Below are 115343 nucleotides of genomic sequence, written 5' to 3' on the forward strand. Positions count from 1 at the left end.
TATCTGAACGTTTGCAGCACCAGCATTTTGCCCTGGCCCAGATCATCGCTCCCCTGGCTGAAGAACAGCTGATGGGCGAACTGGAGCCGGGGAAATGGTCTGTGCATGAGAATATGGCTCACCTGGTAAGCTACCAGCCCCAGTTCCTGAGCCGCCTGCACCGCATACTGGACAGCCAGGATCCTTTTTTTGACCGCTATATAGGGGATGATGATCCAACTTTCCTCTACTGGCGCAGGCAATCTTCAGGAACCCTCTTAAAGGAGCTGGAAGCAGATCGCCAGCAGATCATTCAACTGCTGGAAAGCCTCAGCAATGAACAGTTGCTGCGCACGGGCACTCACGCCAGCTATGGCAAACTGAATATTACAGAATGGACGGAATTCTTCCTGCTGCATGAAGCGCACCACCTGCTTACTATTTTTAAGCTGGTGCATAAAGCCAGGCAGTCCATGGTCCATGGTCGATAGTCCATAGCATGGAACGCAACACCGGTGGAGCTGCTCATGCTCATTGTTACCATCAAGGGATGGAACCGCATGGTAGTGTCTACCCGTAAACTGCCTGCAGTGCGTAACTACTAACTTATCTACTCCTGGATTTATTTTGCGCAACAGAAAAGTTGCACTAATTTGAGCAACTTATTAGTTGCGCAAATGGATGAACTCTTTAAAGGTCTTGCTGATCCGGTACGCAGGCAGATACTGGAGCTGTTGCTGCAACAGCCGCTGAATGTGAACCAGATCAATGAGCATTTCGGGGATATTACCCGCCAGGCAGTGTCCAAACATATTAACATGCTGGAAGACTGCGGCTGGATACGGATCTACCAGGCCGGGCGTGAACGCTACGGCTACCTCAACAAAACCGCCTTTTATCAGCTCAGAGACTGGCTGCAGCCTTACATGGCAGGCAACCGCCGCTCGCTCAATAACGATCACGGCGTATTCCTCGAGCGTACCGGCTATAAAAAAGGCACGCCGCTGACATACCCCGTGATGCTGCAGGCCATGCTGAGCAAAGACAAAGATTTTGACGGCCTCTTCTTCAACGCGGTAAAGACCACCGGTATCTTTTGCAAGCCATCTTGTTCCGCGAACCCCCGTCCCGACAACGTTATTTTTTATGCCACCCGCGATGAGGCCCTGAAGAACGGGTTCAGGGCCTGTAAACGATGTAAACCATGATCACCGTACCAGTTAAATATCCTGACCAGTTCTCCTTTGCAGAATGCCTGGTGTTCCTGAGCCGTTCAGACCGCGAATGTTTGCACTTTGTAAAGGATGGCTGCCTGCAGCGCATGATCATTCAAGACGGCGCGCCGTTGCTGCTGAAAGTACGTGAAGCCGCCAGTAAGAAAGCACTCGAAGTAACGGTCACCAATACCTGGGGCATTACTGTTAATGAAGAGGCCATCCGCAACTTCCTTACTCACTGGCTGCACCTGGATGCGGACCTGCAGCCGTTCTACCAATTTGCTGCACAGGACGAAATACTGGCGCCGCTGGTACAACGTTACAAGGGCCTGCGCCTCATCGGCATCCCTGATCTGTTCGAATCCATTACCTGGACCATCACCGGGCAGCAGATCAGTTTGCCTTTTGCTTATACCCTTCGCCGCCGTTTGGTTGAACGTTTTGGCTATCACGAAGTGATCAACGGAGAAGATCATTATTTATACCCACATCCCGCCGTTATTGCAGGCCTGCAGCCGGAAGATCTTACCAGCATGCAGTTCTCACGCAGCAAGGCGCAGTATATCATCGGGATTGCAGCCGCTATGGCCGATGGCCGCTTAAGCAACGCACAGCTGCAGCAGATGGAATATGAAGCCGCCAGGCAATACCTGCTGCAGTGGAAAGGGGTCGGTAACTGGTCTGCCAATTACGTGCTCATGAAATACTGCCGCTTCCCCGAGGCCCTGCCACTGGAAGATGCAGGTCTGCACAACGCTTTGCGCAGGCAGTTGCAGCTAACGGCCAAACCTGTACTGGCAGCAGTAAAAGCCTATACAGAACATTGGAAACACCACGCGGCATATGCCACGTTCTATTTATGGAGAAGCTTAAGTTAATTACCATGGATACTTGTCATCACATCTTCCAGTCGCCCATCGGGCCTTTGGGCATTGCAGGCAATGATCAGTATATCAGTCATATCCTGTTCGAACCGCCTGTGATAGAAAATACAGATCAGTTGCCGGATGTTTTCCGGCGTTGCCTGGAAGAACTGGAAGCCTATTTTGCAGGCAGCCGCCAGGGCTTTGGTTTTCCCATGCAGCAAAGCGGCACCGATTTTCAGCAATCTGTGTGGCAACAATTGTTGACCATTCCCTATGGTACCACCATTTCCTATATGCAGCTGGCCAGGCAGATCAATAACCCTAAAAGTATTCGCGCAGTAGGCAGCGCCAATGGCAGCAATCATTTGCCGATTGTGGTACCCTGCCACCGCGTTATTGGCAGTAATGGCGCGCTCACCGGCTTTGGTGGCGGCATCTGGCGTAAGAAGTGGTTGCTGGAACATGAGTGGAAACATAAATACGGTACCCAGCAACTATTCTAGGAAACAATTTGTCTGTATTACTCCATCCACTAAAACCAAACTTTTCCAGTTAACAGCCGGCAGCTGTTCGCCAATCTGATCTGGTCAATTTTTATAAAACTGCATCTGTTTTAGATTGTTTTTTTGTGTGAATTTTGCTCTCTCTACCGATATGATCTAAACGTTAGAAAAATGAATGCCCGCCTGGAACAAGACCTTACACAGCTCAACGATCTGCTGGCAGCAGCGCAGCAATTCAGTGCCGACCTGCTGTCCCGTGTGGATGAACTGCCCGCCAGCATAGCCATGCCCGAACAGGCGGAAGCGTTGCTGCCACAGGATGGCGCCGGCGCCATCGCTACCCTGAACAGGTTCAGGGAGCAGTACGGCCCTTACCTGGCAGCAGGCGCGGGTCCCCGCTACTGGGGCTTTGTTACCGGCGGTGTTACACCGGCGGCCCTGGCAGGCGACTGGCTCGCTTCGGCAATAGATATGAATGCGGCTGATAAAGGCGGTGCGGCTTTTAATATTGAAATAGAAGCGCTGCAACTGGCACGCCAGTTGTTTGGTTTACCCGATACTTTTGCCGGCAGCTTTGTAAGTGGCGCTACCATGTCAAACTTTACAGGCCTTGCAGTAGCCCGCCAGTGGCTGGGACGGCAGCAGGGCAAAGATATTGGTCAGCAAGGGCTGGGCGTCTTGCATGATGTACGCGTGCTTTCCTGCGTACCTCATTCAAGTGTGCCTAAATGCCTCTCTATGCTGGGTATCGGCAGGGATGCACTGGTGAAGATACCAGCGCTGCCCCTGCGCGAATCAGTGAACATTGCCGCGCTGGAGTCCTGGCTCGAAACACATAAAGATCAGCCGGTCATTTATGTAGCCAGCGCGGGAACTGTCAACACCACTGACTTTGACGATATCGCCGCCCTGGCCGCCTTAAAAGAACGCTATAATTTCTGGCTGCATATAGATGCTGCCTTCGGCGGATTTGCCGCCTGCAGCCCTAAATATGCACATCTGCTGAAAGGATGGGAGGCGGCAGACAGCATCACCATCGATGCACATAAATGGATGAACGTGCCTTACGATGCAGCGATGATCTTTTGCAGGTATCCTGATCTGCAGGCAGAAACTTTCAAGAATGTTGGCGCCGCTTACCTGGGCGATCCCGCAAAAGATTTCAACTTCATCCATCATGTTCCGGAGAATTCGCGCCGCCTGCGCGCCCTACCGGCCTGGTATTCGCTGCTGGCATATGGCAGGCAGGGGTATAAGGAGATGGTGGAAGATAATATACGGCAGGCAAAACTGCTGGGATCATTGATCGATGATAGTCCGCATTTCATGCTCCTGTCGCCGGTAAACCTTTGCGTGGCCTGCTTTACGCTCAACCTTCAGCAGGAAGAGCTGGCCGCCGCCACCGCCCGTTTCCTGGAGGTGATGGCAACACGTGGCATCGCCTTTATGACGCCGACCGTTTACAAGGATATGCCCGCCATCCGCGCCGCCATAGTGAACTGGCGCACTACAGAAGACGATGTCAGGAAAACCTGGCAGGAAATGGAAGATGTTGTTATCAGTAACCGGTTTTTAGTCGCTGACAGCTAAAAGCTAAAAGCTCTGACTATGTTGCAATCCACTCATACAACAAAGGCTTATATCGCTTTAGGCATTGTAAGTATTTTCTGGGGTACCACTTACCTGGCCGCCCGTATAGGCGTACAGCATATGCATGGCCTGATGCTCTCCGGGGTTAGACAGGCAGTAGCCGGTGTGCTGCTAGTAGGCTTCTTTTTACTCAAAGGTTATAAGCTGCCCGGTAAGGAGATCCTGTCACGCCTCTTTATTATCGGTACCATGATGCTGGTAGGCGCTAATGGTATGCTTACCTGGGCGCTTAAATATATCCCCTCCGGACTGGGGGCCATTATTGCCGCCACGGTGCCTATCTGGATGACGATCTTCGGCTTCTTCCTGGTACAACAGAAGAACCGCATATCTCCCTTGCTTATAGCGGGGATGGTGATCGGTTTCATCGGGGTGATAGGTATCTTTTCAGACTACCTGGGAGATCTTACCAATCCTGATTTCCGCTTCGGTATCATGCTGGTGCTGATCAGTTGTTTGTCCTGGTCTATGGGCTCTGTGCTCACCGCCAAATGGGCGCTGGAAGTGAACTATCTCTATGGCGCAGGTTTCGAAATGCTGTTCAGTGGTATTGTGATGCTGGGCATCACCCTGATCACGGGCGATTTCTTCCAGGCACAGTTCACGGCCGAAGCCTGGGGCAGCCTGCTCTACCTGATCTTCTTCGGCTCCATATTAGGGTATTCCGCCTATGTCTATACGTTGAACAACCTGCCGCCTTCGCTGGCTTCCGTATACGCATATATCAATCCCATTGTAGCGGTGCTGCTGGGTTGGCTGGTACTGGACGAACAACTGAACTGGACCACGGCCATGTCCTGCCTGGTTACGCTTACCGGTGTATACATGGTCAATACCGCTGTAAATAAAAACAAAGAAACGTATGAGCTTAGCTGAGTATACCGCCGCACAGGAAACTGCAAAAGGCCTGGAACAGGTGATCGCGGTAGTGATACCGCAATTGCAGCAGTTCACCCAGGCAGAAGCGGCGGCCAGGCCTGCCCCCGGTAAATGGAGTAAAAAGGAGATCATCGGTCATTTGATAGATTCTGCTCTGAATAATCATCAGCGCTTTGTACGCGCACAGCAGGGGCCCATTGAAATGCCCGGCTATGATCAGAACTTCTGGGTGGAAGCCCAGGGTTACCAGGATGCCGACTGGGAAACGCTGGTCCTGGTATGGGCCACTATCAATGGCAACCTGGCGCGTGTAATGCAGCTCATCCCGGCTGAAGCTTTACAACAAACCTGCAGAATAGGGAACCATGAGCCGGTAACATTGGAGTTCCTGGTAACAGACTACCTGGATCACTTCAAACATCACCTGCGTCAGCTGCAGGTGAGCTTTTAAACTGAACGATTTAGATAGAAGTATAGAACAGATGCCCACCGGTTTTTACCGGATAGGGCATCTTTATTTTTACACAACATTAAAGAGATACCCTAAATTTATACCATGACTGTAAAAGAAGCTACCCTTGCTGATGCCGCCGCCGTAGCGGGGCTCTTTGATGCCTACCGCATCTACTATGAACAATCCTCCGATCCGGCCGGCGCCGAAGCATTCATTGCCGACCGCCTGCGCAACCGCGAAAGTGTGATCTACCTGGCGCAGGACCAGGGCCGTCCCATCGGCTTCACACAACTCTATCCCTTCTTTACCTCCGTAGGCATGAAAAGGGCCTGGGTACTGAATGATCTGTATGTAAGCGAGGAGTATCGCAACCGCGGTGTTGGCAGGGCTTTAATTGCCGCTGCACAGGATTTCGCCAGGTCTACTTCCGCTAAATGGATCATGCTGCAGACCTATACCAGCAACGTGAACGCTCAGGCGCTGTACGAAAAGCTGGGCTTTGAAAAGGACACAGGTTCCTATTACTATTATCTCAGCCTTTGATATCTTTAGCGCATGGAAACGATGCACAACAACCCATGGAAAATACTTTCCAGCCAGGTACAGTACGACAATAACTGGATCCGCCTCACAGAACACCAGGTATTGAACCCCGCCGGAGGCCCCGGCATTTACGGTGTAGTACATTTCAAGAACCTGGCTATCGGCGTAGTGGCCCTTGATGAGGAACAGCATATTTACCTGGTGGGGCAGTACCGTTTCCCCCTGGAACAGTTCTCCTGGGAGATCCCCGAAGGCGGCGGCCCCCTGGCAGAAGACCCGCTCCTTTCCGCCAAACGCGAATTGCTGGAAGAAACCGGGCTCGTAGCCAGCCAGTGGGAGCTGATCGTTCACATGCATCTCTCCAATTCCGTGTCTGATGAAAAAGGTATCGTCTACCTGGCGCGTGGCCTGGAACAGCGCAGCGCCCAGCCCGAAGAAACAGAAGAGCTGACCACCCAACGCATCCCCTTTGAACAGGCCTACCAGATGGTAAAAACTCACCAGATCACCGATTCGCTATCCATCGCCGCCATCCAGAAGATCAAACTCATGATGCTGGAAGGAGCGTTGTAGCGGGGAGTCCATAACCGATAGTCCATAGTGCATAGCACCTCCTGTCAGGCAGGCAGCTGCCTCCCTGTAACCTGCCATGGACTATGGACTATCGGCCATGGACTAATTTTTCCTAACTTGCACCCAATGGATCAACGCAAAAACACTTCATACCGTGGGGGCGCGCCCCGCAGACAAGGTGCGCCCAGGCCCAAAGCTTCTTCCATGGTAATAGGACGGCAGCCGGTGGTGGAGGCGATACAGGCAGGCAAAACTATTGAACGCATCTTTATGCTGCGTAATGCCACCGGCGACATCATCCCGCAGATCAGGCAACTGGCTGCAGAGTATAACATTCCCATCAACCTGGTGCCGGTAGAAAAGCTGAACAGTCTTACCCAGGCCAATCACCAGGGATGTATAGCGATAACAGGACAGGTTACCTACCTCGACCTGCAGGATGTCATCTCTCACACAACAGACCAGGGCCTTACGCCCCTGTTCCTGATACTGGACGGTATTACAGATGTACGTAACATAGGCGCCATTGCCCGCAGCGCGGTATGCTGTGGTGCGCAGGCCATCATTATTCCGGACAAAGGCATCGCCTCCCTCAACGAGGAAGCCATTAAATCTTCTGCCGGCGCATTGGAAAAGATATCCGTCTGCAGGGTAAACAGCCTCCTCAAAGCCATTGATACCTTGCACCTCAACGGTATCAAGGTAATGGCCAGTGAAATGGAGGCAACGGAGAAACTCTACGACTGTGATCTGAAAGAGCCGGTAGCGGTGATCATGGGCTCGGAAGACAAAGGCGTGTATCCTGCCCTGTTAAAGGCAGCGGATACCCTTTTCCGTATTCCCATGAGCAACAACTTCGAATCTTTCAACGTTTCTGTTGCCGCCGGCATCATCCTGTATGAAGCAATGAAACAAAGGGAGATAGGTTAGCCGATGGCCGATGGTCCATAGTCCATAGCACGTTCCGCCAGGAGTGCGTCTATGCTTTGTGGCCTGCCATGGACTATGGACCATCGACCATGGACTCAAATTACAACAACCATGAAACTGATCGAATGTCCGCGCGATGCCATGCAGGGGTGGACACACCCCATTGCTACGGCCGATAAGGTAAATTATCTGAACGCCTTGTTGCAGGTAGGTTTTGATACGATCGACTTCGGAAGCTTTGTATCACCCAAAGCCATTCCGCAGATGGCAGATACTGCGGAAGTGTTGTCTAAGCTGCAGCTCTCCGCCAATGGCAGCCGCCTGCTGGCCATCGTGGCCAACCAGCGCGGAGCGGAAGAAGCAGTGATGTTCGATGAGATCACCTACCTGGGATATCCTTTCTCTATTTCAGAAACCTTCCAGCTGAGGAATACCAATAAGACCATCGCCGAATCGCTGGAGCTGGTGCAAACCCTGCAGGAGCTCTGCATCAAGAACAGCAAACAACTGGTGGTATACATCTCCATGGGCTTCGGCAATCCCTACGGCGATCCATATGATGCAGGCATCGCCGCACAATGGGTCAGCGAACTGGCAGGGATGGACATCTCCATCATCTCCCTGGCAGATACCGTTGGCGTGGCAGATCCTGCCATCATCATCCGGCTGTTTAAAGCATTAGTACCGGCCTATCCCGGGGTGGAATTCGGCGCGCATTTCCATTCTGCGCCGCACAACTGGGAAGAAAAAGTGCTGGCCGCCTACCAGCAGGGATGCCGCCGTTTCGACAGCACCATCAAAGGCATAGGAGGCTGCCCCATGGCTAAAGACGACCTGGTGGGCAACATCGCCACGGAAAACCTCTTATGGTTCTGCCGGCAGCATAATGAGCACATAAACCTCCATCCAGCTGCCTTACACGAAGCGCAACGTCTCGCCGACAAAATATTCATTTACTAACTGCTAACCGCCAACCGCTAAAAGCTTATCACCATGCACTTCCGTCTCACATTTCCCGTCGCACCGCTCGAACCTGCCGTTGAATACCAGGACCAGCTGCTCCTGGTGGGTTCCTGTTTTGCAGAGGAGATGGGCGCAAAGCTGCAGCAGCATTTATTCCCGGCCCTGGTCAACCCTCACGGCATTCTCTATAATCCGGTCAGCATCACCCAGGCGCTGCACAGCTACCTGGACCGTAAAAAGTATACGGAAGCAGATCTCTTCATGCACAATGATCTCTGGCACAGCTGGGACCATCACAGCCGTTTTTCCGCCCTTACGCCTGCCGGAGTGCTGGATAATATCAACACAGCGCAGGAACAGGCCGCCGCCTGTCTTGACAAAGCCCGCTGGCTGGTGATCACCCTGGGCGCTGCCCATGCTTATGTGTTAAAGGAGAACGGCCGGCTGGTAGCCAATTGCCATAAAGTGCCCATGTCTGCTTTCTATAAAAAACTGCTCACGGCAGACGAGATCATCACCGCATTGGATAATATGATGCACCGGCTCTTTTTCCATAACCGGGATATCAATATACTCTTCACCGTTAGTCCCGTACGCTACGCCCGCGACGGGGTAGTAGAGAATAACCTCAGCAAGGCCATTCTCTTACAGGTAGTACATCAGCTGGTGAACAAGTTTGACCGCCTTTTCTATTTTCCCGCCTACGAGCTGGTAATAGACGATCTGCGGGATTATCGTTTTTATAAAGACGATCTCGTTCACCCCAACGAAGCAGCAGTAAATTATGTCTGGGAACATTTTGTAAACAGCTGCGTTCATCCCAACAGCCAGCAATTACTCAAAACCATCCAGGACCTGAACCGGGCGCGCCAACACAAACCTTTCAATCCCCAAAGCCCCCAACACCAGCAATTCCTTCACACCTATGCCCGTAAGGTAGCCGCCCTGCAACAGCAACATCCCTACCTCCCCCTCACCAGCCTCGCCCACTACTTCAACTCCAACCCCATACCCAACAGCTAATTGCTAGCTGCTGATTTCCCCCTCCGGGTCCTTCACAAACAAAACCCCCACAACCAAACACACCACCGAAATCCCTATCGGGTAGATCAGCCCTGCCAGGTGGTTATGCGTTTGTGTAACCAGCAGTGTTGAGATAGTAGGCAGCAGTCCGCCAAACACGCCGTTGCCCAGGTGATAGGGCAGCGACATGGAAGTATAACGTATCCTGGTGGGGAACAGCTCTACCAGGAAGGCGGCAATGGGCGCATATACCATTGTCACGAATATTACCTGTATAAATACCAGCAGCACCAGCCATCCAATGGTGGCCGTGCTCACTGTTACTTCCCGTTTGACTTCTGATTTGCCGGCGGTAGTGGCCGTGATTTCCTTTACCTGTGTGCCATCATCGTATACGCGTATGCGGGAGAGCCGCTCCGTGCTGGACCCATCCTCGTTAGGGGTGAATTTGGTCTCTATACGGTATTGGCCCGGCAGCTCCTGTTTGCGCTCCAGCTTCACGGTATTGTCCATCGCCATGTAAATAGGGTAGTAGGCCAGCGCTGCCAGCAGCAATCCGCTCATCATGATCTTCTTGCGGCCTATCTTGTCAGACAGTTTACCGAAGAAAATAAAGAAGGGCGTGCCCAGCACCAGCGCAATGGCGATCACGATATTGGATTGCACAAATTCCAGTTCCATGGTTTTCTGCAGGAAGGAGAGCGCGTAAAATTGCCCGGTATACCACACCACGCCTTGTCCCATGGTAGCGCCGAACAAAGCCAGCAGCACCAGCCGCAGGTTCTCTTTCCTGCCAAAGCTTTCCTTGATCGGGTTGCGGGAAGTTTTGCCTTCCGCTTTCAGCCGGGCAAACAGCGGCGATTCCTGCAGGCGTATCCTGATGTAGTAAGACATGATCACCAGGAAGATAGACAGCCAGAAGGGAATGCGCCATCCCCAGCTGTTAAAGTCTTCCGGCGCCATTACGTTGCGCGTAATGAGGATCACCGCCAGTGAAACAAATAATCCCAGTGTGGCAGTGGTTTGTATAAAACTGGTATAATAACCGCGTTGATTTGCCGGGGAGTGCTCTGCCACATAGGTGGCCGCGCCTCCGTATTCCCCGCCCAGGGCAAGGCCCTGTAATAAGCGCAACAGCAGTACAATGATAGGTGCAAGAATGCCTATACGTTCATAATCAGGTATCAGGCCAATAGCAAAGGTAGACCCGCCCATGATAAGCAGGGTGAGGAGAAAAGTGTATTTGCGCCCCGCAATATCTCCCAGCCGCCCGAATATGATGGCGCCGAAAGGACGCACCACAAAACCCACCGCAAAGGTGGCCAGTGTGGCAATGTACGCCAGGTCGGGATTGCTGGGTGGAAAGAAATTCTCGGAGATAATGGCAGACAGGCTTCCAAAAATGTAAAAGTCATACCACTCGATCAATGTACCGGCAGAAGACGCAAGGATCACCTGCCAGATATGCTGGTTTTTCGTGTTTTTCATCCGTAGCTTTTATAAAGATGGGGGAGAAGATAGAAAAAATATTATTATTTTTTTATCTTTTATAGGGGAAATGGGGCTGCCCCTCGTTTTACTGTCAGATGAATCCGTTAACTTTAGAGATATCACGTTGAGCCTGGAGGACAGTATCATTATGAGGTTTTATAGCATAATACTAGTAGCGTTATTGTTGGGGATTTGTATACGGCCGGCCGGTCTGCAGGCGCAGACAGGTAATGAAAGACCTAAAATAGGGTTAACGCTCAGCGGCGGCGGAGCTAAGGGACTGGCCCACATTGGTATACTGCAGGCACTGGATAGCGCAGGTTTAAAGGTAGACTACATTACAGGCACCAGTATGGGCAGTATTGTAGGCGCCCTTTATGCCATGGGCTATTCAGGTGATACGATTGAAACGCTGGCCCACCGGTTGAACTGGGACAATCTCTTTGCCAACCAGCCCGCCCTCACAGATATCTCCTACGAAGAAAAGGCCGAATACAACAGATACATTATCGAGATCCCGTTTGAATATGGCAAACCCAAGCTGGCATCCGGCGTAATTACCGGGGAGCAGCTATGGCTGGAACTGGCCCGGTTATGCTGGCCCGCCAAGGATGTAAGGGATTTTTCCAAACTGAACATCCCCTTTAAATGTATTGCCACCGATGTAGCTACCGGCGATATCGTCACCCTGGATACCGGTCATCTCGTGTCCAGTCTGAGGGCCAGTATGGCCATTCCTTCCATTTTCACGGCCGTTAAGATAGGCGACCGGAAACTGGTGGACGGCGGTGTGGTACGCAATTTCCCGGTGATCACCGCCAAGGAAATGGGCGCTGATATCGTGATCGGTTCCAATGTGGCAGGCGGCCTCCGTAAGGCAGATAAACTGAACACCGCTTTTGATATCCTCTACCAGCTGGGGTTTTATAAAGATGCCGTTGATTTCAGGGATGCGCGCAAACAATGTGATATCTATATTCATCATAACCTGGAAAACTATTCCGCCGCCAGCTTTGGCAGTGTAGATTCCATCATTGAGCTGGGCAAGATCAGGGGCCGGGAAATGTATCCTGTTTTCAAACACCTGGCAGATTCGCTGAATGCACTGTACCCCGGCACTCCCTTTGTGAAAAATCGCTTACCCTTTGTGCCCGATGTAGAGCTTACCGCGGTACGTGTAAATGGTTTGGTGCATTCTGATGAGAAATTTTTCCTCGGCAGACTGAACCTGAAAGCAGATGGCTGCTATAATCCTGATCAGTTAGGCGATGCGGTGCGCAATGTTTTCGGTACCCGCTTTTATAAAGAGATCACCTATGACCTGCTGCCCGAAGGACCTGCCAAAAGCCGTATGGACGTGAATGTGGAAGAGAACCCGCTCACTTATATCAAGGTGGCCCTGAACTACAACACCTACACCAATGCCAGCGCTATTGTAAATATTACCCAACGTAACTTTATTGTGCCCAACTCCCGCTCCTTTGTTACAGCCGGTATCAGCGAGAATCCCCGCCTGCGGGCAGAGTATTTTAAATACCTGGGACGCAAAAGGGATTTCGGTTTTGGAATGGGCGTATACTATGAGAATAATGGATTGAACCTCTATGAAAACTTCCGCCGCTCGCAGCAATACCGTACCAATTACGCCAATACGGAAATACATATGCAGTATGCCCTGAGCCGTATCATGAGTATAGCTCTAGGCACGCGCTGGGAGTATTTTAATTACAGGCCCACATTCGATTCTGAAGAGGAGATCAGGGGCAATATCAACCAGCTGAATTCTTTTCTGAACTTCGGGATCAACTCGCTGGATCGTAAGATCTATCCCCGCAGCGGTACAGACCTGCAGTTTGAAGCGGGGTATGTATACAACCAGAACCACGGTTTCCGCGCCTATAGCAACGGACGGGAGATACACCTGGACAGCCTGCAGCTGCGGTTTAATAATTACCAGCATGCCATGCTCCAGCTGAAATATTATTTCCCCCTGGGAGGAGAAGATGCGATACAGTTTGGCGCAGGGGGAGGAGTGAACTATGATTACAACCAGCCTATCGTAAACGGTTATTTGATGGGCGGCCTGAATAACGTAACGCATCACCAGCTCACCTTTCCCGGTATCTATGAGGGCGAGGTGATCACTTCCAGCGCGGCCACGTTACAACTGGCATACCAACGGGAAATTGCCCGTAATATTTTCCTGATCCCAAGAGCAGGCGTCGCTGTGTATGATGTCATCAACGATGTAAGCGCCAAATACAAATACCTGAGTGGTTACGCCGTTACGGCCGGTTACAGCTCCCGCCTCGGCCCCATCGAAGCCTCCCTGATGTACTGCGACCAGGACGGCCGCCTCCGCGGCTACGTAAATATTGGGTTTAATTTCTAGCTATTTGCAGCCGGCAGCCAAAAGCTAACAGCTCTCCCATCAATGCATCCTGTCCCCCCTCACTTCCATCGCTTTCAGAATAGCCGCTTCTGTTTTCAGCCAGTATTGCCAGCGTTGTGTTACTTTTTCTTCCTGCACATATTCCCGTGCCAGGTCAATGAACAGGCGGTAATGTCCCGCTTCTGATATCATGAATTTGCGGTAGAATTCCCGCAGGTAATCATCTTCCAGCCCTTCGCTTAACAGGCGGAAACGCTCGCAGCTGCGGGCTTCTATGAGTGCGCAGATCAGCAGCTTGTCCAGCAGCTGGTCTTCTGCAGTACCACCCTTTACCTGGTGCAGCATCAGTTCGTTCACATAAGCGTCTTTCCGTTGTTTGCCCAGGCTATAACCCCTTTTCTTCATCTCAGCCAGCACCTGTCTGAAATGTCCCCATTCTTCTGTAACAATAGGAGCGAGGTCCTGCACCAGGCGGTCTTTCTCCGGGTAGCGCTGAATTAATGAGATGCAGGCGGTGGCAGCTTTCTGTTCACAAAAAGCATGGTCGGTCAGTATCGCCTCCAGTGAAATGGAGGCCAGGTCCACCCAGCGGGGGTCCGTTGGCAGCTGAAGGCCAAGGATGGAAACTTTGGACATATTACTTGTAAAGGTATTTTAGCCTGCAAGTTACAAAACTCTCAACGGAGGAAAATCATAGCGGTACAGATGCGCCTATCTTACATTACATTCCTTAGCTTTGGCCAATGAACGATACCTTTCTGCAATCGCAACTGGAACAACGCAGCACGCAACATGCTTTAAGGGAGCTGAAACTGCCCGCGCCGCATATGGTGGACTTCTGCTCAAATGATTACCTCGGACTGGCACGCAGCGCGGCAATGCAGGAGGCCGTACATACCCTGCTGATGGAAAGGCCCTATATGCATGGCAGTACAGGTTCCCGCCTGCTGGCAGGCAATTACGCCTGGATAGAAGAAGCAGAAAGCAACCTGGCCGCCTTTCATGCAGCGCCCGCAGGTTTGATCTACAACTCCGGCTATGATGCCAATGTTGGATTGTTCTCCTGTGTACCACAGAAAGAAGATACCGTTATCTATGATCAGCTGATACATGCTTCCATCCGCGATGGCATCCGCCTGAGCCGCGCACAGTCTTTTTCCTTCTTTCATAATGATGTGGGCGACCTTGAAAAAAAACTGCGCCGCGCTACCGGTAATATATTCGTGGCAGTAGAATCTGTTTATTCCATGGATGGCGATATGGCCCCCCTGCAACTGATCGCAGCGGCCTGTGAAAAAGCCGGTGCCGCGCTGATCGTAGACGAAGCACATGCTACCGGCGTTATAGGTCAGCAGGGAGAAGGCCTGGTACAGGCCCTTGGTTTGGCAGACGCCTGCTTTGCCCGTGTGCACACCTTTGGTAAGGCCCTGGGGTGTCATGGCGCCATCGTACTCGGTTCTGAACTGCTGCGCGCTTATCTGGTCAATTTCTCCCGTTCCTTTATCTATACCACCGCCTTACCGCCCACCGCCATTGCAGCGGTAATGGCCAGCTATAACCTCTTCCCCTATATGAGAACGTCCCGCGAAAACCTGGCGGCGCTCATCGCCCGCTTTCGGCAAAGTACTGCCGGGTTGCAGGTATTGCCCAGTGAAACGCCTATACAGATTGTAATGACCCCCGGCAATGAATGTACCCGCCGCCAGGCCGCCATCTTACAGGAGGCAGGCCTGGATGTAAGGCCCATCCTGCATCCCACCGTACCCAAAGGGCAGGAGCGCCTGCGTATTGTGCTGCATAGTTTTAATACGCCGGAAGAAGTGGATCGGTGCACACAGCTGCTGACAGCTAACAGCTAGCAGCTGGCCGCTTTTTTTCATTTTTTTCCCCTAACTTCATTTGCACAAGCATCAGCATTATTCTTATGAGATTTATTCCCTTTCTTATCTCCGCAGCCATTACCCTCATCCTGATCAGCGTATTGAACAGCCAGTGGGGCGCTACCCCCCCGCTGGGCAAATTCCTGAGCCCCCAGGAAGGCTTCTGGCAGAACGCAGAACCTATTGGAAACGATTTTAATGACGAACTATCCTTACCCGGACTTAAAGGCAAAGTGGAAGTTTGGCTGGATGACCGCATGGTGCCCCACATCTTTGCTGCAAACGAAGCAGATGCCTTTTACGCAGAGGGATATTTTCATGCACGCGACCGCCTCTGGCAGATGGAGCTGCAAACGCTGGCCGCACAGGGCCGCCTCTCTGAAATATTGGGCCCAAAACTGCTGGAGTATGATCGCCGGCAACGCCGTATGGGCATGGGCTATGCCGCTGAAGTAGCAGCCGCCGAAATGTTACGTGACAGTACCACCCGGATAGCAATAGAAGCCTACTCTGCCGGCGTGAATGCCTATATCAACAGCCTGTCTTACAGCGAGCTGCCGATAGAATACAAACTGCTTGACTACCGCCCCGAACCCTGGACGGCCCTGAAAAGCGGCGCGCTGTTAAAATACATGTCTTACGATCTTACCGGCGGTGTTAACGACCTTGAGTATACGAATGCAAGGCACATCTTTACACAGTCTGACTTCGATAATATGTATCCCGACCGCAACGACAGTATTGACCCGGTGATCCCTAAAGGCACAGCCTTTGATAAACCGGTGAAGAATGCCATGCTGCCGGCTGATAGTTCGCTTAAAGAGATAGCCGCCCTGCTGAAATTCAGGGAAGATAAACCAGACCCTGATAATGGCAGTAATAACTGGGCCGTAGGCGCAGGCAAAACCCGCAGCGGGGCGCCCATCCTTTGTAACGATCCGCACCTGGGCCTCAGCCTGCCTTCCCTCTGGTATGAAGTGCAGTTGCACACACCCGGCATGAATGTCTATGGCGCCAGCCTGCCCGGCGCCCCCGGGGTGATCATCGGCTTTAACGATCATATTGCCTGGGGCGTAACCAACGGCTCTGAAGACGTGAAAGACTATTATACGGTCAAATTCCGCAACGGCCGCAGCCAGTACCTCTTCAACGGCGAATACCGGGAAGCCTCTCAACGGGTGGAAATCATTAAGATAAAAGGAGCGGAACCGTATTACGATACCGTGGCCTACACCATATGGGGCCCCGTTATGTTTGACAATACCTTCCACAACGATGTGCCGGGCCAGCCTTTCGTGGCCCTGCGCTGGAAAGCCCATGATCATTCCAACGAGATCCTTACCTTCCTGAAGCTGGATAAGGCCCGTAATTACGAAGAATACCTCGAAGCCCTGCAGCATTATACCTGCCCGGCGCAGAACTTTGTATTTGCTTCCAAAACCGGCGATATAGCCCTCTGGCATAACGGGCAGTTCCCCCTGCGCTGGAAAGACCAGGGCAAATTCATCCTGCCCGGTACCGATAGCACCTTTGCCTGGCAGGGGTACATTCCCCAGGCAGAGAACCCGCATATCAGGAACCCCGAAAGGGGCTTTGTGAGCTCTGCCAACCAGCAGCCTACAGACAGCAGCTACCCTTACTATTATTTTGGCACCTTTGACCTGTACAGGGGTAAACGTATCAACGAGCGCCTTTCTGCCATGAACCAGATCACCATCCAGGACATGATGCAGCTGCAGAACGATAATGCCAATCTCTTTGCCAGGGCTGCCAGGCCGCTGCTGAATGCACACCTGCCACAGCAATCGCTTACAGCCGCACAGCAGCCTTACTACCAGATCCTGCAGGAATGGAACCTGGAAAACGCCCCCAACAGCAAAGGCGCTACCATCTTCTACCTCCTGTGGGAAGAACTGAAAAAACGGATCTGGGACGATGAGCTGATGAACCGGGAAGATAGCCTGGTAATGGATTATCCCCAGGATAATGCCTCCCTGTTATGGCTGATCCGGGATTCGTCCATGCACTTTATAGACGATATCCATACGGCCAGGAAAGAAACCCTGACCGACCTGGTACGGGAGTCTTTCGCGGTAGTGGCCGAAAAAGCCCGGCAGCTGGATAACCAACAGCGGCTGGAATGGGGCCGTTACCGGGGTACGGATATACGCCACCTCACCAGGGCCCTGCCGTCTTTCAGCCAGATGCACCTGTACACGGGCGGCGGCACACACGTTGTGAACGCCACCAAGGCCACCCACGGCCCGTCCTGGCGCATGATCGTACAACTGGGCGCCACCACGGAGGCTTATGGCATCTACCCCGGCGGCCAGAGCGGTAACCCCGGCAGCCCCTATTATGACAACAGCGTACAGGACTGGGTGCATGGCAACTACTACCAGCTCCGCGTATTCGACACCCGGCATAAAGATGATCCGGCCGTGAAATTCAAGCTGTTACTGCAACCCGAAGAATAAGCATATCGCATAATGATAAGGCTAAAAGCCTGTCCGTCAGCCGGCGGACAGGCTTTTTCTTGTCCTGTACCGGTATAAAGCTACTGGTTGGCATAGGGTTGAAACAGGGAAACCCATACTGCCAGTAGCTTTCCGGGGGAAGACCGTTCGGGGTTGACACGGGTGGCATAAAAAAGGGCGTATCGTGCACCGATACGCCCTTTTCTATACAGGAAATGTGGTCTCAGCAGGGATCTGAGCATCCGCCGGGGCCCGTGCTGATGCAGGGGCAAACGGATATGGGCGTAGTATTGCCCTGGCACTGGGTGTCGATGGTGCGGATAAAACCGTCCTGCCGGGGTTTGGTTAAACTGGCAATCCTGATCTTGCCGAGGCTCAGTTTCTTTGCTGTTGCTTTTTTCATGTGAGCATTTTTTAGGTTAAATGTGGAATGGCTTACGGTTAAAAGTAAGCAGAAATAGAATCGGGGATACTACGTTAAAAAGGGATTTTTAGGCCGTTTAGCAACAATTGCGGTCCTGTTTTACATCATCCTGGAAGAAACCGGAAAACACCTGGCGGAATTGCTGCCAGGCCTCCGGGTTAATGCAGTAACAAACATTGGCGCCATCTATGGTGCCGGTGATCAACCCGGCTTTTTTCAGCTCTTTCAGGTGCTGAGAGGTAGTAGCCTGCGCCAGGCCCAGCTGGTCTACCACATCCCCGCATACACAGCTGTTCACTTTTACCAGGTATTGCAGGATGGCTATACGCGCCGGGTGGGCCAGCGCCTTTGCCATAAGGGCTATTTCGTTCTGTTGTTTTGTGAATAAGGCCGTTTTGGAAGCTCCCATTTTGAAGTATTTCTGATCTGAAAATTACGAAGAAGGGGCCATGATTACAATCAGCTCTTTTACTAACCGCGATCCTGTTTCAGCATATGGACTCGTGATACATTTGTTCTGCAGCATGGCCATAACTACCAAACAGTATGTTTGACAAGTGCCAGGATGAGGGGTAGTGGCCGATAGAACAGTGAATTTTTGACATGTTGACAACGGTCAGCGCACTGGCTGACCGTTGTCATTATTTAACGAACAGGGGAGGTATAATTTGGCAGTACAAATCATGAATATAGCAATGAACAACGGCGAAAAAGGTGAGCTGATACATGAAAATGAGGGCTGGAGAAAACAGTTGGCCCTCCTGGAAGATGAGAACATCCAATTCAAGACCCGGCTGGCAGATATTTTAAAAAGTGATTTTGTCAGGAGCAGGCTGGAAGAGCTGGAGTATTTCCAGAACCGCTTTCTTAAAATGGATGAGCAGCTTAGCCTGCTGAAGCATGAGGTAAGGGAACAGCTTTACCACCTGCAGCAGGACCGTTTTCACATTAACGGTGAATATAAAAGGATAATGGATGTTCAGCGCAAACTCGAAGTGAAGATCATCATCATAAAAGAGAATTTCGAGAAACTGAGCACGGAATTCAACGGGTACCTGATGGTTCATTTCGGGCAGCAGGGTTAGTACAGCATGCTGGATAATTTCTTTTCATTGAGGATGACAATGGTCCCTTCCTTGATGTCTATCAGTTTTTCTTCCCTGAAATCGCCCAGTGTGCGGATCAGCGATTCTGTGGCCGTTCCGGCGATGGTGGCCAGGTTATCGCGGCTGATGTCGATTGCGAACTGCGTTTCTTTGCGCTCATTATACTTGTTATAAAGGTTCACCAGCGCTTCGGCCACCTTTTTACGAAGGGAGTTGTAGGCCAGTCCCAATAACTGCTGCTCTTTTACCGTCACATTCCGGGCCAGCATGCGGATAAACTGCACGGCCACTTCCCGGTGGTTGTTCAGCAGCTCTTCAAAGTCTTCGCGGGGAATAACGGCAATCTCGCTTTCTTCCATCGCTTCTGCCGTTTCCCGGTAAGTGCCGCCTTCCAGCAGGGCTACATACCCGAGGAAATCGCCCGTGTTGTACAGGTCTACTACCAGCTCCTTACCATCGTCATTTTTCTTGAAGATCTTTACTTTGCCCTTCTGGATGTAGAACAGGCTGGTGGGATGGTTGCCTTCTACGTAGATGGCCTGTTTCTTTTTGTACCGGTCTATGTTCCGGCCTTCAGCAAGGGATTTAAGCGTGCCTTTTCCGCCGGCGGCTTCCATCAGCTTATTGAGGCCCTGCAGGTTAGCGGGGAAATCCTGTTTCCTGACGGAGGCCTTTTTAAGGCGGCTTTCAATGGCATGCAGCAGGTCGGTACCGCTGAAAGGTTTGGTAATATAGTCGTCAGCTCCCATTTCCATGCCTTTCCGGAAATCGCTTCGTTCGGTTTTGGCCGTCAGGAAAATAAAAGGGGTGTCTTTCATTTCATCGTTGCGCTGCAGCATATGCAGTACCCCGTAGCCATCCAGCACGGGCATCATAATGTCACAGATCACGAGGTCGGGTTTATGCTCCAGGGCCAGTTCTACCCCTATTTTGCCGTTTTCGGCGGTAAAAACCTTATACCCGGCCAGGTCCAGGATCTCTGCCGTATTCTCGCGGATATCTTCATTGTCTTCAATTAACAGGATAGTTTTCATGAGTTGGGAAGCGGTGTTTTGTTGTTTACAGGAAATGTTACGGTAAAAGTAGTGCCTTTACCCAGTTCACTCTCACAGCTGATACTGCCGTTCATCAGCTCACTATATTTATTGACGATATGGAGCCCTAGTCCGGTACCCTGGATGTTACTCGCATTGGCGCCCCGGTAAAAGCGCTCAAACAGGTGTTGCTGGTCTTCTGCCGACATACCAATACCCTTATCCGCCACCACCATTTTAAACTCGCCGCCGTGGTTGTAGCTGCGCAGCAGAATGGTGGCGTCTTTGCCGGAGAATTTGATGGCATTGCCCAAAAGGTTCATGACAACGTGTTTGAGCAGGGCAGGGTCCAGGCTCACTTCCGGCCCGCCGCTATGCAGGTAATCCACCTGCTGCCCCTCCCGGATAATGCCCTGCATTTCCTGTATCACCTCCTGGAACAGGTCGTTCACATCGAAGCTGACGCTGCGCACCTGGATCTTGCCTTCCTCTATCCGGCCCACGGAGAGAAAATCGTTCAGGATATCCGTCAGCAGGTTCACAGAGGAAACGATACGCTGGATATGTTTGTTCCGCTTGGCCTGGTCTTCTTCGCCTTCATATTGCCGGAGCAGGAAGGCGGAAGAGAGGATGGTGCTGAGCGGGGTGCGGAACTCGTGCGAGGCCAGGGAAACGAAACGGGATTTCAGTTCACCCAGCTCTTTTTCCTTGCCCAGTGCTGTGGTCAGCTCTGCAGTAGACACCTCCAGCAGTTCAAGGGCCTTACGGAGCTGCAGGGTACGCTCTTCCACCATTTTCTCCAGCTCATTGTTGAGCCGCTCATTGCTGGCTTCTGCCTGTTTCCTGGCGGTGATATTGTTGATATAGGCAATCACGAAAGTGCCTTCTTCATTCTGGTAGTGGCTGAGGCTGATCTCTACGGGAAATTCCCTGCCGTCTTTGCCAACCGCAAACAGGTCCAGGCCTATGCCCATCGGCCTGCTCTGGGGGTGTGCGCTGAATCGTTCGCGGTAACCAACGTGCTTGTCGCGCAGCTTTGCCGGTAGCAGCTGCTCCACAGGATGTCCCAGTAATTCTTCACGCTGGTAGCCAAACTGGTCCAGCGCAAAGTCATTCACCATGATGATCTCCCCGCGCTGGTTGGCCACCAGTATGCCGATATTGGCGTAATCAAAGAGGGCCCCGAAGCGCTGCAGCTCTTTTTCTATCTTTTGTTGAAAATAGCTGCCGGAGCTGAGGTCTTCCAGGCGGAATATGCAGTATTCCTTACCGGAATGCTTAAACAGGATCTTTTCATAAATGCCCCATTGGCGCCGCCCCTCGTTGTTCACCCATTCCCGTTCTTCCCGGCAGGGGCCGTTTTCAGGCAATTGGCCGCAATAACCTAGTTTATTCTTTTGCAGCAGCGCTTCCAGCACAGCGGGATCTGTACTGCCCAGCATTTTCATACCCGCTTCATTCATGAACAGCAATCTGCCGCTGTTACTTTCTCTCAGGCCCAGCAGGTTGCCATCCCTTTCCATAAGGACTGAAAATATGGATAACTGGAACTGATCGCTGAGCTCGTTGATGGAAGAATGCATTAAACAGTTATTTTGTATATCGGTTACAGGGGCCCCGGGAACTGAAAGTTAAGTATTTTATGCATTCGTATCAAAGCGGGTACCAAAAATCACACGATATGATGATTGTCATGTTAAGTACTGATCGCCCTCATTGCTGGCGCAACAGCGCTGGCGTTACTTTGCATTGTAACCATAACTCATTTTGAAATGCAGATCTATATCAGTGACAATGCAATTATCGCAAGTATACAACGTGCGTTCCAGGCGGTATATCCCTACCTGAAACTGGAGTTTTACAGCCATACAGGAGATGCCGGTGCTTTTGCAGCGACGGTGAAAAAGGTATCGCCCGATACCCCGGTGGATGACATCAGGGATACAGGCAGCTGCGGCTGGCTGGATATCAGCCAGAAACGGACCGCTGCAGCGCTGGAGGCTGATCTGAAAGAGATGATGGGCTTAACCGCCCAGGTAAAGCCCAGAAGGGGCGACCTGTGGCTGAAGACTGCCTGTACCATTAACTGGAGCCTGGCACAGCTGAATGCGGCCACGGTACGTGCAAACCACTACCTGTACTGATTAATTGCAGATCTGTCCTTCAATACTTAAACCACATTTGCTATGAGAGTACTTTTCTACAGTATGAAGGATTTTGAACGTCCTTACCTGGAAGATGCCAACATAAAGGAACATGACCTTATCATGATGAATGAGCCCCTGAACCTGGAAACAGCCACACTGGCCAAGGATTGTGATGCGGTGTGCATATTTACCGCTGACGATGCATCTGCGCCTGTACTGAGCATACTGGCGCAGCAGGGGGTAAAATACCTGGCCGTACGTGCGGCAGGATATGATAATGTAGACCTGCACGCTGCCGCACAGCTGAAGATTAAAGTGGCCAATGTACCTGCTTATTCACCTTATGCTATCGCAGAACATGCCATCAGCCTGATAATGGCGCTGAACCGTAAAACCGTGCAGGCCCATAAACAGGTGCAGCAGTATAATTTCAGCCTGCATCAGCTGGTGGGTTTTGATATGCACCGTAAAACAGCGGGCATTATAGGAACGGGCAGAACCGGTGCGGCGATTGCCGCTATCCTGCATGGATTTGGCTGCCGTATACTGGCGTATGATGTGAGAAGGAATAAAGACCTGGCCACTCGCTTTGGGGTACAGTATACTGATCTGGCCACACTTTGCCGTGAGTCTGATATCATCACCATACATACGGGCCTGAACGAGGAAAGCAGGCATATGATCAATAAGGATGTGATCAGCTGGATGAAACGGGGCGTTATGCTGATCAACGTGTCAAGAGGCGCCATCGTAAAAACGGCGGATGTGGCAGATGCCCTGGAGAGCGGCCATATCGGCTATTTCGGAATGGACGTATACGAACATGAGAAAGGCATTTTTTTTAATGACCTGCGTGGCCGCAAGATGGAGGATAAGCTCTTATCCCGCCTGCTGCGGATGCCCAATGTACTGGTTACCCCGCACCAGGCCTTTGCTACAAGGGAAGCGCTGCAGAATATTGCTGAAACAACTTTTTATAACCTGCACTGCTGGCAAAAGAAATTAGCCTGCAGGAATGAGCTGGTGGTGGAGGTGAACGGCCATAGCTATGCCATCACTGCGGGCTAGCCAATTTTACTCACCTGCATCTTCAATTTGTACACTGCTGACCGGCCGCTCGTTTCTTAAAAGTCTGAAACCGGCCGGTTATTCTTTTCTCCCCTTTTTCAATACGTACAAGATGCGAATGATATTTGTCATTTCCCCTGATGATAATTATCATCCGCCGCTTTGATAAATGTCATTCAGACCCGGCAGTGACCCCGCTACTTTTGCAGTAATATATAATAACCATGACAGCTGTAGTAACCGCCTGCTATCATTGTGGCGAAACATGTAGCAACACTGACATCACCATCAACGAAAAAACATTCTGCTGTGAAGGTTGTAAACTGGTTTATGAGCTGCTGAACGGGCATCAGCTGTGCGACTACTACCGGCTGAACGACAGGCCGGGCATTCCACAGCGGGTACCTGTTCGTAAAGATAAATTTGCATTCCTCGAAGAAGAGAAGATCATACAGCAGCTGATCCAGTTCCGCGATGAGACCCGGACGCATATCACCTTTTATATTCCCAACATACATTGCAGCTCCTGCCTCTGGCTGCTGGAAAACCTGCACCGCCTGCATGGCGGCGTACAGCGGGTGACCGTGAATTTTGCCCGTAAAGAAGCGCAGGTAGTGTTTTTGCATGAACAGCTGTCGCTTCGCGGGGTGGTGGAGCTGCTCACCACTATCGGTTATGAACCGTATATCAGCCTGCAGGATCTGCAGGGCAATAAAAAAAGCATCAGCCGCCAGCTGATCTACCAGCTGGGAGTGGCGGGTTTCTGTTTCGGCAATATCATGCTGCTGAGTTTCCCGGAATATTTCTCCGGCGATGGCGGTATGGATACCGGTCTTTTCCGCTGGCTGAACCTGGCCTTGTCACTGCCTGTATTCTTCTACAGTGCACAGGTGTTTTTCCGCTCCGGCTGGAGCGGCATCCGGCACGGTTTTCTGAATATAGACGTGCCCATTGCGCTGGCCATCCTGGTAACTTTTGTACGCAGTGTCAGCGATGTGCTGACGGACAGCGGCGCGGGGTATTTTGACTCCATGACGGGCATCGTATTCTTCATGCTGGCAGGCCGGGTGCTCCAGGAAAAAACTTACCAGGGCCTGTCATTTGACCGCGACTATACTGCCTACTTTCCTATAGCCGTTACGGTAGTCAGCGATGAGAAAGAAACACAGGTGGCATTACCGGAGATCAGATCCGGGCAAACCCTGCTGATACATCACCAGGAGCTGATACCGGCGGATGGTATCCTGCTGAAAGGAGAGGCCCTGATCGACTACAGCTTTGTAACAGGAGAGGCCACCCCGGTGCGCCGCACCGTTGGAGAGATTATTTATGCCGGGGGGTATCAGCTGTCCGGCAATATCACTTTGCTGACCATCAAGGAAGTAGCGCAAAGCTATCTCACCAGCCTGTGGAACCGCCGCGAGCTGAAGGAGGAGAAGGCCAAAGCGCCGTCTTTCATCCATCTGCTGGGGCGCTATTTTGCCTGGCTGGTGTTAAGTCTTGCAGCCATTACGGCGGCCTGGTGGGCAGTTCATGATCCATCGCGTATATGGCCCGCCGTTACGGCAATACTGATAGTGGCATGTCCCTGCGGACTGCTGCTGGCGGCTTCTTTTACCAATGGGTTTATACTGCGTATACTGAGCGGCCAACGTTTGTACCTCCGTAATGCGGCGGCGATAGAGCGCCTGGCAGATACGGATCATATTGTATTTGACAAAACAGGCACCCTTAGTTCACGCAACAGTGCCGAAGTATGTTTTTACGGCCAGCCGCTCAGCGCTGCCGAGCGCAGGGATATAGCTGCGCTGGCGGCGCAGTCTTCCCACCCGCTGAGTAAAATGGTGTATGCTTATTGCGGAACGGGCACATCGCCCGTACAGCACTTTGTGAGCCAGCCGGGCAAGGGCATCAGCGGACAGGTACACAACAACCTGATCCGCCTGGGCAATGCTGATTTTACTGGAGCCGGCAATGATGATTCGCCTGATGGCAGCGCCGTGTACCTGAATATGAATGGCCGGGTATATGGCCGTTTCAGTGTACGCAATGCTTACCGTAAAGGTATACAGGGATTGTTCCGCCGGCTCAGGGGCCGCTTTGCACTCAGCCTGCTGTCGGGAGATAATGACCGCGAAGCGGGCGCCTTCCGTGAACTGATGGGCCCCAGCGCTACCTTACGCTTTGAGCAGATGCCGCAGGATAAGCTGGACTACATCCTGCAGCTGCAACAGCAGGGGCAGCGGGTGCTGATGGTAGGAGACGGGCTGAATGATGCCGGTGCATTGCTGCAAAGTCATACAGGCATTTCCGTTACAGAGAACAGCAATAACTTCACGCCCGCCAGCGATGGTATCCTGGAAGCCGCACAATTACCCCTGCTGCCGGATCTTATACAAACCTGCCGCAACGGGAAGCACATCATCCTTACCAGCTTTATTATCTCCCTTATCTATAACATCACCGGTTTATTTTTTGCCGTGCAGGGAACATTATCACCACTGGTGGCCGCCATATTGATGCCCGCCAGTTCCATCAGCATCATACTGCTCACCTGGGGGATGAGTACAGCAGCGGGAAAGCGGTTGCAGCAAAAGGCATCGCAGACCGCGGATGACAAGGATCAGTTGCCCGGTTGAGTATGATCATGTTCAGCCTGTAGGGGGCGGGATACTTTTGTAAAGTAAAATTCAACACCATGAGCGTAATTATACTGTTGCTCGGCGCCAGTCTTACCGTAGGGCTTACCTTCCTGGCAGCCTTCATATGGTCAGTAAGAAGCGGGCAGTTCGAGGACGATTATTCACCTGCGCACCGCATCCTGTTTGATGATACCCCGAAGGATAATACTTATACCGACACCACACTTAAGCAATCATAATTTAGCACTATGTCTCTGGAAAAGTTCTCTTATGACAACCGCACTGTAAAATGGTTTGCCTACGCCGCCGTGTTCTGGGGCCTGATAGGCATGCTGGCGGGTCTATGGGCAGCGCTGTCGCTTGCCATTCCGCAATTGAACCTGGGTTATGCAGCCACTACCTTCGGGCGTTTAAGGCCTGTACATACCAATGCGGTGATCTTCGCATTTGTAGGGAATGGCATCTATATGGGCGTGTATTACTCCCTGCAACGTTTGTGCAAGGCGCGTATGTTCAGCGATGTGCTGAGCAAGCTGCACTTCTGGGGCTGGCAGGCTATTATTGCAGGCGGCGCCCTTACCTTGTTCCTGGGATATACCACCGGTAAAGAATACGCCGAGTTGGAATGGCCTTTTGATATAGCCATAACCGTGGTATGGGTAATATTCGGCGCCAATATGCTGGGTACCATCCTGCGCCGCCGTGAGGCGCACCTGTATGTGGCCATCTGGTTCTATATCGGCACCTGGGTAGCGGTAGCCATGCTGCATATTGTCAACTCATTTGAAATGCCGGTATCGCTGTTCAAAAGCTACAGCTGGTATGCCGGTGTGCAGGATGCGCTGGTGCAATGGTGGTATGGTCATAATGCCGTGGCATTTTTCCTGACCACGCCTTACCTGGGTCTGATGTACTATTTTGTTCCCAAGGCGGCCAATCGTCCTGTTTATTCCTATCGCTGGTCTATCATCCACTTCTGGGCCCTGATCTTCATTTATATATGGGCCGGACCCCATCACCTGCTCTATACCTCCCTGCCCGAGTGGGCGCAGTCATTAGGCACCGTGTTCTCTATCATGCTGATCGCTCCTTCCTGGGGCGGTATGCTCAACGGGCTCTTAACGTTGCGTGGCGCCTGGGATAAGGTAAGGGAAGACGCTATCCTTAAGTTCTTTGTAGTAGCGCTTACCTGTTATGGTATGGCTACGTTTGAAGGGCCCATGCTTTCCCTGAAGAATGTGAATGCGGTGAGCCACTTTACCGATTGGACCATTGCACACGTGCATGTTGGCGCGCTGGGATGGAATGGCTTCCTCACCTTCGGTATCCTGTACTGGATGATACCGCGGCTGTTTGCTACGCAGCTGTACTCCCGCAAATGGGCCAATACCCATTTCTGGCTGGGTACCCTGGGCATCGTGTTTTATGTAGTGCCTATGTACTGGGCGGCTTTCACGCAAAGCATGATGTGGAAGGAATTTACAGAAGAGGGTCAGCTGAAGTACCAGTTCCTTGAAACCGTTACTACCATCGTTCCCATGTACGCACTGCGCGGATTGGGCGGTGCCCTGTATGTTTCAGGCATGATACTGATGATCGTGAACCTGGTGAAAACAGTACGCAGCGGCAGCTTTGTAGCCGATGAACCGGCCGAAGCGGCGCCACTGCCCAAAGTGATACCCGTATCCGGCAAAGGGCACTGGCACAACTGGATTGAAAGAAGGCCTGTACAGATGGTGGTATTCAGCCTGATCGCAGTAGGGATTGGCGGTATCTTTGAAATGATCCCCACCTTCCTGGTGCGCAGCAATATCCCGACAATCAGCAGCGTAAAACCTTATACGCCGCTGGAACTGCACGGGCGCGATATCTATATACGCGAAGGCTGCTATACCTGTCATTCGCAGATGGTAAGGCCCTTCCGCGATGAGGTAGCCCGATACGGCGAGTATTCCAAAGCAGGAGAGTTTGTGTATGATCATCCCTTCCAGTGGGGGTCTAAACGTACCGGCCCCGATCTGGCCCGGATAGGTGGCAAATATCCCGACAGCTGGCACTATAATCACATGCTGGATCCTGCGTCTATGTCGCCCGGTTCTATTATGCCTTCCTATCCCTGGCTGCTGGAAGACCGTATTGATAAGGGGAAAACACCTGCCATGATCAGCGCTATGCGTAAGGTTGGGGTTCCCTATCCGCACAACTATGAGCTGCAGGCCAACAAAGATATGGAGCAGCAGGCAAAGGAAATTGCCGCTTCGCTGAAGCGCGACAAGCTGGAAACATTACCTGACCGTGAGATTGTGGCACTGATCGCCTACCTGCAAAGAATCGGGAAAGACATTAAGGCAGCGCCTGAAAAGCCATTGGCCGTTCAGGAAGGACAACAATAAAAAAACTAATGGTATGAAATTCATCAATTATCTGCAAAGTATAGATGGCGTAGCCATTTACCCGCTGGTACCGCTGGTATTGTTCACCGCATTTTTCGCAGGCGCGGCCTGGTTTGCATTGAGAGCGGAGAAAACATCTATGGTGTGCAAGAGCCGCATTCCCCTGGAAAGTAACGATCAGTACGAGCTATAAACTGTCCGGTATGAAACGAAAATCTATATCACTTCTCATGATCACGCTGTTGTGTTATGTGCTGCCCGCTTCAGCGCAAACACCTGTATCTGCACTTGACAATTCTTTAGCCCAGCTGCTGCTGGTGATCATCGTTGCCTTACTGATCGCGATCGCTGTACTGGGTAATGCAGTGATCGGCGCGATGGATATTTACCGTGACCGTATCAAAAAGAATGGTGGCGCTGATAAGGCGGCCCTGCTGCTGATAGGCGGACTGCCGGCGGTGTCTTATTACCTGCTGGTATCTGTTATCGCACTGGAACTGACGGTGATCTTTGCCCTCTTATGGATGCTGCGGCACCTGGTAGGCATACAACGCAGGCGTAAACCCAAACCAGTGCCTGTACCCGGACAGCCGGTAGTGAGCTGGTGGGAAAAACTGAACAGGACCCGCAGCATTGATGCGGCCTCTGAACAGGAACAGGACCTGGGTCATGATTTTGACGGCATCCGCGAACTGAATAATCCTACGCCTCCCTGGTGGCGCTACAGCTTCTATGCCAGCATCCTGTTCGGCGTGGTGTACGTGTGGGTGTACCATGTATCGCACAGCGCGCCTTTACAGCTGGAAGAGCTGGCCATTGCGGAAGCAAAGGCCGCAGAAGCACAGCAGGCCTACCTGGCCAATGCCGCCAACAATATTGACGAGAAGAATGTGCAACTGCTGACGGAAGCAGCGGATATTGCCAGCGGCCAGAAACTTTTCAGCACCAACTGTACCGCCTGTCATGGCGCAGCCGGACAGGGATCAGTTGGCCCTAATCTTACAGACGATTACTGGCTGCATGGCGGCCAGGTGAACCAGGTGTTCAGCACCATTAAATACGGAGTGCCTGAGAAGGGCATGAAATCGTGGAAAGACGATTTCTCGCCCAGACAGATCGCTCAACTGGCCAGCTACATTAAAACACTGCGTGGTACCAATCCTCCGGGAGCCAAGGAACCGCAGGGCGGGCTGGAAAAATAATCTTATCTGCAAATGGAAACTTTCAGGGACAGTTTAGCCACAGTTGACAAACAAGGGAAACGCCAATGGATCTACGCACAACAACCGAAAGGAAAATTGTACAGGTATCGGACTATTCTGAGCTATTTTTATTTCATGGTGTTTTTCAGCCTGCCGTTCATGCACGTGAATGGCAGGCCCTTGTTTATGCTGAATGTAGTGGAAGGGAAATTTATACTGTTTGGCGCTATTTTCTGGCCGCAGGATTTCTTTCTCTTCGGTCTCTGCATGCTGGCGTTCATTGTTTTTATAGCCCTTTTTACCATGGCTTTTGGCCGTCTTTTCTGCGGATGGGCATGCCCGCAAACCATTTTCATGGAAATGCTTTTCCGCCGTATCGAGTATTGGATAGAAGGAAGCGCCGCACAGCAGCGGCTGCTCAACAGCAGCCCCTGGACCACGGCAAAGATCTGGCGTAAAACGGTAAAGCATATACTTTTTTTCCTGCTTTCCTTCGTGATCGCCAATACCTTCCTGGCTTATATCATCGGTGTAAAAGAGCTGGGCCGTATTGTAAGCGAACCATTATCTGAACATGCGGGTGGCTTTACGGCCATACTGGTTTTTTCAGCGGTTTTCTACGGGGTGTTCGCTTTTTTCCGTGAACAGGTGTGCACGGTGGTGTGCCCCTATGGCCGCCTGCAGGGGGTACTGATGGACCGCAACTCTGTTATTGTGGCCTATGACTATAAACGCGGTGAGCCGCGCGGAAAATTCAGCAGGATGGAAACGGCAGACAAAGGCGATTGTATTGACTGCCTGCAGTGCGTGAAAGTATGCCCTACGGGTATAGACATCCGCAACGGCACACAGCTGGAATGCGTGAACTGTACGGCTTGTATAGACGCCTGCAATTTCATGATGCTTAAAACAGGCAAGCCGGAAGGGCTGATCCGCTATGCTTCTGAGAACGGTATTGCGGCAAAACAGCCGCTGCGTTTTACGCCCCGCCTGAAAGTCTATACCATGGCGCTGCTGTTGATACTGGGCGGCATTACTTTCCTGCTGGTTAGCCGTCACCCGGTAAGCGGCACCATTATCCGTACCGCCGGCATGCTGTACCAGGAAAGAGGTAAGGATAGTATCTCCAACCTGTACCGTATCAAGCTGGTAAATAAAACGGCGGAGGACCTGCCGGTAAAACTACTGCTGGAAGAAAGCGCCGGGCGGATACAGCTGATTGGCAAGAGCCCGATCCTGCTGAAAGCCGGCGAACAGGGCGAAGGCACCTTTTTTATAGTACTGCCGCGCAGCGCCATTGAAAAGCGCAAAAGCGCCGTACATGTTTCACTTTATAAGGGTACCGAACAGGTTGGGGCCTTAAAGACCACCTTCCTCGGACCGGTAAAATAGTTTGAACGTCTAAAAGCTTGTTATGAATTGGGGTTACCGTGTTATCATCATTTTTACGCTGTTTGCGGCCGGGATGCTGACGCTTGTCATTAAAAGCATGCGTACCCGGATAGATATGGTTACGCCGGATTATTACGGCGCGGAATTACAATACCAGGAGGTGATAGATGGGAGAGAGAACAGCGCCCGCTTATCAGCCCCTGTTACCGTAAAGCAGGCCGGCGCCCTGGTGGAGCTCAGTTTCCCGGAAGAACTGAAGGGACATTCCCTGGCAGGGAAAGCGCTCTTTTACCGCCCTGCAGACGCAGAAAAAGATATGAGTGTTCCGCTGCAGCTGAATGAAGAAGGCAAGCTGCTGGTAGACAGCCGCCGTTTTGCAGCAGGGCCTTACCAGGTAAAGATACAATGGGAAATGGACGGCAAGCCCTATTTCCACGAATCCTCCCTCTGGATCCGCAATTATTAATGCTTAATTGACCATGTGGCCTTTAATATTATCCGCCTTCTCTCTCGGATTCCTGGGTAGCTTTCACTGCATTGGCATGTGCGGACCCATTGCGCTGGCATTACCCGTACAACACCTGCAGGGTGTTCGCCGGCTGGGTGGCATACTGTTGTACAATGCAGGACGTATGACCACCTATGCTTTGCTGGGCCTTGTATTTGGCTGGCTGGGCCGCCAGTTTTACCTGGGGGGCCTGCAGCAATGGCTGTCTATCGTACTGGGGGCGCTGCTGCTGCTAATGGCCCTGCTGCGATACCTGCCGGGCAGGCGCCTGGGTATGGGCACTTACCTGGGGCAATTAACGGCCGGCACCAGGAGATGGCTGGGAGTATTATTGCAGCGGCAGGGTTTTACCACGTTGTATGCAATTGGTTTGCTGAATGGCTTACTGCCCTGCGGACTGGTATACCTGGGTATAGCAGGGGCGCTGGCTACGGTACACATTTACCAGGGAGGCTTGTTCATGGCGGTTTTCGGGGCGGGAACCATACCCGCCATGGCGGCGCTTAGCGCCAGCCGGCAGTTCATCGGCCTACAGGCCCGCAACCGCATTAAACAGCTGATACCGGTGGTGATAGCCCTGATGGGGGTGCTGCTGATCATCAGGGGTATGAACCTGGGCATTCCTTATGTCAGCCCTTCTATCAGTCCTTACAGTACCCGGGTTATGGAACGTTGTCATTTTTAAAATTATTTGCCATGGAATTGATCCGGAAATATAATGTGCCTGCACCTCGCTATACCAGTTATCCCACGGTGCCTTACTGGGATGAAAGCAGTTTTGACCGTCAGCGCTGGGAGGCCCTGTTGCCTGCCGCTTTCAGTATTGCCAATACACTTGACGGCATCAGCCTGTATATTCACCTGCCCTTCTGCGAAAGCCTTTGCACCTATTGCGGCTGTAACAAATACATTACGGTGAATCATGCCGTGGAGGAACCCTATATACAATCGCTGCTGAAGGAGTGGCGGCTGTACCTCGCGCTCTTCGGTGGGCGGCCCCGCATTCGCGAGATCCACCTGGGCGGCGGCACCCCGGCATTTTTCAGTCCGGGCAACCTGCACCAGCTGCTGGATGGCATTTACGAAAGTGCAGACCTGCTGCCGGGCGCCTCGCTCGGTTTTGAGGCGCATCCCAATAATACCACGGTCACCCACCTGGAAACCCTGTATAAAATGGGTTTCCGGCGTATCAGCCTGGGGGTGCAGGACCTGGACGAGCGGGTACAGCAGATCATCAACCGCGTACAACCCTACGAAAATGTGGCGGCAGTTGTGGAGGCTGCCCGCCGTACCGGATATACCTCCGTTAATTTTGACCTGATCTATGGCTTGCCCCTTCAAACGCCGGGAGGGGTGGAAAACACCATCCGGCAGGTAATGCAATTGCGACCCGATACCATTTCTTTTTACAGCTATGCACACGTGCCCTGGATCAAAGGGGTGGGGCAGCGGCGGTTCTCAGCAGCTGATCTTCCGAAGGATGAAGAAAAACGCGCTTTGTATGAGCTGGGCAAAACACTATTTATCGCCAGCGGTTATACGGAGATCGGTATGGACCATTTTGCACTGGATGGCTGCGACCTGCAGCGAGCCAGCCTGGAAGGAAAGCTGCACCGCAATTTCATGGGCTATACCGTGGCCCGTACTTCCCTGCTGATAGGGCTGGGAGCCAGCGCCATCAGCGACAGCTGGAATGCCTATGCACAGAATGAGAAGCATATTCCCAGTTGGCAGGAGTGCGTGAACAAAGGAATACTGCCGGTGGTGAAAGGACATATACTGACTGCAGAAGATATGCGTTTGCGCAACCATATACAGTCGCTCATGTGCCGCCTGGAGACTTCGCTGAACCGGGCAGATGCGCACTGCAGTGCCGTTATGGAGGGCATCAGCCGCCTGCGGGAACTGGAAAAGGATGGCCTGGTGGCCCTGCTCCCCGGGAAGATCCGCGTAACAGCTGAGGGCCGGCCCTTTATCCGGAATATCTGTATGGCCTTTGATGCCCGCCTGTGGCGGAAAACACCGGCATCCCGCTTGTTCAGCCAGGCCATTTAGGGAATATACTGATGAGGATCATGCACCTGTTTGAGCGGGGTCATTTGCCAGCAGCTCCGGGGCCTTTACTTTTGAGGTGTAAAATATATCTATGAAAGGCATGATCATCTACAAAGGTAAATATGGCGCTACCCGCCAATACGCCATCTGGCTGGGAACAGCCCTTGAGCTGCCCATTGCAGAAGCTGGGTGTGAAACCGTAGATCAGCTGGCTGATGCAGATTATGTGATCATGGGCTCCAGCGTGTATATGGGGAAGCTGCAGCTGAAACGCTGGATTAAAGAGAACCTCCTTTTTTTAGCCACCAAAAAATTATACCTGTTCGTAGTATCCGGCACACCGCTGGATGATGTGAACCGTTTAACCGAATATGTTAAGGATAACGTACCGGAAGAACTGAGGAGCAAAATTGAATGCTTCTTTTTTCCCGGTAAGCTGGAATTCAGTCAGCTTTCGTTTAAAGACAAAGTGCTGCTGAAAATGAGGGCCTGGTTGCACGGAAGCAGCCGGAGAAATAAAATGCAGCTGACAGACTACAACAAAGTAAACCGGCTGAACATTACCCAACTGGTGAACGCAGCGGCTTATCAGCAGGTAGCGTAGCCCCGGCCTGCTGACCTGTATCACCACATCCCTTGATCCGGATCATTGTTTCTCCTTCGCCTCCGGCTGATATTTGTATCACAAAACACGCACACTATGTACCCTTCCTTTTCTTATCCTGAATTACAAAAAAGATTTTGTGAAGGTTTTGATTTCTTCCCCTTCAGGTCGCTTGAACAACACGGCGGGTTTATCTATAAGTGTTATGTCAGTGACGATGATACCCGCGAACTGCTGGATCGTTACTCCTGCCAATATGATAACAGTGTGGTGCATGCGCGCGTGTTACTGGTGAAACTGCAGCAGAACGATATTCCTGTGGCGGGTGAACTGCTGTTCAAACTGCAGACTGCCGGCTATCGCTTTGAAGAACGTTTCCATTCCCTCAAAAGGAAGCCTGCTGTTTACAGACAGCTGCTGGAAACAATGGAAACCTATCACCGTATACTGGCGGTATACCAGCATGATGTGCAGCAGCATATTGCCGCGCAACTGGCCGCTGCACCGGAAACAGAACAGCCGTCTGCACCCGGGGCGATCAGTACGGATAATATCCAGCACCTTAAGCTGGTAGTGCAGGAGTTCCTGCGCAGCACCGATATCATTTATACTTTTCTTGAAGGTTGTGTACAACATCGGCCCGATTACCGGCAACTGGTGCTGACAAGGAAGGAGCAGATCTGCCTGCAGGACATCCTGCTTACGATCATCCAGCTGAGGAATCTTCAGAAAGATGTGATCGGTATCCTGAAACAATGGAAACAGGATGCTGCGCGGTTAAAGGACCAGCGCATCTGGAATTGATCTTTTGTTTTGCCTGCTATACACCTGCACATTTATCTTCACGTTAACCATGTATTATTATATGGCTGCCAATGCGTAATTTGCAGTATATGGCCATCATACTGTCAGCAGGCAATTACTTTGGGATAGAACGTAAACAAGACGAGCATGCGGGGTTCAAACTGAACATCACCCGCTATGATCCCTTTGCGGAAATCCGAGCGCACTATCATGAGAATGCTTATCTCAGCCTGCTGATCAACGGGCAGTACCGGGAAACGACCGGCCGCCGTGAACAGGATATGGCCCCCGGGGAAGTGATCTTCCGCCCCGCAGGTTATTGTCACGCCAATCATTTTACGGGCAACGGAGGCAGCTGCCTGAATATTGAGTTCAAGCCGGAAGCGCTGTATGAGCAGGCAGGCCGCATTACGATCCCCCCGGCCGCCAGTATCTATCCCGCCGGCGCTTTTGAATACCTCTACCGCCTGCTGTACTGCTTTGTAAACGACCTGGGTGCGGAATTATCAACAGAATATCTTTTCACCTGGCTGGGAGCGCAGTCAGCGCGGCAGTTGCCACAACGCCTGTTATGGCTTCACAAGGTAAAGGTCATCCTGGAAACCGAGCTGGAAATGCTTCATCCCATTGCGGAACTGGCGGCCAGGGTGCATGTGCACCCGGTGTACCTGGCCCGCGCCTTTAAGGAAAGGCTGGGGCTTACACCCGGGGAATACCACCTGAAGATGCGCCTGAAAAGAGCGCTGGAACTGTTGTTCCGCACGGACGAATCCATCTCTTCCATTGCCTATACCACCGGTTTTACAGATGCGGCTCACTTCATCAGGTGTTTCAGGGCCTGTTACCAGGCATCTCCGCACAAATTCAGGAGTTCCCTCAAAAGTTAATGACGTACAATTTTTATAACCGGCTGCACTGTTCCTTTGTATCAAAAAAGTATGAAGCCTGTCCGCCCGGCTGTTGCCATTATTCTTACCTTGTACATAATACTACTATGCCATGTGTGCCTGTGTGCACAGGACCAGCTGCATTATGAGCTGGAAGTAAATGCCCATCTTCCTGCCCGGCAGTTCAGGGTGCAGGGAACATTATCTTTTCTTGTAACGGCCGCTGTTGCAGATTCCCTGGTAGTGATGCTCAGTAAATGCGCCGCTCCGCCATCCCTCCGCGTACGTACGCCTGGAGTACAGGTGGCGCGTATAGACACCACTGTGAACAGCGGAGGCGATATTCTCTATCATATCCGGTTTGCAAAGACGGCGCGGCCTGGCAGCCGGCTGGAGCTGTCTTATGCCTATGAAAGAGGCGGCGCGCCTGCTTTCCAGTATTATATAGACAGCACTTTCTGTATGGCAGGCGGCTATGGCGCTGCGTGGTATCCGCAGGTGGTTTCCCTTGCGGACGATGGCACCCGTAGGTACACCCGGGCAACGGGCAACATCCATGTAAAGGTAGCCCCGCCCTATATGCCGGTAATGGCGGCCAGCAGGCTGAAAAAAGATGCTAACAGCCATACCTATACGTTCCGGTATGCGGTGCCGGATATCTTTTCGCTGTACATAGCTCCATACCGCCGCCAGGAGGTAAAGGGGCGCATCCCGTTTTACTGTTTTACGCTCAGCAGTGAAACAGACGGTGCGGCTGTGAGCGCCCGGGCATCGCAGGTGCTGGATCACCTGTTTACCTTATTTGGTCCGCTTGCCATTCCTGATTTTTCCATCATAGAATTCCCGGACGCTGTATCCGAAAAGACAGGTATTGGCGGCGCCAGCCTGATGGGAGGGATACTGATGCCCTCCAACGCGCTGAAGCGCTTTAATTACGCTTTATTTGGCCATGAGCTGTCGCACCAGTGGTGGGGCAACAAAGTGCTGAGCAGGGGCGATAATGGGGCGCAAATGCTCTCGGAAGGGCTGGCGCAGTATGGTTCGTTGCAGGTGGTGGAAGCTTTTGACAGCAGTCAGGCCATCCTCTACCGAAAAACCGGTTACCCGGGTTATATACCCGATCAATCCGGGTTTGGGTATCTCAAGAACGCCGCAGCGGGCATTGATGCTCCATTGCATGCGCTGACAGCCGAGAACGGGCATACCATTGCTGACAGTAAAGGGTTCCTGGTACTGGAGCTGCTTGCCAGCACCATCGGGAAAGATACTTTTCACAAAGCGCTGCAAACAATAGGAAATGAGTACAGCCACCGGGGCCTACGTTGGGATCAGTTCCTGCAGGCACTGGAAACCGCGCATGGCAGCAGCTTGCAGTGGTTCTATGAACAATGGTTCAACCGTACAGGCGCACCTGCCTGGGAAACCGCCTGGCAGCAGCAGGGCAGTGAGCTGCTGCTCACCATAACACAAACAGACAGCCTGTACCGATTGCCGCTGGAGGTAATGGTCACTTATGGCAATGGTGATCATTCCCTGCAACGCGTAGACATTACAGCGCGCAGGCAGGAGCTGAAACTGCCGGTGACCGCAAAGGTGACAGGTGTTAAAACGGATCCATACTTTAAAGTGATCCATTGGGATGAAGAACTGACGCCCAAAGCAAAAGCCATGAGCAAGCTGCAACGGGTACTGCAGCTGCGTATTGCGCAAAAGCCGGAGGAAGCAGAAAAGCTGGCGCTGTCTTACCTGGCAGCGGGTTTTCCCGAAGATCCGTATGGAGTGGAGTTTTCACTGTTGTATGCAGTAGCAAGGCTGAAGGCCGTGAAAGGAGAGGAGGATGCCGCACTGATGTATTTTCAGAAGGCGCTGCAATGCAGCAGCCGTTCCGGCGATCTGCTGGCTTATACGTACTATAGAATTGCGCAGATAGCGAAGCGTAAAAAAGATGATGACTTATTACAATGGGCCTGTTCACACGCCGTAAAAGCAGATGAACTGAACATGGGGAAAGATGGTATGAAGGAGTTGGTGAGCAGGTTGTTGTAGCCTGCCAGCACTATTGTGTATTAATGCTGTGTAACGGCATCAGCTGCCGCCCTGAGATCCCTGTGCCGCAGTCCCCATTTTTCCAGTTGCAGCCAAACGGGCACCAGCTCCCTGGCGCTTTCGGTGAGGCTGTATTCTACCCGGGGCGGCACTTCTGCAAATACTTCGCGGCGTATCATGCCATCCCTTTCCAGTTCACGGAGATGGAGGGTAAGCATACGGTCTGATATCTCCGGCAGCTTTTTCTTCAGCTCCAGGAAACGCATGGTCTTTTTCTCCAGCTTGTAAAGGATCATCAGTTTCCAGCGTCCTCCCAGTATGTCTATGGCATACATCACGCCGCAGAAATCATTGAGTGCTTTCCGGTTGTGCTGATTGGTGGAAGCAGCTTTTATCTTAGTCATTACTAACAGTTTTGTGAGTATCGTACAATGGGTTGTGCCCCGCAAAGTTAAGCATGCATGGATAATTTTGTGACGCTTAACTTAAAACATGGAGCTATGAATGTATTGATTGTATACGCACATCCGGAACCGCAGAGTATGAACGGCGCAATGTTCAGGGCAGCGGTAAACACGCTGGAGACAGCCGGGCATGCCGTACAGACCACAGACCTTTATGGTATGCAGTTTAACCCGGTATCTGACCGGTATAACTTTACCACAGTACACAACCGTGAATTCTTCAAACAACAGCTGGAAGAAATATATGCCACTGAGCACAGGGGCTTTGCGCCTCATATTGAAACAGAACTGCGGAAAGTGGAATGGTGTGACCTGATGATCTGGCAATTCCCGCTGTGGTGGTTTGGTATACCTGCTATCCTCAAGGGATGGGCAGATCGTGTTTTTGCCATGGGCCGTACCTATGGCAACGGGCATTTTTACGAGAACGGCGTGTTTAAGGGGAAAAAAGCGCTGTTGTCGCTCACCACGGGTGGTGAGCCGGAGGCTTATATCAAAGGCGGTTTTAACGGCGATCTGGCTGGTATGCTGCGGCCGGTGCACCGTGGTATATTGCAGTTTACCGGCTTTACGGTGCTGGCGCCGCAGGTGGTGTATGGCCCTGCGCGGATAGGGGAGGAACTGCGTAATCAGGCGCTGGCCCAATGGCAGTTACGGCTGAAGGATATCTTTAACGAACCCGCTTTTGCTGTAGGCGCTTATTAAAAGAAAATGGGGCTTAGTAGCCCCATTTTTTCATCATGTTAAAGTCTTCTTTTATAGCGTCCAGTGGCGTTTTATCCTGGTAGGATTCCTGTTCGATGATGAAGTGTGTGGTGCCGCCGGCTTTCTTACCCAGGTCTATCACTTCTTTTACGGGTATCACTCCTTTACCCAGCACGGTGCTTTCGTATTGGCCGCCCATCTCTCCTTTTTCAGATTTGATCTCGTCTTTTACGTGCATCAGCTCAAAACGTTTTGGATATTGTTTGATGATGTCAAGGGCAATACCGCCTGCGTGATACATATTGCCGATGTCCAGCTGCTGGGCCACCAGGGCGGGATCTGTGTTCTGCAGGATCAGGTCGAACAGTTTCTTGCCGTTCAGCTGAACGCTGAATTCAAAATCGTGGTTGTGATAACCGAACTTCATACCTGATTTTTTACACAGCTCCCCGCTTTTGTTGAACACGTCCATATAGGCAATGAAATCGTCGTAGGTTTTGCGCAGTTCTTCATCCAGCCAGGGACTGATCACATATTTTTGTCCGACAATGGCGGCATCTTCTACGGTATATTTCCATTCGTCAGTAAAGTCTTTCCTGGCTTTGTCCCAGTGTTGCTGGCGCATGACGGTATGGCCGCTGGGCATAAGCAGTCCCAGGTCGTCCAGCCTTTTCTTAAACTCCTGTGCTGTCCAGCCATAAAATTTACGGTTCACATAATTTGCGTGTTCTACGTACTTATAGCCCATGTTAGCTACCTGCTGAAGGGTGCCGGCGGGATCTTTTTTCATATCATCGCGCACAGAGTACAGTTGTACGCCCAGTATATCTTTGGCGCGGGCTGCGGCCAGTATGCTGCCACCGGGCAGCACGGCAGCACCTGCCAGTGCCAGGGCGCTGGTTTTGAGGAAACCTCTTCTTGACGTGTTCATATGTGGAAATTTAGTGCTGTGGTAAGTTAATAAAAAGTTACCAGTTTGTCAGAAAGCTTCGCCAAGGTCTATATAGAAGATGCGGTCGTGTTTACTCATGCCGAAATCCAGGGCGATATTGGTATTGGAGCGTTTGTTGAATTTAATGCGGATGCCTGCGCCTGCGGCGGGATGGAAATTGGTGAACCAGTATTTATCAGGTTGTGTAACGGTGTTCATGTTGGCGAATACTACAAATCCCAGCAGCCCGTTGGGCAGGATATCGCGCCGGTATTCAGCTTCCAGGTTGATGAGCGCTTTGCCCCGGTAGCGGTTCTGTTCTATTCCGCGGCCGCTTCTGTTCTTGGGGTCCCATCCAATGCTGGGCAGATCAAGATAGGGGGTTTTATTGCCCAGTACTGTCCAGTAATATCCCCAGAGGGCCAGTACGTTCTGGCTCCAGGATGGACCGTAATGAAAGTACTTGCGATAATCCAGGTAGAGCGAAGACCAGTTGTCGTTACTGCCCAGGAAAGTAGGATTGAGGCGTAACACGGCATTGGCGTAATGGCCTGCCTGGGGGTTGATGGAATTATTGCGGTTATCTTCCAGCAGGTTGAGCGAGATACCGGAAGAAACGGTATGCTGTCCCGGCGTAGTACCGTACTGGTATTTCACAAAGGTTGGCAGGTACACGGAATCATTGTTCTTGATGCGGATAGCTGTATGCCAGTCCAGGTGATAACCCAGACCCGCCAGCAGGGTGCGGTTTATTTTGCGCATGAAGGTCTGGTAGAAACGGAAATAGTTATTTCCCAGCAGCTGCTTTTCATCTTCAGATACGCCGTTGCCCAGTCCCCAGGTGTATTGCGGGTTCACAATAAAGCGCATATCCCCGGTGATATTACGGTAGTTGCCTTCCAGCCAGAGGTTGGAGCTGAAGGAAAAAGAGAAGCGCCCGCTGAACGAAAACGACGGTGAAAAACTTACGTTGGAAATATTGGTAGTGCTGCGGGGGCCCAGGTAAAAGGCCGCATTGGTGCTGGTGACCAGGGCGGTTCCGCCACCCGGCACATTGGAAGGGGCAGGTAACAGTGAATAATATACCCCTCCTCGGCCTTTTCTGGGGATATTTGAGGACTTTATGTGGAACGCGTCTTTCAACACCCGGATGATATCTGTCTTGGGCACGGAATCCTCTTCGGCTTCATAGTATCTTCTTCGCCCGGGGGCGGTAGTTGTATCCTGGGCTGCTGCCCAGTATGGGATGATCAGGAATGCTATCAGCAGGAGTTTTCTCATTCAGGTAAATAGCCGTTTTTGTGGTTATGATCCGCAGGAGTAAATAAAATATTGTGCCAGAAGCTGGCTGAACCTTAGGCGCTGCGGCGTATGTTTTCGTATCTTTGCGCCGCGTTAACAGTACTTACATCATGCCTATCCATATAAGACCAATTAGTTTGGAAGACAATGCACCTTTAGCAAAGATCATCAGGGATATATTTATTGAGTTTGATGCGCCGCTGGTTGGGACAGTGTACAGCGATGAGCAGACCGATCACCTGTATGAAGTATTTACCCGGGAGCACTGCGCCTATTTTGTAGCAGAAGAAGACGGCGTGGTACTGGGCGGTTGCGGCGTTTACCCTACGGAGGGGTTGCCGGAAGGATGTGCGGAACTGGTGAAGTTTTACCTGTCGCCCGCCGCCCGCGGCAAGGGCCTTGGACGCACCCTGATGGAGCGCAGCTTTGAAGCCGCCAAAGCATTAGGATACCGCCAGCTGTACCTGGAATCTTTTCCCCAGCTGGCGAAGGCAGTAGGTATGTATAAGAAAGCCGGCTTTTATGATATTCCCGAACAGCTGGGCAATACCGGGCATTTTGCCACTACGGTGTGGATGCTGAAAGACCTTGACTAAAGGCCGTATCCTGGTAAAGGTGGGTAAATCTTCCAACAACATTGTTTCCTATGTTACTCAGCAGTAGGCCCTGTTCTCCTGTATAGCATAATATGCACGTTTTTTGGGTGAGATGAATGGAATATCATTCATTACAGGAAAACCGTGTTATTATGGCTAAAGATGCTTTGAAGGCTGCCATGCCTGAATCATTCCCTCCCCAGCACCAGGAACATCAGCCTGGTAAAGAAACTGAAATGGAACCGCGCCCCATCTACGATGATGATGCGCCGGGTTGCGGCCGCCTGGCAAACAAGGTAGCTATTATCACGGGCGGCGACAGTGGTATCGGACGTGCGGTAGCTGTCAGCTTTGCGAAGGAAGGTGCCAGTGTTGCGATCGTTTACCTGGATCAGCAGGAAGATGCGGAAGAAACCGCTGCCACTATCAGCAAATACGGCGGCAAGTCTTTATTGATCAGGGCAGATGTGCGGCAGGAGGCTAATTGTGCGAATATTGCAGAAAGCACATTAAAAGAGTTCGGGCATATAGATATTCTGGTCAACAATGCGGCAGTACAATACCCGGTGGAAACAATAGAAGGCATTTCTGCAGAACAACTGGAGCAAACATTTACCACGAACATCTACGCTTACTTTTATCTTACCAAACACGTAGTGCCTCACCTGAAAGAAGGGGCCAGTATTATCAATACCACATCGATCACTGCCTTCCAGGGTAATGAGCTGCTGATAGATTACTCTTCTACCAAGGGTGCTATTGTGGCCTTTACCCGCAGCCTTTCACAATCGCTGATGAAGAAAGGCATCCGTGTGAACGGCGTAGCACCGGGTCCTGTATGGACGCCGCTGATCGTATCCTCCTTCAATGAGGAGCAGGTGGCGAAGTTTGGTAAGAATGTGCCCATGGGACGCGCTGCACAGCCCTTTGAAATTGCAGGCTGTTATGTGTTCCTGGCGTCAAAGGATGCTGCGTTTGTGACAGGCCAGATATTACATCCGAATGGTGGTGTGCCGGTATGATAATTTAATAAGACTAAAAACGAATGATCATGGATAAGAAAGATAAAAAACTGGAAGCGGACAGGGATAAGCATGTTAATTTCCCTTCATTAGAGAAAGACGGAGACAGTGGGCAGGAAGAACATCCGCCGCAGGATGAGGAAACAGCAGAACGCCAGGCAGCCTGGAAAAGAGCGCTGGACGAAGGTAAAAAACAACGGGACAGGCCTTAGCTGTTAGCCAGGGCTCTGTCCACCGTTCTTATTATTTTATTTTTTTCCTGGCGGGATCGCTTCGCTCACCTTGATGGACTGGTCCATGAAGTTCAGCTCATTGAGTTTTTTGATAGCGCGCCGTCCATCGCCATCGTCAGACATTTCAACAAATCCGAAGCCTTTTGACCGCCCGGTGTCCATATCTGTCAGGATGTTCACAGAATCGATCCGTCCAAATTCTTTAAAAAGGTTTCTTACATCAGTTTCTGTTGCTGTGGCTGGGAGATTTCCTACATAAATGTTCATGACTTGGATTTTACAGGTGATGAATATGGCAGCTGAAGCGCAAAGACTGAAAATGAAAGCGTAGTGTGCTCCGGGATCAGAAAAAGCAAAGGCAGGTAACCATGTGAATGTGTTGCGCTTAAAGGTAGCTTTTATATGTTTGAATGGCAAATGTTTTAATTAATTGCGCGATTGTGATTTATTTAACATTATTGTCAGTATCTTTAAACCGTAGTGGAAATACACTGAATTCTTTCCTAAAATACTGCGCTTACGCATTCCTCAACTTACATGCAGTTTTATTATTGAATTTCCTGCGTTTTTGAATCACACTACATATTATCACTGGTAAATTCAATAGTTGTTTATTATGATCATTTTAATTTTCTTCATACTACATTGGTATCTGGCCTTATTCTCGCAAACCTTTTTTCAGCACAGGTATGCGTCTCACAAGGCTTTTACAATGAGCCCCTTCTGGGAAAAAGTGTTTTACCTCTTCGCGTATATTACACAGGGTTCTTCTTATATGAGTCCTAAAGTATACGGTATTATGCATCGTATGCATCATGCCTATACAGATACGGAAAAAGACCCGCATTCACCCAGCTTTTCACCCAATGTATTTGCCATGATGTGGCGCACGCGTCGTATCTACCTGCAGATCGCAGATGGGAAGGCGGATGTGGAGCCGCGCTTTCTAAAAGGATTGCCGGACTGGAGTGCTTTTGACAAATGGGCAGGCTCCAGGTGGAGCCGTTTGCTGTGGGTAGGTATTTACACCGGCTTTTATATTGCTTTTGCTTCATCGCCCTGGCTGTTGCTGCTATTGCCGCTGACCATTACGATGGGCGCGGTACATGGCGCCATTATCAACTGGTTTGCGCATAAATACGGGTATATCAATTTTAAACTGAAGAATACCTCTGAGAACCTGATCTGTCCTGATGTACTGATGCTGGGCGAAGCCTATCATAACAATCATCACAAGCATCCGTCTTCCATCAATTTTGGTGTAAGATGGTTTGAGTTTGACCCGGTGTACCCGGCCATACTTTTACTGAAATGGCTGCGCATCATCAGGATACCGGCCCCTATGCATGTTTACAAAAAAGAGGTTTTATCCTAAAAACAATAATATATGAATTTGTATGTTTCCAACCTGATGTCACAGGTAACTGACGAAGATCTGAAGAAGTTATTTTCCACCTGTGGACAGGTAGCCTCTGTTAAAGTAATAACTGACCGTTACACCGGCGTTTCACGCGGTTTTGGATTTGTAGTAATGCCACTGCAGTCAGAGGCTGATAAAGCCATCAGGGAACTGGATGGCAGAAATGTAGAAGGCAGGAATATCTCTGTTGCAGAAGCCCGGCAACGTACGTACTAAAAAAACGACACCCCTCGCCGCGCTCATCAATAATACATTGCAATTCACTGGTATTACTGCTATATTGCAACGCTCTGACAGCAGGAACCCAACATCTTTGTATTATGAAGCGTTTATCTTTTTTACTGAGTGTGGCTTGTTTAATGCTAAACGCCGTTATGGCTGTAGCGCAGCAACAACTGCCGCGTATAGCCATCGCCGGTTTAGGCATAGAATCCAGCACATTTTCTCCCGCATTGACACAGGAAGAAGCTTTCCATGCAAAATATGGTGAGCAGGTATATACTTCCTATCCTTTTTTTGCTACAGACTCGCCGCTGCGCATGCAGGCGGTATGGGTACCTGCGCTGGTAGGCAAATCGCTGCCGGGTGGGGCTGTGACCCGCGAAGCGTATGAATCGCTGGTTGGAAAGATACTGGACTCCCTGAAGAAGAACGGCCCCTTTGACGGGCTTTTCTTTGATATCCACGGGGCGATGAGCGTGGTTGGACTGGAAGATCCGGAAGGAGACCTGATCACCAGGATCCGGCAGGTGATTGGCAATAAAACGCTGATCTCTACTTCTATGGATCTGCATGGCAATGTATCCTGGCGGCTGGCCCGGCACACAGACCTGATCACCTGCTACCGCATGGCGCCGCATGAAGATGCCATGGAAACCAAACGCCGTGCCGTACAAAACCTTGTAGACCGTATTAAAAGTGGTAAAGGCAAACCGGCTTACAAAGCCTGGATACCCATCCCCGTACTGTTGCCCGGTGAAAAGACCAGCACCCGCATAGAACCGGCCAAAACAGTCTATCAAGCAGTGGCCCCGGCCTCTCAGCAGCCAGGGGTGATAGACGCTGCCATCTGGGTGGGCTATGCCTGGGCAGATGAGCCGCGCAACCATGCCGTGGTAATGGTAACCGGAGACGATAAAGCGGTGGTAACCCGCACCGCGGAACAGCTGGCCCGCAGTTTCTGGGAGGCCAGGAAGGGCTATTCTTTTGTAGCGCCCACCGGCGACCTGAAAGAATGCCTGGACAAAGCGCTGGCCAGCACCAAGCACCCCTTTTTCATCAGCGATTCCGGCGACAATCCTACAGCCGGTGGTGCAGGAGACGTGACCTGGACCTTAACACAGATCCTGGCCCGTCCTGAATTCAGATCTGCCGATGGCCCATCGCTGATCTATGCATCCATACCAGGTCCTGATCTTGTTGAGAAAGCCATTGCCGCAGGCGTTGGCAAAGAGGTGGATGGCCTGGCGGGCGCAAAAGTGGACGCCCGGTATGCACCGCCGGTACGCCTGAAAGGCACCGTGGAAGCTATTGTGCATGGCGACCGTGATGCGGTGGTAGAAGTAGTGGTGCGCGTAGGCAGCGTGCACGTGATCGTTACGCAGAAACGCAAACCCTATCATAAAGAAGCTGATTTTACACGCCTGGGGCTGAACCCGCGCAAATCTGATATTGTGGTGGTGAAGATCGGCTACCTGGAACCGGAGCTGTACAACATGCGGGCAGACTGGCTGCTGGCGCTTACACCGGGCGGGGTAGACCAGAACCTGGAACGCCTGCCATATAAGCATATCCAACGACCCATGTTCCCCCTTGATAAAGACATGAAAGACCCGGATTTGTCGGCAAGGCTGGTGCCTGCGGCCGGCAAATAGTTTGAGGTTTGAAGTTCGTTCGACGTTGAAGGCTCAGGACAATGTGCCGGATTGGCATACAGTTCCTGAACCTTTAACATTTTAACAATCCTCAAACCTCAAACCTCAAACTTCAAACGAAATTATTATATTGTGTGAACGTTTGGAACCCGCCTCCAAATACCATGTCCTGAAATATCCTCCGTACCTGCACTGAATCCGTTGTATTCATCAAAAATGCCATGTATGCTGGTTAGTAACAAGCATTTTACCCCGGTAATCGGACTGGATATACATATTGTAATATTGTTAGGTTTTCCCATTCCGCTGCCTCACCCGTATATCGGGTTTGTACTTGACCCTATGGACTATATCCCTTTCATAGGCGCTACCACGAAAGTGAACCATGTACCCCGCGGCAAAAGCGATACATCGGGTATCTTCATCATCCTGTTCCATATACCCATGGGTGGCCCATTTCTGCTGGCGCCGATGATAGGGCACGACTCTGTGAACTTCTTTGGCAGTAAAACCGTGAAAGTGGAAGGCAACCTGATGAGCCCATCCGGTCATATGCTGATGACCTGCAATGATATCGGCATTCCCCTCTCTCTGCAGCCGGGCAGGAAATTCAAGCCTATTCCCAGCATGTACCTGCCCACTTCTTTTTCCATACCGCTGTCTTTTGGCAAACCGGTAAGTGTGGGTGGGCCCTATGTACCAGACTGGTCGGGCGCCCTGCTGAACCTGGTGATGTCTTTCGGTTTCGGGGCCATGATGAAAGGTTTAGGCAAGGCGGGCAGAAAAGGACTGACCAAATTCAATCACGCGCTGCAGGGAAAGGTTGGCAGTAACAAATTAAGCAAGTCGCTGTGTAAGAAAGGCTTTGAACCGGTAGACCTGGTACAGGGCATTGTGATCTATGATGGCGTTGACTTTGAACTGCCCGGACCCATCCTGCTGAAATGGCAACGCTCCTGGAACAGCGACAGCCCGCACCGTGGAGTACTGGGCCATGGCACCCACCTGGGCTACGACATGCGGGTAATGGAATTTGTGGAGGAAGATACCAGCGCCGTATTGCTCGGTGATGGACGCAGTGCCCTGTTTGAACATTTGCCCTATGTTGGCAACAGCGATTATAACCGGCATGAACACCTCACGCTTACCCGGACAGACCTGGATGAATACCAGCTGTTTGACCACCGGGAAAGGTTGTCTTATCATTTCCATAAACTACATCCAACAGACCAGGAATACCGCCTGTATGCCATCCGCAATGATGCCGGTTTCATGATCAGCTTTCACTATAATGGTAAAGGGCACCTGGTGCAGGTGATTGACAGTGCAGGAAGACACCTGCAGGTGGTGAATGATGCGCAGGGCCGTATTACCCGTGTAAGCGGGCGCCATCGCGGACAGGAGCAGCTGTTTGTTCAGTACACCTATAACGAAGCAGGGAATCTTTGCGGCATCACCGATGCCCTACAGCAAACTACGCACATCCGGTACCGCAATCACCTGATGGTGGAAAAGACAGACCGCAATGGCCAGACCTTTTACTGGGAGTATGATAAAAAGGGCCGCTGCGTTCATACCTGGGGCGACGGCGGAATACTGGAAGGATGGATAGACTACCACGAGAAAGAGGGCTACAACGAGGTCACTAACGCCCAGGGGCAAACGACCACTTTTTACTACACGCCTGATTTCCTGGTTACACAGATAAAGGACCCGCTTGGCAACTCCCGCTTCTATGAATATACGGAGCATTTTGAAGTATACCGGGAGGTGGACGAGAACGCCAATGCCAGCGGTTATGCCTATGACGAACGTGGCAACCGTACCCGTATTGAACAGGCAGACGGCAGTGTGTTTACATTCAGCTACGATGCGGAAGACCGGCTGGTACTGACCAGCGACGCCGAAGGCGGCAGCCGTACCTACATTTACTATAAAAAGGAGGAACATAAAGGTTTGCTGCATACTATTACTGCAGCCAACGGCCATGTTACCATCTTACGCTATAATGAGCACAACCTGCTTAGTAAGGTGGAAGATGAGCAGGAGCATGTTACCCTGTTGACATATGATGAGGATCACAACCTTTCCTCCCTTACACTGCCCGATGGCGGACGCGCCGGCTGGAAATATGACGCCTGGGGACGTTGCATCCGATCTGTGAACCCCCTGCAGCACGAACAGCATTTCCGCTACGATGCCCTGGGCCGTACCACGGAAGTGTTCCTGCCCAATGGCAATCATATCCGCCTGCAATACAACGCCTATGAGGATATCGTGGAGGTGAAGGACAAACATCACCAGGTACATTTTGACTATACGCCCCTGGGCAGCCTGAGAATGCGGGAAGAAAACGGTGCAAAAGTGCATTTCATCTACAACAAGGATGAACAGCTTACCGGGCTGGTGAACGAACAGGGAGACACTTACCGTTTTGCCCGTAACGACCGGGGCGACATTATCCGGGAAACCGGCTTTGACGGCCTTACCCGCCATTACCAGCGCGATGCCACCGGCAGGGTGATCCGCGTAGAGCGGCCCGGTAAACGCTGGACGGAATACGAATATGATTACAGTGGCCGCCTGACCCGCGCCGAACATGAGAACGGCAGCTGGGAAACTTACAGCTATAACCGCAACGGAGAACTGGTGGAGGCCAGCAATGAGCACAGTACCCTTAAACTGCAGCGCGATATCCTGGGCCGCGTGGTGGAAGAATGGCAGGACGGCTATACCGTTACCAGCCATTACGGGCCGGACGGACGGCGCAGTCACATTAAAAGTAGCCTGGGTGCGGCCATACAGCTACAACGGAATGCTGCAGGCGACGTGACGGGTATAAAAGCCATGGCGGAGGGAATGAACGATCCCTGGGTCACCCAAATCGAACGCAATTTACTGGGCCTTGAAATAGAACGCAGCCTGCCCGGTGGTGTTACCAGCCGCTGGACCTATGATAATGCAGACCAGCCCGAAAGCCATATCGTGAGCAGCGGCGAACGCACGCTGCGTCGCCGCCATTACCGGTGGGATGTGAACCAGCGGCTGAAACAGATCAGCGATGGCATAACCGGGGGTATGGTGAAGTTTGGCCATGATGATTTTGGTAACCTGGCCTGGGCGCAGTATGAAGACGGACAATACGATTACCGCCTGCCGGATAAAGCAGGCAACCTGCACAGAGCACAGGGAGCCAATGACCGTAAATATGCAGCCGGCGGCAAGCTGCTGGAAACACCGGACGCCCGTTTCGTCTATGATGAGGAAGGAGCGCTCATTAAGAAGGTTATAACGGCGGCTCCCACAGTTGGGACGGCCTGGGAGTATGAATGGTACGCTAATGGCCTGCTTAAAAGCGTGATCCGGCCAGACGGTAAAAAGGTGGAGTTCCGCTATGATCCGTTGGGCCGGCGTATAGAAAAGCAGTTTAACGGGCAGCTGACACGCTTTGTGTGGGATGGCAATGTGCTCCTGCACGAGTGGACCTACCCCGCAGCGGAACGGCCGCAGGTAACGATAGACGAGCTGGGCGACATACAGCAGGATCACCCCGAACCGGTGCCTGCTGAAACGCTGGTTACCTGGGTGTTTGAAGAGGGTACCGCAGCACCGGCCGCAAAGATCATCAATGGTAAACAGTACTCCATCATCACTGACCACCTTGGCACTCCCTGTGAAGCGTATAATGAAACAGGCGAAAAAGTATGGGCCTGTGAGTTGGATATTTATGGGAAGCTACGTAAGTTAGAGGGTGACAGGGACCTTGTGCCGTTCAGGTATCCGGGGCAGTATGAGGACGCCGAAACAGGATTATACTATAACCGTTTCCGTTATTACAGTCCTGACGAAGGTGTTTATATCAGCCAGGACCCGATAAAATATTTCGGAGGCCTGCGGGTGTACGGGTATGTGATCGACCCCAACTACCTGGTCGATATCTTCGGCCTGATAGCAGCGCCGGCCAGCCTGCCGTCAAAACCAGGGGTGTACATTATTACCAGCGATAACCTGAACCAGTCGTATGTGGGCAACAGTGTGAACATGAACGACAGGGTATCGCAATCCGGCCATACAAAGGCGCAAAGCCTGCTGGGCCAGTCTGATGTGCGGGTGGAATATGTGGAGGTTGACCTGGGTACCGCCTCCGACCTGAGAACACAGGATCATATACTTCGCCACTATGAGCAGATAGAGTATGAAACACAGATGAATGCGGGGTATACCATGCTGAATTCGCCCAAAGCGCCACCGGAAAGCCTGAAGAAAAAAGCAAGGAACCAGGGAGAGATAACGCAACATGGAGCCTCTGCAAGCGCCAGGGCAACATGTGCCTGATCCAAAATACGAAATATGATGATGAATTTTTTTGAACAACAAAGGGTGAGCTATATGCTGCCGGCAGGTGACAGGTTATTTTATGGTGATAAGAAACTGCACCGGCCGCAGCTGACTTACAGGGAATACAATGACTGGCCTGACAGTACAACGCTGAAGAATGTTTCTACCATATGGTTTGCACCAAACGTGGAACAGCTGCAGCAATACCCCGGGTTTCCTGCATTTGTAAAGTCTGCACCACAGCTGAAGGCGCTGAAGATACCACTGGACTTTCTGCCCCTGGCAGAAGACCAGGTGCCGGAATCAGTGATCAGTCTGAGCATCCTCTCATTTCAGAATAAGGCGAACCAGGAAGATTATGAAAAATTTTCCTGGAATGACAAACAGGTGCTTAACAACGTAGTGTACTTTTCCTTCTTTGATTTTGACGGTATCTATGAACTGGCCGGTTTCACCAGCAGGCAGCTGCCCAATCTCAGCTGGCTGGAATGCTTTATAGATGAAGAGGGAGAGACCATCGAAAGAATAAAAGCTTTCAGTAAACTGGAAACTTTATACGCACAACACCTCAGAACGCACGACATCTTTAAAGCACTGACGCAGCTGCCCCTGAGAATGATCAAACTGGAAGGTTTTGATAAAGGCTTTCCCCTGCAGCATATCACGCAACTGCCACAACTGGAGATCATCCATATCAACGGCTATGAGGAAGAGCTGGACTGTGCGCTCTTTACACAATTTCCAGGTCTTCGGGAGCTCATGTTCATGAATTGCAGAAAGCTGAAGAATGTAGAGCGCCTGCTGGAGATCAAAAGCCTTGAAAGCCTGCACAGCATCAGCTGTAATAAAGCATTTGGCGGCGCTGTGAAAACCCGCTTTGCCCAGGCAGGCCTGCAGCAGCTGAATGTTGATTTTTCCTGAGTACCAGTACTAGAAATACTTCTCTACCGTAATGCCGTAGTTGATCAGCAGGTTCTCCCTGTCTGTACGGTTCACCTTATTGTAGGTAAGCGCAGCTGTGAGCAGCAGCCAGGAACGTAATTTCAGCGAGAGACTGTTACTGCTTTTAAAAATGAAGTCACTGGCATGTGAAAGCGACTGCTGGTAATATTGCCCGCCTTCCAGTATGACAATATCTTTGATCACCCATTTATACAGCACGCGAAAGGAGTTACGGAAAGTATGATAAATGTCGGGTATCGTGTCTTTCAGGAACAGATCACTGTTCTCGAACAGTATCCCATTGCTCAGGTTAAGGGTGGCATTGGGTTTTTGTATAATGTCATATGCAGCGCCCAGGCCACTCTGGAAACGTTTGTTGATCTTCAGTGAAAAACTCTTATCGTAGCTGGACAATCCCCAGTAATAAAAGCGCCGGCTTTCCCGGTACCAGTTAAAATCAACTGCTGCAGACACATCGTCATTGGTCAGCTGCCTGTCCTGTTTGCCATACACATAACTGGCGGCGGCATTAAAGCTGATCTTTTTTTTGCTGATCTTAAAGCCGGCCATATTGTTCAGCAGCCATGACCTGCCATCATTGGTGCGGTTAATGGAACCTGTAGAAGCGTATTTTACGTAGTAGTGAGTAGAGTCGCTGAACTGGGCGAAGGTCACTCCGGGAAGGGCCAGCAGCAACAGTATAGCTAAATTTTTGATCATCAGCTTGCTGCCGCAAACAATGTGCCTGAACCGTTTAGATACGATAAATAGGGGATGGCGTATGCAAATTTTATCCTGTAGTTTTGCGTTATTAAAGTTCCCTATCATATGAAATCCTCTTTGCTGGCAGCAATGGTGCTGCTGTTGTCTGCCGTTGTATTCCGGCTTCCCATCAGGTTTGCTTTAACAGAGCGGCCCTCAAAAAAGAAATAATTACCTGGAGCCACCGGCAGCCATTTGCTGGTTAAGCACCGGGTTTAGCCTGCAGTATTTATTTGTTCCCTCAAAGCTCACTTCGTAATCAGATGGGAAGTGGGTGCTTTTCTTGTAGTAATCTGTCGTGATGATCTGCGCGCCTGAATTGCAGGCAGCAATAAAGCTGGAATGGTCATTTTCCCGGGCTTCCCTGGTATCTGCGTCTGCACGGGTACGGACCATGTATCCTTTTTGCACGAGATTTTTTATTTCAGGTGAACGGGGATCGTTCCTGATCATGATGGCCGCTTCCGGTGTGCCGGGAGTTACGTTGGTGAACAGTATGCGGCCTTTCAGTGAAGGATGTCCGGCTGCATAGCGCGCCTGCTTGTCTTCGTTGCCATCCAGTATAAAGACAAATTTGCCTTTGGCGGCCTTTAATGCAGGCCAGTTGTTGTGCAGCACCGCTTCTTCCAGGGTAGCGTAGCGGCCCTGCACCATATCCGGCGTAAGCAGGTGCTCGCGTCCCAGGTAGTCTGTCAGCGCTTTATCCAGCTGGTCAAATACTTTTGCGGTAAAGGGCTCGGGTGAGGTTAGTGCTTTGTTCTCAGAGGTGTCGTCCTTGGCTTCCAGTGTAATGAAAACAGGGTAGTGGCCGGGATGTTTTTCAGACCACTGCCGCAGGTTTTGCAGGCAACGTTTAAATGTGAGCGCATCGCTGCGGAAATCCAGGTCGGGTACATGGAGTATTTTGAACCCCGGCTCCTTCATCTCGCCGTTGACATCGTAGGGCGCCTGTCCTTTAGCCCATTCCAGGCCTTTGGGATGCGCATATTTTCCGCCTTTCTCATCCGCATATACGTCTATTTCCAGGTTCAGCAGCCCCATATCCAGCTGGTCTGTGAGCGGAATGTGCTCATAATCAAGCTTGCTGGCCGACGCGGAGTCGCGGCGGGCAAATAACTTAAACAGGGCCGGGTCAATGGCCTTTTTATAACTGTTATGAGAACCAATCACCTGTATTTTATTGACAGGCAGGTCGTCAGATAATTCATTGCCGGGCAGCAGGGGGATCCCTAAAATTAAAGCAAGGCTTATCACAACTTTCATGAGCATGCAGGATTTTTAAAAGTCCAATATAAGCACTCGCCGCATTATTTGGCAATTATCATATTATTATATTAATAGGGCGCCTACCCAAAAAAAAATTCCTAACTGTCATCCATATATTATAATTTTACACATGATAAGATCGTCATGATCATCCCTTAAACCTTTATCAACTCCTATACAACTATTTAAACTTCCACATATTAACAACAGCCAACAGATTTAAACCAGAAAACCATTATTACATGAGGAAAAACCTACTCAGCTTTTACAAGCTTTTGTGTGCCTGCTTACTGTTGTTTGCGGGAACAGCAAAAGTGCACGCGCAGTTGCCGGCAGGGTTTGTTTTGCACAAACTGACCGGTAATGTCATCAATGAAGCGACCGCGATGGCCCATGCGCCGGACGGCAGGATCTTTATGGCCGAACGTTCCGGTGCGGTGAAAGCATTTCTGAACGGTACGGTTACCACCGTGCATACCGTTACCACCACCACTGCTTCCGAGCAGGGACTGCTGGGCATTACCCTGCACCCTGATTTTGCCAGCAATGGTAAGTGCTACATTTTTTACACTAACCCTGACATGACCCGCCACTACCTGGACGTGATCGTGATCAACACCGCCAACCAGGTAACATCCGTGACCCGGGTAATGGAATTTGACCCGATCATCAACGGTTTCCATAACGGCGGCGCCTTATTGTTCAAGGGTAACCTGCTGTATATTGCAATCGGGGAGAGCAACTCCGCTGCCGAATCTACCAAACCGGATACCTATCGCGGTAAGATTCTGCGCTTAACGGAAGATGGACAGCCGGCGCCCGGCAATCCCTATTACGATGAACCCGGCGCCTCCCGGCAAAAACGCAGCATGTGGGCCATGGGTATGCGCAATCCCTGGAGAATGAGCCTCGATCCCGTATCACAGAAAATATTCGTGGTAGATGTAGGGGGTAACTATGAAGAGATCAATGACGTGACCAATCCCGACCCTGCCAAAAATTACAACTATGGCTGGGACCAGAACGGCCGCTCGGGTCCTGACCAGGCTACCAACACCATCCAGGCTGCGTATTATTACCCGCATCCTAACTGGGGTTGCGCCATTACTTCAGGTGTTTTCTTCAATCCTCCCGCTACCAATTATCCGCCACAGTACCGCAACCGCTTTTACTTTTCTGACTGGTGCGGAGACTGGTACCGCAGCGTAGACGCCACCAATCCCGGCGCAGGTTTCCAGGAATTTTCCGCCACACAGTTTGGCCGTATCCTGGGTACCAGTGTAGGCATTGACGGTAACATCTATTACTTCCAGTATGGTACCAACGGTAGCCTCTGGCGTATAGAATATGATAACAACCAGGCGCCTGCCATTGTGAACCAGCCTGCAAGCGCCAGTGTGGTAGCAGGAGACCCGGTAACATTTACGGTAGCTGCTTCCGGCGCAACGCCGCTCAGCTTCCAGTGGCAGAAGAATGGCGTAAATATTCCAAATGCTACCGCTGCCACATACCAGATCGCACAAACCTCGGCCACAGATGCGGGCAGCTACCGTTGTGTGGTAACCAACCCAATCGGCAGTGTTACCAGCAATGCCGCCACGCTGACCATCCTGCCCTTTAACGCAAGGCCGGTGCCGCATATACTGACGCCGTCTGCTTCACTTACCTGGGATGTACTGGACAGGGTAGATTTCTCTGCCGAAGCTACAGACCTGGAAGACGGCACACTGCCCGCATCCGCTTTCCGCTGGGAAATCCGTTTCTTCCATAAAGACAATCCTACCAGTGAGCACTGGCACCCCGGACCGGTAATACCCAATGGTATCAAGTCTGGCAGCTTTATCGCAGATAACGGCGGTGAATCATCCCCCAATATCTGGTTCCGCATCATGCTGTTCGTGACCGACTCGCAGGGCCGTACCGGTGTTGACTCTGTAGATATCCATCCCAACAAGGTGGAGCTCACGGCAGACGCAAGCGTAGCCGGACTAAGACTGGTAATGGGCTCACAGGGGACAGTGCCCTTCACCAAAACCATGGTGGTGAATTCGGCCTTTACACTGCAGGCTATCAGTCCGCAGGTATTGGGCAATAACGCCTACGCCTTCACCTCCTGGGAGCATGGCGGCGGTGCAGAACAATCCCTCCGTGTGCCGGCTGTCAATACCACTTACAAGGCTAATTATGAGATCAGCGGCTCGCTGCAGAATCCCTTCTCCGGCCTGCCCATCAACCTGCCCGGTAAAGTGGAAGCAGAAGATTTTGATACCGGCGGCGAGGGCATTGCCTATCACGATGCTTCTGACAACAACCAGGGCAACCAGTACCGTACTACAGAAGGAGTGGATATAGAAGGTTGCTCGGAAGGCGGCTACAACATTGGCTATGTATCTGCCGGCGAATGGCTGGAATATACCGTGAATGTAACACAGCCTGGTATCTATACCCTGCAGGCCAGGGTAGCTACGCCTTATACCAACAAGACCTTCCATGTAGAGCTGGACGGTCAGAACATTTCGGGTACGATAGCCGTTCCCGTTACCAACGGCTTCCAGGGCTGGCAGACCGTTTCCGTGAATACACCGGCGCTGACAACAGGCGTGAAAACGCTGCGTATTGTGATGGACGCGTCTGATTTTAATCTTAACTACCTGAACTTTGTACTGGCAGGCAGCGGTGGCAGCGCCCCGCAGGTGAACATTACGTCGCCTGCCGCCAACACTGCTTTCTTTGATAACGCGGATATTGTGATCAGGGCCGATGCGTCAGACCTGGACGGCACCATTAGCAAAGTGGAATTCTTCCAGGGCACTACCAAGCTGGGAGAAGCAACTGCCAGTCCTTATGAGTACACCTGGATTGGCGTTGGTGTGGGTAACTATTCACTGACAGCCAGGGCAATTGACAACCAGGGGCTGGCCACTACCTCTGCTGCAGTGCCCATTGTGGTAAATGCTATACCTGCGCTGAAAACAATTCCGGGCCGTATAGAAGCAGAAGATTATGATGAGATGTCCGGCATCGGCACAGAAGGTACAGGCGATACCGGCGGTGGAGAGAACATAGGCTGGGTAGGTACCGGCGACTGGCTGGATTACCACGTAAGCGTAACCACTGCAGGTACTTATACAGTGGCCTTCAGGGTGGCCAGCAACCCGGGTGGCGGCCAGATACAGCTGCTGTCCGGCAGTACCATCCTGACCTCCGTGAATGTACCTCCCACCGGTGGATGGCAGGACTGGATCACGCTCACTGCTACGGTTACACTGGAAGCCGGCGAACAGACGTTGCGGGTGTATGCCAGCGCGCCTGACTGGAACCTGAACTGGATGGAATTCAGCAGCGGTATCAGCGCAGCTCACCCAACGGAGAGCATTGTGAAGATATATCCCAACCCCACCATCAATACCCTGAAAGTGGGCAACCCGAAGAACAACGGTATTTACAAGATCACCAACATCGGCACTTCGCAAACCACCCAGCTGCGGTCTTCTACCGGCAACCTGGATGTAAGCAATTTAGCCGCGGGCACGTATATCGTGGAGTTCTATGATGGAGCGAAACTGATCAGGAAGAAGTTTGTAAAATTGTAAGCTGATAAAAACAAAAGCGCCGTCTGCCAGCTGGCAGACGGCGCTTTTTTATACCGTTAACACTACTTTCCCAACTGTTCTGCCGGAGGCGATCTGCTCATGCGCTGCGGCCATTTCTTCAAAAGCAAACACTTTAGACACGTGCGCTTTCAGGCGGCCATCTGCCAGTAATCCCGCCAGCTGCTCCATGTCTTCGCCATCAGAGGCTACCAGTATAAAATAGCCGTTAATACCTCTGGCTTTCGCTTTTTCCGTTACCGCCTCATTGAGCCCGGTGGGAATGCTGATCAGCGTGCCGCCGGGTTTGATCACTTCCAGGGAACGGTCTATTATGTCTCCGCCAACGGCATCCAGCACAATGTCCATATCTTTCACCACCTCTTCAAAGGGCTGTGCCTTGTAATCAATATGTGCATCTGCACCGAGGCCCAGTACAAAATCGCTGTTAGCGGCAGAGGAGGTGCCTGTTACATGTGCACCCCGCCATTTTGCTATCTGTACGGCAAAGTGGCCCACGCCACCGGCAGCCGCGTGTATCAGTACTTTGCTGCCCGCTTGTATGTTGGCATGCTTTACCAATGCCTGCCAGGCGGTCAATGCTGCCAGGGTGGCGGCCGCCGCTTCCTCATGGCTGATATTGCCAGGCTTGAGGGCCAGCTGTGCTGCCGGTACGGCCACATATTCAGCATAGGCTTTACCATGACCCGGGAAATTCACCATGCCAAATACTTCATCGCCCGGTTTAAAGGCTGTGACCGCGGGACCTGCAGCCGTTACGATGCCGGAGATGTCCCAACCCAGGATCAGAGGTTTGAAGTCTTTCAAACGCCCGGCCATCCCCTTGCCCATGCGGGTTTTGATATCTACAGGATTGATGCTGATGGCTTTTACCTGTACCAATACTTCATCGTCTTTTATATCCGGTGTGGGCAGCGTGGTAAGCTGCAGCACATCCGGTTCGCCAAACTGGCTGATGGTGATCGCTTTCATATTATATGTAAATTTGTATAGCAAAGTTATACCCCGGATAGCCTATATTACTGGTATAACTTTTCGGTTTATTGGTATATTTGGGTATGCAGCACGAAAATTTACACGAGCCTTTTTCCATTGTGTTTACAACACTGGATGAATCCCCGCAGCAGGAGCACAAGCACAGTTTTTTTGAGCTGGTGTATATATTATCGGGCACCGGCATGCAGTGTATCAATAAGAGCAAGTTCCGGTATCATGCAGATCATATGTTCCTGATCACGCCGGAAGACTGCCACGCTTTTGAGATTGAAAGCACCACTTCTTTTTTCTTCCTGCGTTTCAATAATATCTATATCCGCTCCAAAAGTATTCATACGGATAATATCCGGCGCCTTGAATTCATACTGCAGCATGCCAACCATCAGCCGGGCTGCATACTGAAGAACGTGGTAGATAAAACCCTGGCAAGACCTATTATTGAGGCCATTGCGCGTGAGTATGCGCAGCGTGATCTGTACAATAAAGAGCTGGTACAGCACCTGGTGAATACACTGATCGTAGTGGTGGCCCGTAACATTGCAAAATACCTGCCGGAGCGGGTGGCAGCGGATACGGAAGAAAAAGCCATGGATATACTGCAGTACATCCAGCAGCATATTTATGATCCTGATAAGATCCGTACGGAGGAAATCAGCCGCCGTTTCGGCGTATCAGCATCTTACCTGGGGCGATATTTTAAACGGCATACCAACGAAACCATGCAGCAGTATGTCAACAATTACCGCCTGAAAATGATCGAGCACCGGCTGCTGCACAGTGATATGCGTATGGGTGAGATTGTGCGGGAACTTGGGTTTACGGACGAAAGCCACCTCAATAAATTCTTCAGGAAGCAGAAGGGGATGAGCCCGACGGCATTCCGGAAAGCGCATATTTCCGCCTGAAATACCATAAAGAGATAAGGGTGCCGGTTAAGCCCGTGAGGCCGGTTACCAGCACCAGCTGCTGGTAAAATTGCAGCCAGTTTGCCTCTACCTTCAATATAGTTTTGATCAGCAGTACACCTACACTACCGAGGTAACCGAAGGAGTCTGCCAGGTAGATGAGAAAACCTACATTGCCGGCAAGGCGGAAAGCGGCAATGAAGCGGTCAAACAAAATGCTGTTAAAAGGAATGTATACCATGTAGAGGCCCAGGCCCACCAGTAACATCCAGCTATATAAAGACGTCAGCCCCTGCATATACAGCAGCGTGATCACAAGGGATATCACAAAGCCCAGCAGCATGATCACCTGCGCCAGCATAAAGGCGCGGAAATTATTCCGTAACAGCATCATGGCGGCGATCAGTATCAATATAACTACGGTGATGACGGTTTCTGTACTGGCAAATACACCGGCATTGAATACCTCGCCCGACTCACGCCACATGTCTGCCATGAAGCTGTCGCGTACTTCGCGCAGGATGGTGACCAGCACATAGATCACTACCAATGAGCAGATACCGGGCAGGAAGCCGGCTACCAGGACGCGGCGCTGCTGGCGGGACATAGGCAGGCGCTCCATGCGCTGTGCCTTATCAGCCTCGCCGGGAGAAGGGATCTTTTCAAGGAGATATACAAAGAGCAGCAACGCTGGCATAAAGATGCAGCCCACTACAAAAGGCATCCAGTATTCAGATACCTGCCAGCTGTTCATGACCCATTGGGCGGTGGATTTTGCCAGCCCGGAAGCAAAGATGAAGCTCACCGCCAGTGCCGCGCTGATCATGTCTGTGGTCCTTCTGCCTTCCACATAAGAGAACACCACACCCCACAGCATGCCCAGGGGAAACCCGTTCAGCAGCAGGCACCAGCAATTATAAGGTGCAGGCAGCAGGGCAAACAGCAGCCAGGCTATCCAGGCAATACCCACCAGGAGCAGGATGAGTTGTCCGCGGCCTATGCGTTTCATCTCCGAAATAAAGCGGATGCCATAGAACTTGCTCAGCATATAACCAGATACCTGGGTAACCACCAGCATTACCTTGTAATCCAGTCCCAGCAGGGTATGCCCGGCATAAGGCGCTACATTAAAGGCCTTGCGGAATGCAAAAATGCTGGTATAGGCGGCAAAACTGGTAAGGGCTGCAAAGAGGGCCACGGAGATCTCGCGGGTACTGAATTTAATATCCTTCATCCCCTAAAAATTAATATTTTTATGCGTAACATTTAACACTTATGGAAAAATCCAACAGACGTAAATTCCTGGGCACCGCTGCCGCCCTCGCTGCAGGTACTGCTGCCACCGCCATGCCGCTGCCTTTGAAAGGCAACAAATACCCCGTAATACATCATGTGTTTTTCTGGCTGAAGAACCCCGGTTCTGTTGAAGACCGCAACCAGCTGGTAGAAGGTGTAAAGACACTCTCTAAAATACCTACGGTAAAAGAACTGCGTGTAGGCGTTGTAGCCAGCACAGAAAAAAGAGATGTGGTAGATAACAGCTGGGGCGTGTCTGAGCTGATGTTCTTTGAAGATCTTGCCGGGCAGGCCGCTTATCAAACGCATCCCATCCACCTGGAGTTTATTAAGAACTACGGACATTTGTGGGAGAAAGTGATTGTGTATGATGCTGTAGACGCCTGAAGGATGCAGCAGGCAAAGCCTCGTATTATATTGCTCCACTCCAGGCTGCTGGAGGATTATCCTTCCGGCTCTGCCATCAGCTATCATGGAGGGAGGTTTTACCTGCTGGGAGATGATGCCCGCAGCATTGCCATCCTCGACGGTGATTACCGCAACGCAGGCGCTATACAGCTTTTTGACTACCCTGAAAAGCGGATTCCCAAGGACCGGAAAGCTGATTTTGAGACCATGGTAATAGTGGAAGCAGCAATCCAGCCGCATTTACTGGCTATTGGCTCTGCTTCCCGCAGGGAAAGGGAGCAGCTCATGCTGATCTCCCTGCAGCCGCCCGGTGCGCAGCTTTCCCGGTTTGATACCGGGGTATTTACAGCACGCCTGCGCAGCGCTGGTATCAAAGAAGTAAATATAGAGGGAGCAGCGCTGGCAGGAGCGCGCCTGCTACTGGTGAACCGTGGAAATAACACCTATCCTGAAAATCATCTCATCATTACCGGAAAAGATTACTGGCTTCACCAGGAAAATGCCCCGCTTTCCGTATTGCCATTAACGTTACCAGCCCATTCCGGGGACTTCCTGGGTGTTTCTGAGCTTTGCTACGATGCCTTGTCTGATACGCTGCTGTTTACCCTCAGCAGTGAGGCCACTGCCAACGCATATGATGATGGCACTATCGGCGACAGCTATCTGGCCTGGGTGGATCGTATCAGCCAGAAGCTGGAACAGCCGGTCCTTACCCTGGATGCTTTGATCAATCTGCCGGAGGCAGATGCCGCATTTAGGGGGAGAAGATCGAAGGCATTTGTATAGAATCAACCCGTGGAGATGAATATCTGCTGCACCTGGTGGCTGATAATGACAAGGGCGAAAGCCGCCTGTTCAGGCTTAAATTGCTGAAGAATGCATGATAACGCCTGGTAGCAGAAGCGCCAGGGTACAGCCACTATAAGATAAGCACGCGTCCTTTGTTTAAGATGTGTTGTATCTTGCAGCCTGGTTAACAGATTTAAACCGCAATTAACTTTTTTTCAGATGAGATATTGTATTGTTGCGCTTTTGCTGATTATATGCGGCAGCGCTGACGCCCAGCGGAAAGAAAGGGCGCGTGATCTTGGTATTCCTTTTGAAGGCCAGCCGGGGGCTTATAATGCCATCACAGATGTAGCCGGTGTGGAAGTAGGTTACAGCACCATTGTAAAAGGTAAGGGCGCAAAGGCGGTACGCACCGGTGTTACCGCTATCCTGCCGAGAGGCAACAAACATAATCCTGTATATGCCGCCTGGTATACGCTCAACGGTAACGGGGAGATGACGGGCACTACCTGGGTGGAAGAATCCGGTTTCCTTGAAACGCCGGTGATGATCACCAATACCAACAGCGTGGGCATTACCCGGGATGCCGTGCTGAAATGGGTAGCTACCCGCAACTGGTTTGAAGATAATGAGCTGTGGTGGGGACTGCCCGTAGTGGCAGAAACCTATGACGGTATACTCAATGATATACTGGGTTTCCATGTAAAGGAAGAACATGTATTTGCTGCATTGGACAGCGCCAGGGGCGGTCCCATTGCAGAAGGTAATGTAGGCGGCGGCACCGGCATGATGTGCCTGGGCTTTAAGGGCGGTACCGGTACCTCTTCCCGCGTGGTGAACATTGCGGGGAAGAAGTATACCGTGGGCGCACTGGTACAATCCAATTTCGGCGCCCGGAAGGACCTCACTATTACCGGTGTGCCGGTAGGAAAATTATTAGGGGATACATTACCTTACCGCATTTACGGCGGACCAGACAACTATACACCCGGTACCGGCTCTATCATTGTGGTGATTGCAACAGACGCGCCCTTGCTGCCGCACCAGCTGAAACGGCTGGCACAGCGTGTGCCGATTGGCGTTGGTTTGACAGGAGGGAAGGGGCATAACTCTTCCGGTGATATCTTCCTGGCATTTTCTACTGCCAATGAAAAAGCATATGTGGCAGATTCGCTGGGTATTGTACAGCAATTGCCTAACGAGTGGATAGATCCCTTGTTTGAAGCCACTATCCAGAGCACGGAAGAAGCGATCATCAATGCCATGACTGCAGCAGAAACCATGGAGGGTGTCTATGGCAACACTGCGTACGCTTTGCCGCATCACAAAGTGAAGGCTTTGATGCAGGAGTATATCAGAGACATTCCCGGAAAAGAATTAAAACCGGATGCCGGTATACGGCTGTCAAAGGAGCTACTGGATACTTACAGCGGTACCTATACGAACAGCCTTGCCAGCCCGGTGATCATCACCAGCAAGGACGGTAAATTGCAACTGGCCAGGGGAGAAGGAGCTCCAACGAGGGAGTTGCTGCCGGTGGCGAAAGATGTGTTTATGATAAAGGGAAATTTTGTCAGGATCGTGTTCAACCGGGAACTGCAGCAGCTAGCGGTTGAAGACGACAGTATAGAGATGGTGTACAAAAAGAAAGCAAAGTGACAGGCTGGCTTTCCTGGATCATTGTACTTGCCCTGCTGCTGGTGGTCGCTATGGTCAGTGTCCGTAAACGGAAGCTGACCGGTAGCGGCGGAATTGCCGCCATCTTCACCGGCCTGCTGGTATTTGCAGGAGCCGGATACATTGGCGTGCTGTTACTCGCTGCTTTTTTTATCATGGGCACCGTGGCCACTTCCCACCGTAAGGATTTAAAGGCAAAACTGCAGGCAGGAGGGGAGCATCCCGAAGCCCGTAATGCAGGCCAGGTGTTGGCCAATGGCGGTACAGCCGTTTTAACGGCCCTGCTGGCATTGATAAATCCGCACGCCAAAGATACCTATACCATGATGCTGGCCGCCGGCCTGGCGGCTGCCACGGCAGATACCCTGTCTTCTGAGCTGGGCATGGTATATGGCCGTCATACCATCAACATCCTCACATTTAAAAAGGAAGCCCCCGGATTGGATGGCGTAGTTAGCCTGGAAGGCACGTTGCTGGGCGCTGCGGGCGCCCTGTTGATAGCGCTGATCCATGCTGTTGCAACCGGTTCCGGGGCCGCGGTGCTGTTCATCACCCTGGGCGGAGTGCTGGGCAACCTGGCAGATTCTGTGCTGGGCGCCTCACTGGAGCGCAGGCATTATATCGGTAATAACGGCGTTAATTTCCTGAACACGCTCTTCGGCGCACTGGCGGCCCTGTTATTCATTTGCCTTTAATATATAAGAAAACATTCATCGGTAGGCCCATGCCGCCTGTTGATACGGCTATGATTTAGAGGATTTACGAAAAAAGATCAAAAATTGTGGACAATTTTTAAGAATTTTGCGGTTACCTTTTAAATTATGAAAAATGAGTAAAGCACCCGCTACATTATTTGACAAAGTATGGGATTCCCATGTGGTCAGGAAGATTGAAGACGGCCCTGATGTGTTGTTTATTGACCGGCATTTTATTCATGAAGTGACCAGCCCGGTGGCCTTCCTGGGACTGGAAAGCCGGGGCCTGAAGGTGATGTTCCCCGGAAAAACGTTTGCAACAGCAGATCATAATACGCCCACTATAAACCAGCACCTGCCCGTGCAGGATCCGCTTTCTGCCAACCAGCTGAAAGCGCTGGAAACGAACTCTGCCAAATATGGCATCTCTCACTGGGGCCTGGGTAACCCCAAGAACGGTATTGTACACGTGGTAGGCCCTGAGAACGGCATCACCCTGCCGGGCATGACTATCGTTTGCGGCGACTCTCACACCTCCACCCACGGCGCTTTTGGCGCTATAGCATTTGGTATAGGCACTTCTGAGGTGGAAATGGTGCTTTCCTCTCAATGTATCATGCAGCCCAAGCCAAAGAAAATGCGCATTAAGGTGAATGGTAAGCTGGGTAAAGGAGTAGTGCCCAAAGATGTGGTGCTCTACATCATCTCCAGGCTGACTGCCGCAGGCGCCACCGGTTATTTCATTGAGTTTGCGGGTGAGGTATTTGAGCAGATGAGCATGGAAGGCCGTATGACCGTTTGTAACATGAGCATTGAGATGGGCGCCCGCGGCGGTATGATTGCCCCGGACGAAACCACCTTTGCTTATATCAAAGGCAGGGAAAAAGCGCCCAATGGCGAAGCCTGGGACAAGGCGCTGGCTTACTGGAAAACACTGAAAACAGACGAAGGCGCTGCCTTTGACATAGAATACGAATACAATGCCGCCGATATTGAGCCCATGATCACCTACGGTACCAACCCGGGCATGGGTATGGGCATTACCCGTCATATCCCTTCTGCTGCAGAAGCGGGCGGCAGCAAAGCCAGCTACGAGAAGTCCCTCAATTACATGGGCTTCCGGGAGCAGGATGAAATGCTCGGTAAAAAAGTAGACTACGTATTCATTGGCAGCTGTACCAATGGCCGTATAGAAGATTTCCGCGCTTTCGCCTCCATCGTAAAAGGCCGTAAGAAAGCAGACCATGTAACGGCATGGATCGTTCCCGGATCACATATCGTGGAGCAGCAGATCAAAGAAGAAGGCATCCTGGACATTCTCACAGCGGCCGGCTTCCAGCTGCGTCAGCCCGGATGTTCTGCCTGCCTGGCCATGAACGACGATAAGATACCTGCCGGTAAATACGCCGTGAGCACCAGCAACCGCAACTTTGAAGGCAGACAGGGCCCCGGAGCAAGAACACTGCTGGCCAGTCCGCTGGTAGCCGCTGCAGCCGCCGTAACAGGGGTAGTCACTGATCCCCGGTCGCTGATGGCAGAGTAATTTCTTTAACCGTATTAAAACGATATACTACAAAAATGGCTTACGATAAATTCACTATACTGAGGAGCACTGCGGTACCTATGCCTATTGAGAACGTAGATACCGACCAGATCATCCCCGCCCGTTTCCTGAAAGCAACCGAACGTAAAGGTTTTGGCGATAACCTGTTCCGCGACTGGCGCTATGAGGCAGACGGTACGCCCAAGAAAGACTTTGTGCTGAATAACCCGATCTACTCCGGCAAGATCCTGGTAGGGGGGAAGAACTTCGGCAGCGGCAGCAGCCGTGAGCACGCAGCCTGGGCCATCTACGACTACGGATTCCGTTGCGTGGTGTCCAGCTTCTTTGCAGACATTTTCAAGAACAACTCCCTGAACATCGGCATCCTGCCCGTACAGATCAGCGCCGGGTTCCTCGATAAGATCTTCACTGCCATAGAAGCAGATCCCAAAACAGCACTGGAAGTGAACCTCGAAGCGCAGCGCATCACCATCCTGTCAACGGGAGAAAGCGAATCTTTCGAGATCAACGGCTACAAAAAGCATAACCTGATGAACGGTTATGATGATATAGATTATCTGCAGTCCATGAAAGCAGATATCGAGTCATTCGCTGCAAAGAGCATCTATTAAACAACACCCCCGAAGTATTATGTCAGTGGCACAGAGATATGTAGAGATAATGGATACTACCCTTCGCGATGGTGAGCAGACCAATGGCGTGTCTTTTTCTCCTTCCGAAAAATTAACCATTGCTCAATTGTTGTTGACCGAAGTAAAGGTAGACCGCATTGAAGTGGCTTCTGCACGCGTATCTGACGGCGAGTTAGCGGCAGTAAAGGCTATTACCAAATGGGCAAAGGCCAACGGACTGCTCAACAAGGTGGAAGTGCTGACATTTGTAGACGGGGATGTTTCTGTACAATGGATGCAGCAGGCAGGCGCCAGGGTAATGAACCTGCTCACCAAGGGCTCGCTCAATCACCTTACCCACCAGCTGAAGAAAAAGCCGGAACAGCATTTTGCGGACGTGGCCGCCGTACTGGCGCTGGCTAAGAAAAAGGGACTGGAATGTAATATCTACCTGGAAGACTGGAGCAATGGTATGCGGCATTCAAGGGACTACGTTTTCCAGTTCCTGGACTTCCTGCAGCAGCAGCCCGTAAAAAGGGTCATGCTGCCGGATACACTGGGCGTACTGGTGCCTGCTGAAACGTATGAGTATATCTCCGCCATCGTAGCCCGCTATCCCAACACACATTTTGATTTTCATGCGCACAACGATTATGACCTGGGCACCGCTAACGTACTGGAAGGTGTTAAGGCTGGTGCGCACGGCATCCATCTTACCATCAACGGGATGGGAGAAAGGGCCGGTAACGCGCCCCTGGCCAGCGCAATAGCTGTATTGAACGATTTTCTGCCCGGGATAAAGACCTCGGTAGCAGAAGCGTCCCTGTATCATGTAAGCAAGCTGGTGGAAACCTTCTCCGGTTTCCGCATACCGGTGAACAAACCGGTGGTGGGCGAAAATGTGTTTACACAGACCGCGGGCATCCATGCCGATGGCGACAAAAAAAACAAGCTTTATTTCAGCGACCTGATGCCGGAACGTTTCGGCCGTCAGCGTAAATACGCCCTGGGTAAAACCAGCGGTAAGGCCAATATTGAAAATAACCTGCAGCAGCTGGGTATCCAGCTCTCAGATGCCCAGCTCAAAAAAGTGACCCAGCGCATCATAGAACTGGGCGACCGTAAAGAGGTGGTTACACAGGCTGATCTGCCTTACATTATCTCTGATATACTGGACAGCAATACCATCGCTGAAAAGGTACGCATAGAGAATTATGTGCTGACCCACGCAACGAACCTGAAACCTTCCGTAACACTGCGCATCTCCGTGAATGGAGAAGTGTTTGAAGAACATGCCCAGGGCGACGGACAATACGACGCTTTCATGAATGCACTGAAGAAAGTGTACAGGAAACGGAAACAGGAACTGCCGGGACTTACAGACTATGCCGTACGCATACCGCCCGGCGGTAAGAGCGACGCCCTCTGCGAAACGGTGATCACCTGGAGCTACAATAACCGTGAGTTCAAAACCAGGGGGCTCGATAGCGATCAGACGGTATCAGCCATCAAGGCAACGCAAAAAATGCTCAACCTGATATAACAGGGAGCAACGCATACATTATTTATTCAACAAACAACAGCATGGCAAGCAAACACATTTTAATTGTTCCCGGCGACGGAATAGGGCAGGAAGTGACTGCAGTGGGCAAACAGGTACTGGACAAAATAGCCGCTAAATTCGGTCATACTTTCACTTATGATGAAGCATTGATCGGGCATGTGGCCATTGAAGCTACCGGCAACCCTTTGCCCGATGAATCATTGGAAAAGATGCGCGGATCAGACGCTGTGCTCTTCGGCGCTGTAGGCCATCCCAAATACGACAATGACCCTACCGCCAAGGTAAGGCCGGAACAGGGCCTGCTGAAAATGCGCAAGGAACTGGGCCTCTATGCCAACCTGCGCCCCATTAAACTGTTTGACGAGCTGCTGGGCGCTTCCAGCATCAAACCTGAAATACTGAAAGGCGCAGACATCCTCTTCTTCCGTGAGCTGACCGGCGATATTTACTTCGGCGAAAAAGGCAGGAAGAACAATGGCGACACCGCTTTTGACATTGCAGAATACAGCCGCTTTGAAGTAGAGCGCATTGCCCGCAAAGCGTTTGAAGCCGCCAGGACCCGCAGAAAGAAACTCTGCTCTGTAGATAAGGCAAACGTGATCGAAACCTCCCGGCTGTGGAGAGAAGTGATCCAGAAAGTAGCACAGGACTACCCGGATGTTGAAGTGGAGCACCAGTTTGTAGATGCTACCGCTATGCTGCTGATCAAGGATCCGCGCCGTTTTGACGTGGTGGTAACCGCCAATCTCTTCGGCGATATCCTTACCGATGAAGCATCACAGATTGCCGGCTCCATGGGTATGCTGGCTTCCGCTTCCATTGGCGATGGTACCGGTGTGTATGAGCCCATCCATGGTTCTGCACATGATATTACCGGTAAAGGAGTGGCCAACCCCCTGGCTTCCGTGCTGTCTGCCGCACTGCTGCTGGATATTTCTTTCGGCATGAAAGCAGAATCTGAAGCTGTGATTAACGCGGTGGACAAAGTACTGAAAGCTGGTTTCCGCACCAGGGACATTGCGGATCAGTCTACCCCTGCAGATAAGATATTGGGTACGGAAGCGATAGGAGCAGAGGTACTGAAATTACTGTAGACTTTATCCAGACTTACAATTGTTATAAGAGCGTTACCTGCGGGTAGCGCTTTTCCTTTTTATGTATGCAGCGATACCTTTACTGGCTCATACCTGAATGGCCGATCAGCTTTGTAACATCCTGGATAAATATTTTCCTGCCTTTGGTGTTCAGTATACCTTCTTCCTTGAACTCTTTCAGGAACCGCACTACATTTTCCTTCCCGGTGCCGGTCATCCCCGCCAGGTCGCTACGGGAAACATCGAGCACTACCGGGCTGCCCGGAGGGGTTCCTTCCTTGAACTTTTCCCGGAGTACAATGAGGGCGATAGCCAGCCGCTCTTTTACCGAGCGGTGAGCAAATACGGAGATGCTGTTGGACAGTACGGTGAATTCATGGCTCAGCATTTTAAGCAGCCGTTGTGAAAGTACGGCAGACCGGGCCAGTGTTTCCAGGAAATCTTCCTTGGGTATAAAAGCAATCTCGCTGGCCTCCAGGGTAGCGGCAGAGTCTGGATAGCGGCCTTCATTCAGTATGGCATGGTAGCCGATCAGCTCTCCCGAATTGGCCACATAGATGATCTGTTCTTTGCCGTCGCGGTCTGCCAGGTATTTCTTCACCTTTCCTTTTTTAATGAAGAAGATGCCGGAGGGAATGGTGCCTTCCCTGAAAAGCACGGCGCCTTTGTCATATTGCTGGATGGTCATGTGGGCGCACAGGCGGCGATACTCTTCCGGTGGAAGGGTGGTCAGGATGGACTGTGACTTGAAATTCCATTTATCTATGGGAAAGATGCCCGCTATACTCATGTTGCAAATGCTGATGCCCTGGGAAATTGATTTTCTGCAGTTTTTTCAGTGAAAAATTGCAGCGCAATCTATGATAATCAAAGGTAGCTTTGCGGCATGAAAATATCAACACCTGGCTGCTATACTTCTGACGCCGCTTTTGACTGGCTATACCCCGAGAAGATACAGCGCCTGTCCAGACGGCATTGGACGCCTATGGGAGTGGCCAAGAAATCAGCGGCATTCCTGGCAGAAGAACCGGGAAAGAAGATCCTGGATATTGGCAGCGGGGTCGGTAAATTCTGCCTGATCGGCGCGCATTTCTATCCCGAGGTGTCTTTTTACGGCATTGAACAGCGGCAGGATCTCTGTGACTATGCCAATGCGGCAAAAGAGGCTACACAAACGCCGAACGCCACCTTCCTGTATGGCAACTTCACCCAGCTGCAGCTGGATGATTATGACCACTTCTATTTTTACAACGCTTTTTACGAGAACCTCGACAATAATGACCGCATCGATCATAAGATCGATTATTCCACCAGCCTGTACCACTACTATTGCCGTTATTTATACAAAGCCCTGCTCAACAAGCCGGCTGGTACCCGGCTGGTCACCTTCCACAGCCTGGAAGATGAGATCCCGCCGGGGTTCCAGCTGGCAGATGCCTCGGCTGATTTTCTGTTGAAGATGTGGATCAAACCTTAGATGTCCGCCCGGGGCTTCCGCCGGATGCTTACTTTGGTATCACCCCGCGTTTCCTGAAATCATCAAAAATGCCCATGAACATCGCTTCCGTTTCCACGTATTCATGGAAACCGGCCCTGCGTGCTTTTGAGCCGTCGGCCAGCAGGTCATAATCCCAGGCGAATACAGCATCCCCAAAGGCCCAGGAAGATACTTCCCCATAGGGGTATTGCAGGCCATATTTAGCCATCATACTGTTCCAGAGCGGCTCTTTGTCTGCCATAACGATGCTGAGCGACATAGGCAGGGGCGGCGCCACGTCCAGCTCAAAATAAGCGGCTATTTTAGGCCACATTTCGTTCCAGCGGAACAGGTCGCCGTTATTGATATTATAAGCCTGGTTGGCGCTGCCCGGGTTGGTGGCCGCCCATACCGTTGCTTTAGCCAGCAGGCCCGCATCCGTCATCTCCAGCAGCTTGTTGTAAGCGCCGGGTTTGCCGGGAAAGCGCAGCGGCAGTTGCAGTTCTTTGGAGATAGCGGCATATACGGCGATCACCATGGCCAGGTTCATTGGATTACCCAGTGCAAAGCCGCCCACTACAGAAGGGCGTATGGCAGACCAGGTCCATTGTTTGCCCTGCTGGCGTTGTTCCAGGAATTGCTGCTGATCTACATTGAATTCCGGCGGCATATGGCCTGGGTCTGACTCCCGGGCAGGGGTTTTAAAAGGCCCCAGGTGGGCGCCGTACACTTTATACCCCTGCATCAGGCTGATGTGCTGCAGCCGGGGAGATGCCGCTTCTACGGCTTCTGTAATGTTCACCAGCATGGCCAGGTTGGGCGGCACCAGTTCTGCCCAGCTGGGTCGGTCCTGGTAGGCAGCATAGAAAATATGCGTTACTTCCTTTAATGCCGGGGTGATCTGCCGCAGGCTTTCCCGGTCCAGCAGGTCGGCCGCCAGCTGCCGTACCTTAGCTGCAGATACGCCGCCCCTGCGGGAAAGGCCGATGATCTCCCAGCCTTCCTGTGTTTGCAGGTAATCGATCAGGTTTCTTCCTATTACACCCTGTGCGCCCACTACCAGGGCCACTTTCTTGTTTGTTGCGTTTGTTTCCATTGCGTTGCTATTGATGGAACAAAGCTAGCGGCATCCCCCTGCTGAATGTTTGTATATTTACAAGGATAATTGGTATTATTCGGTGAATGAAACGGTATATACAACATGAGTTTCTGAAGATCTCCCATTTTGCTACGTGCGAATGGCAGCATCCCGTCCACAACCACAACCATTTCGAGATCGTTTTTGTGCACCGGGGTAAAGGGGCGCATTGCCTCTCGGGCATACATTATCCTTATAAAGACAAAAGCATTTTTCTGCTGGGGCCCAGCGATTTTCATCACTTTGAAGTGGAGGAAGAAACCGTGTTCACCTTCCTTAAGTTTTCTGCAATATACCTCAACGGTATCGGGCAAACGGAGCTGCATACCCGCTGGAACCTGGATATGGACCAGCTGCTGACGCGCCTGCGCCGCAACGATCACCCGCTGCTGGCTACGGAGGCGGAAGCAGAGCGCGCCTGCCGTATCGTTAACTTTATTGTGGAAGAATGGAAGACCAGCGGCGAGGAAACCAATGAAACGATCTTCTTCCTGATACAGGCGCTGTTGTCTGTGATGTACCGTAATATCACCACAGCGGTGCTGCCCGGTAATAAAAAACATTCTGAGAAAATATCGGCGATCCTCCAGTATATTCATCATCATATTTATTCACCGGAGCTGGTGCAGCTGGAGCACCTGGCCACTACTTTCGGTTATTCCAGGAACTACCTGGGCGCTTTTTTCAAGGAACAGACAGGCGTGCCGCTGCGCGATTATATCAATGAATATAAGCTGCACCTGGTAGAGAACCGCCTTAATTTCAGTTCGCTTTCCCTCAAGGAGATCAGCCATACCCTGGGCTTTACAGATATCAGTCACCTGAACAAGTTCTTTAAAACCCACCGGGGAATGAGCCCGTCTGCCTTCAGGAAACAGCTTCAAAAAATATAGCCATGGTCCATACTATTTCCCGCAGGCATTTTCTCTCTATGGCGCCTGCCATGCTTTGCAGCGCCGCCTGGTTAAAAGCAGCCGCAAAGCAGGAGGGCGTTATCATGACCGTTACCGGTGCGGTGAAACCGGCAGACCTGGGGCCGGTGCTACCGCATGAGCATGTACTGGTGGACTTTATCGGCGCTGCCAGGATCAGTGCCAAACGCTATAATGAAGCGGAAGCATACAAGACCATACTGCCTTATCTCAACTCACTCCGGCAAACGGGCTGCCGCTGCATGATGGAATGCACGCCCGATTTCCTGGGGCGTAACGTACGCCTGCTGCAGAAGCTGTCGCTCGCATCCGGCGTTAAGATCATTACCAATACCGGTTTATATGGCGCAGGCGCTCATAAGTACCTGCCTGCTTACGTGCAGCGGGAAACGGCCGCCCAGCTGGCGGCACGCTGGACAGGAGAGTGGAAGAACGGCATCGGGAACACCGGTATAAAGCCCGGCTTTATTAAAAGCGGCGTGGATAAAGGTCCGCTGAGTCCCTTACAGCGCAAGCTGGTGGAGGCAGCCGGCCTTACCTGGAAACAGAGCGGGTTGCCTATTGGTATACATACCGGCGATGGTGCGGCGGCGCTGGAAGAAACGGAAATACTGAAGCGCATGGAAGTGCCCTTACAATCGTACATCTGGATACATGCACAAAATGAAACCAACCTCGAAATACATGAAAAGATAGCCGCAGCAGGCGCCTGGATCTCCCTGGACGGATTGAATAAAGATGTGGCGGAAGATTATATTGCCCGTCTCAGGCGGCTGAAAGCCGCAGGTTTTTTAGACCAGGTGCTGATCTCTCATGATGCGGGCTGGTATAATGTAGGGCAGAAGGGCGGAGGAACGTTCCGTGATTACAATTACCTGCTGGGCACTTTTGTGCACCTGTTGCCCAGGTATGGGTTTACCGCCATGGAGATACGAAAGCTGACGCAGGAGAACCCGGCGAGGGCGTTTACGATCAGGGGATAGGCGCTTATCTACCTCTTACCCCAGCAATCCGATCATCCTGGAATGCGCCACTGCTTCGCTGCTATGCGCAAAGTAACAGCAATGCACCCCCGCGTTTTCGATCTCCTTCATTTTTGCGCGCGTGGCCGCTGCATGCTTTGGAGCTATCTGTCTTATATACACGCAGAAAATCCTGTTCTTAAAATGTGCCACCAGTGAAGCGTAGATGTTGGGATCTTCCTGGCTGTCATCTCCCAGCAGTACAAACACCTGGTGCGGGTATGCTTCCAGCAAACGTGCAATACGCATGAATTTGGTGGCATGCTTGTTCTGCCCTGTTTTAAATACTTCCTGCAGTCTTTTGATCTGCCCCAGCAGATAAATGCCATCCGGCATATCATGGTTCTTGCAGAAACGCCTGATATAGTTGTACAGGTTCCATTCACTGCTGGACACATAAAAGAAAGGATTCTTCGTGTTTTCCGGTGCATGCGCTCCCGCCAGCAACTGATAATGTTGCACTACGCCCTCAAATGGTTTGCGGCTGTCGGCATTTTTGGTCAGTATCACGTACAGCCGCTTCCTCACATTGGAAGAATGTGAGACCAGGAAAGTATCGTCAATGTCAGACACAAATGCGAACTGGTTGCTGAAAGGAATGAATATGCTGCCTGCGGTGGTATCCAGCACTTCCCTGGAAACAGGGTCCAGCAGCTCAATACGGACGCTGTGCCATCCGGGAGATAATACCCGCCCCGGGTTCCACTCAAAGCGGAAGAAGCCATCTGATTCCGTGGTATAATGGTGCTCCACGCCATTCCACTGCATCTTAACAATGGCAGCGGGAAAAGGCTTAACCATGAAAAGACGCAGCAATGCCAGTGTGTTGATCAATGCATTGCGGTGGAACCTTTTCCGCTGCAGTGGACTGAGCAATAAGGCGTGGCCAAACAATACACAGTGCTCTGCATTACCATAACCGTTGTAGGCCTTTATAGCCGGTGTAGTACGCAGCTTGAGCCACTGCAGTATTTTCCGTTTTATTTTCAGGATAAACGATGTTTTACTCCTGTCAGGCATACTTTTTAGAGCTTATCTATTCAACTAATATACCATAATTGAAATGGGGGAGCACAACGCATTTAAACTGTTATTCGTCATTAATCCGGGCGCCGGCAGTAACAGTGGTGTTAACTGGCAGGAAACCATCGCCGGTTATTTCGCGCAGCTTCCACACATTGTTTACTATTTCATATTGGATGATAAACATGGTGCGGATGAATTGGAACAGTACATCAAAAGTATACAGCCAGACCGCGTGATAGCAGTAGGTGGCGATGGTACCGTAACGCTGGTATCAAAGCTGGTGATGGGCACCTCCATAGCCATGGGCATTATTCCTGCCGGGTCTGCTAACGGTATGGCCAAAGAACTGAATATACCTGCTGCGCCTGCAGATGCCCTGGATGTGGTGGTGAATGGAAACATCACCCGCTGCGATCTTATCGGTATCAATGACAGCGATGTTTGCCTGCACCTCAGTGATATTGGCCTCAATGCAAGGCTGATCAAATACTTTGAGCAAAGCCCGCTGCGGGGTAAGCTGGGATATGCCCGTGTGCTGTTCAAAACCCTGTACAGGAAAGAACAGGTGCAGGTGCTGATCCGCACAGAGAAGGAAGAGATACAGGAACCCGCCTTTATGGTGGTATTGGCCAACGCGAGTAAGTATGGCACCGGGGCGGTGATCAATCCCCTGGGGGCTATCAGCGATGGTTTCTTTGAAGTGGTGATCGTAAAGAAGCTGGCCATTTCCGAGCTGCTGAAAATGATGTTCAGCAAACAGCGTTTTGACCCCGAGAAGATACAGTGCTTCCGCGCCAGGGAGGTGAATATCACCACCGCCAGGAAGGTGCATTTCCAGATAGACGGGGAGTATAAAGGAAAAGTATACAACGTGAAAGCGAAGATACTGCCCGGGCAGATTAGTATCATCTTACCTCAGTAGGCATTGGCTTTCTTTTGTATACGCTGTTCATACCGCGGCTGCCTGAGTTTTTTCTTCAGCAGGTGCCCCTTCCACAACCATAAACCGCTCAATACTACCGCAGGCAGCATCACAAACCTCACCAGGGCGCTGCCAACCGGAATGGTGGAAACCGGTCCGTAAATATATCCCAGGATGGGGATGCTGAGCACAATATGCATCCAGCGGATGATCTTTCTTTCTGTTGCTGCTTTCATATGACCATAGTTGTTATGGTCCGAAATTAGGAGAAAGCGGCAGTCCGGGTGGGCGCATGTATATTTCATGGGAAAGAGTGCCGACAAAAAGGGGAATCATATCGAAGCTATTCCTCAAAGCGTTTCAGCAGGTTGTCCAGCTCTTTCCGGCTAAGGTCCAGGTGCAGCCCTTCTGTGCTGAGCACATTCTTCTCCCTTAACTGTTTAACGGTGCGGTTAAAGCTCCTCACGGTAATGGCCAGGTAATCAGCCATGTCTTTTTTGGAGAAGAACACCTGCTGCTCTTCCTGCAGCATCAGCAGCCGCAGCAGGCCGTATTCAATAGGGTATACCTGCTGGTAGGATGCCCGAATACAAGTCTGGTCTATCCGCGTGGCCAGCTCTTCCAGCACAATACTGTTGAGCGTTGCATCATTGTGCAGCAATTGCAGGAACAGCTCCCGCGGGATCATGTAGGCGCTTACCGCTGTAATGGTTTCCACGTTACAGAGACAGGGCGTTTTGCGGATGGCTTCCAGCTCGCCGGTAACCTCACCCTTGCCCAGGAACTCAAAGATTATATCCTTGCCGTTGTCTTCCGTACGGTATACCTTGGTGATACCGTCCCTGATGATGTACACATAGTGAATATGATCGTCCTGGCGGATGAATCTTGTTGCCGGTTCAAAAGACTTCAGCATGATGCCCTCGCCCTGCTGGCCGGAGGCCAGGCGTTCTATATAAGACAGGAAAACCGGATTAGTTCGAAGCATATGATGGGTTGGGACAAATGTCCCGTTTTTATTATGGCGGTGTATTTAACTTCACAGCTGTTAAAAGATAAAAATAAGGATGTTTGATAACATTAAAGTAATCGCCTTCGATGCAGATGATACCTTATGGGTGAACGAACCTTACTTCCGTGAGGCGGAAGAGCAGTTCTGCAGCCTGCTGGAAGATTATCTTCCGCACCACAGCGTATCACAGGAATTGTATAAAACGGAGATGGCCAACCTGGCCCTGTATGGCTACGGTATCAAGTCCGTTATCCTCAGTATGATCGAGACGGTGCTGCGGGTAACTGAGAACACCGCCCCGCCGGAGATCATCCTCAAAGTGATCCAGTACGGACAGGAGCTGCTGAACAAGCCTATTGAACTGCTGGACGGTGTAGAGACCGTGCTGCAATCACTTTATGGCAAATACCGGCTGGTGGTGGCTACCAAAGGCGATCTGCTGGACCAGGAGCGTAAGCTGCAGAAATCAGGACTGGCACATTTCTTCCATCACATTGAGATCATGAGCGACAAAAAGGAGAAAGATTACCGGAAACTGCTGAAACACCTGGACTGCAGCCCGGCGGAGTTCCTGATGATCGGCAACTCCCTGAAGTCAGACGTATTACCGGTGCTTGCGCTGGAAGGTCATGCCGTACACATTCCCTACCACATTACCTGGGAGCATGAACGCATAGATCATACCATTGAGCATCCGCAGTTCTTCCAGTTTGAAGCTATTTCAGACATCCTGCCTCATTTACTGCCATGAAACAGCTACTTGATATGAACAGCTGGTCCCGTAAGGACCACTTTGCATTCTTCAGCCGTTTTGAAGAACCTTTCTTTGGCATCTGTGTGGATATTGACTGCACCATTGCCTACCGGCGCGCCAGGAATATGAACACGTCCTTCTTCCTGTATTACCTGCATAAATCACTGACAGCAGCTAACCAGACCACGCCTTTCCGCTATCGTATCATTGATGGTGAAGTGTGGGAATATGACAAGATTAATGCATCGCCCACCATCGGGCGTCCGGATAATACTTTCGGCTTTTCGTATATGGATTATTACGAAGATTATAAGGAGTTTGAAACGGCTGCCCGCAGGGAGATAGACCGGGTCAGGAACACACCGGGACTAGACCCGGCTACCTCCGGCGAGAACGTGATCCATTTCTCTTCCCTGCCCTGGGTAAGCTTCACAGGCCTTTCTCATGCACGCTGTTATTCATTTAATGACAGCTGCCCTAAGATATCCTTTGGCAAAATTAAGGAACAGGGTTGCAGGATGATCATGCCCTTGTCTGTACATGTACATCATGCATTGATGGATGGATTTCACGCAGCTCAGTTCATTAACACCTTCCAGGAGTTAATGGATAACTGATGGTCAGAAGTCCCTGAAGAAACGCACATACGTTGTTAAAGACGATCCGCAGCCGCAGCTCACCACATTTACTACAATGATGCTGCCGGTGGGAAGCGAGAGGCTGCCTTCATACATCTGGCAATTGCTGGCGTTAGTCCCGATGTAGCTCAGCACGATCAAAGTAGGCGAAGCAGCACTGCCGGACTCCTTCACATAGGCATGCGCCACATTACATGCCGCACTTGTTTCTACACAGTAATACTTGCCGCTGGAAGCGTCATAGTAGCTGCAGCTGTAATCAAAGGTTTTTTCAGGTGTGGGCTTCTCTGCAGCGAAACTGCTGCTAACAAAGAACAGGCACATGAAAGCGCACAACAGGCTGAGGGCAAGGGATCTTTTCATAGTTGTTGATTTTGGGTTTAAATCCGGGTTTCAGATCTTGGTTTTTGGAATTTGGAATTTACATCTTGGTTTAGATAACGGAAGATAATAAAATTTAACAGAAAAGGGCGCCATGACAAGCGCCCTTTTTGTTGATCAAGGTTAAATGGCGGAATGACAATTATTTAAACAAGCCCTGCTTCCAGGTCAACCAACAGGGGAATGGAGGTGGGTGCTGTTTCTTTTATGCAAAGAAAAGGCAGCAGCGGTTACAGAAATTGTATAAATCGGAACAATTATTATACATTTATGGCCGTTAAAACGTCGTCAACAAAACCTGCATATCCCTTATTGAACCATCCTATGCAAAAACTTAACATCGCACTGCTGTTCAGCGTAATAGCATTTGTTTCCTGCAGCAAGAAGAATGATCCGGCGCCCGGAGAAAATAACAATGGCAAAGACACCGTCATTGTTGGTAAAAAAGGAGCCGATTTCAGTACCAACACTTCCAATGGCACCTGGTATGGCAACATCACCAAGCTGAAAAGTCACTGGTTTTACACCTGGGGCACCACGCTGCCCTTTGAACAGGCGCCCTCCAACTGCGAATTTGCCACCATGTTCTGGGGCAAAGGCAATGTCACGGCAGAGAATATTGCTTATGTGAAACAGCGTAAGCAGGAAGGCAAAGTAAAATACATCCTGGGTTTCAATGAGCCCGATCTGCCTGACCAATCGAATATGTCGGTAGATGATGCGCTGGCCCTGTGGCCGCAGCTGGAAAGCATTGGTTTGCCCCTGGGCAGTCCTGCCGTGGCCTGGCCCACCCAGCAGTGGTTCACTGATTTTATGACCAAGGCCGCCGCACAGGGCCGCCGGGTAGACTTTATCTGCGTACATATGTATGTTGGACTGGACGACGTGCATTTTGTTGGGGTCTTACAGGATCTGTACAACAAGTATCACCTGCCCATCTGGATCACCGAATTTGCCACCGTTGATAACGACGCCAACACCATGCAGGAAAACGACTTTACCCCTGAACAGGTATTAGGCTTCATGCAAAGGCTGCTGCCCAAGCTGGAAGAGCTGCCTTTTGTACAACGCTATTCCTGGTTCTCAGGCAATCCCACCAGCAGCAGGTTATGGCCCTCCGCCCTCATCGATGCCAATGGTAATCTGACTACCCTGGGACAGTGGTATGCGGAGTTTAAGCCCAATAATAACGTGGGTAAGTAAAAATCCAAATTCCAAAATCCAAATTCCAAAATCCAAATGATCGTCGCGGCTATCTCCGCGCTTTGGAATTTGGTATTGGGATTTTGGAATTTAATAATGTACTGATTAAAGTAGTAGCAGATATCTGGCTTTAGCGATAACTTGAGGGGACAAAACGCTGCCCCATGAAAAAGTATACTCTCCTCGTATTATGCATATTGCTGTTTACAGCCTGTATCAAGCACCCCGAACAGCCCCCGTTACACCGGCCGCAATGGCTGATCAATAAAGTGATACGGGTCACGCTATCATATGGCGCCAATCCATTGCCTGGCAGCCCTGTTGTCAGTGCCACCAAGACGCTTTGGGAAATTGAATATAACCAGCATTATAAACCTTATATCCGGCGTATTTACCAGAGTGGCAGGAATGATACCCTTAACCTGGTATTCCAGATGGCAGATACCCTTTTGTACGATGCAAAACTGCGTGTGAAGGAAATGCGCAGCGCATTCGAAACAGTGATTTTTACCTATTCCGGTAATGATACCCTTCCTTCCCGGAAAGAAGCTCAACCCGCAGGATATACATTAGACTATGCCTATCATGGCGATACCGTGATCATTATGTCAAATGATCCCAAATTCGGGCATGATACTACCCGTGTTGTCTATCCCAACGGCAACCTGAGCTACTCTCTTAGCCAGGACTATCCCACACTGCCGGACGTATATTATTATGACGCATACGATAATGGACCGATCATTGAACGCAGCATGAACCTCTCCATAGGAGGGCTGTATAATCTGCCCTTCACCGTTGGCGCTACACCCCGTTTGTCGCGGAACAACTGGACCCATTCCACCTTCTTTTATGTAGACAGGGTGACAACGTATAACGAATACGGACTGCCAATCGCTTCCTATGTACAGGAATACTTTCCGGAAGAAAAGCACATCTGCCGCTATGAATATTTCGAAACAAGGCCGTAAATTGTTACTTTAGGTACACAATACCTAATGCAACTTATCATGCAAGTAAAATTACCCCGCCTGTTTCCCGTACTATTACTTTCGCTGCTGGGCAGCGCTTTGTCTGCACAGGACAATGACCAGCAATTATCAGCTACCATTGTGCACAAGGACAGCCTTTTCTGGCACGGCTATAATGCCTGCGATACAAATGTCATGCGTGCATACTTTGCAGAAGATGTTGAATTCTATCATGACAAAGGCGGCGTCACCATGGGGCTGGAAGCGCTGGTGGCATCCTTTAAAAATAACCTCTGCTCAGGTAATTTCAGATTGCGCAGGGAAGCGGTGGAAGGCAGCATGAAGGTATTTCCCCTGAGAAAGAATGATGTGATATACGGCGCTATCCTCAGCGGCGAACATGTATTTTATGTGAAGGAGCAGGGGAAGCAGGAATATGCCGACGGACTGGCTAAGTTCACACACCTGTGGATGCTGCAGAATGGTGAATGGAAGATGACCCGTGTGCTTAGCTATGATCATGGTCCCGTACCGTATATCAATAAAAGAAAAGCGCTCACCTTAACGCCTGCCGTCTTAAATACTTACACCGGAGAATACAAAGGGCCGCAAAGCGGCGAGGCCAGGGTAGCAGTAGAAAATGGCCGGCTGATCCTTTATCTGGGCAGCAAATCCATCCCCTTATTTGCGGAGAAAGAAGGCCTCTTTTTTCTAAAGGAACGTGACCTCACCTTTGAATTCGTAAAGAGCGGCAATGCCATTACCAAAATGGTGGTTCGTGAAAGGGGAGCAGTGGCAGAAGAACTGGCTGCCGTACGCTAAGCGCCTGCAGACTGCATCAGCTCACGCACCCGTGCCAGGTGATGGTCATCATGCTCTGCTACAAAATAGGCCAGGTCAACGATTCGCATCGGTGTTTTCAATCTCGGGTGCAGGGCTGCTCTTTCCAGCTGTTCATCTGTTAATGACAACAACTTCTCTACAAATGCCTGCCGCTGTTCCCTGAAGCGTTGCAGCAGGCTTACTGTTTTTGCAGCATTATGATTGGCCTGGTGCGTGGCCTGGTTGGTAAGATCCGCTGCCCGCAGCTCAGCCGCGCCATTTACCAGGTCGTCTATCCGCCCGTACCACAGGGGCTCCAGATCGCCAAGATGCCCTATTTCCTCCCTGATGCTCCACTTGTCGTCCGGCTTTAATGTAAGCAGGTTTGGATCCAGGCGGCCAACGATCTCTTCTACACGCGCCGGGGTGCCACCAAGGCGTTCTATGATAACCGGCAGCAGGCCATTGCTTAACGCATAAAATTCCCCATTGCGTAAATAATTTTCCTGATCCGTATACTATTCCATTTCAACATTCAGCAATTTTGCCCGCTGTATGTATTCTATCAACCTAATATCGCTTTCAATGTTCAAATGCCTTATTCTGTTAGTATTATTAATATGCACGCTTGGCACGGCGAGCGCACAGCAGGCAAACGACAATACCGGTACTATCAAAGGGACTATTACCACCGCCGAAGGAAGTCCTGCTGCCGCCGTTACCGTTAAGGTTAAAAATACCCGCTGGGGTGCTGTCAGCGACGAACAGGGACAATATACCATCACCAACGTGAAGCCCGGCGACTGGCTGCTTGCCGTGAGCAACCTGTCAGCCCTTGAGACAAAAAGAATAACCGTAAGCGCCGGAAAAACCACCCGGGCTGATTTCGTGCTGACTGAAACCGCCGCACAGCTGAAAGAGATCACCATTATTTCCAGGAATGTGAACAGGGAAGATAAGTACGTGGCCAAAATGCCATTGCGCAACCTGGAGAACCCCCAGGTGTACAATACCGTATCAGCAGAGCTGTTAAAACAACAGGTGATCTCCAACTATGACGATGCCTTTCGCAATGTGCCCGGTATCACCCGCACCTGGGAATCAACCGGCAGAGCGGGGGATGGCGGCGCCTACTTCGCGCTCAGGGGCTTTGATGCACAACCTTTGCTGGTGAACGGACTGCCCGGCATTACCAGCGGCAACCTGGACCCCGCCAATATCGAGCAGATCGAAGTGATCAAAGGCCCTTCCGGTACGCTCTTTGGCGGCAGCTTCTACAGCTACGGCGGTATGATCAATACCATTACCAAAAAGCCTTATTACACCTTTGGCGGCGAAATAGCTTATAACACCGGCAGCTGGGACCTTCACCGCGTAACGCTGGATATCAATTCACCTTTAAGCAAAACGAAGAAAGTAGCCCTGCGTCTTAACGGCGCCGTACATACGGAGAACACCTTCCAGGATGCCGGCTTTAAGAAGTCCTACTTTGTCGCACCGTCTTTTTCATGGGAAGTGAACGATCGCCTGTCTTTCAGCGTAATGGCCGAAGTGCTGCAGGAAAAGAGAGCTGTTCCGCCGGTGTTTTTCCACTCCGACAGGGTATCCCCGCTGGATTTCAGGACCGTGGAAGAGCTGGGACTGAACAACCGGAAGTCGTTCACCAGCAACGATCTGACCATCAAAAACCCCCGCACCAATGTACAGGCGCAGATGCTGTATAAGCTCGCCTCCAACTGGACCTCGCAGACAGTCGTATCCACCGGAAGGGTAAAGGCCGACGGCATCTATACGTATATATGGGATGATGTTCCCGGCGATAAATGGTTCCAGCAGTATTTTCACTACGAGCACCAGACCACCACTACGCTGGATATCCAGCAGAACTTCAACGGCGATTTTAAGATCGGTAACATGCGTAACCGCCTGCTGGTAGGCCTGGATTACTTCCACCGTCATGTGGTGGAAGCCAGTTCCGCCTGGGCTACAGGAGGCAGGAATGTAACGGCCCCCGGCGAAATAGGCTACTTTGATCCTGCAACCGGTGAACCTGCCCCTCTCTTTGATCTCACCATGGAAGCGATCAAAAACCTGGTAACGCCGCTGGATGAAACAAAAAGCGACATCTCCAACAGCACCTACGCAGCGTATGCTTCCAACGTACTGAACATCACGCCCGCCCTGAATGTAATGCTCAGCCTGCGTGCAGACTACTTCGATTCAAAAGGGGACAAGGATACGGATGAGGACGACTACAACCAGTTTGCCCTCTCACCTAAATTCGGTGTAGTATACCAGCCCATATTGAATAAGTTGTCTGTATTCGGCAGTTACATGAACGCATTCATCAATGTAGCGCCGCAGCAGGTGTCAGATCCTGATGAGAACTTTACCTACGTTAAGTCTTTCGAGCCTGAACATGCCAACCAGTTTGAATTTGGCGCCAAAGGCGTATTGCTGGGTGAGAAATTAACCGGCACCATCTCCGTTTACGAAATAAAGGTGAGCAACCGTGTAATGCCCGATCCAGCTAACCCGCTGAATGTTATACAAGGCGGGAAAGTACGCAGCAGGGGTGTTGAACTGGACCTGAACGCCGCCCCGGTGCAGGGCCTTAATATTATTGCCGGGTATAGCTTTAACCGCATTAAGAACCTCGCCGGTGATAAGAACGACTTCTACGGTGAGCCCGGGAGGAATCCCGGCGGCCAGGGCCCTCAGCACCTGGTAAACCTCTGGGCCACCTACAGGTTTGAACAGGGGGCGCTGAAAAATTTCGGTATTGGACTGGGCGGCAACTACGGCAGCACCTACAAGGTGATAGACAACAGCCAGACAGGTGTATTCCTGCTGCCTGCCTACACATTGCTGAACGGCAGCGTATGCTATAATGCCCGTAAGTTCAGGGTATCCTTTGCGCTGAATAATATCACGGATGAGGTATGGTACACGGGATACTGGTCTATTAACCCCCAGAGGCCAAGGAACTTTGCGGCAAGCGTAGCGTATAAGTTTTAGCCTTCATTTCCGTCATAACGAGGCACGCAAAGCTTTAGCCGGGACCGGGGCGAAGCAATTTTTTCGCTCCGGCGTCCGGCTATCCGTCTGCTCCATCCGGCTCACCCATCCATAAATTAATTGAATTTTATAACTTTGTCCCATGCATCCCACAGAAACCATTCAGCAATTCTATGCACGTATCGGTAAATCTGATGCGGAGCGCCTCTCCCTGAACAACGCAGGCTCAGGGCATTTCAATGTATACCCCCGGGAGGTCTGCAAGGGCACTTTCTACGGCCGGCGCGACTTCTACAAGATCTCCCTCATAATAGGGTCGGGGAAGTTACATTATGCCGATACATGGATGGAGCTGGACAAGCCCTTCCTGCTGTTCTCCAATCCCCGCATCCCGTATTCCTTCGAGATCATTTCTGCGGAGCAGAAGGGATGGTACTGCCTTTTTACGGAAGCTTTTCTGCGTCCTTCAGACCCGGAAACGCTGCAGCACTCGCCGCTGTTCCATAATAACGGCGTGCCGGCCTTCTTTGTGGACGAGCACCAGCTGGAGTACCTCTCCTATATCTTCCGGGAGATGATGACCGAAATGGAGTCTGATTACGCCCATAAGTTTGATCTGCTGCGTAATTACCTGCACCTCCTCATCCACCAGGCCATGAAGATGCAGCCCACCGGCAAGGGAGAAAACCCCATGACCGCTTCCGCACGCATCACCCACCAGTTCCTCGACCTGCTGGAAAGACAGTTCCCCATCGATACCACCGAAACCGAACTGCGCCTGAAAACCGCTAACGACTTTGCCGAAAAACTGTCTGTACACGTTAACCACCTCAACCGTGCCCTGAAAGAGGTGACGGGCAAAACCACCACAGAGCACATCTCCGCCAGGATCATCCAGGAAGCGATGGCCCTGCTGCGGCATTCCGACTGGAATATCGCACAGATCGCGTACGGACTGGGTTTTGAGTACCCTGCCTACTTTAACATTTTCTTCAAGAAACATACAGGACATACCCCCATGGAAGCCAGGAATACGTCTCTTGTTTGAATTTTATAATCTTTCGTTTGGATAGTATAAACAGTACTGGGGATAGCGGCGCTAACTTTGCATTCATAATTATAGGATTATGACCGATATGAATGAAAGTTTTACAGGCAGAAAAGAAAGGTTCCGTCCCATTGCAACACTGCTCTCGCTGGCGCTCTTGCCGCTGTCCGGCTTTGCAACAGACATCTACGTGCCATCGCTGCCCGATATGGCGGCCGATCTGCACATCAGCAACTTACAGATACAATTCACCATCACCATCTTCCTGGTAAGCTATGGTGTGAGCCAGCTTTTTATAGGCAGCATACTGGATAGCTTTGGCCGTTACCGCATCGGTATTGCCTCACTGCTCATCTTCTCACTGGCCAGTTTCGCCATTGCCACCACGCATTCCATTACCGTCATGTACCTTATGCGGGTGATCCAGGGCATAACGGTAGGCGCCGTGATGGCAGGCAAACGTGTTTATTTTGTGGATGTTTTCACCGGCGATAAGCTCAAGCACTATCTCAGCCTCTTTTCCATTATCTGGTCTACCGGGCCCATTGTAGCGCCTTTTGTAGGCGGCTGGCTGCAAACCCTGTTCGGCTGGCAGGCCAGCTTCTACGCCCTGGCAGGAGTGGCCCTGGTATTTGCCCTGCTGGAGTTCATCTTCAATGAAGAAACCTTGCGGCAACGCGCTTCCTTCCAACTCAGACATGTAGTGAGCGTATACGGCAACATGCTGAGCACCCGCTCTTTTGTGCTGGGCATCAGTCTGCTGGGTCTGGCTTACTCCATGGTAATGGTGTACAATATGACCGGCGCGTTTATCGTAGAGCATCATTTGGGCTACAGCGTTGTAAGCGCGGGCTATTGCGCCCTCGTTCTGGGTTTTGCCTGGATGGTAGGCGGCTTTATCAGCAAGGCAATGATCCACCGGTCTTTCTTCACCAAGCTGGCCCTCAATACCGGCTTGCAGCTGGTGATCGCACTGCTGATGCTGTCATCCGGCCGCGCTACCGATAACCTGTATATACTGGTGATATTCGCCTTCCTCATTCATGTAGGTGCAGGCTTCACCTTCAACAATTACATGACCTATTGCATGATGCAGTTCCCGAAGAACGCAGGCGTTGCCAGCGGACTTATAGGCGGTTTCACCTTTGCCATCGTCTCCGGCCTCAGCTACCTCATGGTAAAAGTGCTGCCCGCCAAAGACGGCGTCAACCTGGGTCTCAGCTACCTCATACTGATACTCGTCTCCATCCTCACCGTATACTTTGCCTTCCGCGAAGAAACAGTGAGGAGGAGAGCGATGGCGTTGTCTTAGGTGAATAGTCCATGGATTATGTGCCATGGACTATCTGCTGCAACCGCTGAAAGAAAATTTGTGTCATGCGATATCACCACCAGTGTGCCCCTGTATTCCCCAAAGATCTTTCCCAGCATATTGATGTTAGCCAGGTCAAGGTTATTGGTGGGTTCATCCAGGAAGATGATGTCCGGCGCTTTATGCTGCAGTACCATACAGCAGAGGGCCAGCCGTAAGGTTTCGCCGCCGCTGAGCACAGCGCAGGGCTTATCCCAGCTGTCCGGACCAAACAAAAAATTCGCCAGCAGGGTATGTACTGCCGCGGGTTCCAGTTTGGTTTCGTTGAATGACAGGGCCTGGTCCAATAGGGTCTTATGGCGGTCTATCAGTGTATAATCCTGGTCAAGCAGGAGGGAAGTGTAACGTGCAGACGGCCCGTTGCCCCCGGCAAACTGTATGCTGCCCTGGCCCGGTTGCAGTTCCTGCCTGAGTAGTTTCAGCAGGGTGGTTTTACCACTGCCGTTACTGCCTGCTATGGATAACCGCTGACCGCTGCGGATAGTGAACGTTAAGGGTTGCGGCCACAACCAGGGATCCCCGTTTTTAAACCTGTAATTGATGGCATCCGCCTGGATCAGTACTTTGCCTGCGGGAAGCTCCGGCTGCCCGAAATACCCCTTCATGATGCGCTGTATCTGTACCATGGCGGCGGTCTCCTGCAAACTGGCGCGCAGCTCGTTCACTTTATCGCTGTGCACGTGCTTCAGTTTTGCGGTGCTGTACTCTGCATTTTTGCTTCTTTCATTGAGCCAGCCTTTGGGTGCGCCGGAAGTGCGGGCATTTTTACGCGCCTGCGCATCGGCATGCTGCTTGCGTTCCAGCGCCTGTTGCTGTTTCAGCTTTGCTGCTTTCAGCTCTTTTTCATGGTGGGCCAGCTGGTGTGCTGCGGCAGCGTTGGCGGTGGCTTTTTGTTCGGCATAGAAGTCGTAGTTACCGCCGTAGGCATTGATGCCACCGGCTGTGAGCTCCCAGGTAGGATCGCATAAACGCAGCAGCTGGCGGTCGTGACTGATCAGCAGTATGGTACAGCTGGTGTCTGTGATCCAGTCATAGAGCTGTGTTCTTGCGGCGGCGTCCAGGTGATTGGTGGGCTCATCCAGCAGTACAATATCGGGCTGGAAGATATCGATCCCGCAAAGGAACAGGCGTGTTTTCATGCCGCCGCTCAGCGCCTGTAAGGGTTGCTGCAGGCTGATGTTTGGCAGTCCCCATTTGGCAAAAGCGGCTTCACAGCGGGCAACAATGTCCCAGTTGTTTTCCAGCAGCTCATAATGATGCTGGCTGAGATCGCCCTGCTCAATAGCTTCCAGGGCATGTATCAGCGGGGCCACCTGCAATGCTTCTGCTACACTGAGGTGATTGAAATGCCCGTAATGCTGCGGAATATAATACAGGCTGCCGTTGATGGTTAAATGTCCGCCGGAGGCCTTTGCCCCGCCGGCGATGATTTTCAGCAGCGTGGTCTTTCCAACGCCGTTGTTACCCACAATTGCGGCCTTGTGGCCTCTTTGCAGGGTGAAGTTGATATTATCGAAAAGCGGTTCCCGGTTGGGTAACTGGTATCTGATCTGATCTGCGATGATAAGCATAAAGTGATGTCTGACAATAGTGGAGAATAGCCTTCCGGTGGCCGGAAGGGATGCATGCAATGGTCCTTTGGCAGAATGTAAGTTTCATGTCAGTAATTTTAAGTGAATAAATATGCAGACGGCTGCGATCCGTAAAATGAGTGATGAAATAGATCAGATAAGATCATCGCCTGTATGGGCGGATAACCGGTTCAGCGGATGCTGTTGTGTATGCAGGTTAGATTTTCATGATGGCGCGAAGATAGTAATTATTTGCAGATCTCAATAGCTTTGGCCAGTTGTTCATCCCGGCCTTCGCGGATGCCGCGTATGGTTTTGTGCACGGTAATATCCGGCTGAACGCCTTTCATATAATGTTGTGAACCGTCGTGGTTGGTCACTTTTAAACCGGTAAATACAAATGAGTAGCGGCCCGGCAGCCTTACGGTAACGATATTTCCGTTAGCGCCTGCGGTGTTTTCGCCTACAATAGTCCCCAGGTGCTGTCCCTTCACGTAGCCCATCACTGATTCTGCATAGCTGATGGCGTTTCCATCTGTCAGGAAAATCACTTTTCCGCCGATATGAGGCGTATCAGTAGACACGCGCCATCCACCGCTTACCCCGAAGCGATTTTCATGATCAGGGAGCGTGATCTCTGATGAATGCATCCATTTGGAACTGTCACGTTGTTTCACCAGGTGGGATAATATCTTGACGCCATTTGCATCTCTTGGATAACCCCGCAGGTCAAATATAACAGCGTTGGCTTTCGACAACGCGGGCAGCTGTGGTTGCAGTTCTTTCCATGGCAGCAGCGAGAGGTTAACATAAACAATGCCGCTATCTATCTGCTCATAAGCCTTTTTAGCAGGGTCCACTTTGCTGTAATCTGCTGCGCTCAGGCTGAAGGGCAGCTTTACCTGTCGTACGCTTTTCCCGGTTGATTGAACGCTGAGTAATAAGCTGGAGTCTTTCGGCCCCTGTGCAATGACGCTTAGCGTTTTTATCATTAAGGTGTTGAAAGCGCCGCCGCAAACCGTGCGGCTTATTTTTTTAATATAATCTGTTGCTGCTACGCCGTTAATGGCAGTAACCACATCTCCGCGTTGCAGCGGGATGTTGGGATCGAGTACATGGGTGATCACCGCGCGTTGCTCCACCCACTCCCATTTTACCGGTATATAGGCATAGTGCTGCGTACCGGGATAAGCTACCACACCATGGCCATCGCGCAGTTTAGCCAGCATGGTGCTGAGCGTCACCAGGAAATCCGATGCGGTGCGGTCTTTATAACAGTTGCTTAATCCCTCATGGAGATCGGCGTCCCAGTCAGTGGTCCATGCTGCATTGTAAGGATGGAAATGCTGTATCACGTTCCAGGCAATGATAATGTCTGCCAGCCGCACATACAGGTCATCACCAGAAAGGGAGGCCGGCAGTTTGGCTGCCATCATCTCATTTCGAACATTTATCTGCGTGGTGTCTGTCAGCGGATAGGTTTTTTCCCCGTCGCCCCATAAAGATACGGGCATGATAATGGAAAGCCCGTTGCCGATGTCCTTTTTAATAAGGGTGCCCGGCGGAAGTAAAGTATCAAAGATCGGAGCGGTCTCTATCATCACGCCCGCGGTGCTTTTCTTTTCCATGTATAAGGCCTGTTTACCATTGCTGGACTGCAGCCTGCTTGTTTTTACAACGAAATACTTGTCGGCTGTGTTAAAATGCCAGTGTGCGGGCGCTGCATCTGCCGTGTCAGCTTCGAAGTCTCCCTCAGATCCTTTGATGGTTTGCCAGCCGCCGGCTGTCTGTACTTCCACTTTGATATCATCGATCAGCAGGCTGCCTTTGTTGGTGATTAAGCAGCCAAAACGCAGGGTATCGCCGTTGCGGTCAACCTGTTTTGCAATAGTGTCCCGTTGCCAGGCTGTGTTAATACCTGTGGCCGGATGGGAGGCCGTTCTGTCAACACGTCCCATGGAATTATCTGTACGTTCAATCTGGAGCCACAATTCCCCCGTGCCATCTGCCAGCTCAAGCGCTTTCATGGCGGCGCTGAAGCGGATGTTCATGCCCTGGTATGGTTTTACGTCAATAGCGTTTTCAATATAGCTCAGGCTGAATCCAGCACCTTGCGTTGGTTGTTTAGTATAGCCATTCGCCCGTACTGACCGATAGGAAAAGCTGCCGCTGAGGCCATAGCCGTCGTGCTGCCAGCTAACCGGCTTCATGCCGCTGGTATCGGCAGGCGTGATGTCTGACAGCTTAAAAGGTATAGCCTTTCCCGTAGGATAAATGCGAAGTGAAGGTGCAATGGGATGGAAAATTTCTTCCAGCACCTGTTGCAATGCCGCCGGGTTAGTCGCCTGCTCCGCCCGCTGTGCGCCATAGATGGCCAGCTTATCCCAGTCTGTAACAACCGCTGCATCGCTGGGATGAAAATATCGTACATAGCCATACAGGCGTGCAAAAGTATAGAGATTGTCAATTTGTTGCCGGGTTTGGGCATCGGTAAAGGTGGCCGTAAGGAGAGAGGTCAACAACAGTAACAATATTTTTTTCATACCGGGTAAATAGTCGTTAATGATTAAACAGGGTTGTGCGGTGATAAAAATATACATTTCTTCGGATCACGCAAATAGGGTAATGCATAATGAAAGCCCCCGGATCTTTCAACCCGGAGGCCTGTTGACTTGTCATTAAACCGGTTGTGCTAGTGGTGCCTTCCCCCGCCATGATGATGGTGGTGAGGCGGGTGGTGGTGATGGCCCCGGCCCCTGTAATGACCCGGTCCCCTGTGTTCTACCACGCAGCTTGCCATCATCGATAACAATACGGCCACTACTACCAGATACTTTAGATTTTTCATGTTCGCCAGGTTTTTAATAGTTGTGATGAAATAATATGGAACTAAGCGCCTGCAGGTTGTTTAGTTTCTGGTGCTGACAGGATAAATGATAAAACTGTGCCAGACTGATGTTGTAACTGTTATTTATTGTTAACGCCGATGTATATAGGCAAATACCCCTCAAAAAATTGATCCAGATCAAGAAATCAGGGTGCCTGATGGTGCATTGAAACCTTTACCGTATTTTCAATAAAAAAAAGAAGCATTATGGCCTTACAAACCGGGTTATTCAAGTTTACCGGCCAGCTGGATAACGTCATTGGCTACCGCAGAAATGGGAAATATTTCCTGCGTAGCGCGCCGGAAAAAGTAAGACAGAACGCTGCCACTAAACGTGCTGCCTGCGATTTCGGTATTGCGAGCAGTAAGGGAAAACTGTTGCGTCATGCCCTGCGGCCATATCTTGATATGCGCTATGACAGCACGCTGGTCAACCGCGTGAATAAACTGTTCATCCAGGCAGGAAGAGCGCATTTCCCCAACCTGCAGGGCTTTCATTTTAACCGGCATACGGGACTGGAAAAACTGTTTACCCTGCCGCCGGTGTTCATGGATAACGGTACCCTGCATATACCTGCGCAGGAGCTGCTGCCGCAGGGAAAGGCTACACAAATTGAACTGCGTTTGGTAGCTGCGCGGATCGACTTTACAACACATCGCGTGCTACATACGGATGTATCCACGGCCATCATTGCGCTGCATGAAGACGAGCCCTTTAACGGCATGGCCATGAACGTACCCATAGCAGGTGAAGGCACGCTGCTGGTGGTATTGCAATACCGCAGCTACACCATCTGCAATGATTATTTGTCTTACTCAGGCGATCGCCGCTATATGGCTGCGGATATTATCCATGTGCAGCTGCCTGCAGCAAAGACGGTTACCCGCGAAGGCGCGCGTCATCCCTCCGTTGCGCGCTTTGTATCCCCAGCCGGTTTATTACCAGCTGACCGGCATCCCGGAAGGAAACCCGGCAGGAGGCACCTGCCCAGGATCATTATCCGCAGGAAGGAATGAGTATATCTTCTTACCCAGATCTGATTTATAGCCGTTTTATGCCCCGGGCGTACCGCCCATGGGAGTGTTATGCCCCCCGGCCCCGGAAAACCGGTTTTAAGGGTGGAAAGGCGTGTTTGTCAGCGATCTTTTTCAGACGTTCCATTCCCCAAAAGTGTAGATCCTCCAATTTTGCAAACTTTTAGTGTCAGATGAGGGCGTCATACCCGCATTTTTCCCCGTTTTCTATCACCCCGGCACAACCCCGGCTGAACGCCTGATCAAGTCCACCTCAGGTCCATAAAGCATTGACTTTCAACAGACATTTGCCAGGCGTTTACTGTACGCTTACTTAAGGGGTCAGTAATGTGCTATCCGGGTAAGGGCTTAGATAGTGGTTAGTGAGCTTTTAGCAGGTAGTTAGTCAGCGTTTAGTGATCGTATAGTATAATTACTGCGTACATGCAGCATAATGCTTTATGTTGGGCCTGCCTAAGCTTTGCATACACATTGGCGCTCCGCTGCGTACCTCATTCTTCATCCCTGTACAGGGTTTCTTTCCCGATTTTCTCCCATGATTTGAATTTCGCAAATAACAGATTGATATATTCAAACAGGGAACTCGCTTTCCGCCCGAACTTTGTACCATCAAAAAGATCAAACAAATGGAAAACAACAGCAAAATAGCACTGGTAACCGGCGGCAGCCGCGGCTTAGGCCGTGAAATGGCGCTCCGCCTCGCAGAAAAAGGGATTCACGTGATTGTGACTTATCAGTCCCGTAAAGACGATGCAGCAGCCGTAGTAGCCACAATACAGCAGGCCGGGCAGAAAGCGGCTGCCCTGCAGTTGAACGTTGGCGATGTAAAAGGTTTTGACGCTTTCCTGGAACAGCTGAAAAATGTGCTGCAAAACACTTTTAACGCGGAACGTTTTGACTTCCTCATCAACAACGCAGGGATGGGCGGCCATGCGCTCATTTCCGAAACCAGCGAAGTCTTGTTCGACGAGCTGATGAACACCCATTTCAAAGGGGTATTTTTCCTTACGCAGAAGACCTTGCCTTTACTGAATGATGGTGGCGGCATCGTTAATATATCCTCCGGACTTGCACGCGCTACCATGCCCGGCGCTTCTGCCTATGGTGCGTTGAAAGGCGCAGTGGAAGTATTTACCCGTTACCTGGCGCTTGAAGTGGGAGCAAGGAAAATAAGAGCCAATGTAGTGGCACCCGGCGCCATCGCCACGGATTTTAACGGCGGCATAGTAAGAGACAATGAGCAGGTAAACAAGATGGTGGCAGATGCAACCGCACTGGGCCGTGTAGGAGTAGCGGAAGATATTGGCGGCGTAGTGGCCTTCCTCTGTACGGAAGACGCCCGCTGGGTGAATGCCCAGCGCATAGAAGTATCGGGCGGAATGAGGCTGTGAGGGGCTGGCTGTTAGCTGCTGGCGGTTAGCTGTTAGTGATGGCTTAACAAGGGCCATCACTAACGGCTAATGCTTTTTTCCGTACATTTGAATAGTGCAAATGATCAAGACCAACTCCATAGAAGACTTTTACAGGCAGCATTCGGATAAAATGCCGGAAGGCATTGCCCGTGAGATAGGCCATTTCAACGTGTTTGAAACGGAAAAGATGTATGATAAGGTCACGGGTAACCGTATCATGCCCTACAACCGCAGGGCTTATTACAAAATAAGCTTCATCAACGGGAGGAACCGGGCAGAATATGCCGATAAAGTGATCGAAATAAAAAAGAACGCCCTGCTGTTTGCCACCCCTCGTATACCATACCGTTACATACCGTTGGATACCAACCAGCAGGGAATGTTCTGCATCTTTACGGCCGATTTCCTGTCTGCCAATAAATCCGGTATCTCCCTGGATGAACTGCCCATTTTTCGTCCCGGTGAAGTGCCTGTTTTTGAGCTCACCGCTGAACACGCCACAGAGCTGGAATACATCTTCCGGAAGATGTTGAAAGAAATGGCTGCTGATTATATCTACAAATACGACCTGCTCCGCAACCTGGTGATGGAGCTGATCCACTTCGGGCAGAAACTGCAGCCCATGTCTGTACTCAGGACCACCCAGAACGCTGCAGACAGGATCTCCGCGCTTTTCCTTGAACTGCTGGAAAGGCAGTTTCCCATCGTATCTTCCCGGCAAAGGCTGAGTCTTCGTACTGCCAAGGATTATGCAGACAGGTTAGCCGTACACGTGAACCACCTCAACAAAGTGCTGAAAGAAGGCACGGGGCAAACTACCACAGAGATCATCAGCAAACGCATAATACAGGAGGCAAAGATCCTGCTGAAGCAGACGGACTGGAATATATCAGAGATCTCCTGGGCGCTGGGATATGATGATCTGGCGCATTTCTCGAATTTCTTTAAGAAGCATACGTCGTTTACGCCGTTGGGGTACAGGTCTTAACCCTCCTGCGCCCATCTTTTCCTCCTTGTCAGCTCCGCTTCAGACGGCGTTGTTTCACCGCCAACCGTTCCTGTTACCAGTTCACCGGCAGGCTCATATTCCCCGATGATCACCCCTTTGCCAGATACCTTTGCACTTACCAGTTTCCAGCTTTCCGCCTTAGAGCCGCCATCAAATAAACGTTTGCCTTTCCCTACTGTTACGGGGTAGGTCAAAACGTACAGCTTATCTACCAGGTTGTTGGCCAGCAGTGTTTGTATCAGCCTGCTGCTGCCCCACACATGCAGATCCGGCCCATCCTGCTGCTTAAGCGCACGGATGCCCGCTGCCACATCGCCGCTGATCAGTGTGGAGTTTACCCATTCCAGTGGTGGTTGTTTCCCCGATACAACAAATTTCTGTACGGCATTGAATTTCTCTGCAACAGGATGGTTCTCCTGGTAAGGCCAGTACGCAGAGAAGATCTCATAGGTACGACGGCCCAGCAGCAGGTCAAAAGCGCCGGACATGATACCGCCTATTGTTTCGTTTGTCTGGTCATCACCGTAGCGGGCGCTCCAGCCTCCCCATTTAAAACCCTGTGTAGTATCTTCCGAAGGTGCGCCCGGCGCCTGTAATACTCCATCCAGTGTAACAAAGCTGGTGACAATGATCTTTCTCATGATGTGTTGTTTTTTTGTACGATGTAAAGGTACCTGTATGATATACAGGGTATACTGGCTGAATGAGACTTTATACGGGTTGTTTTTACAGCAGGGGAAGGGTAGGATACTTGTCGTATTGTAATGTATATAAATTAAACATAATTTTACGCCCGGCAGAACGAACCTTGTACCACGCATCAGATTATTAATTGTCTCATTAACCATTATTAAAACCATATCCACGCAGTACGTTCATCATCCTCAACGATAATCATTCGAAAAACTAAATCACGTCATCACATGCAGAAAATCAAATTGCTATTGCTATTGGCGTTTGCCGTGCTATCTGGCAATAGCGCCTTCGCTCAATTACCCTGTTACAACATTGTGGGGTATTATCCGTCCTGGGTTACAGGTAACAATTACTATATCAACAGTCCCTCCAGGATCGATTACAGCAAGTACACCCATATTTGCTACGCCTTTAATATTCCCGGTACGGATGGTAATATGGGCCCTGTACCCGGCGGTTCCACGCTCACTGACCTGGTGAACAGGGCGCATGCTGCCAATGTTAAGGTATTGCTGTCTATCGGCGGCTGGCTTAATTCCTCACCCACCAATACACCATTTGAAGCTATCTCTACCAATTCCACGGCCATTAACAATTTTGTAAATGCCTGTGCCAATTTCGTAACACAGTACAACCTGGATGGTATTGACCTGGACTGGGAATATCCTACGCAGAAAAGCAGGTGGAACGCTATTGCTGTTCCTTTAGGCAATCGTTTGCACTCCATGGGCAAATTGTTTACTGCCGCTGTATCTGAAAGCGCCGGGAACTTTGGTAATAACTACGATAATATCTCCATGTTAGACCTGGTGAACATCATGTGCTATGGCAGCGATGCGCTGGCCAGCAGTGCAATGGCCTACTGGACTTCCCGTGGCGTTCCGCAGGAAAAAAGGATGCTGGGTGTTCCTTTCTATGAGTCTCATAACAACACCGCTGAGCACATCCGCAAAGCCAATATGGCCAAGACTACCGGCGGCGGTATCATGATATGGGACATCGCTTCTGAATACGGCGATATCAACGCCATCTACAACACCCTCGGAAGCGTATGTACAGGCGGTACGCCGGTTCCGCAGAACCTGGCTTCCGGCAAATCTGCCACTGCTTCTTCTCTTGAGCCAAATGCACCGGTGAGCGTAGTGGCCGCCAACGTAACAGATGGCAGCTACGGCACCCGCTGGTCTTCCGCTTTTGCAGATCCGCAGTGGATAGCTGTTGACCTGGGCGCCGTTTACGACATTAACCGCGTGAAGATCACCTGGGAAGCGGCGTATGCTACGGCTTACCAGCTGCAGGTATCACAGGACGGTAATACCTGGGAGACCGTGAAAAGCATTACCGATAATGCCACTACCGTGAACGACCATACGGGGCTCAGCGCCAGTGGCCGTCACGTAAGGATCCTGGGTACAACAAGGGCTACACAATATGGCTACTCCATCTTCGAAATAGAAGTATACGGCCATAACCCTGCCGAACAAACGCCTTTCAACGGCACAAGGGCCACTATACCGGGTAAGATCGAAGCAGAGCACTATGACAACGGCGGCGAAGGCGTTGCCTTCCACGACCTGACGGCTACCAACCTGGGCGGACAGTTCCGCACGAGCGAGGCGGTAGACCTGGAATCCTGCGCCGAAGGCGGCTATGACCTGGGCTATGTACAGGCAGGCGAATGGGTGGAATACAGCGTAAACGTGGCGCAGGCAGGAAGTTATACCCTGGAGGCCCGCGTAGCGACCACCGGTTCAGGTACCTTCCATGTAGAGCTGGACGGTCAGCATATCTCCGGCCCCATCGCTGTGCCCAACACCGGCGGCTGGCAAAACTGGACCACTGTTAGTGTAAATACTCCCGCGCTCACCACCGGTAACAAAATACTGCGTGTTGTGATAGATGCCGCTGAGTTCAACCTTAACTGGCTGACCTTTACACCATCCGCCGGTACATCTGCTGCAAGGCAAAGTATTGCAGGCCTCACCATTCCTGCAAGCCATGCGTCTGCATTCAGCATCGCAGTGTCTCCCAACCCGGCGAGTCATGTACTGAACATACAGTTCAAAGGCCTGGCAGCTCCTTCGCTGTTAAGGGCTTTCAATGTAGCCGGACAGGAAGTTTACCAGACAAGGGTAAGCCGCAACGCCAGCCAGGCACAGATAGATGTGTCCTCCTGGCCCAAGGGCGTATACATCATTGCCGTAGGTAATGATCGTAAAAAAGTAGTAGTAGAGTAAAAGATAAAGGATGATGAACAAGGCCGCTGCGGGAGAGATCCCGGGGCGGCTTTTTTGTTTGAGGGGTTATGGGTATCTTTCGGTTTGAGTGTTAAAATGCAGATGAAATCCTATATCTTGAAATACAGCGCCATTGTATTGGCGGGCCTCCTCACTCAATGGTGGTTGTTTCTTTTTGCTCCCTTTGCTATTCCGGAACACGTTCCCGGTACGAATCTGAAAACAGAAGGCCTGGTACTGATCACCTTTATCGTGGTGATATGTACTTCTTTTATTCGCCTTCTACCTGCTTCGCGTTTTCTTCCCGGATATGGCAAAAGCTTAGGCATGGGATCCCATCATCACGGTGAACTGATCCATTTCCGGCATCACTTAAAAAATTACTAATTAAAAAGGCCGCCCCCGGTGGAGGCAGTCCATCACTGCCTCCGGCCGGGTGACGGCCGCATCAAAATTCCACCTCGGTTCTATTCGCACTTCGTTTTTGTTCCACCGGAACATTACCCCCCGCGCAAAACCGAAAGTGGAATCACTAACCAGATTGATGTTTGAGGTTTGAAGTTTGTTAAAGGTTTGTAACCTTAAACGTCCAACGAACCTCAAACATCAAACTTCAAACCTCAACTATTTTAATATCCCGGGTTCTTCTTCAGGTTCGGGTTCACCGCCAGCTGCTGGTTCGGTATCGGGAACAGCAGGTACCTCGGATCATCCGTCGGCTTTTCATGCCAGGGTTGCAGGAACTTTCCAAAGCGGATCAGGTCCAGTCTCCTGGAAGATTCCCAGTAGAATTCCCTTCCTCTCTCATCCAGCAGCTGATCCAGGGTTACGGCGCCCAGGGTGGAGGCATTGCGTGCGGCACGTACCTGGTTTACCAGTGTGAGTGCGCCGCCTGCATTACCCATACGCAGCTGGGCCTCTGCCTTCATCAGCAGCACATCCGGATAACGGTAGTAAACAAAATCATTGTCTACTTTACCATTGCCATCGTTCACATAATCAGGGCAGTATTTCACTACGCGGATACCCGTTACTTCCAGGTTGGCGCCGGTTTCGATGCTGCTCACTTCGGGCGTGAACACCAGCGGAGCACCGGTTCTGTCCTGCAGGGGTTCATCGTTGGTAAGATTATACTGCTGACCGATCAGGAAGCCAACGTTAACGCGATTGCCCGGGTTGGGAGGTCCGCCGGTACCAGTGGGATAGGCAGCGCCTCTTCTCAGGTCAGATGCTTCAAACTTGTTGTAGAAATCAGATAAGGTGGTCCATCCGTTCCAGCCCGGAGGGTTCTGGTTGTAATGCATCACCGTATGCCAGATGGCGTTCAGTCCGCCGGCATCCACACCGCCCTGGTTCTCTGCCGTAAAGATGTTTTCTTTAGACAGGCTGCCGTTGCGGGGAGAGAAGTTATCAAAGTAATTGTCGCTGAAGGTATACCTGCCGCTGCTGATGATCTCATCGGCCAGTGTGACCACTTTTGACAGATCTGCATTATCAAAGGTGGGCGCTGCCCTGTTGGCGATCACGCCTTTGTTCAGGTAACATTTCATCAGCAGCACCCTGGCTGCATCTTTATTGGCCTTGGTGATGTTGTTATGCGCAGTAGCCACATCGGGCAGGTTGGGCATTACCTCGTTCACTTCTGCAATGATATAGTCCAGCGCTTCTAAACCGGAGCGTACCCTGGAAGGCTGGGTTACCGGTTCTCCCGGATCGCGGTAAGGTACCTGGTCAAACAGGTCCAGCACGCTGAACATGGCAAAAGCCCTCAGGAAACGGGCCTCGGCGGCCTGTTGTGCAGAGGGGCTGAACTGCAGCATATTGGTAGCCGTATAGATCACACCACCCAGGTTGTTGAAGGCATCGCGGATGTGGATGTTATCACCGTCCCACTGGTGGGAGTGGATCACACGCCATACACCGTTATCGTCCCAGTCGCCGCCCCTGGTGGGAGCAATCAGTTCGTCGGTACTCATTTCAGAAAGGGCAAACACCTGGTCATTGCTCTGATAAGGTGATCGCATGGAGTTGTAGGCGCCTCTCAGCAGCGCTTCGGCAGAACCGCCGCTGCTGCCTATCTGGTCGTCCCTGAGCTCACCCTGGAGCTCTTCATCCAGTTTGGTACAGGAAGTCCATACCAGGATACCGGAGATGACTAAAAATATCTTTAAGTAGTTCATATAAGCAAGTTTTTTTGATTAGAGTGAAAAGTTAAGACCCAGGGTGAACGTACGGGCAGAAGGGTAAGGCTGGTATTCGATACCTGCAGACGGCACACCGCCGGAGGTAGACATACCGGTCCTTGAATCTGCGCCGGGTGCACCACTGCTCTTATCTACGTTCACTTCGGGATCAAAGCCTTTGAAATTGGTGATCACAAACAGGTTCTGACCAGTGAAGTACACGTTCAGTCCTTTTACCACACCGCCGATATCGCCGATGGCGTAAGACAGTGTTGCGTTGGCCAGTTTTACGTAGTTACCGCTTTCCAGGAAACGGGAAGAAGAAGTAACACGGTTGGATAATGATTCCTGGATTGGCGCATTGAAGAACTCTTCCGCAATATTCCGCGCTGCTCTCAGGTTGCTTACATTCACTACGTTGTTAAAGGTGTTGTTATAGATCTTATGACCAAATGCACCGTTCAGGTTGGCGGTCAGCGTAAATTTCTTATACGCAACCGATGTGCTGATACCCAGCAGTGTCTTGGGGTTGGGAGTGCCCTGGTAGCTCAGGCTGTCGCCATTGGGATAGATGGATTGACCATCCTTGTCCATACCGCCGTAAGTACGGGTATAGAATCCGTTGATTGGCATATCGTTATAGATGATCTCTACCAGCGTACCCGATACACCCTGGCCGTTCAGCTGGCCGGTGTAGATGGGGGCGGTCATCCCGGTTACATTGTTAGACAGGAAGGTAACGTTGGCGCCCAGGTCCCACTGGAAGTTTTTGTTTTGTACCACCGTTGCGTTCACGGCAGCTTCCACACCCTTGTTCACGATCTCGCCGTCCAGGTTCTTCCAGGTTACTACTGCCTGGGCAGCGGCCGGTTGGATGGCGGCGGTAGGATACAGCAGATCGGAAGTGGTTTTATGGAAGTAGTCCACCGAACCGGAGATCCTGTTATTCAGCACGCTGAAGTCCAGGCCAATGTTATACTGTTTGTCAGACTGCCATTTCAGGTCGTTGTTGTCATTACTCATCTTTCTCAGCTCACCGTTGGGCAGGAAAGAGTTCCTTGACTGGGAAGCGCCGGAGGGGAATTCCTGGTTACCGGTACGGCCCCATCCGCCTCTCAGTTTCAGGTTGTTGACAAATCCGCCTTTGGTGAAGAAGTCTTCATTGCTGATATTCCAGGCCGCTGCAAAGGAGGGGAAAGAACCATAGCGGTTGTTCTTACCAAATTTGGTAGAACCATCCACCCTGATGGTACCCGTGATCATGTAACGGTCTTTATAGTTCAGCGTTACCCTGCCAAAATAAGACTGCAGTTCGGAAACAGGATCTGCAAAGGAGGTGATATTGCGGCCGGCCGCATTGGAGAACTGGATATAGTTGGTCAGATCCAGGCCATAATTGCCAAAGCCACCCGGCTGGGCAGGGCCGAGGCCGTTCATATAAGCGCCTTTGTTATTGAATTTCATGTATTCGTAACCTACCAGTGCATTCAGGTGAAGGTCCTGGTTGATCTGCTTGTTATAGGTTACGGTATGTGTGATCTGCTGGGTGGTCAGTTCGCTTTGGCCGATATTGGCCCAACCCAGACCAGAGGGCGGGTTGGCATTGATACCAAAAGTGTTGAAGTTGATATTGCCATCCACAGCCGTTCTCCTGACGCCGCTGCTGTAATTGATACTGTACTGCATGCGGTATTGCAGATCGTCTGTGATGTTGAAGTAGGGAGATACGCTACCCAGTATGGTCGTTACTTTTGATTTGTCGTGATACACCTGCTGCATGGCTACCGGGTTCACGGCGCTGCTGCCCTGTTTGATGTTCAGGGAGCCATCGTCGTTATACAAAGATTCGGTAGGATTCCATTGCAGGGCCTGGCCTATCAAACTGTTCCCGAAACCGGCGTCGTTGGTGATAGGGGGAATGTTCTCCAGGTACTGGTTGGCGATTACGTTGAAATCTACGCCCAGCTTTTTACTTTTCAGGAATTTAAACCCGGAGTTCAGTCCGACAGTGTATTTCTTAAAGTCTGACTTTTTAACAATGCCCTGCTGATCCAGCATACCTACCGAGAAGCGGTATTTGGCATTTTCGGTGCCACCGCTTACCCCTGCATTGTAGTTCTGGGTAACGGCCGTACGCAGGATCTCGTCCAGCGCGTTTACATTGCCTCCTTTGTCGTTGGTGGCGGGGGCATCCCATTTCTGGAGCGCCTGGCGGTACTGGTCGCCATCCAGCACATCAATTCTCCGCATGATCTTGCTGATACCAACGGAAGCGCCGATATCCAGTTTAGGTTCGCCCACCTGGCCTCTTTTGGTGGTGATGAGCACCACGCCATAGGCGGCCCTGGAACCATATATAGCGGTAGCAGAGGCGTCTTTCAATACATCTACGGAAGCAATGTCAAAGGGGTTGATAAAGTTCAGGGCGTTGCCGCCGGGTATGTTGCCCAGTTCGGGCACATTGAGACCCGGGCGGGCAGAACGGCCGTCCAGCGGTACCCCGTCTACCACATACAGCGGCTGACCGGTTCCTGTGAGGGCGGCGTTACCCCTGATCCTTACGGTGGTGGCTGCGCCCGGTTGCCCGCTGTTAGACACGATCTGCACACCAGCCACCTTGCCCTGGATCAGCTGATCGGGGGCGGTAAAGGTACCCTTGTTGAAGTCTTTAGCCTGGATGGAAGCCACGGCGCCGGTAAGATCCTTTTTACGGACGGTACCATAGCCCACTACCACCACGTCTGTCAGCTGGGTGCTGCTGGTCTGCAGCGTAATGTTTACGGTTGTTTTACCGCCGATGCTTACTTCCTGGTTGGCATAACCCACATAGGATACCACCAGCGTGCCGTTGGCGGGGGCATTGAGCCTGAAGCTGCCATCGGCGCCGGTAGCCGTACCAGTGCTGGTGCCTTTTAACTGGATGGTGGCGCCGGGGATCGGGTCGCCTTTTTCGTCTGTTACCTTTCCGGTAACCTGCTGCGTCTGTGCGGTCGCTATGCCTGCTAAAAGCAGCAATAACGAGCATAACATACGCACCCTGCGAAATAGAACTCTGTTCATAAGATGGAATTTTATGTGTTTGTGGAATATTGATGCCTGGGTGAAAAATCCATGGTCGATGGTCCATAGTCCATAGCGGGTCACGTTATGGAGACCACCATACCTATAAACTGTGGAATGCCTGCTTGTAATGTCTGAAATACCATGGATGACTGACTACGGACGATGTACTGTGGAATGTTTTCATAACTGATCAATTTTCATAACGGTTATCTATCACACGGATCCGGATCCTGGTCTCAAATGTTGCAAGGGTTCAAATTAAAAGAGGTTTACAGATGTTAACAATTTATATGGTCAATATATAGAAAATATTGGCCAAATTAACCTTGTTGTAACCACTAAATATTTGGTTTACAGTTTATTGTATTTATATTAAAATATTTTCATATACAGATGGTTTCCCCGGGTTTTCAGCTGCATTATCTGCGGTTCAATGGGCTTTTATGTTGCCCAGCCGCTCCTCAAATTCCTCTTTGGGGATTACCGCCTTATTTTTTATTTTGGTTTTGTAAGTATAAATCGTGTTAACGGAATAGCCTAAGATCTGTGCAATTTTTACGTTGTCGTTGATGCCGATACGGATCAATGCAAAAATACGGAGGTCTGTGTTCAGTAATTCATGATCTTTCAGTTTGATCTGGTCTTCTTCCCGGAAGAAGGAATTGAACACCGCCACAAACTGGGGGAATATTTTCAGGAAGATGCGGTCAAAGTTCCGGAACAGCTCTTCCCGTTCTTCCCGAAGGTCGATATTATTTACCAGGAACTTTACTTCCCCGTATTTATTATCAGCCAGTTTCTGTTCAACCGACTTTTTAAATTTCGTCATTTTATCGATATAGGAGGAATTTAACTGGAAGCAGTAGCCAATGTATTCCTCCTTGATCTTATTGGCCTCCATCAGCAGTTCGTTGATCGCCTGCTGACTGGCATGCGCTTCCGTGATGACCTGCTGGGCTGTTTTCAGTTTCTTATACTGCCGCAGGATGATCACAGCCAGCCATACCAGGGTGAGCAGCAGTACGGTAACGATAGCCGCATATACGAAAAGCAGCTTTTTCTGTGCTTCCACGGCGTTCACCTTTTCCCCTTCGATAATGGGGAGGATGGTGCTTAACTGCATTTTACGGAGCCGGGCACCGTAGAAAGTGGCATCCATCAGGGCATATTCCACGTAGCGGGAGGCATGCTTTACATCCCGTTTCTTAAAAAGCAGCTCGGCCAGGATAAACATGGCAGTGGTTTCCTTGGTGCTGGATCTGATATCTGCCATAGCGGCCCTCGCCATCAGGGGGATGGCCGTGTCAATTTGTCCGTCGTGTATATAAATATTACCCAGCGAAGAAGTGGCAATAGCCGTTTGATGCCAGGTGAGGTCTTTATGGGCTACGGCAAGGGCATAGTAATGCCGGGCGCTGTCCATCTGGCCGGCTTTAAAGTACCGGGTGCCCAGGTTATAGTCGTAATCGTAGGAGTGGAGCCGGTACAATTGCAGGGCGCTATCGGTACAGGCATTTCCCATGCGTATATAGGTGGGGCTGAAGTAGGCATCGTTGCTGTAATCCGCCATGTCATAGTAGAAGCGGCCCTTTAAACGATAGTATTCCGCCCGCATGCTGTCTGGCAGCATGGTTACATCCACCTGTGCCAGGTAATCGCCCGTTTCCTTAAACATACCGGAAGACAGCATAACGAACACCAGCTTAACACCGGCGTAGTTAATGAGTTGCGGATCACCCAGCTGCCGGGCCAGCGCCTGCATTTTACGGGCATAAGCAAAAGCAGAATCATATTTATACACCTTGAACTGCTCAAAAAGCTGTCCGCAGATCTCAAACTGTGCTTTTGCCCCGGCGTTCTTCGGATCATGCAGGGCATGCCGCCAGGCATTGATCTGCCTTACTCTTTCAGCATCGTATACGGGCGCTTCGTCAATAGTGGTGTTGAGTTGTTGCAAAAGACTGTCATTATCGGGACGTGCGAATCCCGGTACAGGCAGCAACAGTAATATTAACAGGATATATAGGTAGTTAATGGATCTTTTATGGCAATGTAGTCCTGACGGCGCAAGCACACTTACCCCAACGCTTTTGTTGACAGGCATTTATTTTTTTGGGGGATAATGTAACAAAAAAAACTTAGTAAGCAAAGCCGCTAGGGTTTAAGTACCACCTTCACACAATTATCCTCTTTTTTGTTGAAGATATCATACATCTGCGCTGCATCGGTCAATGGCACGGTATGAGTAATAATATCATCCAGCACTACTTTGCCATCCGCTACCAGCCGGATAAGATTGTCCAGCCACCGTTGCACCCATGCCTGGCCGCCCATCAGCTGTATACTTTTTTCAAACCACTGGTACAGCGGGTAGTTATCATACGGGGATCCGTATACGCCAACAACGGAAACCCGTCCGCCACGGCGTACGGTATCAAAACAGCTTTTCAGGGCCGACATACTGCCTTTTTCTGCCTGCAGCACATTTGCGGCTTTCTGAAGTACGGTACGGTGTGCTTCCATTCCAACTGCATCTATGCAAACATCGGCGCCATAGCCGCCGGTCATCGCGCGTACCGCTTCTGCTACATCCACTTCTTCGTAATTAATAACTTCTGATTTTGCGGTGAGCTGTGCTTTCTCCAGACGGTAAGGCAGCCTGTCTACGCCAATCACTCTTTTAGCGCCGTGCAGCCAGGCGGCTTTCTGTGCCATGATGCCTACCGGTCCGCAGCCAAATACCACTACGGTATCGCCGGGCGCTACCTGCGCCCATTCACAGGCCGCCCATCCTGTAGGGAATATATCCGTCAGGAAAAGCATCTGTTCATCCGGCAGATCACCTGGCACCACCCGCAGGTTATGATCAGCATACAGCACCCTGGCATATTCTGCCTGTCCGCCGCTTACGGCGCCATACAGGTCTGTATATCCATACAACGCAGCGCCGGCTCCCTTCATCTTGATGATCTCACCGGAGGGGCCATACATTTCCGGGTTGGAGTTTTCACAATGGGTGGGAAGCTCCATATTACAGAAATGGCAATGGCCGCAGGCAATGGGGAAGGGCACTATCACGCGGTCTCCCGGTTTTATTTTAACGACAGCGCTACCTACCTCTTCTACAATGCCCATAAATTCATGTCCCAGTACCAGGTCATGCGGCTGGGGGATCATTCCATTGTAAATATGGAGGTCTGATCCGCAAATGGCCGTGGAGGTTACGCGGATAATGGCGTCTGTTGGCGCCTGGATAACAGGATCGTCTACGTTGTCAACGCTTACATCTTTGGGTTTGTGAAATACCAGCGCTTTCATAATTGTACTTTAATGGATCAGGAAATAATGACTACGTCATCAGTCCTGCAATTATGAAACCTGATATTAAACAGCCTTTAAACAGCAGTTGAAACTTGAATATTGGGTATATTTTTCCTGAAACCGGGGCAGTGTATCAGCGGCTCAGCGATGGTGCTTAAGCACAATCCTGTAGCGGGCTTTACCTTCCTGCAGCTGCCTGATCGCCTCATTCACTTTTTCCATCGGGAACTCCTCAACAATCGGGTAAATATTATGCCTTACACAGAAATCCAGCATGGTCCTGATCAATGCAGGGCTGCCGCCCGGACTGCCGGCAATTGATTTTCCGCCATTGATCAGGCTGAAAGAAGGAACAACCACCGGTTCGGGTACAATACCTACTATATGAAACCTTCCCTTATTGGCAAGGCAGCTTAAATAGCTGTCCCAATCTTGACTGCCGGGGAGGATGCCCGGTTTTCTTTTTAAAGAAGTTGTAGAAGTAATTAGGATGTTCAAAGCCCAGGCTGTAGCCAATTTCAGCCGCCGTCCAGCCGGTATGCCTCAGCAGGGCCTTTGCCTCCAGTAATATCCTGTCGGAGATATGCTCCGAAGTGGGTTTGCCGCTTACCTGCTGAAGGGCATGGTTCAGATGGTTAACATGGATGGACAGTGCATTTGCAAAGTCGCCTGCCTTTCTCAGTTTCAGTGAATGATCCGGCGCATCGACAGGGAACTGTCTTTCCAGCAGCTCAAAAAACCGGGAGGCGATGCGTTCAGCGGCGGTATGTTGTTTTATCTCATTGACAGCAGGCGCCATCTTCAGCGCTTCATGAATAATGAGAGGGAGATAACTGCGCAGCAGATCATATTTGTATACGTAGTCCGACGCTATCTCTGCAAGCATTTTACGGAAGATGCCACTGATATATTTTACCTGTGCGCTTTTCAGGAAGTACACAGGATGGCTGCCGGTCTTAAAGATGGGGGAGTGCTGGATACTTTCATTACGGTCGTTCCCATGCAGGAATTCTTTCCTGAACAGGCAGAAGAAACCGGGTTGCTCCGGAGAGATGGGCTCCCAGGCAAAAGGCATGAGGGGGTTGAAAAATACCAGTGCCGGCTGTCTGATCTCAATATCATGATGGTGCCAGCTAAGCCTGCTTTTGCCCTGCAGCAGTGATATTTTATAAAAATCCCTCCTGTTATAGATGTGAGGTTCGTTACAGTAAGATTCGTTTTCAAACACATTCACCAGGCTGGCGGTTTCAGGAAAAATGCCCCGTTCATGATAAAACGCTTCAACAGTCTGTTTCTTTCTCATAGATCAAAACTAAGTAATCAGCCCTTAAAGTGCATGCCTGCTGCCATTCAGCGGCCCAATGTGACCATTAACCGGTTTTTCCTTGCATTTGTAAACCGGGATGACTATTTTCCGCCATTCACCTATATGAACGCATGGTAACAGGAACATTAACATCACCGAAGACAGCTGCGGACTTACTGAAAAGCAGGCAGCATTTTGAATTACTGGATGGCCTCAGAGGCGTAGCTGCCCTTGTGGTGGTTGTATTCCATTTCCTGGAATTTGTATATCCGGATTATAGCAATAGCCCGGCAGGGCACGGGTTCCTGGCAGTAGACTTCTTCTTCTGCCTGAGTGGGTTTGTGATTGCTTATGCCTATGACGACCGCATCGGGAAGATAGGCGTTAAAGAATTTTTTAAGTCAAGGTTGATCCGTCTGCATCCCCTGGTGATGTTTGGGGCTGTACTTGGTTTGATCACTTACCTGTTTGATCCCTTTGCCGCACCGCCCGCAGGCTATGGCATTGGTCAGGTGGCAGTGATCTTTATTACCTGCATGCTGCTGATCCCTTATCCTTTTATGGAGGAGCGCTTTAACAACCTGTTCCTCCTTAACGCGCCTGCCTGGTCGCTGTTCTGGGAGTATATTGCCAATATTGTCTACGCGCTCATCCTGTGTAAACTACCCAGGCGTATATTACTGCTGGTGGGCATTGCAGCAGCGGTATGGCTCAGCTATGTAGCCTATAGTGCGGGTAACCTGCTGGGAGGCTGGGGTTCCGCCTCTATCCCGGATGGTATCGCACGGGTGTCTTTTTCTTTTACTGCAGGCATGCTGGTATACCGTTATAATTTCATTATAAAGAATAAGCTCGGCTTCCTGGGACTGACTATCCTGTTGCTGGCAGCATTGCTGATGCCGGGCACCAAACTGAACTGGCTGACGGAGCTGGTGGCGGTAGTAGTGTATTTTCCGCTGCTGGTGGCGCTGGGTGCAGGTTCCCAACTGAATGACCGGGCCAGGGGCATATGTGCTTTCTCCGGTAAGATCTCGTACCCGCTCTACATGACGCACTATGGCTTTATCTGGATATTTGGCCACTACTACAATGAACATAAGCCAGGCGGTACGGAGCTGTTCCAGGTGATAGCCCTCTCAACGCTGGCGCTCATCGGGCTGGCTTATCTTGTGTTGAAACTGTATGATGAGCCTTTGCGGAAATACCTTACCGGTAAGAGAAAGAAAATTGCCAGCTAACGGCAACGCGGGTAAATACTTTTATCTGCTGAATCTTTATCTTTGGTGCCTTCAGACACAAATATTATGATGCTGTTTAAAAGATTGTTACCCGTATTCTTTGCTGTTGCTGTCAGCTGTTCTGCCTATGCTCAAAAGCTTGTAAGGCTTCCCAACCTGGATAAGGAATGGTCGCAGGACTACCCGCCTTTCCGTATTGCAGGTAACCTGTATTACGTTGGTACCTACGAGCTGGCGGCTTACCTGGTTGCCACCCCGCAGGGACACGTACTGATTAATACAGGATTGGATGATTCCGCCCCCCTGATCCGTGCTCACGTAGAAAAGCTCGGCTTTAAGATAAAGGATATCAAAATACTGCTGACCAACCAGGCGCATTTTGACCATGTAGGCGCTATGGCTGCCATTAAGGAGGCAAGCGGCGCGCAAATGATGGTGAGTGCAAAAGATGCTCCGTCAATGGCAGACGGTGGCAATTCAGACTATGTGATGGGAGGTAAAGGCCCTATGTTCCTGCCCGTAAAAGCCGGACGGCTGCTGCACGACCGTGATACCATACAACTGGGCGGTACAGCCATTGTGATGCTTGATCATCCCGGCCATACCAGGGGCTCCTGCAGCTTTTTGATCGATGTAAAGGATGAACGTCAAACCTATCGTGTGCTGATTGCCAATATGCCTTCTATACTGGACGAAACAAAGCTGGCAGGTATGCCGGGTTACCCGGAAGTAGGTAAAGATTATGCCTATACGCTGAAAGCTATGAAAGGTTTACAATTTGATCTCTGGCTGGCTGCTCACGCCAGTCAGTTTAGGTTGCATAAAAAGCATCAGCCGGGAGATGCTTACCAGCCGGAAGTTTTTAAAGACCGTGCAGGGTATGATGCGGCACTGGAGGCGTTAACAAAGGCGTATCAGAAAAAGCTGAACGATAAATAGTATTATTTCTTTTTTCGTTTTACCAAACGGCGATAAACCAGGCAACCGCATGGAAGAACATGGTGGACGAGGCTGCCATGGGGCTGGGGATTGTCTGATATGGGACCACTGGAAGACAGGAACAACCCGCTGCCGTCCGAACTGAACAACGCTGCCATTGAACCGGTGGTGAAACAATATGATGAGCTGCGCTACCGCCTGATGCCGTATACCTACACACTGGCCTGGGAAGCCCGTAATACCGGTATGCCTTTTATGCGGGCTATGTGGCTGCACTATCCTACAGATACCATAGCCAGCCGGATGGGTAAACAGTACCTCTGGGGCCGCGACCTGCTGATAGCGCCGGTATACCAGCCGCATGCCACCACACGCACCGTTTATCTTCCGGAGGGCGACTGGTACGATTGGTGGACGAATACAAAGGAGACGGGTGCAAAGATGATCACCCGTAAAGTAGACCTTTCCATTATGCCCATTTATGTAAGGGCCGGGGCCATTATCCCGGTTGATCCGATAAGACAATACACCGCGCAAACAGTGAATGATCCCACTACTTTAAAAGTCTATCGTGGCGCTGACGGACAGTACACTTTGTACGAAGATGATGGTACCAGTGAAGACTACCTGAAGGGTAAAACCACGCTTACCCGCTTTACATGGGATGATGATGCGGGGAAATTTACAATTGCGCCCCTCAGCAAAGGCAACATCAAAAAGCGCGTATTTAATGTACAGCTGCTGCCCGAAGGAACCACCAGGCAGATAACCTATAATGACCGCCCTGTCAGCATTGTTTTCTAGGGGATCCAGCCTCGCCGTTTCAGTGATCCTAACAACCTGGGATCATCTGCTGAAAGGGGCGGCAGCCAGTAACTGCCAATACGTGTACGGGTCCACCAAAGCCCTTCCGGGTTACCGGGCCTGGCAAAACGGTAACGATACAGGATAGCGCGTATGTAACGTGGGGGCTTGTCCGGGAAAGGATTACCGGCAAACAGTTTCAGCGTAGCAGGATCATTGTGCAGCAGTTTCCAGATAAGGTGCAAGGTCCACGGATATTCGTCAGGACCAGACATGGACGCAAACCACATCTGCCAGTCTAAACGCGGTTGGTAAGGGGCGATCTGCGGCGGACGTTTATCAGGCGCCACGGGCAGGGCTTTATACGGATAGGCTTTCCAGTGGGCGTTATCATCAGGATGTTCATCCACCGTTCCTTCAAATACGACATTGAACCGTTCCTTTCCCACTGATCCGAATGCACCGTAAGTGTTCACCAGCTCCAGGGGATCAAAGGACGCGTTCATCAGCTGCCGGGAGGAAAACATATTGTAAACGGGCTGTATGCTGAGCAAGGCAATCAGCACGGTAATGGCCCAGGAACATAATTGCATACCAGCATGCGGTTCGGCGTGATCCTGCGCCGTTGCCGCCATCCGCACCAGTTTTTTTGGAAGAAGTTTTGACCAGCAGGCATCATCAAAGCAGGCCAACACCGGTACAATGGTAAGCCAGTTCAGAAAGGAAAGGTTCCCGCTGAGGATGATAGTCAGCTGAAACAGGATGATCACTATACCCGCAATATAGCGCGCCATACGCGGCCAGAACAGGAACCAGGGGGCGAGCAGCTCTGCAAGATGGTTGAACCAGACGCCGGCCTTTAATACAAGCGGCGGCATAAAATGGAACAGGCGGCTCAGCGGACCCGGTATAGGCTGTGTTTCGAAATGGTAGTACAGGGCAGTGCCGTCACGCCAAACTTCATCTCCACGCATCTTGATCAATCCCGCACCCAGCATTACACGAAAGGCCAGCCAGCGGAAAAGGATGATAATGGCCAGCGGCGGTGGTCTTTTGGGGAACGGACGCATATCCAGCAGCGGGCACAGAAAGATGGCAAGAAATCCTGTTTCCAGCAGCTGGATCTCCCAACCGTAACCGTACCACTCCTGTCCCACATGTACCAGTGACATATAGAGCAGCCAGAGTATGGTCAGCATGATGGCATTGGCAAAGCCCGCCAACATCACGCAGGAAAGCAGGAAACCAATCCAGGCTACTGCCTGTAACGCTGCATCGCCCCGCACAAACCAGAACAGGGAAGGTATGCGCCTGAAGCCTGCACCTGTAGAACCAAAACGCTCAACAACGCGTTGCAGGAAATGATCCACCGGCAGCAGGCCGTTTTCTCCGATCAGCGGCACCACCTGGTAGATAGCCGCCAGGAAGGCGACGGCGTATATCGCTCCAAGCAGGCGAAGGAGGACGAAACGGGTAAGCCAGTAGGAAGGTACCATTTCCTGAAGTTAAATAAAAAGCGGGTGCCCCATCAGCATGAGACACCCGCTTTAAGTTCCTTAGCTTATTTATTGCTGAACCCCGGTAGAATCGCTATCCGGCGCCTTGTCTATCAGCTCCATAAACTGGTCCAGTTTCGGTGTAACGATGATCTGTGTACGCCTGTTCCTGGCTTTGCCTTCCTCGGTACCGTTGGTAGCGATAGGATTGTATTCACCCCGGCCGCCGGCGGTTAACCTCTTAGGATCTACGCCGTGCTCGTTCTGCAGGGCTTGCACAACCGAGGATGCCCTCAGGGCGCTCAGGTCCCAGTTGTTGCGGATGTTCTTCTGCGAAATAGGCACATTATCCGTATTACCCTCGATCAGCACATCGTAATCTTTGTAGTCTTTGATGATCTTTGCCACTTTGGCCAGGGTTTCATTGGCAGTGGAAGAGATCTCATAGCTGCCGGATTTATACAGCATCTTGTCGGAAAGGGAGATGTACACTACACCCTTCAACACCTGTACATCCACATCCCTAAGCTCTTCGCGGCTCAGAGAACGGGTGAGGTTGTTGGTAAGCACCATGTTCAGCGAGTCGCTCTTGTTCTTCGTATTCACCAGGTGCTGTATATACCTGTTGGAAGCATTGATCTCGTCCACCAGTTTGGAGATGTTCACGTTGCCCTGGCTGGTGGAATTAAGGCACTTATCCAATGCAGCCTGCAGAGCTGCCAGTCCGGTACGCTGTGCTGCGATTTGTTCTTCCAGGCTCTCTACCCTTGTTTTTGCGCCGGTGAGCTCCCGCTGGGTGCTCTGGTACCGGCCATCCAGTTCCCTGTTCTGATTCTGTAAGTCATTATAACTTGATTGTAACTGGGCAAATTTCTTATTGCTCACACAACCTGTTGCTAAGGTAATCATCACCAGCGCAGCTGATGACAGCATAAGTGTTTTCATGCATTCCACATTTTATATTAATAAATCATTGACTTAATATGATAACACCCCAAATGAACAAAGGTTGTGCCATCTATGTAAGTTTAAGATTATCAGGTTGTTAAAGAGAATATAATGTTTTACGGGCGGCGCCGATCCGGGGGCTTGACCTGGGAGGATCAGGTAATTGTCGGTAATTTTAGCAGTGGATGGCAATCTTACTCAGCAATGTCGGTTGTGGTGGCAGGTGGACTACTGCTTTGCCGCCTCCCTCGCCGTCAGCATTGTTACCGCTTCAACATTGCCCTGCTGAACAGCCAGATCAAGCGCCGTTAATCCACGGTTTTCGGTAATGGTCCTGTCTGCACCATGATCCAGCATCAGCTTTACCAGTGTATTTCTGCCAAACATGACGGCGAACATAAGGGCAGTACCACCATTGCCATGACGGAGGTTCAGGTTGGCGCCATGACTGATCAGCAGTTCTGCAATTGCGGGATAGCCCCTGAAGCAAACACCCATGAGGGCGGTATTCCCGCCATGGTCGCAGGCGTTCACATCGGCGCCCGCCTCCAGTAGTATACGGGCGGCTTCCAGCTGCCCGTTGTAGCTGGCTATTATTAAGGGAGTATACCCCCGTGCATCCCGCACATCAGGGGTGTTAAACCGGCCGATATTGTGCTGGAGGAATAATGTATCTCCTGATCTGGCCGCGTTAAATAGTTCATTTGGATTGCCTGGTATATTCATGTTAATAAGGTTTGGATGCTTTGGCAAGATCTTCGGCTTGTTTTACTGCTTTGTCCGCATCCTGCGCAGCTCCGTCGTCCTTTTTGCCTGCAGCAGCTTCCTGCAGCCCCTGTTGTACGCGGCGGCCGTAATCTTCATCGCATGAAGTGAACATTTCTATCATCTGCTGCTGTATATGTTCAGGGCACTGGGAAATTGCGCTGACCAGGTTAAAAATCAATTCATCCCGTTCCCAGTCTTCAAAACCGCGGTAAGTGTCACCAGCCTGCTTGAAATTATTCTGACGTTCAATTTTGGCTCTTACCAGCGAAGCACTGTAGTGGGGGGTATGGTCTTTCCCGGTCCTCGGGGCTTCCTGAAGGCCATTAAGGCTGGATGGTTCATAGTTTACGTGCGGGTTCATGCTTTCTGCCAGGTCCTGGCGGTAGGCCATCTGGCCATCACGCTGATTGGTAGCCACATGTGTGCGGGGCGCATTGATAGGCAGCTGCAGATAATTGGTGCCCACCCGGTACCGTTGTGTGTCTGAATAAGAAAAAGTGCGGCCCTGCAGCATTTTGTCATCCGAGAAATCCAGTCCATCTACCAGTACGCCGGTACCGAAAGCAGACTGCTCTACTTCTGCAAAATAATTTACAGGATTCCTGTCCAGCGTCATTTTACCCACCGGCAGCCAGGGGAACTGATCTTTAGGCCAGATTTTGGTGTCATCCAGCGGATCAAAGTCAAGCTCGGCATGTTCATCATCACTCATGATCTGGACACAGAGTTCCCATTGTGGGAAGTCGCCCCGTTCAATTGCTTCATAGAGGTCCTGCGTGGCATGATTGAAGTTTTTGGCTTGTATCTCCTGCGCGTCTTTTGTTGTCAAATTCTTAATGCCCTGTAATGGCTCCCAGTGATATTTTACCAGCACGGCTTCGCCTTCGGCATTGACCCATTTATAGGTGTTAACGCCTGAGCCCTGCATTTGCCTGTAGTTCGCCGGTATACCCCAGGGTGAAAAGAGGAAGGTGATCATATGCATTGCCTCCGGCGTATTACTGATGAAATCGAACTGTCTTACAGGATCCTGCCTGTTGGTAACCGGATCAGGTTTAAATGCATGGATGAAGTCCGGGAATTTAAGGGCATCACGTATAAAAAAGATCTTCAGGTTGTTGCCAACAAGGTCCCAGTTTCCATCTTCGGTATACATCTTAACCGCAAAGCCGCGTGGGTCTCTCAGTGTTTCGGGAGAGTGTCCGCCGTGTATCACCGTTGAAAAACGTACAAACAACGGCGTTTTCTTGCCCTTTTCCGAAAAAACTTTTGCCCTGGTATATTTTGCAACAGGCTCATCGCCCACTGTACCGTATGCTTCGAAATAGCCGTGTGCTCCCGCACCGCGGGCATGCACTACTCTTTCCGGTACCCGTTCCCTGTCAAAGTGTGACATTTTTTCCAGGAACTGGTAGTTCTCCAGCGTAGCCGGTCCTCTGCTGCCCAGCGTTCTCAGGTTCTGATTATCAAAAACCGGGTGGCCCTGCCTGGTGGTCA

105 protein-coding genes (2 of these 105 cut by a window edge) are annotated in these 115343 nt (G+C 51.1%); 70 read left to right on the top strand and 35 right to left on the bottom strand.

Annotation, left to right across the window (positions count from 1 at the left end):
* From Q0577_RS17760 to Q0577_RS17815, 12 genes are all read left to right on the top strand, one after another.
* Positions 1 to 470 carry the 3' portion of a DinB family protein gene (locus tag Q0577_RS17760; RefSeq protein ID WP_298738552.1) on the top strand. It extends 16 nt beyond the left edge of the window, so only the last 470 of its 486 coding nucleotides appear in the window; the start codon falls outside the window, past its left edge; its stop codon occupies positions 468 to 470.
* A gap of 162 nt (positions 471 to 632) precedes the next feature.
* Positions 633 to 1187: a metalloregulator ArsR/SmtB family transcription factor gene (locus Q0577_RS17765; protein WP_298738555.1), complete on the top strand. Its 555-nt coding sequence runs from the start codon at positions 633 to 635 to the stop codon at positions 1185 to 1187.
* Positions 1184 to 2074 carry a DNA glycosylase gene (locus tag Q0577_RS17770; RefSeq protein WP_298738558.1) on the top strand — a complete coding sequence of 297 codons (891 nt, stop codon included), beginning with the start codon at positions 1184 to 1186 and terminating at the stop codon, positions 2072 to 2074. Before Q0577_RS17765 ends, Q0577_RS17770 begins: the two co-directional genes overlap by 4 nt.
* 5 nt (positions 2075 to 2079) lie before the next feature.
* Positions 2080 to 2565 (top strand): methylated-DNA--[protein]-cysteine S-methyltransferase, encoded by a 486-nt coding sequence (locus tag Q0577_RS17775; protein WP_298738560.1) that lies wholly within the window; start codon positions 2080 to 2082, stop codon positions 2563 to 2565.
* Positions 2566 to 2736: 171 nt separating this feature from the next.
* On the top strand, positions 2737 to 4155 hold the full coding sequence (locus Q0577_RS17780; protein WP_298738563.1) for a pyridoxal-dependent decarboxylase: 1419 nt from the start codon (positions 2737 to 2739) through the stop codon (positions 4153 to 4155).
* 18 nt (positions 4156 to 4173) lie between these two features.
* Positions 4174 to 5091: an EamA family transporter gene (locus Q0577_RS17785; RefSeq protein WP_298738565.1), complete on the top strand. Its 918-nt coding sequence runs from the start codon at positions 4174 to 4176 to the stop codon at positions 5089 to 5091.
* Positions 5078 to 5545 (top strand): DinB family protein, encoded by a 468-nt coding sequence (locus Q0577_RS17790; protein WP_298738567.1) that lies wholly within the window; start codon positions 5078 to 5080, stop codon positions 5543 to 5545. Before Q0577_RS17785 ends, Q0577_RS17790 begins: the two co-directional genes overlap by 14 nt.
* 105 nt (positions 5546 to 5650) lie before the next feature.
* The gene (locus tag Q0577_RS17795) at positions 5651 to 6091 is read left to right on the top strand and encodes a GNAT family N-acetyltransferase (protein ID WP_298738570.1); all 441 of its coding nucleotides are present in this window, start codon (positions 5651 to 5653) and stop codon (positions 6089 to 6091) included.
* 12 nt (positions 6092 to 6103) lie between these two features.
* Complete coding sequence (locus tag Q0577_RS17800; RefSeq protein WP_298738572.1) at positions 6104 to 6664, top strand: NUDIX hydrolase; 561 nt, start codon at positions 6104 to 6106, stop codon at positions 6662 to 6664.
* 126 nt (positions 6665 to 6790) lie between these two features.
* Positions 6791 to 7594, top strand: coding sequence for a 23S rRNA (guanosine(2251)-2'-O)-methyltransferase RlmB (gene rlmB, locus Q0577_RS17805; RefSeq protein WP_298738574.1), 804 nt, complete (start codon positions 6791 to 6793; stop codon positions 7592 to 7594).
* 111 nt (positions 7595 to 7705) lie between these two features.
* Entirely contained in the window at positions 7706 to 8554 is an 849-nt protein-coding gene (locus Q0577_RS17810) for a hydroxymethylglutaryl-CoA lyase (protein ID WP_298738576.1), read from the top strand.
* A gap of 33 nt (positions 8555 to 8587) precedes the next feature.
* A complete protein-coding gene (locus tag Q0577_RS17815) occupies positions 8588 to 9580 on the top strand; it encodes a GSCFA domain-containing protein (RefSeq protein WP_298738577.1) in 993 nt (330 codons plus the stop codon).
* Positions 9581 to 9583: 3 nt separating this feature from the next.
* Here the strand turns inward: Q0577_RS17815 and Q0577_RS17820 are convergent, their stop codons facing one another.
* A complete protein-coding gene (locus Q0577_RS17820) occupies positions 9584 to 11068 on the bottom strand; it encodes an MFS transporter (protein ID WP_298738580.1) in 1485 nt (494 codons plus the stop codon).
* A 187-nt stretch (positions 11069 to 11255) separates the two neighbouring features.
* On the opposite strand from Q0577_RS17820, the gene Q0577_RS17825 reads away from it, so the two are divergent.
* Positions 11256 to 13463: a patatin-like phospholipase family protein gene (locus Q0577_RS17825; RefSeq protein ID WP_298738582.1), complete on the top strand. Its 2208-nt coding sequence runs from the start codon at positions 11256 to 11258 to the stop codon at positions 13461 to 13463.
* A 39-nt stretch (positions 13464 to 13502) separates the two neighbouring features.
* Here the strand turns inward: Q0577_RS17825 and Q0577_RS17830 are convergent, their stop codons facing one another.
* The gene (locus Q0577_RS17830) at positions 13503 to 14099 is read right to left on the bottom strand and encodes a tRNA-(ms[2]io[6]A)-hydroxylase (protein WP_298738584.1); all 597 of its coding nucleotides are present in this window, start codon (positions 14097 to 14099) and stop codon (positions 13503 to 13505) included.
* A 107-nt stretch (positions 14100 to 14206) separates the two neighbouring features.
* Between Q0577_RS17830 and Q0577_RS17835 the strand changes: the two genes are divergently transcribed.
* On the top strand, positions 14207 to 15322 hold the full coding sequence (locus Q0577_RS17835; protein WP_298738586.1) for a pyridoxal phosphate-dependent aminotransferase family protein: 1116 nt from the start codon (positions 14207 to 14209) through the stop codon (positions 15320 to 15322).
* A gap of 65 nt (positions 15323 to 15387) precedes the next feature.
* On the top strand, positions 15388 to 17820 hold the full coding sequence (locus Q0577_RS17840; protein ID WP_298738587.1) for a penicillin acylase family protein: 2433 nt from the start codon (positions 15388 to 15390) through the stop codon (positions 17818 to 17820).
* Positions 17821 to 18043: 223 nt separating this feature from the next.
* Here Q0577_RS17840 and Q0577_RS17845 read toward each other — a convergent pair whose 3' ends face one another.
* Together Q0577_RS17845 and Q0577_RS17850 are read right to left on the bottom strand one after the other, a co-directional pair.
* Entirely contained in the window at positions 18044 to 18223 is a 180-nt protein-coding gene (locus Q0577_RS17845) for a hypothetical protein (protein ID WP_298738589.1), read from the bottom strand.
* 97 nt (positions 18224 to 18320) lie between these two features.
* Complete coding sequence (locus Q0577_RS17850; RefSeq protein WP_298738592.1) at positions 18321 to 18653, bottom strand: metalloregulator ArsR/SmtB family transcription factor; 333 nt, start codon at positions 18651 to 18653, stop codon at positions 18321 to 18323.
* Positions 18654 to 18927: 274 nt separating this feature from the next.
* Here Q0577_RS17850 and Q0577_RS17855 point away from each other — a divergent pair, with 274 nt between their 5' ends.
* A complete protein-coding gene (locus Q0577_RS17855; RefSeq protein ID WP_298738594.1) occupies positions 18928 to 19329 on the top strand; it encodes a hypothetical protein in 402 nt (133 codons plus the stop codon).
* On the opposite strand, the gene Q0577_RS17860 is transcribed toward Q0577_RS17855, so the two are convergent.
* Both Q0577_RS17860 and Q0577_RS17865 read right to left on the bottom strand, forming a co-directional pair.
* A complete protein-coding gene (locus Q0577_RS17860; protein ID WP_298738596.1) occupies positions 19326 to 20384 on the bottom strand; it encodes a response regulator in 1059 nt (352 codons plus the stop codon). The genes Q0577_RS17855 and Q0577_RS17860 overlap by 4 nt on opposite strands.
* Positions 20381 to 21967: a PAS domain-containing sensor histidine kinase gene (locus Q0577_RS17865; RefSeq protein WP_298738598.1), complete on the bottom strand. Its 1587-nt coding sequence runs from the start codon at positions 21965 to 21967 to the stop codon at positions 20381 to 20383. Before Q0577_RS17865 ends, Q0577_RS17860 begins: the two co-directional genes overlap by 4 nt.
* Positions 21968 to 22156: 189 nt before the next feature.
* Between Q0577_RS17865 and Q0577_RS17870 the strand changes: the two genes are divergently transcribed.
* From Q0577_RS17870 to Q0577_RS17940, 15 genes are all read left to right on the top strand, one after another.
* On the top strand, positions 22157 to 22528 hold the full coding sequence (locus Q0577_RS17870; RefSeq protein ID WP_298738600.1) for a hypothetical protein: 372 nt from the start codon (positions 22157 to 22159) through the stop codon (positions 22526 to 22528).
* A gap of 42 nt (positions 22529 to 22570) precedes the next feature.
* Positions 22571 to 23599 (top strand): 2-hydroxyacid dehydrogenase, encoded by a 1029-nt coding sequence (locus tag Q0577_RS17875; protein ID WP_298738602.1) that lies wholly within the window; start codon positions 22571 to 22573, stop codon positions 23597 to 23599.
* A 224-nt stretch (positions 23600 to 23823) separates the two neighbouring features.
* Positions 23824 to 26238, top strand: coding sequence for a heavy metal translocating P-type ATPase metal-binding domain-containing protein (locus Q0577_RS17880; RefSeq protein WP_298738603.1), 2415 nt, complete (start codon positions 23824 to 23826; stop codon positions 26236 to 26238).
* Positions 26239 to 26297: 59 nt separating this feature from the next.
* Positions 26298 to 26480, top strand: coding sequence for a cbb3-type cytochrome oxidase assembly protein CcoS (gene ccoS / locus Q0577_RS17885; protein ID WP_298738604.1), 183 nt, complete (start codon positions 26298 to 26300; stop codon positions 26478 to 26480).
* Between the two features lie 9 nt (positions 26481 to 26489).
* A complete protein-coding gene (gene ccoN / locus Q0577_RS17890; protein WP_298738606.1) occupies positions 26490 to 28634 on the top strand; it encodes a cytochrome-c oxidase, cbb3-type subunit I in 2145 nt (714 codons plus the stop codon).
* Positions 28635 to 28647: 13 nt separating this feature from the next.
* Positions 28648 to 28827 (top strand): CcoQ/FixQ family Cbb3-type cytochrome c oxidase assembly chaperone, encoded by a 180-nt coding sequence (locus Q0577_RS17895; protein ID WP_298738607.1) that lies wholly within the window; start codon positions 28648 to 28650, stop codon positions 28825 to 28827.
* Positions 28828 to 28837: 10 nt separating this feature from the next.
* Positions 28838 to 29836, top strand: coding sequence for a cbb3-type cytochrome c oxidase N-terminal domain-containing protein (locus Q0577_RS17900; protein ID WP_298738608.1), 999 nt, complete (start codon positions 28838 to 28840; stop codon positions 29834 to 29836).
* Between the two features lie 12 nt (positions 29837 to 29848).
* Complete coding sequence (gene ccoG / locus Q0577_RS17905) at positions 29849 to 31228, top strand: cytochrome c oxidase accessory protein CcoG (RefSeq protein ID WP_298738609.1); 1380 nt, start codon at positions 29849 to 29851, stop codon at positions 31226 to 31228.
* A 22-nt stretch (positions 31229 to 31250) separates the two neighbouring features.
* Entirely contained in the window at positions 31251 to 31694 is a 444-nt protein-coding gene (locus Q0577_RS17910; RefSeq protein WP_298738611.1) for a FixH family protein, read from the top strand.
* 13 nt (positions 31695 to 31707) lie between these two features.
* Positions 31708 to 32421 carry a sulfite exporter TauE/SafE family protein gene (locus tag Q0577_RS17915; protein WP_298738615.1) on the top strand — a complete coding sequence of 238 codons (714 nt, stop codon included), beginning with the start codon at positions 31708 to 31710 and terminating at the stop codon, positions 32419 to 32421.
* 11 nt (positions 32422 to 32432) lie between these two features.
* Entirely contained in the window at positions 32433 to 33791 is a 1359-nt protein-coding gene (hemN, locus tag Q0577_RS17920; RefSeq protein WP_298738617.1) for an oxygen-independent coproporphyrinogen III oxidase, read from the top strand.
* Positions 33792 to 33882: 91 nt separating this feature from the next.
* Positions 33883 to 34395 (top strand): flavodoxin domain-containing protein, encoded by a 513-nt coding sequence (locus tag Q0577_RS17925; protein WP_298738619.1) that lies wholly within the window; start codon positions 33883 to 33885, stop codon positions 34393 to 34395.
* 96 nt (positions 34396 to 34491) lie between these two features.
* A complete protein-coding gene (locus Q0577_RS17930; RefSeq protein ID WP_298738620.1) occupies positions 34492 to 35199 on the top strand; it encodes a hypothetical protein in 708 nt (235 codons plus the stop codon).
* An 89-nt stretch (positions 35200 to 35288) separates the two neighbouring features.
* Positions 35289 to 36086 (top strand): helix-turn-helix domain-containing protein, encoded by a 798-nt coding sequence (locus Q0577_RS17935; protein WP_298738622.1) that lies wholly within the window; start codon positions 35289 to 35291, stop codon positions 36084 to 36086.
* 51 nt (positions 36087 to 36137) lie between these two features.
* The gene (locus tag Q0577_RS17940; protein ID WP_298738624.1) at positions 36138 to 38132 is read left to right on the top strand and encodes a M1 family aminopeptidase; all 1995 of its coding nucleotides are present in this window, start codon (positions 36138 to 36140) and stop codon (positions 38130 to 38132) included.
* Positions 38133 to 38152: 20 nt separating this feature from the next.
* On the opposite strand, the gene Q0577_RS17945 is transcribed toward Q0577_RS17940, so the two are convergent.
* Positions 38153 to 38536, bottom strand: coding sequence for a helix-turn-helix domain-containing protein (locus Q0577_RS17945; protein ID WP_298738626.1), 384 nt, complete (start codon positions 38534 to 38536; stop codon positions 38153 to 38155).
* Between the two features lie 96 nt (positions 38537 to 38632).
* On the opposite strand from Q0577_RS17945, the gene Q0577_RS17950 reads away from it, so the two are divergent.
* Positions 38633 to 39301 carry an NAD(P)H-dependent oxidoreductase gene (locus Q0577_RS17950; RefSeq protein WP_298738628.1) on the top strand — a complete coding sequence of 223 codons (669 nt, stop codon included), beginning with the start codon at positions 38633 to 38635 and terminating at the stop codon, positions 39299 to 39301.
* Between the two features lie 13 nt (positions 39302 to 39314).
* Here the strand turns inward: Q0577_RS17950 and Q0577_RS17955 are convergent, their stop codons facing one another.
* Together Q0577_RS17955 and Q0577_RS17960 are read right to left on the bottom strand one after the other, a co-directional pair.
* Complete coding sequence (locus tag Q0577_RS17955; RefSeq protein WP_298738630.1) at positions 39315 to 40232, bottom strand: sugar phosphate isomerase/epimerase family protein; 918 nt, start codon at positions 40230 to 40232, stop codon at positions 39315 to 39317.
* A gap of 48 nt (positions 40233 to 40280) precedes the next feature.
* Positions 40281 to 41513, bottom strand: a complete 1233-nt coding sequence (locus Q0577_RS17960) for a BamA/TamA family outer membrane protein (protein ID WP_298738632.1) — start codon at positions 41511 to 41513, stop codon at positions 40281 to 40283.
* 131 nt (positions 41514 to 41644) lie between these two features.
* Here Q0577_RS17960 and Q0577_RS17965 point away from each other — a divergent pair, with 131 nt between their 5' ends.
* The 3 genes from Q0577_RS17965 to Q0577_RS17975 all read left to right on the top strand — a co-directional run bounded on the left by Q0577_RS17965 (position 41645) and on the right by Q0577_RS17975 (position 43364).
* The gene (locus Q0577_RS17965) at positions 41645 to 42130 is read left to right on the top strand and encodes a GNAT family N-acetyltransferase (protein WP_298738634.1); all 486 of its coding nucleotides are present in this window, start codon (positions 41645 to 41647) and stop codon (positions 42128 to 42130) included.
* Between the two features lie 152 nt (positions 42131 to 42282).
* Entirely contained in the window at positions 42283 to 43152 is an 870-nt protein-coding gene (locus tag Q0577_RS17970; protein ID WP_298738636.1) for an SDR family oxidoreductase, read from the top strand.
* Positions 43153 to 43181: 29 nt separating this feature from the next.
* On the top strand, positions 43182 to 43364 hold the full coding sequence (locus tag Q0577_RS17975; RefSeq protein ID WP_298738638.1) for a hypothetical protein: 183 nt from the start codon (positions 43182 to 43184) through the stop codon (positions 43362 to 43364).
* Positions 43365 to 43400: 36 nt separating this feature from the next.
* On the opposite strand, the gene Q0577_RS17980 is transcribed toward Q0577_RS17975, so the two are convergent.
* On the bottom strand, positions 43401 to 43652 hold the full coding sequence (locus Q0577_RS17980; protein ID WP_298738640.1) for an RNA-binding protein: 252 nt from the start codon (positions 43650 to 43652) through the stop codon (positions 43401 to 43403).
* Between the two features lie 349 nt (positions 43653 to 44001).
* Here Q0577_RS17980 and Q0577_RS17985 point away from each other — a divergent pair, with 349 nt between their 5' ends.
* The 5 genes from Q0577_RS17985 to Q0577_RS18005 all read left to right on the top strand — a co-directional run bounded on the left by Q0577_RS17985 (position 44002) and on the right by Q0577_RS18005 (position 51938).
* Positions 44002 to 44760 carry an acyl-CoA desaturase gene (locus Q0577_RS17985; RefSeq protein WP_298738641.1) on the top strand — a complete coding sequence of 253 codons (759 nt, stop codon included), beginning with the start codon at positions 44002 to 44004 and terminating at the stop codon, positions 44758 to 44760.
* A gap of 12 nt (positions 44761 to 44772) precedes the next feature.
* Positions 44773 to 45021: an RNA-binding protein gene (locus Q0577_RS17990; protein WP_298738643.1), complete on the top strand. Its 249-nt coding sequence runs from the start codon at positions 44773 to 44775 to the stop codon at positions 45019 to 45021.
* Positions 45022 to 45179: 158 nt separating this feature from the next.
* Positions 45180 to 46679 (top strand): M81 family metallopeptidase, encoded by a 1500-nt coding sequence (locus Q0577_RS17995; RefSeq protein ID WP_298738667.1) that lies wholly within the window; start codon positions 45180 to 45182, stop codon positions 46677 to 46679.
* 225 nt (positions 46680 to 46904) lie between these two features.
* The gene (locus Q0577_RS18000; RefSeq protein ID WP_298738669.1) at positions 46905 to 51014 is read left to right on the top strand and encodes an RHS repeat-associated core domain-containing protein; all 4110 of its coding nucleotides are present in this window, start codon (positions 46905 to 46907) and stop codon (positions 51012 to 51014) included.
* A gap of 15 nt (positions 51015 to 51029) precedes the next feature.
* Positions 51030 to 51938: a hypothetical protein gene (locus Q0577_RS18005; protein ID WP_298738670.1), complete on the top strand. Its 909-nt coding sequence runs from the start codon at positions 51030 to 51032 to the stop codon at positions 51936 to 51938.
* Positions 51939 to 51947: 9 nt separating this feature from the next.
* Here the strand turns inward: Q0577_RS18005 and Q0577_RS18010 are convergent, their stop codons facing one another.
* Together Q0577_RS18010 and Q0577_RS18015 are read right to left on the bottom strand one after the other, a co-directional pair.
* Positions 51948 to 52679, bottom strand: coding sequence for a DUF481 domain-containing protein (locus tag Q0577_RS18010; RefSeq protein WP_298738671.1), 732 nt, complete (start codon positions 52677 to 52679; stop codon positions 51948 to 51950).
* A gap of 213 nt (positions 52680 to 52892) precedes the next feature.
* Positions 52893 to 53984, bottom strand: a complete 1092-nt coding sequence (locus Q0577_RS18015) for a phosphatidylinositol-specific phospholipase C1-like protein (RefSeq protein WP_298738673.1) — start codon at positions 53982 to 53984, stop codon at positions 52893 to 52895.
* 245 nt (positions 53985 to 54229) lie between these two features.
* On the opposite strand from Q0577_RS18015, the gene Q0577_RS18020 reads away from it, so the two are divergent.
* Positions 54230 to 57580 (top strand): carbohydrate-binding protein, encoded by a 3351-nt coding sequence (locus Q0577_RS18020; RefSeq protein ID WP_298738675.1) that lies wholly within the window; start codon positions 54230 to 54232, stop codon positions 57578 to 57580.
* 48 nt (positions 57581 to 57628) lie between these two features.
* On the opposite strand, the gene Q0577_RS18025 is transcribed toward Q0577_RS18020, so the two are convergent.
* On the bottom strand, positions 57629 to 58570 hold the full coding sequence (locus Q0577_RS18025) for an NADP-dependent oxidoreductase (RefSeq protein WP_298738676.1): 942 nt from the start codon (positions 58568 to 58570) through the stop codon (positions 57629 to 57631).
* Positions 58571 to 58656: 86 nt separating this feature from the next.
* Here Q0577_RS18025 and Q0577_RS18030 point away from each other — a divergent pair, with 86 nt between their 5' ends.
* A complete protein-coding gene (locus Q0577_RS18030) occupies positions 58657 to 59499 on the top strand; it encodes an AraC family transcriptional regulator (protein WP_298738677.1) in 843 nt (280 codons plus the stop codon).
* Here the strand turns inward: Q0577_RS18030 and Q0577_RS18035 are convergent.
* The gene (locus Q0577_RS18035; protein ID WP_298738680.1) at positions 59441 to 60733 is read right to left on the bottom strand and encodes a DUF5690 family protein; all 1293 of its coding nucleotides are present in this window, start codon (positions 60731 to 60733) and stop codon (positions 59441 to 59443) included. The two genes, Q0577_RS18030 and Q0577_RS18035, sit on opposite strands and share 59 nt — an antisense overlap.
* A 41-nt stretch (positions 60734 to 60774) precedes the next feature.
* Here Q0577_RS18035 and Q0577_RS18040 point away from each other — a divergent pair, with 41 nt between their 5' ends.
* The 8 genes from Q0577_RS18040 to leuB all read left to right on the top strand — a co-directional run bounded on the left by Q0577_RS18040 (position 60775) and on the right by leuB (position 69197).
* Positions 60775 to 61182 carry a Dabb family protein gene (locus Q0577_RS18040; protein WP_298738683.1) on the top strand — a complete coding sequence of 136 codons (408 nt, stop codon included), beginning with the start codon at positions 60775 to 60777 and terminating at the stop codon, positions 61180 to 61182.
* Between the two features lie 3 nt (positions 61183 to 61185).
* Positions 61186 to 61989 (top strand): hypothetical protein, encoded by an 804-nt coding sequence (locus Q0577_RS18045; RefSeq protein ID WP_298738685.1) that lies wholly within the window; start codon positions 61186 to 61188, stop codon positions 61987 to 61989.
* A gap of 222 nt (positions 61990 to 62211) precedes the next feature.
* Positions 62212 to 63651 (top strand): P1 family peptidase, encoded by a 1440-nt coding sequence (locus Q0577_RS18050; RefSeq protein WP_298738687.1) that lies wholly within the window; start codon positions 62212 to 62214, stop codon positions 63649 to 63651.
* Positions 63648 to 64364, top strand: coding sequence for a DUF92 domain-containing protein (locus Q0577_RS18055; RefSeq protein WP_298738690.1), 717 nt, complete (start codon positions 63648 to 63650; stop codon positions 64362 to 64364). Before Q0577_RS18050 ends, Q0577_RS18055 begins: the two co-directional genes overlap by 4 nt.
* A gap of 133 nt (positions 64365 to 64497) precedes the next feature.
* On the top strand, positions 64498 to 65907 hold the full coding sequence (leuC, locus tag Q0577_RS18060) for a 3-isopropylmalate dehydratase large subunit (RefSeq protein WP_298738693.1): 1410 nt from the start codon (positions 64498 to 64500) through the stop codon (positions 65905 to 65907).
* 35 nt (positions 65908 to 65942) lie between these two features.
* The gene (gene leuD / locus Q0577_RS18065) at positions 65943 to 66539 is read left to right on the top strand and encodes a 3-isopropylmalate dehydratase small subunit (RefSeq protein ID WP_298738695.1); all 597 of its coding nucleotides are present in this window, start codon (positions 65943 to 65945) and stop codon (positions 66537 to 66539) included.
* A 19-nt stretch (positions 66540 to 66558) separates the two neighbouring features.
* Positions 66559 to 68082 carry an alpha-isopropylmalate synthase regulatory domain-containing protein gene (locus Q0577_RS18070; protein WP_298738697.1) on the top strand — a complete coding sequence of 508 codons (1524 nt, stop codon included), beginning with the start codon at positions 66559 to 66561 and terminating at the stop codon, positions 68080 to 68082.
* A gap of 41 nt (positions 68083 to 68123) precedes the next feature.
* A complete protein-coding gene (leuB, locus tag Q0577_RS18075; RefSeq protein ID WP_298738699.1) occupies positions 68124 to 69197 on the top strand; it encodes a 3-isopropylmalate dehydrogenase in 1074 nt (357 codons plus the stop codon).
* Between the two features lie 79 nt (positions 69198 to 69276).
* Here leuB and Q0577_RS18080 read toward each other — a convergent pair whose 3' ends face one another.
* The gene (locus Q0577_RS18080; protein ID WP_298738701.1) at positions 69277 to 69987 is read right to left on the bottom strand and encodes a Crp/Fnr family transcriptional regulator; all 711 of its coding nucleotides are present in this window, start codon (positions 69985 to 69987) and stop codon (positions 69277 to 69279) included.
* A 96-nt stretch (positions 69988 to 70083) separates the two neighbouring features.
* Between Q0577_RS18080 and Q0577_RS18085 the strand changes: the two genes are divergently transcribed.
* The gene (locus Q0577_RS18085) at positions 70084 to 70674 is read left to right on the top strand and encodes a class I SAM-dependent methyltransferase (RefSeq protein ID WP_298738702.1); all 591 of its coding nucleotides are present in this window, start codon (positions 70084 to 70086) and stop codon (positions 70672 to 70674) included.
* 28 nt (positions 70675 to 70702) lie between these two features.
* Here Q0577_RS18085 and Q0577_RS18090 read toward each other — a convergent pair whose 3' ends face one another.
* Positions 70703 to 71770, bottom strand: a complete 1068-nt coding sequence (locus Q0577_RS18090) for an SDR family oxidoreductase (protein ID WP_298738704.1) — start codon at positions 71768 to 71770, stop codon at positions 70703 to 70705.
* Positions 71771 to 71856: 86 nt separating this feature from the next.
* On the opposite strand from Q0577_RS18090, the gene Q0577_RS18095 reads away from it, so the two are divergent.
* Positions 71857 to 72705: an AraC family transcriptional regulator gene (locus tag Q0577_RS18095; protein ID WP_298738706.1), complete on the top strand. Its 849-nt coding sequence runs from the start codon at positions 71857 to 71859 to the stop codon at positions 72703 to 72705.
* A gap of 2 nt (positions 72706 to 72707) precedes the next feature.
* Positions 72708 to 73727: a hypothetical protein gene (locus tag Q0577_RS18100; protein WP_298738708.1), complete on the top strand. Its 1020-nt coding sequence runs from the start codon at positions 72708 to 72710 to the stop codon at positions 73725 to 73727.
* A gap of 15 nt (positions 73728 to 73742) precedes the next feature.
* Here the strand turns inward: Q0577_RS18100 and Q0577_RS18105 are convergent, their stop codons facing one another.
* Complete coding sequence (locus Q0577_RS18105; RefSeq protein WP_298738710.1) at positions 73743 to 74786, bottom strand: phosphatase domain-containing protein; 1044 nt, start codon at positions 74784 to 74786, stop codon at positions 73743 to 73745.
* Positions 74787 to 74829: 43 nt separating this feature from the next.
* Between Q0577_RS18105 and Q0577_RS18110 the strand changes: the two genes are divergently transcribed.
* On the top strand, positions 74830 to 75714 hold the full coding sequence (locus Q0577_RS18110; protein ID WP_298738713.1) for a diacylglycerol kinase family protein: 885 nt from the start codon (positions 74830 to 74832) through the stop codon (positions 75712 to 75714).
* Here Q0577_RS18110 and Q0577_RS18115 read toward each other — a convergent pair.
* Complete coding sequence (locus Q0577_RS18115; protein ID WP_298738716.1) at positions 75708 to 75950, bottom strand: hypothetical protein; 243 nt, start codon at positions 75948 to 75950, stop codon at positions 75708 to 75710. The two genes, Q0577_RS18110 and Q0577_RS18115, sit on opposite strands and share 7 nt — an antisense overlap.
* A 107-nt stretch (positions 75951 to 76057) precedes the next feature.
* The gene (locus Q0577_RS18120) at positions 76058 to 76702 is read right to left on the bottom strand and encodes a Crp/Fnr family transcriptional regulator (protein ID WP_298738718.1); all 645 of its coding nucleotides are present in this window, start codon (positions 76700 to 76702) and stop codon (positions 76058 to 76060) included.
* Between the two features lie 79 nt (positions 76703 to 76781).
* Between Q0577_RS18120 and Q0577_RS18125 the strand changes: the two genes are divergently transcribed.
* Both Q0577_RS18125 and Q0577_RS18130 read left to right on the top strand, forming a co-directional pair.
* Positions 76782 to 77477 carry an HAD family hydrolase gene (locus tag Q0577_RS18125; protein ID WP_298738720.1) on the top strand — a complete coding sequence of 232 codons (696 nt, stop codon included), beginning with the start codon at positions 76782 to 76784 and terminating at the stop codon, positions 77475 to 77477.
* The gene (locus Q0577_RS18130) at positions 77474 to 78097 is read left to right on the top strand and encodes a chloramphenicol acetyltransferase (protein ID WP_298738721.1); all 624 of its coding nucleotides are present in this window, start codon (positions 77474 to 77476) and stop codon (positions 78095 to 78097) included. The genes Q0577_RS18125 and Q0577_RS18130 overlap by 4 nt, the downstream gene beginning before the upstream one ends.
* 3 nt (positions 78098 to 78100) lie before the next feature.
* Here the strand turns inward: Q0577_RS18130 and Q0577_RS18135 are convergent, their stop codons facing one another.
* The gene (locus Q0577_RS18135; protein ID WP_298738725.1) at positions 78101 to 78481 is read right to left on the bottom strand and encodes a hypothetical protein; all 381 of its coding nucleotides are present in this window, start codon (positions 78479 to 78481) and stop codon (positions 78101 to 78103) included.
* Positions 78482 to 78823: 342 nt separating this feature from the next.
* Here Q0577_RS18135 and Q0577_RS18140 point away from each other — a divergent pair, with 342 nt between their 5' ends.
* From Q0577_RS18140 to Q0577_RS18150, 3 genes are all read left to right on the top strand, one after another.
* Positions 78824 to 79702, top strand: coding sequence for a glycosyl hydrolase (locus tag Q0577_RS18140; protein WP_298738726.1), 879 nt, complete (start codon positions 78824 to 78826; stop codon positions 79700 to 79702).
* A 164-nt stretch (positions 79703 to 79866) separates the two neighbouring features.
* On the top strand, positions 79867 to 80673 hold the full coding sequence (locus Q0577_RS18145; protein ID WP_298738728.1) for a hypothetical protein: 807 nt from the start codon (positions 79867 to 79869) through the stop codon (positions 80671 to 80673).
* 39 nt (positions 80674 to 80712) lie between these two features.
* The gene (locus tag Q0577_RS18150) at positions 80713 to 81495 is read left to right on the top strand and encodes a DUF4440 domain-containing protein (RefSeq protein ID WP_298738730.1); all 783 of its coding nucleotides are present in this window, start codon (positions 80713 to 80715) and stop codon (positions 81493 to 81495) included.
* On the opposite strand, the gene Q0577_RS18155 is transcribed toward Q0577_RS18150, so the two are convergent.
* Positions 81492 to 81956, bottom strand: coding sequence for a DinB family protein (locus Q0577_RS18155; protein ID WP_366884670.1), 465 nt, complete (start codon positions 81954 to 81956; stop codon positions 81492 to 81494). The genes Q0577_RS18150 and Q0577_RS18155 overlap by 4 nt on opposite strands.
* A gap of 124 nt (positions 81957 to 82080) precedes the next feature.
* Here Q0577_RS18155 and Q0577_RS18160 point away from each other — a divergent pair, with 124 nt between their 5' ends.
* The 3 genes from Q0577_RS18160 (at position 82081) to Q0577_RS18170 (ending at position 86873) form a co-directional block, all read left to right on the top strand.
* On the top strand, positions 82081 to 84513 hold the full coding sequence (locus tag Q0577_RS18160; protein WP_298738731.1) for a TonB-dependent siderophore receptor: 2433 nt from the start codon (positions 82081 to 82083) through the stop codon (positions 84511 to 84513).
* Between the two features lie 142 nt (positions 84514 to 84655).
* The gene (locus tag Q0577_RS18165; RefSeq protein WP_298738732.1) at positions 84656 to 85561 is read left to right on the top strand and encodes an AraC family transcriptional regulator; all 906 of its coding nucleotides are present in this window, start codon (positions 84656 to 84658) and stop codon (positions 85559 to 85561) included.
* A gap of 79 nt (positions 85562 to 85640) precedes the next feature.
* Complete coding sequence (locus Q0577_RS18170) at positions 85641 to 86873, top strand: MFS transporter (protein ID WP_298738734.1); 1233 nt, start codon at positions 85641 to 85643, stop codon at positions 86871 to 86873.
* On the opposite strand, the gene Q0577_RS18175 is transcribed toward Q0577_RS18170, so the two are convergent.
* The 3 genes from Q0577_RS18175 to Q0577_RS18185 form a co-directional block, all read right to left on the bottom strand.
* Complete coding sequence (locus Q0577_RS18175) at positions 86870 to 88504, bottom strand: ABC-F family ATP-binding cassette domain-containing protein (protein WP_298738735.1); 1635 nt, start codon at positions 88502 to 88504, stop codon at positions 86870 to 86872. The genes Q0577_RS18170 and Q0577_RS18175 overlap by 4 nt on opposite strands.
* A 248-nt stretch (positions 88505 to 88752) precedes the next feature.
* Entirely contained in the window at positions 88753 to 91047 is a 2295-nt protein-coding gene (locus Q0577_RS18180) for a S41 family peptidase (RefSeq protein ID WP_298738736.1), read from the bottom strand.
* 149 nt (positions 91048 to 91196) lie between these two features.
* A complete protein-coding gene (locus tag Q0577_RS18185) occupies positions 91197 to 91352 on the bottom strand; it encodes a hypothetical protein (protein ID WP_298738738.1) in 156 nt (51 codons plus the stop codon).
* Between the two features lie 246 nt (positions 91353 to 91598).
* Between Q0577_RS18185 and Q0577_RS18190 the strand changes: the two genes are divergently transcribed.
* From Q0577_RS18190 to Q0577_RS18200, 3 genes are all read left to right on the top strand, one after another.
* A complete protein-coding gene (locus Q0577_RS18190) occupies positions 91599 to 92408 on the top strand; it encodes a hypothetical protein (RefSeq protein WP_298738740.1) in 810 nt (269 codons plus the stop codon).
* 644 nt (positions 92409 to 93052) lie between these two features.
* The gene (locus Q0577_RS18195; protein WP_298738742.1) at positions 93053 to 93817 is read left to right on the top strand and encodes an SDR family oxidoreductase; all 765 of its coding nucleotides are present in this window, start codon (positions 93053 to 93055) and stop codon (positions 93815 to 93817) included.
* A gap of 100 nt (positions 93818 to 93917) precedes the next feature.
* The gene (locus Q0577_RS18200; protein ID WP_298738743.1) at positions 93918 to 94826 is read left to right on the top strand and encodes an AraC family transcriptional regulator; all 909 of its coding nucleotides are present in this window, start codon (positions 93918 to 93920) and stop codon (positions 94824 to 94826) included.
* On the opposite strand, the gene Q0577_RS18205 is transcribed toward Q0577_RS18200, so the two are convergent.
* Positions 94823 to 95488: a dihydrofolate reductase family protein gene (locus tag Q0577_RS18205; RefSeq protein WP_298738744.1), complete on the bottom strand. Its 666-nt coding sequence runs from the start codon at positions 95486 to 95488 to the stop codon at positions 94823 to 94825. The two genes, Q0577_RS18200 and Q0577_RS18205, sit on opposite strands and share 4 nt — an antisense overlap.
* 282 nt (positions 95489 to 95770) lie before the next feature.
* Here Q0577_RS18205 and Q0577_RS18210 point away from each other — a divergent pair, with 282 nt between their 5' ends.
* On the top strand, positions 95771 to 97780 hold the full coding sequence (locus Q0577_RS18210; protein WP_298738746.1) for a glycosyl hydrolase family 18 protein: 2010 nt from the start codon (positions 95771 to 95773) through the stop codon (positions 97778 to 97780).
* A 102-nt stretch (positions 97781 to 97882) separates the two neighbouring features.
* Complete coding sequence (locus Q0577_RS18215; RefSeq protein WP_298738748.1) at positions 97883 to 98167, top strand: hypothetical protein; 285 nt, start codon at positions 97883 to 97885, stop codon at positions 98165 to 98167.
* A 242-nt stretch (positions 98168 to 98409) separates the two neighbouring features.
* On the opposite strand, the gene Q0577_RS18220 is transcribed toward Q0577_RS18215, so the two are convergent.
* The 6 genes from Q0577_RS18220 to Q0577_RS18245 form a co-directional block, all read right to left on the bottom strand.
* Positions 98410 to 99960, bottom strand: a complete 1551-nt coding sequence (locus Q0577_RS18220) for a RagB/SusD family nutrient uptake outer membrane protein (protein WP_298738749.1) — start codon at positions 99958 to 99960, stop codon at positions 98410 to 98412.
* Positions 99961 to 99978: 18 nt separating this feature from the next.
* Positions 99979 to 103023: a SusC/RagA family TonB-linked outer membrane protein gene (locus tag Q0577_RS18225; protein ID WP_298738750.1), complete on the bottom strand. Its 3045-nt coding sequence runs from the start codon at positions 103021 to 103023 to the stop codon at positions 99979 to 99981.
* A gap of 433 nt (positions 103024 to 103456) precedes the next feature.
* Entirely contained in the window at positions 103457 to 104983 is a 1527-nt protein-coding gene (locus tag Q0577_RS18230; protein ID WP_298738753.1) for a DUF6377 domain-containing protein, read from the bottom strand.
* A gap of 197 nt (positions 104984 to 105180) precedes the next feature.
* On the bottom strand, positions 105181 to 106344 hold the full coding sequence (locus tag Q0577_RS18235; protein ID WP_298738755.1) for a zinc-dependent alcohol dehydrogenase: 1164 nt from the start codon (positions 106342 to 106344) through the stop codon (positions 105181 to 105183).
* A gap of 144 nt (positions 106345 to 106488) precedes the next feature.
* Positions 106489 to 106863, bottom strand: a complete 375-nt coding sequence (locus Q0577_RS27250) for a zinc-binding dehydrogenase (protein ID WP_366884655.1) — start codon at positions 106861 to 106863, stop codon at positions 106489 to 106491.
* Positions 106745 to 107650 carry a helix-turn-helix domain-containing protein gene (locus Q0577_RS18245; protein ID WP_298738759.1) on the bottom strand — a complete coding sequence of 302 codons (906 nt, stop codon included), beginning with the start codon at positions 107648 to 107650 and terminating at the stop codon, positions 106745 to 106747. The genes Q0577_RS27250 and Q0577_RS18245 overlap by 119 nt, the downstream gene beginning before the upstream one ends.
* A 134-nt stretch (positions 107651 to 107784) precedes the next feature.
* Here Q0577_RS18245 and Q0577_RS18250 point away from each other — a divergent pair, with 134 nt between their 5' ends.
* The 3 genes from Q0577_RS18250 (at position 107785) to Q0577_RS18260 (ending at position 110634) form a co-directional block, all read left to right on the top strand.
* Positions 107785 to 108891, top strand: coding sequence for an acyltransferase (locus tag Q0577_RS18250; RefSeq protein ID WP_298738762.1), 1107 nt, complete (start codon positions 107785 to 107787; stop codon positions 108889 to 108891).
* 66 nt (positions 108892 to 108957) lie between these two features.
* Positions 108958 to 109830: a subclass B3 metallo-beta-lactamase gene (bla, locus tag Q0577_RS18255; protein WP_298738763.1), complete on the top strand. Its 873-nt coding sequence runs from the start codon at positions 108958 to 108960 to the stop codon at positions 109828 to 109830.
* A gap of 99 nt (positions 109831 to 109929) precedes the next feature.
* Positions 109930 to 110634, top strand: a complete 705-nt coding sequence (locus Q0577_RS18260) for a DUF5110 domain-containing protein (protein ID WP_298738766.1) — start codon at positions 109930 to 109932, stop codon at positions 110632 to 110634.
* Here Q0577_RS18260 and Q0577_RS18265 read toward each other — a convergent pair.
* The 4 genes from Q0577_RS18265 to Q0577_RS18280 form a co-directional block, all read right to left on the bottom strand.
* Positions 110631 to 112130 carry a lipase maturation factor family protein gene (locus tag Q0577_RS18265; protein ID WP_298738767.1) on the bottom strand — a complete coding sequence of 500 codons (1500 nt, stop codon included), beginning with the start codon at positions 112128 to 112130 and terminating at the stop codon, positions 110631 to 110633. The two genes, Q0577_RS18260 and Q0577_RS18265, sit on opposite strands and share 4 nt — an antisense overlap.
* 69 nt (positions 112131 to 112199) lie before the next feature.
* The gene (locus Q0577_RS18270) at positions 112200 to 113075 is read right to left on the bottom strand and encodes an OmpA family protein (RefSeq protein WP_298738768.1); all 876 of its coding nucleotides are present in this window, start codon (positions 113073 to 113075) and stop codon (positions 112200 to 112202) included.
* A gap of 231 nt (positions 113076 to 113306) precedes the next feature.
* Positions 113307 to 113804 (bottom strand): ankyrin repeat domain-containing protein, encoded by a 498-nt coding sequence (locus Q0577_RS18275; protein WP_298738771.1) that lies wholly within the window; start codon positions 113802 to 113804, stop codon positions 113307 to 113309.
* Between the two features lies 1 nt (position 113805).
* On the bottom strand, positions 113806 to 115343 hold the 3' portion of the coding sequence (locus Q0577_RS18280; protein ID WP_366884660.1) for a catalase. Its footprint extends 58 nt past the window's final position; the window shows 1538 of its 1596 coding nt (coding positions 59-1596); its start codon lies off the right edge, out of view; the stop codon is at positions 113806 to 113808.

Origin of the sequence: uncultured Chitinophaga sp. (assembly GCF_937898475.1) — a bacterium.
Taxonomy (GTDB): Bacteria; Bacteroidota; Bacteroidia; order Chitinophagales; family Chitinophagaceae; genus Chitinophaga.

Coding starts and splice junctions, on each gene's coding strand:
- Q0577_RS17770 (WP_298738558.1), top strand. CDS start 1,184: ATGATCACCGTACCAGTTAAATATCCTGACCAGTTCTCCTTTGCAGAA.
- Q0577_RS17775 (WP_298738560.1), top strand. CDS start 2,080: ATGGATACTTGTCATCACATCTTCCAGTCGCCCATCGGGCCTTTGGGC.
- Q0577_RS17780 (WP_298738563.1), top strand. CDS start 2,737: ATGAATGCCCGCCTGGAACAAGACCTTACACAGCTCAACGATCTGCTG.
- Q0577_RS17785 (WP_298738565.1), top strand. CDS start 4,174: ATGTTGCAATCCACTCATACAACAAAGGCTTATATCGCTTTAGGCATT.
- Q0577_RS17790 (WP_298738567.1), top strand. CDS start 5,078: ATGAGCTTAGCTGAGTATACCGCCGCACAGGAAACTGCAAAAGGCCTG.
- Q0577_RS17795 (WP_298738570.1), top strand. CDS start 5,651: ATGACTGTAAAAGAAGCTACCCTTGCTGATGCCGCCGCCGTAGCGGGG.
- Q0577_RS17800 (WP_298738572.1), top strand. CDS start 6,104: ATGGAAACGATGCACAACAACCCATGGAAAATACTTTCCAGCCAGGTA.
- rlmB (WP_298738574.1), top strand. CDS start 6,791: ATGGATCAACGCAAAAACACTTCATACCGTGGGGGCGCGCCCCGCAGA.
- Q0577_RS17810 (WP_298738576.1), top strand. CDS start 7,706: ATGAAACTGATCGAATGTCCGCGCGATGCCATGCAGGGGTGGACACAC.
- Q0577_RS17815 (WP_298738577.1), top strand. CDS start 8,588: ATGCACTTCCGTCTCACATTTCCCGTCGCACCGCTCGAACCTGCCGTT.
- Q0577_RS17820 (WP_298738580.1), bottom strand. CDS start 11,068: ATGAAAAACACGAAAAACCAGCATATCTGGCAGGTGATCCTTGCGTCT.
- Q0577_RS17830 (WP_298738584.1), bottom strand. CDS start 14,099: ATGTCCAAAGTTTCCATCCTTGGCCTTCAGCTGCCAACGGACCCCCGC.
- Q0577_RS17835 (WP_298738586.1), top strand. CDS start 14,207: ATGAACGATACCTTTCTGCAATCGCAACTGGAACAACGCAGCACGCAA.
- Q0577_RS17840 (WP_298738587.1), top strand. CDS start 15,388: ATGAGATTTATTCCCTTTCTTATCTCCGCAGCCATTACCCTCATCCTG.
- Q0577_RS17845 (WP_298738589.1), bottom strand. CDS start 18,223: ATGAAAAAAGCAACAGCAAAGAAACTGAGCCTCGGCAAGATCAGGATT.
- Q0577_RS17850 (WP_298738592.1), bottom strand. CDS start 18,653: ATGGGAGCTTCCAAAACGGCCTTATTCACAAAACAACAGAACGAAATA.
- Q0577_RS17855 (WP_298738594.1), top strand. CDS start 18,928: ATGAATATAGCAATGAACAACGGCGAAAAAGGTGAGCTGATACATGAA.
- Q0577_RS17860 (WP_298738596.1), bottom strand. CDS start 20,384: ATGAAAACTATCCTGTTAATTGAAGACAATGAAGATATCCGCGAGAAT.
- Q0577_RS17865 (WP_298738598.1), bottom strand. CDS start 21,967: ATGCATTCTTCCATCAACGAGCTCAGCGATCAGTTCCAGTTATCCATA.
- Q0577_RS17870 (WP_298738600.1), top strand. CDS start 22,157: ATGCAGATCTATATCAGTGACAATGCAATTATCGCAAGTATACAACGT.
- Q0577_RS17875 (WP_298738602.1), top strand. CDS start 22,571: ATGAGAGTACTTTTCTACAGTATGAAGGATTTTGAACGTCCTTACCTG.
- Q0577_RS17880 (WP_298738603.1), top strand. CDS start 23,824: ATGACAGCTGTAGTAACCGCCTGCTATCATTGTGGCGAAACATGTAGC.
- ccoS (WP_298738604.1), top strand. CDS start 26,298: ATGAGCGTAATTATACTGTTGCTCGGCGCCAGTCTTACCGTAGGGCTT.
- ccoN (WP_298738606.1), top strand. CDS start 26,490: ATGTCTCTGGAAAAGTTCTCTTATGACAACCGCACTGTAAAATGGTTT.
- Q0577_RS17895 (WP_298738607.1), top strand. CDS start 28,648: ATGAAATTCATCAATTATCTGCAAAGTATAGATGGCGTAGCCATTTAC.
- Q0577_RS17900 (WP_298738608.1), top strand. CDS start 28,838: ATGAAACGAAAATCTATATCACTTCTCATGATCACGCTGTTGTGTTAT.
- ccoG (WP_298738609.1), top strand. CDS start 29,849: ATGGAAACTTTCAGGGACAGTTTAGCCACAGTTGACAAACAAGGGAAA.
- Q0577_RS17910 (WP_298738611.1), top strand. CDS start 31,251: ATGAATTGGGGTTACCGTGTTATCATCATTTTTACGCTGTTTGCGGCC.
- Q0577_RS17915 (WP_298738615.1), top strand. CDS start 31,708: ATGTGGCCTTTAATATTATCCGCCTTCTCTCTCGGATTCCTGGGTAGC.
- hemN (WP_298738617.1), top strand. CDS start 32,433: ATGGAATTGATCCGGAAATATAATGTGCCTGCACCTCGCTATACCAGT.
- Q0577_RS17925 (WP_298738619.1), top strand. CDS start 33,883: ATGAAAGGCATGATCATCTACAAAGGTAAATATGGCGCTACCCGCCAA.
- Q0577_RS17930 (WP_298738620.1), top strand. CDS start 34,492: ATGTACCCTTCCTTTTCTTATCCTGAATTACAAAAAAGATTTTGTGAA.
- Q0577_RS17935 (WP_298738622.1), top strand. CDS start 35,289: ATGGCCATCATACTGTCAGCAGGCAATTACTTTGGGATAGAACGTAAA.
- Q0577_RS17940 (WP_298738624.1), top strand. CDS start 36,138: ATGAAGCCTGTCCGCCCGGCTGTTGCCATTATTCTTACCTTGTACATA.
- Q0577_RS17945 (WP_298738626.1), bottom strand. CDS start 38,536: ATGACTAAGATAAAAGCTGCTTCCACCAATCAGCACAACCGGAAAGCA.
- Q0577_RS17950 (WP_298738628.1), top strand. CDS start 38,633: ATGAATGTATTGATTGTATACGCACATCCGGAACCGCAGAGTATGAAC.
- Q0577_RS17955 (WP_298738630.1), bottom strand. CDS start 40,232: ATGAACACGTCAAGAAGAGGTTTCCTCAAAACCAGCGCCCTGGCACTG.
- Q0577_RS17960 (WP_298738632.1), bottom strand. CDS start 41,513: ATGAGAAAACTCCTGCTGATAGCATTCCTGATCATCCCATACTGGGCA.
- Q0577_RS17965 (WP_298738634.1), top strand. CDS start 41,645: ATGCCTATCCATATAAGACCAATTAGTTTGGAAGACAATGCACCTTTA.
- Q0577_RS17970 (WP_298738636.1), top strand. CDS start 42,283: ATGGCTAAAGATGCTTTGAAGGCTGCCATGCCTGAATCATTCCCTCCC.
- Q0577_RS17975 (WP_298738638.1), top strand. CDS start 43,182: ATGGATAAGAAAGATAAAAAACTGGAAGCGGACAGGGATAAGCATGTT.
- Q0577_RS17980 (WP_298738640.1), bottom strand. CDS start 43,652: ATGAACATTTATGTAGGAAATCTCCCAGCCACAGCAACAGAAACTGAT.
- Q0577_RS17985 (WP_298738641.1), top strand. CDS start 44,002: ATGATCATTTTAATTTTCTTCATACTACATTGGTATCTGGCCTTATTC.
- Q0577_RS17990 (WP_298738643.1), top strand. CDS start 44,773: ATGAATTTGTATGTTTCCAACCTGATGTCACAGGTAACTGACGAAGAT.
- Q0577_RS17995 (WP_298738667.1), top strand. CDS start 45,180: ATGGCTGTAGCGCAGCAACAACTGCCGCGTATAGCCATCGCCGGTTTA.
- Q0577_RS18000 (WP_298738669.1), top strand. CDS start 46,905: ATGCTGGTTAGTAACAAGCATTTTACCCCGGTAATCGGACTGGATATA.
- Q0577_RS18005 (WP_298738670.1), top strand. CDS start 51,030: ATGATGATGAATTTTTTTGAACAACAAAGGGTGAGCTATATGCTGCCG.
- Q0577_RS18010 (WP_298738671.1), bottom strand. CDS start 52,679: ATGATCAAAAATTTAGCTATACTGTTGCTGCTGGCCCTTCCCGGAGTG.
- Q0577_RS18015 (WP_298738673.1), bottom strand. CDS start 53,984: ATGAAAGTTGTGATAAGCCTTGCTTTAATTTTAGGGATCCCCCTGCTG.
- Q0577_RS18020 (WP_298738675.1), top strand. CDS start 54,230: ATGAGGAAAAACCTACTCAGCTTTTACAAGCTTTTGTGTGCCTGCTTA.
- Q0577_RS18025 (WP_298738676.1), bottom strand. CDS start 58,570: ATGAAAGCGATCACCATCAGCCAGTTTGGCGAACCGGATGTGCTGCAG.
- Q0577_RS18030 (WP_298738677.1), top strand. CDS start 58,657: ATGCAGCACGAAAATTTACACGAGCCTTTTTCCATTGTGTTTACAACA.
- Q0577_RS18035 (WP_298738680.1), bottom strand. CDS start 60,733: ATGAAGGATATTAAATTCAGTACCCGCGAGATCTCCGTGGCCCTCTTT.
- Q0577_RS18040 (WP_298738683.1), top strand. CDS start 60,775: ATGGAAAAATCCAACAGACGTAAATTCCTGGGCACCGCTGCCGCCCTC.
- Q0577_RS18045 (WP_298738685.1), top strand. CDS start 61,186: ATGCAGCAGGCAAAGCCTCGTATTATATTGCTCCACTCCAGGCTGCTG.
- Q0577_RS18050 (WP_298738687.1), top strand. CDS start 62,212: ATGAGATATTGTATTGTTGCGCTTTTGCTGATTATATGCGGCAGCGCT.
- leuC (WP_298738693.1), top strand. CDS start 64,498: ATGAGTAAAGCACCCGCTACATTATTTGACAAAGTATGGGATTCCCAT.
- leuD (WP_298738695.1), top strand. CDS start 65,943: ATGGCTTACGATAAATTCACTATACTGAGGAGCACTGCGGTACCTATG.
- Q0577_RS18070 (WP_298738697.1), top strand. CDS start 66,559: ATGTCAGTGGCACAGAGATATGTAGAGATAATGGATACTACCCTTCGC.
- leuB (WP_298738699.1), top strand. CDS start 68,124: ATGGCAAGCAAACACATTTTAATTGTTCCCGGCGACGGAATAGGGCAG.
- Q0577_RS18080 (WP_298738701.1), bottom strand. CDS start 69,987: ATGAGTATAGCGGGCATCTTTCCCATAGATAAATGGAATTTCAAGTCA.
- Q0577_RS18085 (WP_298738702.1), top strand. CDS start 70,084: ATGAAAATATCAACACCTGGCTGCTATACTTCTGACGCCGCTTTTGAC.
- Q0577_RS18090 (WP_298738704.1), bottom strand. CDS start 71,770: ATGGAAACAAACGCAACAAACAAGAAAGTGGCCCTGGTAGTGGGCGCA.
- Q0577_RS18095 (WP_298738706.1), top strand. CDS start 71,857: ATGAAACGGTATATACAACATGAGTTTCTGAAGATCTCCCATTTTGCT.
- Q0577_RS18100 (WP_298738708.1), top strand. CDS start 72,708: ATGGTCCATACTATTTCCCGCAGGCATTTTCTCTCTATGGCGCCTGCC.
- Q0577_RS18105 (WP_298738710.1), bottom strand. CDS start 74,786: ATGCCTGACAGGAGTAAAACATCGTTTATCCTGAAAATAAAACGGAAA.
- Q0577_RS18110 (WP_298738713.1), top strand. CDS start 74,830: ATGGGGGAGCACAACGCATTTAAACTGTTATTCGTCATTAATCCGGGC.
- Q0577_RS18115 (WP_298738716.1), bottom strand. CDS start 75,950: ATGAAAGCAGCAACAGAAAGAAAGATCATCCGCTGGATGCATATTGTG.
- Q0577_RS18120 (WP_298738718.1), bottom strand. CDS start 76,702: ATGCTTCGAACTAATCCGGTTTTCCTGTCTTATATAGAACGCCTGGCC.
- Q0577_RS18125 (WP_298738720.1), top strand. CDS start 76,782: ATGTTTGATAACATTAAAGTAATCGCCTTCGATGCAGATGATACCTTA.
- Q0577_RS18130 (WP_298738721.1), top strand. CDS start 77,474: ATGAAACAGCTACTTGATATGAACAGCTGGTCCCGTAAGGACCACTTT.
- Q0577_RS18135 (WP_298738725.1), bottom strand. CDS start 78,481: ATGAAAAGATCCCTTGCCCTCAGCCTGTTGTGCGCTTTCATGTGCCTG.
- Q0577_RS18140 (WP_298738726.1), top strand. CDS start 78,824: ATGCAAAAACTTAACATCGCACTGCTGTTCAGCGTAATAGCATTTGTT.
- Q0577_RS18145 (WP_298738728.1), top strand. CDS start 79,867: ATGAAAAAGTATACTCTCCTCGTATTATGCATATTGCTGTTTACAGCC.
- Q0577_RS18150 (WP_298738730.1), top strand. CDS start 80,713: ATGCAAGTAAAATTACCCCGCCTGTTTCCCGTACTATTACTTTCGCTG.
- Q0577_RS18160 (WP_298738731.1), top strand. CDS start 82,081: ATGTTCAAATGCCTTATTCTGTTAGTATTATTAATATGCACGCTTGGC.
- Q0577_RS18165 (WP_298738732.1), top strand. CDS start 84,656: ATGCATCCCACAGAAACCATTCAGCAATTCTATGCACGTATCGGTAAA.
- Q0577_RS18170 (WP_298738734.1), top strand. CDS start 85,641: ATGACCGATATGAATGAAAGTTTTACAGGCAGAAAAGAAAGGTTCCGT.
- Q0577_RS18175 (WP_298738735.1), bottom strand. CDS start 88,504: ATGCTTATCATCGCAGATCAGATCAGATACCAGTTACCCAACCGGGAA.
- Q0577_RS18180 (WP_298738736.1), bottom strand. CDS start 91,047: ATGAAAAAAATATTGTTACTGTTGTTGACCTCTCTCCTTACGGCCACC.
- Q0577_RS18185 (WP_298738738.1), bottom strand. CDS start 91,352: ATGAAAAATCTAAAGTATCTGGTAGTAGTGGCCGTATTGTTATCGATG.
- Q0577_RS18190 (WP_298738740.1), top strand. CDS start 91,599: ATGGCCTTACAAACCGGGTTATTCAAGTTTACCGGCCAGCTGGATAAC.
- Q0577_RS18195 (WP_298738742.1), top strand. CDS start 93,053: ATGGAAAACAACAGCAAAATAGCACTGGTAACCGGCGGCAGCCGCGGC.
- Q0577_RS18200 (WP_298738743.1), top strand. CDS start 93,918: ATGATCAAGACCAACTCCATAGAAGACTTTTACAGGCAGCATTCGGAT.
- Q0577_RS18205 (WP_298738744.1), bottom strand. CDS start 95,488: ATGAGAAAGATCATTGTCACCAGCTTTGTTACACTGGATGGAGTATTA.
- Q0577_RS18210 (WP_298738746.1), top strand. CDS start 95,771: ATGCAGAAAATCAAATTGCTATTGCTATTGGCGTTTGCCGTGCTATCT.
- Q0577_RS18215 (WP_298738748.1), top strand. CDS start 97,883: ATGAAATCCTATATCTTGAAATACAGCGCCATTGTATTGGCGGGCCTC.
- Q0577_RS18220 (WP_298738749.1), bottom strand. CDS start 99,960: ATGAACTACTTAAAGATATTTTTAGTCATCTCCGGTATCCTGGTATGG.
- Q0577_RS18225 (WP_298738750.1), bottom strand. CDS start 103,023: ATGAACAGAGTTCTATTTCGCAGGGTGCGTATGTTATGCTCGTTATTG.
- Q0577_RS18235 (WP_298738755.1), bottom strand. CDS start 106,344: ATGAAAGCGCTGGTATTTCACAAACCCAAAGATGTAAGCGTTGACAAC.
- Q0577_RS18245 (WP_298738759.1), bottom strand. CDS start 107,650: ATGAGAAAGAAACAGACTGTTGAAGCGTTTTATCATGAACGGGGCATT.
- Q0577_RS18250 (WP_298738762.1), top strand. CDS start 107,785: ATGGTAACAGGAACATTAACATCACCGAAGACAGCTGCGGACTTACTG.
- bla (WP_298738763.1), top strand. CDS start 108,958: ATGATGCTGTTTAAAAGATTGTTACCCGTATTCTTTGCTGTTGCTGTC.
- Q0577_RS18260 (WP_298738766.1), top strand. CDS start 109,930: ATGGGACCACTGGAAGACAGGAACAACCCGCTGCCGTCCGAACTGAAC.
- Q0577_RS18265 (WP_298738767.1), bottom strand. CDS start 112,130: ATGGTACCTTCCTACTGGCTTACCCGTTTCGTCCTCCTTCGCCTGCTT.
- Q0577_RS18270 (WP_298738768.1), bottom strand. CDS start 113,075: ATGAAAACACTTATGCTGTCATCAGCTGCGCTGGTGATGATTACCTTA.
- Q0577_RS18275 (WP_298738771.1), bottom strand. CDS start 113,804: ATGAATATACCAGGCAATCCAAATGAACTATTTAACGCGGCCAGATCA.